The sequence below is a fragment of the Thalassoglobus sp. genome (assembly GCF_048270125.1).
In the GTDB taxonomy this organism is placed as follows: domain Bacteria; phylum Planctomycetota; class Planctomycetia; order Planctomycetales; family Planctomycetaceae; genus Thalassoglobus.
In genome coordinates, this window is record NZ_JBLWTN010000007.1 from 1 (window position 1) to 115,343 (window position 115,343).

Here is a 115,343-nt window from a genome sequence, read left to right on the forward strand (position 1 = left end):
GTTCAGTCCCCAAGAATGTTTGAATTACATTCACTCCTGCGGCTACACTGCAAACCAAACCTGAAGATGCTCTAGAGAGCAAAACCAACGCCAGGCTGAATGTACTGTTTCGTAGCGAGCAGCCTACGATGCCGTGAAAGTGATCTTCACTGGCACCAAAAGCAATGGAGGAGATGCTTAAACGAGTTCCGGCATCGGTGTTGTTTTCTCAAGCAGGTATTGAGGTCGTCCTGAGAGATCTTTCAGGAAAGCGGCATCAGGGTCGATGCCCAGACTACGGTACAGAGTCGCCAACACTTCGCTGAAGTGAACGGGACGATCTGCAATTTCCGCTCCCAGACGATCAGTTGCTCCAATCACCTGACCGGTACGAATTCCACCTCCAGCGAGAAGCCCACCACCGACAGCTGGCCAGTGATCGCGTCCAGCATCTTTGTTGATTCGCGGAGTCCGTCCGAACTCTCCCCAAGCGATCACAGAAACGTCGTCAGAAAGTCCACGATCGTGAAGATCTTCAATCAATGCACTCAAGCCTTGGTCGAAGTATGGCAAGTGTCCGCTTTTGAGCCCGTTGAAGTTGTTGCTGTGGAAATCCCAACGACCAAAGTTGAGCGTGACCACGCGTGCTCCCGCTTCGATCAGCCGCCGTGCCATCAGGAAATGTTCCAAGTCCATCGGTGCCCCGTCGCCGTAACGTTTGGGACTCCCTTTGCCGTAGCGATCACGAACTTCTTGTGGCTCTCTGGTGACATCAAGAGCGTCAGCCAGCTTGCTCGAAGTGAGGATGTCGAACGCCTGCGAATTCAGGCTGTCCATCCCGTCCAATGTTCCGCTCGCATCAATATCTCGACGTAACTGATCGAACCCTTGAAGCAAATTCTTTCTGCTATCCAAGCGGTCAACAGAGATGTCGCTGAGGACCATATCTTTCCGGGCTGGTCCCGATGGACGAAACGCTGCGTTCCCGACACCAAGGAACCCCGGCAATCCGGGTGATCCATATGGGGGATGGCCCGTATCTGGCGAAAGTCCCACGAAGGCTGGGACAGCTGCGTTTTTCGGTCCCAAAACTTTAGTCGCCACTGCTCCCATCGACGGCCAACCGCCAGATGGCTGATTTTGAGTGGGCCGACCGGTGTAACAAATGAAAGAATCGTGAGCCCCATTCGGTGAGCCATAAACTGACCGCAGCGGAACACACTTGTCCATGATCGATGCCATTCTTGGCATATGCTCGCAAATTTCGATCCCGGAAACATTGGTCGCAATCGGCTGAAATTCTCCACGAATTTCTGATGGGGCGTCCATTTTCAGATCGTACATGTCTTGATGCGGTGGAGCCCCGCACATGTAGATCATGATAACCGCTTTATTCGAATTTCGAATGCCCGCCTGCTGCTCCGCTCGCAGCAGATTTGGAAGCGTGAGCCCACCCAGTGAAAGCGCGCCAATCTGGAGCACTTCTCGACGGGTTAAGCCATCACACAGCGGCTTGCTTTTTCCGGTAATCGAAAGCATGGCGAATTGATCTATTTGGTGGGAGATCGGGGGTGGGATTACTACAATCGCTGACCACTGCACATCCAGCACGAGGTCAAGTCGAGGCATTCAGTCATCATAGTTCATTGATCGGACAAATGTGAACCTCAACATCAATTTTTACCGATTCAACGATCTCCGCAACCGAGATCAACGACGCTTGGTGAATTCCTCCCGTTCTGCCTCATGGGGGGGCCGATTTTCCACACAAAAGCACTCCCCCACCGGCAGAGGTAACGCGAATGCCCTCAAACGATGGGAAAGCAGGTCATTCGCTCTGATTGCTCACACATTATTCAACAGCTGATCCCGTGTCAGAACGGAAATGGTGAGCCTACGACGCCACCAATGAGGCCAAAACTTTGCGTGTTCCCGTAAAATTCCGACGACCGTGCATGGCGACAAAATTATCCACCAACGCCACATCGCCGCTTTGCCAGGGGACATCAAATGTGACTTGATCAGCAAGTTCAGCACATTTCAAGACAGCCGCTTGATCCAAGATTGAACCATCGCCGTGGCGGATTGATTTTGAAGGGTCGTTGCGCTCATCTTTCCAACCTTTATACGCAGCGATCAATTGATTGAAGAAGGTCTTCCGCCCATCACCGAGGTCTCGGACCGCAGGCAAAACGGGGGTGACTGCTTTCAAGCTTCCATCGTCCAGCCATTCCCAGGTATAGCCAAGTTCCAGCATTCGGCTTTCGGCTTCCTCTTTTGCCTGCGAACGAAACGTACTTTGCCAGCTGCGTCCCATCCCGGAGTTCGGGTCATCGAAGTTGGGCATCACGTTCGTGTATTGCAGCCCTTTCTCTTCGCAATCCTTAGCGAACTGCGGAATCTCTTTGAGCATCAGCTCAAACAACGCATCCGAACGGCACAAAGGCGTCGCTCCACCGGTCTCCGCTGCATGCTCACAAAAGAAGAAGAGCTTACTTGGATAAATCGGCGTCTGTGCCATTTCGTGGTGCAGGAAGATCGTCACATTCGAAGGAGCTTCATTCGCGGTGAACACTCGATCTGTTTTCACAACACGCACAGCATTTGAAAGTGACTCCTCATACTTGAAATTCGGATAACCGCAGGCACGCACAAAGGCATCGAAACCATTCGCATCCTTGAGCGGAAATCCACGAAACAGAATCGCTCCGTGCTCGAACGCTTGCTGATTGAAATTTTGTGCATTGGCTGCCACCCACTCCTGCGTCTGTTCCAGGCTGACGTCTGCATCCTGGCATTCCAGAATGAGCGGAAAAATCTTTCCGTTTGATTCAAACTGTCCGTCGATTGAAAGTTCTTGAACGTTCATAGCAACTCTTCTAATATCATTTTCGGATGGGTGTTTCGGACACTGCCTCAAGGTCAACAGTAACTTCACTGGTGGAGTGCGTTCGACACAGGCAGACTTGAGCGCAAACTACTCTAGAACTGATCCTGAAACTTGAAATTGCTCTCTCAAACGTTGAGAAAAGCGGCTGTTCCAGAGGTTTTCGGACTGGTACTAATCATAAATCGGACAAAAAGTATCAAACGCTGCCGGTCCAAATTCTCCTGGATCGTTAAATCGTCGATTCTGATTCAATGCGGAAATCGCCTGCATCTCTTTTTCGGTCAGTTCGAAATCAAAGATGTTCAAGTTTTCCTTGAGGCGTTTTTTGCTGCTGGTTTTAGAAACAATGGAAGTCCCCCGCTGGACTCCCCAACGCAAGACCACTTGAGCTGGCGTTTTCTCAAGTCGCTCAGCGATCTTGATGACGACACCCTCTTCAAGGACCGATTCTTTCTTTTCTGCCATTCCGATTGGAACATATGAAAGAGCCCCCAACGGAGAGAATCCCGTAACTGCGATCTCCTCTTGCTGACAATATCTCAGCAACTTTTCCTGAGTCAAATATGGATGCAGTTCAACCTGTAAAACACTCGGACGAATCCGGGCAGAACTAAGTAAGTCACGAATGAGTCCGGTCGAGAAGTTGCAGATTCCAATATTCTTGACCAGACCTTCGGTCACAAGTTCCTCCATGGCCTGCCAGGTTTCATGAATCGGAACCGGTGCGAACTCCATCTGGGTCTGCTCCGCGTCCGGATCGAAAATCCAGCCGGGGGGATAACGAGACTCAATCGGCACGTACATCAGCGAAATGGGAAAGTGAATCAAGTACAGATCAAGATAGTCCAGCCCTAAATCGTCGAGCGATTTTTGAAAAGCGGGACGTACGTGTTCAGGAGCGTGGTAGGTGTTCCACAGTTTTGACGTGACCCAAAGATCTTCTCGCGAGCAAACTCCTGATTCGATTGCGTCTCGTATCCCATCCCCAACACCTTCTTCATTCCCATAATCGCAGGCACAGTCGAGATGCCGGTAGCCGAGTTCGATCGCCGTACTAACGACTGCACCGACTTCAGAAGGATCAATCTTCCAAACACCAAGACCAGCCGAAGGAAGCTGGTCTCCAGAAGGGAGGGGTATCATTTCAGACATGTCTCAGAACTTATTTCCAAACTTATAACGTCTTCTCGAATTCACAGACGAAATCGCAAATCCCATTCGCGGTGTAGTATAGACTCTCACACCATTTGATGAACATAACTCTACTCAAAAAAAAATTGCAACCATCTCGTTTGAGGCTTCAACTGTATGGAAGCTCACACATTGCAGTTCCAAATATCAAGTTCATTGCGAAGAATCATGATCTCGCTGAGATACAGTCTGGTCTTGAGGCAGACGCTCACTATGATTTGAATGGATTCCGTCAACTTGTTGTTTCCCTCGAGAAATCAGAGTTTCATGACAATTGATTTGAATAACCTGGAGGGGCTTGCCAAACCTGCAATGACGGCGGTGTGCCTGGGGCTCTTTTGGACTTGGGAGACACTCTTTCCATTCTTTGAGTTTCAGGCAAATCGCTGGAGGCACGCCGGTCGGAACGTTGCAATTGCATTGATGAACACCATGATCATGGCGACTCTCTTCGGAATCGCTACGGTTTCTGTTGCCAATTGGGCGCAGGTCAATCAATGGGGCCTCTTAAACTGGAGTCAGATTCCAACTCCTTGGAGAATCCTGGCTGCAATTCTGCTGCTCGATAGTTGGTTGTACATTTGGCATCGTCTCAATCACCGCATTCCTTTGCTGTGGAGATTCCACCGCATGCACCATTCTGATCCTGCGATGGATGTCACAACAGCAACGCGTTTCCATCTTGGCGAGTTGATCGCTTCAGCGGGAATCCGTCTTGGCCTCATTCCTGTTTTGGGTGTCACAGCGTTTGAAGTTCTCGTTTCAGAAACGATTGTGGTCATCGCCACAATGTTCCATCACGCCAACATCTCAATCGGTAAGTTCGAGCCCATCATGCGCTGGTTCATCGTCACACCAGGAATGCATAAGGTCCATCACTCGCGATACCGACCAGAGACCGACTCGAACTATTCCGTTTTCTTATCCCTCTGGGATCGCCTCGGGCTCACATACCGCCAGCGTCAGGATGGCAACGAGGGGCTTGAGTTGGGCCTTGATGAAATGACCGAAGAGAACTGGCAAACAATTCCTGGCATGCTGAAGACGCCGTTTGTCACTCCCAAACAGCCCACAAATCCGAAGTCATAATCAGGCTCGGCTTTCTGGATTCGCCTTCGGACGAAGTTCTGCTTCAATGGATAGGCGACCAAAGAATTCTGGTCCATTCGCGTTCATTTTTCTGAACATGAACCAGCGCAAGTTGCTAACCGAACTGGATGGGCGGGTTATACTGGCTGGGGCGTTTGGATCTTTTTTCCTGAATGGAAACAAAACTCAACATCGCTGCAAAACGTTATTTCTAAACGTGTTATGCCTTGTTGACTATTTGAAACATCGCCTCATTTGTGCGGGATCTCTCATAAGCGGCACAACGACTGCATTCCTGATGCAATGACAGGAGGAAACAACTCGTTTCACTCTTGCACTTCAAGCAAAGCACGTCGTCCCGTGCTTTGTTGTGCCAACTGCCTGGACGAAGGCAACTGTCACATCCCTGTGGTCGATCGGATCAGCTTCGATCACAGCCGAACAACTCGGCACTATCGTCGAGTCATTACAAAAAAAACAAAACAAAAAATGGGAACTTAAATATGTTGCGTACACTGCTCAATGATGAAGCTGGCTTCATCGTCTCTGCCGAACTTGTCCTCGTCGCCACCATCCTCGTGATTGGAATGATTGTTGGCCTTAGCGAAGTCCAACATGCAGTCGTCGCTGAACTCAACGACGTTGCCGATGCCATCGGAAATCTGAACCAAAGCTATTGCTTCTCTGGATTCTCAAAAGCAAAACAACACGGTGGCGTTGCTGCTTACACCCGCGGATCAATTTTCCATGACACTCAGGATGAATGCGATAACAACCAATGTGATATCGATTGCGACGTGCCTGTGAACGAAGGTCCGAAACGAAACTAAAATTGTAACGGACTGCTTTTAAGACTGAATAAGCGGCTGTTTCGGCTCTCTGTCCGAAGCAGCCGCCTTTTCTATTGTCCTGAGGTGGTCATCGAAAACCGATAAAACGCTCATCTCTTCAACAGGCTTGTCAGGGCTTCTTACTTCCTGCTTTGGGTTTCTTCGACTTCTTCGGTTTCGTTTTCTCTTTGTCGAATTCAGCGTCGGGAACGTTCTCTTTCGGAAGCCATTTCTGAAGCTCAGTGATTGTGGACTTCATGGATGGTTCACGAGCAAGGTTATTGAATTCACCCGGATCGGCATTGTGGTCGTACAATTCTTCATCACCGTTCGCATACTGAATATACCGATAACGGTCGGTGCGGATTGCATGGTTTTTTCTTCCATGCGTTGTGATGGCAGGCTGTGACCAGTCCGCATTAGGATCTTTCAGCAGTGAGACAATACTTTTTCCATCAAGCTTTTCAGGTTGGGGGACATCGCAGAGTTCACACAAAGTGGGATAAACACTCATCAAATCGACTGTTGCATCACAACGAGATCCCGGTTTTGTCATGCCCGGAACCGAGATGAAAAATGGGACTCGAGTCGCCTCTTCCCAAAGTGCAAATTTTCGCCAGTGTTCTTTCTCACCAAGATGCCATCCGTGGTCGCCCCACAGAACGACCACAGTGTTGTCATTAAATTCGCTCGCTTCCAGCGCATCAAGGACGCGTCCGACTTGTGCATCGGCAAAAGTGATACTGGCAAGGTATCCCTGCACAGCGTAATCCCAGTTATTGGTTTCCAGAATCTTCGCATGATCTCCTTGAGGTTTTGCCATCTTGAGACCAGCACCTGGAACGTCGTTAAGATCTCCGTCGGGGAGATAAGGGGTTTTAATTTCATCGATTGGGTACATGTCGTAATATTTTTGTGGAACCTGCCACGGCATGTGTGGGCGATAGATTCCGCAGGCGAGGAAGAAGGGCTTCTCGTGCGTTGCTTCTAGATAGTCGATGGCGTAGCTGGCCGTTTTGTAATCAAACATTTGATCGTCTTCGACATCGAGCGCCCCCCAGATGATCCCCCCTGCTCTACTGTGTGGATCGTTCAGAACTTTTTCACTGGGTTTTGGGTCTCCACCTTTCTTCAGGTAATCATCCCATGATTCGGGCTCGTCGTAGCTTCCATGCATGATCTTCCCTGCCCCGACAGAGTGATAACCATGTTGTGAAAGATGCTTTGGCAGCAAGACTGCATCGGGCATCGCTGGTCGCCACGGTTGTGGGTTGAGATATACCCCACTGTTCCAGGGACGAATGCCTGTCATCAAAGCGGCTCGCGAAGGGTTACATGCCGGAGCAGCACAATAGGCTTTCGTAAACGTCATCCCACGTTCCGCGAGACGCTCCAGATTCGGTGTCTTGATGCCATTGTATCCACCAAGCGGGCTGATCCAGTCATTAAGATCATCAATGGCTATGAACAGAACGTTCATCTTTTCAGCTGCGTGCGAACTGTTCGCGACCAAAATGCCAATTGAAACAAAACAGAATACGCGGAGAAATTTCATGGCTGCCCCTCAAAAATACACATGGACTATAAAAACAGAGCCGCACACTCAGGAGTGTGCGGCTGAAAATTCAGTGTAAATCACATGCAGACGAATCACACGTTGCTCGTTATGGGAGTTCAACAGTTTTCAGATCGATTTGATCTGCGTCAGCAATCAAAACGACAGCGTGTGTGTCGTTCAACTTATCGAGTTGAACAACATTCGTCAGGCTTTTGACGGTTTCAAAAGGCTGACCGGCAACACCACCATTCCGGACTGGCGAGGTGATCGGTTTCTGATTTTCGATGTCTTCCGTGCTGATCTTCATGACGCCGCGATTGTTGTTTGAGAGCAGCAGGAAGCTTTTGCCATCCTTCTCGTAGACAATCATATCGAGTGGTTGATTACGATTTCCGAGCTCAGCGACGGTTGTCGCGGTGATTTTGTCGGATGACTCGACTGCTGAAACGGGGAACTTCACCAATGGTGTGCAAACGAAACCGGCCAGAAGATTCGCTTCTCCGTTGATGATGAACGGAACGAATGTGCGAATTGCTGAGTAGTCTTCGCTTTTCCCATGAGCACCATGATAGATTTCAAGCCCTGCCCCTTTGTCTGCTTTGTTGAACGGGAAGACCACGGAGGTCACTCCTGATGGAGAGTCACCCTTTCGGTATCCCGAGACAATGACTTCGCCATCGACGAAGGCCAGATCCGTGATTGATTCGCCCCGCAAATTCTTCTCGCGACGTCCCACTTTGACGACGGCATCCTCCGCGGCATTGCTGAGTTCTTTTTTCGCAAAAGGAATGTTTTTCAATGAGACTTCTTTCACTTCGCTCCCATTGATTTTGACCAGTGCCGGGCCTTTCCCTTTTGCAGTGACCAGAATGTAAACTGTTCCAGATTCCGGATTCACTGCCAGGTCGTTGATTTTGACATCCGCTTTAAGGACTTCTTTGATCGCTTCAGTGACCCCTTCAAGTTCGTGCATGGCTTTGGCAGGAGAGCTTTTCTTTTCGCCCGTCTGAATAGCAAAGACAGACGCTCCCATCGGGTCTCCAATGAAGAGAATTCCACTCGGGCCGAAGGCCATTGGGCCAGCTGATTTGATGTCAGGATTGCCGGGGGTGAGGCCGTAAATATCGGCAGCGTAGGTGGGAGGGCAAGCGAGTAGCAGCCCAAGGGTGAGAGCAAGTAAAGACCGTCGCATCTGTTGATCCTCTTGTTAAAGAAGTTAGCTCCGCGCGGTCGGTATCATACCGTCCGCGGGAACAAATTCTCAACGATGCAGCAGTCTTGAGGCATTCATCCTCAAGGTCTCTTCGAACTGAAAAGCTGAGCCGGGCGAGAAACGATTCAAGGTGTTACACCCTGTGGGGGCAGAGAGGACAAGTCTTCTCCTTGCCCCTCTGTTTTAACTTGCCACTGAATCATCACTTTCGCTGCGACTCTGAACGATGCGCCCCTGACAGGTTTCGTTACGCGTCGAGCGCGTTTTTCATGTCGGCGACGAGGTCTTCTGGCGACTCGATTCCAATGGAGACTCGGATCGTTTTTTCGCTGATGCCCGCCTCTTTTCTGGCCTCAGCAGTCATAGAGGCATGGCTCATGGTTTCAGGATATTCGATGAGTGATTCGACACCGCCGAGAGATTCAGCCAGTTGAAAGAGCTTGAGATTTTTGAAGAGTTTCTCTGCAAACGCACGATCTTCCGTGACATCGAAACTCAACATGGCTCCGAAGCCTTCCTGTTGCGATTTTGCAAGTTCGTGCTGCGGGTGCGATTCCAGTCCGGGGTAGTAAACACGTTCAACTTTTGGGTGTTCATCGAGCATCCTGGCGACAGCAATGGCACCTCGCTGATGAGCCTCCATGCGCGGTCCCAGTGTCTTCACGCCACGTAGTACCAGCCAGGCATCAAACGGTGAACAGGCCAGCCCCATCGCATTGACGATGTATGAGATACGTTCCTGGTGCTCGCTTTTTTTCGTGATGACAGCACCACCAACAACATCAGAGTGTCCGTTGAGATACTTCGTCGTTGAGTGAATGACAACATCAACCCCCATGTCGAGAGGGCGTTGCAGGTAAGGTGACAGAAATGTGTTATCGGAGATCGAAATGAGATTGTTCTCGCGAGCAATTTCGACCATGTCTGCAATATTGACGATGTTCAGAAGTGGATTGCTCGGCGTTTCAATCCACAACCCTTTGGTCTCAGGTGTGATGGCTGATTTAACTGCTTCGACATCGCGCATATTCACGAACGAAAATTTGTATCCCTGCGATGTGAAGACATCGTAGAACAGACGGAATGTTCCACCGTAAATGTCGTTTCCGGTGATGATGTGGTCACCCGGTTTGAAGAGGTACATCGCTGCGGTGATGGCCGACATACCGGTGCTGACGGCGCGGCAGTCGATTCCCCCTTCGAGAGAAGCGAGGTTTTCCTCCAACGCTCGCCGCGTTGGATTTCCACTACGGGTGTAGTCGTAACCGCTATTGGTTTCGAGGTCGTTCCAATAGAACGTTGAACTCGGATAAATGGGCGTTGTACAACTGTTGTATGCAGAGTCTTTGTTGACTCCGGTGTGAACGCAGCGTGTTTGAAAGTCCATGTCGTCATCCTGCAAAGAGTGTCTGGTCAGGTAGTCTATCGGGTCAGAAACGCTTGTCGAGAGTGAATCGATTCTGAGAAACGGCCACATCGAAAAAGAGAGTGCAACAGGAAATCTCGACAAGTCCGTTATCGAAGAGGTTCGCCGCTTTGCGGCAGTTTAGAGACTGAGTCGAAAATCGAACTTTGGCCTCCCAGGCACTGAAGAGACCCTTCATGACAGGAATTTCCAGATAAAGGCTTTGAACGCTCTCCCCTTTTGCCCCTCTCAGTCGTGGCGAAACAGGCGATTTCCCATTATTCAACGGTTCCGCCAACTCAGTTCACAATCCAGGAGATGGCAACGGTGACGAAGGGCAACAAGCTGAGAAAGGCTGCTGCGGTTGTTGCCGAGGACTGTTTGATTCCAGAATACCAGAGCCAAGTTCCCAGAGTGATTCCGCCAGCTCCCCACCAGATGCCAGCCAGCCAGGCTTTTGTCGACAGCGAGTTCCACGAGATCGGAGTTCCATCGGCAAACGCAAACGGGAGGATGATTAAGACTGAAACCAATGTCGAAAGTGCCGCCAGCGTCATCGGAGAAACCGTTCTGGTCGCAACCTTGGCAAATAAAATTCCGGCAGCTTCACAAAAGACGGCAGCGATGCTCAATACGACTCCAAGTGCCAACCAGAAGAATTCCTGATTTGTCGCGTCTGCCCGAGTACATGCAGCTCGAAGAACCAACGCACTACAGCCTGCAACGACGATCCAGCCAAGCTGCTTTCGCTTGGGGCGATCTCGAAAGAAGATGATCGCACCGAGTGCCGTCACAATTGGAGTGAAACTGGTGACAGTGCAAATCACAGTGCAAGGAGCCAGCTTCGTACTGCAAAGCATCAATCCAGAAACAGCAACGAGTGACGCTGCAATGAGGAACACAAGGAGTGCATCGTTTGTTCCGATCCTGCGGATCTCATCGCGGCGTTTCCAGATCATGGGGAGAAATAAAATCGCTGCAACCGTCAGACGAATCGCTGTCCCGTCGAAAACATGCACTTCGCTCGTAAGGATCTGACTTACAGGCAGCGCAGTTCCGAATAAGAGAATAGCAAGCCCCATTTGAATGTGGGCAATCGATTGCTGCGACGAACGGAACATGAATTTCAACAGATTGAAGACAACGTATTCGTAGAAAAGATTTCACTGAAAAGGTGAGAACTGATTCTGAAACTTGAAATTGCTCTCTCAAACGTCGAGGAAAGCAGCGGTTCCAGAGGTTCTCGGATTGGTTCTAAAACATTTTTCGAATTGTGTGCGCGATCCACCTCGAGGAGTTCGGCGTTTTTCTTGGGAGAACCGTTTCTCATGGGCATTGAAAGTACGAAAGTGCTCTGGTGAGCCCCCCGCTCGTCGGTGAATCACCAGGTTAAGGGCAACAATGGATCAAAAAAATTAGTGCAATCGAAAAACGGCTGCGATAAAATGGGCTCCTGTAAAACGTTGTCCGATCACGAGTGATCGAAATTTGCCTTCAGCGCTTCGCTGAATTCGAACCCGATCATTGCAGTTTAAAATCCTGCAAGTTCATCTCAATGTGAAAAACTTGAACTCAATCTACGAAGATGAACTCATTTGAAACTACCCGCGTACCAGTGGCATCACAATTGAAATAAGCCGCTGGTAACTCGCAATTCCGATATTCCTGATTCACTGACTGAATCAATTCGCGAACCCAAATAGGCTGCTCAATTTACCTCAGCAGCCTTTGTTGACTCGTTGTCCCATGGTTGTAGTGAATTAATACAGCACTCTTGCTTTGCATACCCATGAACGCTTCTCTAAATACCCGGATGCCCCTGTTTCTGCGGAATGCGTTTCGTGATGTACTGACGGTGTTGATTTTTCTGACCGCCCCCTTTGCTACGAATGCAGCGGAAAAAAAGATTGATTTCAATCGGGACGTTCGTCCGATTCTGGCGGACGCCTGTTTACATTGTCACGGTGGCGATGTCGAAACACGCGAAGCTGGATTACAACTCGATTCCGCTGAAAACGTTCTCGAAGCACGCGATGGATATTCCATAATTGTGCCCGGTCAACCTGAACGGTCTGTCCTTATACTGCGAATCCTCTCTGAGGATGCTTCAGAAAAAATGCCTCCTTCGGACGCGAAGCGGCAACTGACGGTTCAAGAAATCGAGATTCTGAAAACGTGGATCGCCCAAGGAGCTCCGTACGCCAAACATTGGGCGTTTGTCACACCTCAAAAGCCATCCGTACCATCTGTGAGCACAGACTCTGCTCGCGCGCCTCGCAACGAAATTGACAACTTTATTTTGAAACGGCTCGAAGATTCACCTCTGAGCCCAAAAGCGACAACTGACAAGCGAACTCTCATTCGGAGAGTGACCCTCGATCTGACCGGGCTCCCTCCAACTCCAGATGAGGTTCAAAATTTTCTGGCAGATGAATCATCAGCTGCTTACGAGAAGCTTGTGGGTCGGTTGCTCGCCTCTCCGCGATACGGCGAGCACATGGCTGTCACCTGGATGGACCTGGCCCGCTACGCTGACTCGGGGGGCTATCAGGGAGATATTCCAAGAACCATGTGGCCGTGGCGCGACTGGGTTATCAAAGCGTACAACTCAAATATGCCGTTTGACCAGTTTACGATTGAGCAACTTGCGGGCGATCTTCTTCCAGATGCGACAGATGAACAGATCATCGCGACAGGGTTCAATCGCAATCATCGGGTGAACGATGAAGATGGAATTATTCCCGAAGAGTTCCGCATGGAATATGTCGTCGATCGTGTCGAGACAACCTCAGCGACATGGATGGGACTCACACTCGGCTGTGCACGGTGTCACGACCACAAGTTTGACCCATTGAGTCAGCGGGAGTTTTACTCTTTCCTCGCCTACTTCAATAGCGTTGATGAATTCGGACGCGGATACGGCAACACGCAGCCTCTTTATTATTACGACAAGGAAACTCAGGCAGTCATCGAGAAAATCGACCAAGACATCATCGAACTCGGTGATGCTGCTCAGGGTGAGTATTCCAAGCTGATGGAGTTGAAAAAGCGACGCGATGAGGTCCTTTCAAAATCGTTGACGACGATGGTGATGAAGGACCTTCCGACGCCGCGAAAAAGCTACATTTTGAAACGAGGTCAATACGATCAACCGTTAGCAGAAGTGAGCCACGGCGTTCCCGCTGAGATACTGCCACTCCCTGAAGATGCACCGGCAAACCGGATGGGGTTGGCACAGTGGCTGCTTGACCCGAAACATCCCTTGACCGCTCGCGTCGCAGTCAATCGCTATTGGCAAATGCACTTCGGTCGCGGACTGGTCTCAACACCTGAAGATTTTGGAACGCGTGGCGAAGCGCCTTCTCATCCAGAGTTACTCGACTGGCTGGCGATTCGGTTTATTGAAAGTGGTTGGGACGTCAAAGCGATGCACCGTCTCATTGTCACCAGTGCAACTTATATGCAGGACTCGTCAGCGACCGAGGAAGAGTACCGGATCGATTCGCGGAACCAGCTTTTAGCACGCGGTCCTCGCGTCCGGATTAGTACTGAAATGATTCGAGATCAAGCGCTTGCAGTCGCAGGCCTGTTAGATGATCGCATTGGTGGTCCATCGGTGAAACCGTATCAGCCTGACGGTGTCTGGAGCGAAATGGTCTCCTTCGCCCGAGATTACGAGCAATCGACTGGGGCTGACCTTTATCGCCGAAGCTTGTACACCTTCATCCGCCGCACAGTTCAACCCCCGGCAATGAATGCTTTCGACTTTCAAAGCCGTGAGATGTGTCAGGTCAAGCGTCCAACGACCAATACACCGCTGCAAGCGTTGGTCCTAATGAACGATCCCACATACGTCGAAGCCGCACGAATCCTTGCCAGTCGAACAATCATCGATGCGAAAGAAGAGACTTCCGACGAAGACTGGATTGCTAAAGTTTTCAGTCAGGTGCTCATTCGGGAACCATCCGAGAAGGAACTTGGAATCTTGCTTGCTCAACTCGATTTCCATCGGACTCAGTATTCCTGGCAGCCAAAATTGGCAGAGGGGCTTGCCAAGATCGGGGAGAAAAAAATCGTGCAGGCGATCGATGTTTCTGAACTCGCTGCACGAACGGCCATCGTCAGCCTTATTCTGAATCTTGATGAAACTCTCAACCGGGAATAATGCGATGAACCAGATTTCTGAGCATGCAAATCGTCTTTCTCGTCGCTACTTCTTTGGACGTAGTGCGAGCGGATTGGGTGTGGCTGCGCTCGGTTCATTACTGGGAAATCTGTCTGCAGAAGCTGGCACCAATCCAGGCATCCCGCAGACAACGGCTAAAGCGAAGCGGGTGATTTACCTGTTTCAGTCAGGCGCTCCTTCTCAGATGGATTTGTTCGATCACAAGCCCGCAATCGCAGAGCGATACGGCGAAGAGCTCCCGGCTTCAGTCCGAATGGGTCAGCGTTTAACCGGAATGACCGCGAAGCAGGACCGGCTTTGCATTGCCCCAACAATTTACGACTTCAAGCAGCACGGCAAGAGCGGAGCCTGGGTGAGTGACTTGATGCCACACACCGCGAAGATCTCTGATGATTTGTGCTTCATCAAGTCGATGCACACCGATGCCATCAATCACGATCCGGCGATCACATTTTTGATGACTGGAAGTCAACTTCCCGGTCGGCCGAGCATGGGCTCGTGGGTATCCTATGGACTCGGAAACGAAAACCAGAATTTACCCGCCTTTGTGGTGATGTCATCAAAAGGAACCGGACGACCAAACGGGCAACCACTCTATCAACGCTTGTGGGGGAGCGGGTTCATTCCGTCACAACATCAGGGAGTTCGATTCGGGAACGGCTCTGATCCGGTTCATTACCTGTCGAATCCAACCGGCCTCAACCGAGCTGATCGTCGCAAATGGCTCGACTCGCTGGCTGCAATGAATGAACTCAAACAGCAGGAAACTTTTGACCCGGAGATCGAAACGCGAATTTCACAATATGAAATGGCCTTTCGAATGCAGGCTTCAGTTCCAGAACTGACCGATGTCTCGGACGAACCTCAATCGACTTTTGATTTGTACGGTGAAGATGCAAAACAGCCCGGAACGTTCGCTGCGAACTGTTTGCAGGCTCGCCGGATGGCAGAGCGCGGAGTCCGATACATCCAACTGTTTCATCGTGGATGGGATCAGCATGTGAATCTCCCGAAGCAACTTCCGGGACAATGCAAAGACACGGACCGGGCTTCTGCGGCACTTGTGACTGATCTCAAACAACGAGGCTTACTCGATGAGACACTCGTCATCTGGGGCGGAGAATTTGGACGGACGATTTACTGCCAGGAAGCGCTGAGCGCCGACAACTACGGGCGCGACCATCACCCAAGATGCTTTACAATGTGGGTTGCAGGAGGAGGATTTCAACCGGGCCTCAGTTACGGAGAGACCGACGACTTCTGCTACAACGTTGTTGACAAGCCAGTCTCAGTCCACGATCTCCACGCGACCCTGCTCCACTGTCTTGGCTTCGACCATGAGAGAATGACCTATCGTCACCAGGGACGCGATTATCGACTGACTGATGTTCACGGAAGCGTTGTTCAGGACTTGCTGGCGTAGTCAACTTTGATCACAAGGTTAAAGCGCGTAGCAAAGATGGAGTTTGACTCATCGTCGTCCAAGGCAATGGTCCCGGTCGACAGCTCGTTAATTTTTAGCGCTGACCACACCAACTGTTATGGAATGTTTAGAACCAGTCCGAAAACCTCTGAAATAGGTGGTTTCCTCAACGTTTGAGAGAGCAACTTCACGTTTCAGGACCAGTTCTAATCCTGTTGAGCTTCCTCAGCCCAACTCTGCATTTCGACAAACAGAAACGATGCTGTCCAGGCGATGAGTACAAGACCGGTCAAGGTCTCCAAAGCTGTCATGAATCGAAGTGCACCAACGGGAGTCAGATCGCCAAACCCAAGAGATGTATAAACGACAAACGAGAAGTACCAGTAATCGTTTGAAGTGTTCCCACTTGAGTCGATGATCGCTCCATAGCGGTCCCAGGAAACGAGCAGTGAATAACAGAGTGAAAAGAGCATCATTTCAACGACATGCGTCAGCAATGCTCCCAAAATCACAAGGTTAATCCACCACTTTCTTTTCTCTCCAAACCGACTACGAAGGCTCGAAAGTGAAATTAGAGAGTTGTAATGAATCCCCACGCAGGCGATGACCAATAATGACGAAATTAAAATTACGGTGATCATCTATCGCATTTTTCGAATTGGCGTTCGAGTTCTGCCTCGTGGCGAGCATCAATTGACCAGTGAAACGCATTCTACACGGGCACACATTAGAGCAAAAGGCTCTCTCGGACCGTTATCGGAGTTGTCACAGAGCAAAAATCTGTCTCGCATCAATCAAAACATTGATGCAGATCATGTAGAAGCTGCCTCTTTCTCAGGAGGATTCGCTACGACTTCTTTCTTGCTGGAAAATAGAACAAAGAACACCGGGACGAACAGCAAAGAGAAGACGGTCGCCGCCATCATTCCGCCGACAACTGCGTTTCCGACCGCTTGACGACTCGCTGCTCCGGCGCCAGCTGCGACAAGCAGCGGCAGAAATCCAAGGATTGAAGAGAATGCAGTCATTAAAATAGCACGAAATCGCAGGCGTGCTGCATTGACTGCTGCTTCACGAAGAGGAAGGCCGTCACGACGTTGTTCGGCAGCAAATTCAACAATCAGAATCGCATTCTTACTTGCCAGTGCAACCAGCAAAACGATCCCGATTTGCGTGTAAGTATTGTTGTCAGCTCCACGAGAAATCAGTGCAATCACAACCCCCAAAACCGCTAAGGGAACGACTGCAATGACCGCAGCCGGACTCCTCCAGCTTTCGTACTGAGCAGCAAGAACAAGAAAGACAAAAACGACAGCGAGCGTAAAGATCAACGCTTGCCCCCCGGCTGCAATTTTTTCCTGATAGGACATTCCGGTCCACTCAAAACCGAATGCATCAGGAAGTTCCGCATGAGCGAGTTCCTCCATCAGCTCTAAGCCTTGTCCAGAACTATAGCCTGCCGCAGCAGAGCCATTCACCGAAGCACTTGGGTATAAGTTGTATCGTCGAACCGCAGAGGGGCCAAATTTGTCTTGCACATCAACCAAAGAGCCAAGGGGAACCATTTTTCCAGTAGAATCGCGAACATCAAGACTTTCAATGTCCGAGGGCTTTGCTCGAAACACAGATTCGGCTTGAACGCGAACCTGATACGAACGATTGAGATAGGTGAAATCATTGACGTACGCAGAGCCGAGGTAAGCCTGCATTGTTCCGAAGACTGAACTCAACGGGACATCCATCGTTTTTGCTTTTGTGCGATCGACGTCGACAAAAATTTGTGGAACATTCGCACGGAAGGTTGAATTCAATGCTTGCAAACCAGATTGCGAGTTCCCGACTGTCGAAATTTGATCGGCCGCCGCCTGGAGTTCTCCGAGACCGGCGTTCCCTTTATCCTGGATTTCCATCTGGAAACCGCCAGCGTTTCCTAGCCCATCAATCGGAGGGGGAACAAAGCCAAAAACAATCGCTTCCTGAAGTCGACTGACTTTTCTTTGCAGTGCACCAACAATGGCATCTTGCTGTAAATGAGGTTCTTTCCGATCATCCCAAGGATCGAAAATGATTACAGAAAGGCCCTGGTTTGAACCAGCTGTCCCACTCAATAGAGAATACCCTGAGATACTCACCCACTCCTTGATACCGGGAATCTCTTTGTAGATCCCATCCAGTTTTGACATCACTTCCCGCGAACGCTGGCTGGATGCTCCGTCAGGCAACTGAATGTTGACAAACATATATCCCTGATCTTCGGTTGGAACGAATCCCGTAGGCAAACTGGTATAGGTCCAGCCGGTCAGCGTGACCAAGCCAACGTAAACCAGCATCACAACTGCAATCACTCGCACAAGGCGCTTCACAATCGCGGTGTAGCCGTTCGTAACAAAATCAAAACCTTTATTGAACCAGCGGAAGAGGACAAACTGTTGCTCTTTTGGTGCCCGAAGAATCAACCCGCACAACGCAGGGCTTAATGTCAGTGCATTGAGGGTACTAATGAGAACGGCTGCAGAAATCGTCAGAGCAAACTGACGATTTAGCTCCCCGGTAATCCCTCCCATGAATGCTGTGGGGACGAAGACCGCTAAAAGCACGAGCGTCGTCGCAATCACCGGACCTGTAATTTCTTCCATCGCCTTCACAGCGGCATCTTTCGGAGAGAGTCCTTTCTCCAGATGCCGGGTTGCATTTTCGACGACCACAATGGCATCGTCGACCACGATTCCGATTGCGAGTACGACTCCAAACAGTGAGAGCATATTAATGGAAAATCCCAGTCCGCTCATGATGGCGAATGTTCCAATCAATGAGACCGGGATAGCGATCACCGGGACAATGGTGGATCGCCAATCCTGGAGGAAGATGAAGATCACAATCACGACAAGTGCGGCAGCTACGAAAAGCGTGCTGTAAACTTCTTGAATGGAGGCTTCCACAAAACGAGTCGTATCGAACGGGACAGCATATTCCAGTCCTTGCGGCCAGCTATTCGCTTTCGCCAATTCATCAAGTTTCAATTTGATTGCCGCTGCGGTTTCCAAGGCATTCGCCCCGGGCAATTGATAAATCGCGATCGAAGTGGACGGTGTTCCGTTATAGGTCGAATCGAACGTGTAGGTTTTCGCCCCCAGCTCGACCCGAGCAACATCCTTCACGCGCAGGATTCGCCCATTCTCTCCAGTCCGGATGATGATGTTCCCAAACTCTTCAACATCTGCGAGACGTCCTTGCGTGCTCACAGTCAGTTCGAATTGTGTCCCCGGAGGTGCAGGTGCTGCTCCAATCTGACCGGCAGCGACCTGAACGTTTTGCTCCTGAATCGCACTCGTCACATCTTCAGTGGTCAATCCACGTTGTTTCAGCAAACGCGGGTCGAGCCAAACACGCATGCTGTAATCCCCTGCCCCGAAGACAGTCACTTCTCCGACTCCGGCGACACGGCTGAGTTCATCTTTTAGTGCGAGTGCATAGTTACTGAGATAGAGTGCGTCGTATTCCCCGTCAGGAGAAGAGAGCGCAATGAACTGCAAAATTTGAGTGGACTGTTTTTTGGTCGTGATCCCTTGCCGGCGAACCTCGTCAGGAAGTCGAGACTGTGCAATAGCAACACGGTTCTGTACGAGAACCGTTGCCATGTCCATATCTGTCCCGACATTGAACGTCACCGTAAGCGTATAAGAGCCATCGCTGGCACTGGTGGAGGACATGTAAATCATGCCTTCGACACCGTTGACTTCTTGCTCGATAGGGGTGGCGACTGTTTCCGCAACGGTCTCTGCATCCGCACCAGGGTAAACAGCACTCACCTGAACCGTCGGAGGAGCAACTTCCGGAAACTTTGAGACGGGCAAGGTGCCGAATGAGACGAGTCCTGCAATGACGACGACAATTGAAATGACGGTCGCAAAAATTGGTCGGTAAATAAAAAAGCGTGACATCAGTAAGTCAATCCGGTCAGAGAGTTATTGAGAATCCGCTGGTGATGACGATTCCACAATCCCACTCCAGGGAGAGAATGTCTGGGACAGCCTCGCGGGAGTATCCGGTCAGGGATCACACAAACTGACCCGCGGGCACGATCAATCATTTTTCGTATCAGCTTCTTGAGGAGAGTCTTGCTCTGCACTGATATTATTACTCACCATTTTGACTGGAGCTAACTTGGTCTCTTTGAGAGTCACAATCGTTCCGGGACGAGCTCGCTGACTCCCCTCAAGGACAACTTGATCGTCTGCGGAAATGCCCTCTTCGATGAGAGTCATGCCACCGAAGGATTGGCCAGTGACAACCGGTTTTCGTTCGACTTTCTTTTCGGCATTCACGACGAGTGAGTAAGTTCCTCGTTGATCACGGAAGACAGCACTCTCCGGGATAAGAATTGAATTCGTCAACTGACCGACCGGGACACGAACATTGACGAACAACCCCGGGAGTATCCGGTCGTCAGCATTGTCAAAGATGCCCCGGATTGCCAGTGTTCCAGTGGAGCGGTCGACTCCTTCTTGATCCACATAATCCAAGTGCCCTTCAAAAATGTACTCGGTATCGATCTCACGTTTGAGGTAGACTGGAACACTCCGATATTTCACCTCTCCCGGTTTCGACTCTTCTCCGTTGTCACGTCGAGCTTGTTGTAAACGAAGGGCCTCACGATCGCTGATATTGAAATTGGCATAAATCCGCGATTTATCAACGATGGTTGCCAGTTCGGAACCGTTTTGGACGAGGTTTCCTTTTTTAATCGCCGTCTTGGTTGTCACTCCAGAGATCGGAGCAACAACTTTGGTAAACTCCAGGTTGAGGTCAGCCTGAGCCAGATTGGCCTCAGCTTTGGCAAGGTCTGCTTTAGCTGAATCGACAGCTGCGTCAGCGGCCTCCTTGGTTGCAATCGCTGCGTCGTGAGCAGCTTTGGATTCGTCAAGCTCTTGCTGGGTCGACGCTCCTTTATCGAAAAGTTCTTTGTACCGCTTGAAGTCTAAGCTAGCACGGGTGACCTCAACTTCAGAAACTCCAACTTGAGAATTTGCAACATCAACGAGTGCTGCTGATGATGTGACAGAGGCTTTTGCTGAGTTTCGGGCAGCCACGTACTCTCGCTGATCGATGACATAGAGAAGCTCATCTTTTTTGACCAAATCTCCTGGTTGAAAATTGATCTCTTCCAGGAATCCTTCCACACGAGCGCGAACATCAGCACGCTCAACCGCTTCGGTCACTCCCGTTTCTTCGATATACAGGGTTACCGTTTGCACGACAGGATTCGCAACTGTCACTTCAGGCGGAGGAGGAGCTTTGAAGGAGTTGTCCGGAGGACCTCCACCACACCCTGACAAGAGGAAGCAAAGGCAGCAAGTGGTCAACACGGTGGACAGTCGAAAACGATGTCTCTGAGGTGCCACCCTCAGACTGAGAGCCAGACAGAGGGTGTTGCTAATCTGTGTACAGTGCATCTATCTGAGTCCCACATCGGGTGATGAGATTATCGTTGAGTCGCCGGAATAGAAGAGGTTACGTTACCTCTTCTGAATTCACAATATATGGAACGACTTCGCTAAGACTTTCTTTAGATTCATGGCTTCCCGAGTAATTGAATGAAGTCTCAGAGAAAATTAGTATCGAGTCTTACGTCCTGCTTCGTGCTGACCTGCCTATGGAGCATCTTTGGAGTTGGCGTACAGGTTCTACCCCGTGGCGAACAGCATTTCTGCTAGAACTGGTCTCAAAACTTTCTGTTCACTTATCTGGTACAGAGAAAGGTCGCGATTCCGGAAGTTCTGAGACTGCTTCCAGAGAAATGCGTTCTTCACGAGGCAGATCCTGCAAACCAATTCGAAAGATGCTCTAGAAAAATCACTACAAGGAAAGGGCGTTGATGCTGTTGATCAAGCGGGTTTACAAAACGCCGTTTTGCTTGCAGGAATTTTTTGCCAGCTTTTCCTTTGAACTTTACAATTAGAAACGTGAGTAATTCTGGCCAAAGCATTGCGGAAAAGAACCGCACTGTTGATGGGAAAGATCTGATACCAAAAGAAATTGGCTGACGCACAGCCAAGCGTTTCACTGAAGCATGAGAGATGCTTTTAGAGCAGTTTGCTCTACCGTGTGTCCGCGAAGAACGCATTTCTCTAATAAAAATGCTGTTCGCCACGAGGCAGAACGCAAAAAATAAGATTGGATTTGCGCTCGCCTCTTGACCACTCGGTCAGCAATCCAGTTGGAGGACTCCACTGGGGCCAGCCCTTTATTAGAGCAGTTTGCTCTACCGTGTGCCCGTGAAGAACGCATTTCTCTAGTAAAAATACTGTTCGCCACGAGGCAGAACCTGCAAACCAATTCGAAAGATGTTCTAGCTGCGTCAGCTATTCTGCATTCGCTTTAATTGTAGGTTGTGCGGAGGAGCAGAAGGAGGCTTTGATGTATTCGCGGTTCAGTCTGGCGATGTGTTCCACTGTGACACCGGCGGGACAGGCAGCTTCACATTCGTAGGTATTGCTGCAACCTCCAAAGCCTTCTGCATCCATCTGCGCGACCATATTCAGCACACGTTGAGGTCGCTCTGGATCACCTTGAGGGAGTTGAGCAAGGTGAGAAACTTTCGCTGAGGTGAAGAGCATTGCCGAAGCGTTTTTACACGAGGCGACACAAGCTCCGCATCCGATGCAAACTGCGGCATCGAGAGCACTCTCTTGATCCTGCTTAGAAATCGGGAGGCAATTCCCGTCTTGTGCTTGTCCAGTGTTGACCGAAACATAACCGCCTGCTTCCATAATGCGATCAAATGCGGTGCGGTCGACAACCAGATCTTTAATCACTGGGAAGGCATTGGCACGCCAAGGTTCCACGACGACTTTCTGTCCGTCCTGAAATCGCCGCATATGCAGCTGGCAAGTCGTCGTTTCATTATCAGGGCCGTGTGCCTGTCCGTTGATCATGACTCCGCATGAACCACAAATTCCTTCGCGACAGTCGTGGTCAAACGCGACCGGTTCCTCACCTTGAGCGATGAGCTGCTCATTGAGGACATCGAGCATTTCGAGAAACGACATGTGAGGAGAAATGCGATTGACCTTATAGTCAACAAACTTCCCGCGCGCTTCAGAGTTATCTTGTCGCCAGACACGCAAAGTGAGGGTCATGTTGTAATCGGAATCGCTCATAATCTTCGTCAATCCAGAATGAAAAAATGATCGGATCGAATGTGCTTACAAATGTGAATTACTTGTAACTACGTGTGGACGGGGTGACGACTTCGAACTTCAGCTCTTCTTTGTGTCGAACAGCCTCGCCACCTTCCTGGTGTTCCCAGGCTGCCACGTGAGCAAAGTTTTCATCATCACGTTTGGCTTCGCCCTCTTCGGTTTGATGCTCTTCGCGGAAGTGTCCACCAGCGGACTCTTCACGCGCTAAAGCATCTTTCGCAAAGAGTTCTCCAAACTCCATGAAGTCGGCAACTCGCCCAGCGAGTTCAAGTTGCTGGTTGAAGTCTGCTCCACTTCCGGGAACGAAGACCTGTTTCCAGTATTGTTCTTTCAGTGAGACAATTTTCTCGGCCGCCATTTTCAGGCCATCGGCATTGCGAGCCATTCCGCAATAATCCCACATGATTTGTCCGAGTTCGCGGTGGAAACTTTGAACAGACCGTTTTCCGTTCACACCGAGAAGTTTTTCGACGCGGCCTTTGGCCTCCTGCTTCGTTTTCTCGAAGTTTGGATGAGCCGTTGTAACAGGCTTAAGATTCCTGCTGGCCAGGTGATGACCAACGGTATAAGGAGCAACAAAATAGCCGTCCGCTAAACCCTGCATCAAGGCACTTGCTCCGAGACGGTTGGCTCCGTGATCAGAGAAGTTCGCTTCACCGAGAACAAACAAACCGGGGACCGAGCTCTCGAGGTTGTAGTCGACCCACAGACCACCCATTGTGTAATGGACGGCTGGATAAATCCGCATCGGTGATTGATAGGGATTTTCGTCTGTAATCTTCTGATACATGTGGAACAAGTTGCCATACTTTGCCCGAATGGCATCTTCGCCTTGTTCCGAGATGGCACGTTTGAAATCAAGGTAAACCGCCATTCCGGTTTCTCCGATTCCATAACCTGCATCGCAGCGTTCCTTGGCTGCTCGACTGGCGACATCTCGCGGAACCATGTTTCCGAATGACGGATAACGTCGTTCGAGGTAGTAGTCTCGGTCCTCGTCGGGAATTTGCCCCGGAGCGCGATGATCATCTGGCTTTTTAGGGACCCAAACGCGGCCATCGTTTCGCAAACTTTCACTCATCAAAGTGAGTTTCGACTGGTAATCCCCTTTGACCGGGATACAGGTCGGATGAATTTGCGTATAACAAGGATTGGCGAAAAATGCTCCCCGTTTGTGGCAACGCCACGCTGCAGTAACATTACAGCCTTTGGCATTTGTCGACAGATAGAAGACGTTTCCATAGCCACCGGTGCAAAGCAGGACTGCGTGTGCTGAATGTGTTTCGAATTCGCCGGTTTGCAGATTTCGGCAAACGATCCCTCGGGCGACACCATCCACATTGACCAGGTCGAGCATCTCTCGACGTGGGAACATCGTCACTTTTCCGGCAGCGACCTGTCGCATCAGTCCGCTGTATGCTCCAAGAAGGAGTTGCTGACCGGTTTGACCACGGCAATAAAACGTTCGAGAGACTTGAGCTCCGCCGAATGTTCGGTTCGCAAGGAGCCCACCGTATTCACGAGCAAATGGGACACCTTGTGCGACACACTGGTCGATGATGTTCGAGCTGACTTCTGACAAACGATGAACGTTCGCTTCCCGAGCGCGGAAATCGCCCCCTTTAATCGTGTCATAAAAGAGACGATGAACAGAATCGCCATCGTTGGGATAGTTCTTCGCAGCGTTAATTCCCCCCTGGGCAGCGATACTGTGTGCCCGGCGAGGGGAGTCCTGGTAGCAGAACGCTTTAACGTTGTATCCCAACTCCGCGAGAGAGGCAGCTGCGGATGCACCTGCCAGGCCGGTTCCGACCACGATAATGTCGTACTTGCGCTTGTTATTCGGAGCAACAAGCTTCATTTCGTTTTTATGATTTTGCCACTTTTCGGCAAGCGGTCCGTTGGGAACGTTTGAGTTCAACACGGTTTGACTCATCGTCAATGTCCTATCGGGTGAGACTCAGTGAGGCAGTTGTATGTTGTTACGAATACAGAATCGCTGAGCAGCTAAAGTGATTTACTGGCCGTCTCTGCGAAATTCAAAACATCCGGGAAAAATTGTGAGACAACAGAAAAGCTGCTGAATCCAACTGCAACGATGACTCCAAAAATCTTAGAGATCAAATGTACGGTCGGCGTATATTTCGGATGGTTAAAACCGATTGTCTGGCAGGCACTTCCAAGTCCGTGGGAAACATGGATTCCCAAAGCGACTGACCCCAAAACGTAAATAATGATTCGGGTGAAGTCAGAAACAATGATGCTCGCTTTTTGTGCTTGAGATTGACCAGCAAGAGCCTCTTCCCAACCATTTTCGAGCTTGAAGTCAGAAATGTGAACCAGCAGAAAGAAGAGCCCGATGAGACCGGTGATCATCATCGTTTGATCAGCTGCCGAAGTGAGCGGAAGTGCCCGATCGTCACGCTTTGATTCCACGACCCGGTAAGATTTTTTTCGCGCCGAGATATTTTCGATTGTCGTGGAGAACGCCATGTAAATGTGCAGAGCAAACGCACCGAAGAGCAGAACTTCGGCAATCATCAGCAACTCTTCGTTGCTGTGCAATTGATGCGCATAATGGTTATAGGCATCTGCACCAACGTACAACAATAAGTTGCCCGAGAGATGCACAACCAGAAAGAAGCAAAGGAACAATCCCGTGATGGCCATCACGAACTTGCGACCTACGGAAGACTTCAGAAAGCCTGTGAGCCAGCTCAATTTCGGCTCCTTCTTAACAATGTTGAATACGTGCGGGTTTATCTGTGCTGTTTTTTATATGCGTATCAATTGTTTTTTTGAGTGAACATGAATCGCGAACAATGACACTTGATGACACTTTCGCAGGGCAATTCTCACGACAATTGACTTTGTCTACTTCTTTGTGTTTCACTCTCTTCGAGGCCGTTTTCAATCAACGGTAACTCTCATTGCTATCGCAACTTCGGAGAATTATAGGGGAATGATCATTTATCGCAATCGACTCTTAATTTGAGAATTTTTCCGTCTCAGCTTTGAATTCGCCTGCATCATAGCGTTCCCAAAATTCAGAAGGCGACAGCGGCCGGGAGACTCCTTCAAAGGACGTATCAATCTCTTGTAACGAAGTCATATTCCTGACTGCCTCAATTCCTTTTTCGATTTTCTGAGGCGTAAAGATCAGCCGATTCAAAGATAATCCTGAAAGTGGTGAGAGATCTGTCACATCCGTTTGTGCAATATTCAGTCGTTTCAGCGAAACCATTTCCTTCAAGGCGTTCAAGTTTTTCACTGCACTTCCCTGCACATCCAAGCTTATCAGCCCGTGATTTGCAATCGGATTGAGCTCTTGGACAGCGGTGTTTCTCATCCACAGCGTCCCCAAAGTCATTGTTTTGACAGTATCTAAATTTTGCAGCGAAGTATCGCACAGGTTCAGTTCATCAAGCTTCATATTCTCCAGGGGGGACAAATCAACAATCGGGCATTCGTTCAGCCAGACAACCTTCAAGGGTGACAACCTCAATGGCGAAATATCTTTGACTTTCGCCCCTTCCAGGTAGACGTGCGTCAACTGGCTCATCCCTTCTAAAGGGGAAAGATCCTCGATCTCAGAGCGTGTTCCATCAAGATGCTTTAATGGCATCCCCTTGAGACTCGAAATGTCTTGAACCTGAGTTTCTGCCATTCCGATGTTTTCGAGAGGCATTCCCTTCAAAGGAGTCAGGTCCGTGATTCGAGTCTGAGAAATATCCAGGACTTTCAGAGGCTGACCTTTGAGTGGCTCTAACGTTTTGGCTCCACTGTTCGCCAACAGTGCCATCACAAATTTGCGACCTGCCTTGTCAAACTGAGCGTTCTCATTCGCACCGAGTGCTTCTCGCATTTCATTTGCGGTTAGCGGGGCCTCCGCTTGTTCTTCTTCGTCAACTTCATTCGGGTCAACGGTCGGCTTAACGGATTCAAACTGACTCTGATCGCTGTTCGATGTGTCAGACTTCGATGAATCACAGCCAGTCAGCATGATCAACAAAGCAGAAATCGTGACGGGCAGAAACAGGAGGGGACGAGAAGACAAAGGTGGAATCCTCAATGCGACAGGAACAGCTGGTGCGAAGTAATGAGCTTATGGGGACGACGAATCGGTTATTTCTTTTTGATCGCTCCCGACTGCAAATCCTTGACCACTTCCGCAAGGATCGCAGCGTCCCGTTTTTCGACAACATGGGCAACACGCGGTTTCGGAACTCCTAATCGCAGCATCGTTTCTTCTGCAGACTTCCAAAGCTTTTCAGTCTGTTTGGCACCGGTCGCCAGGTACAAACTAGTCACCAGTTCGCTGAGTCGCTGTTCATCGATTTGCTCCCGATTGTCATAATATCGAGAGATCACTTTCTTCTGATAATTCGAGTAGTCTTTCGCCATGGTCGCCTCACGTTTTGTTCTGGATCGAAAGATTGTAGCGGAAATCGATTTCGGAAACAGTTTAGAGCAGCTTGCTCTACCGTGTGCCCGTGAAGAACGCATTTCTCTAGGAAAAATGCTGTTTGCCACGAGGCAGAACCTGCAAACCAATTCGAAAGATGCTCTAGAATCAACCCGGTTAGAATCAGCCCGGAAACTTGCGGGATGGCCACTTTTCTCAGCGTTTGTGAAGGTAAATTCAGGCCTCGGGATCAGTTCTGAAAATACAGCACCCTCCTCAACGGCTGCATTCGCCCGATGAGAGTCATTGAAATGCCCCGCACCCCAGAATCACCAAGGAAATCAAATGGCACCCCTGAGTCACGAGTAAGAGGAGGCGATCAAAAACGACGGACCAAGACGAGCTGATCCAAAAATGATAGGATATTCTCGTGATCTCTCTTCGATAACCAAGGATTGTTTGTGAGTGACATTCAAGACAACAGCTGGCAACAAGCCGTCGAGCGCTCAGTCAATGATCACTTTGATGAAATCCGGGAAGTCCGGCGGTATTTGCATCAGCATCCCGAACCGAGCGGAGCGGAGGTTGAAACGACTCAGTACCTTGCTCGCAGGCTTCAGAAGTTCGGAGTCAAGGTGCAATTCGGCCCAGAAAACCGAGGCTTGATTGTCGATGGTCCCGCTTTCACGACACCGAAAGTCGGATTACGGGCGGACATCGATGCTCTTCGTATTCAAGATCAAAAACAGACGTCGTATTGCAGCCAGGTCGATGGGTTGATGCACGCCTGTGGGCACGACGCTCATTCAGCAACCGTCTACGGTGCCATGCTTGCGTTGATAGATGTTGAGAAGTCCGGGCTTGTTGATTCCATTCCGTGGCGAGTGTTGTTTCAACCTGCTGAAGAAACGAACGAAGGGGCTCGTCAACTCGTCGAGGCAGGAGCCGTCGACGGACTTCAAGCACTCTTCAGCTTGCACATGGACCCCTCACGCCAAGTTGGCACCATTGGGGTTCGCACGGGAGACTTCACCGCTGATTGCAACGAGCTTGAAATCGAAGTCCTCGGTCGCGGAGCACATGCCGCTCGACCTCATGAAGCATGTGATCCGATCGCAGCGGTCGCACAGCTCATCAGTTCCATCTTTCTCTTTGTTCCACGAAGCACAGACTCGCAAGAACCGGTCGTGGTCAGCTTCGGACAAATCAATGCCGGGCAAAACCCCAATGTGATCCCAGATCGCGTCCTTGTCAGAGGGACTTTGCGAACGCTTCGTGAGGAAGTGAGCAAAAATACAATCTCACACCTGGAGCGTTTGGCTCGAGGAGTCGCTGAAGCTTCTGGAACAAGTATTCATGTGCGGCATCATGGTGGTCCCCCGGCCGTCTATAACGATCCACGTTTGACTGAAATTCTGACCTCATCAGCCACTGCCATTCTGGGGCGGGAGAACGTTCAAGAAATTCCGAAACCAAGCATGGGAGGAGAGGATTTTGCGAACTACTTATGCAAGGTCAAAGGAGCGATGTTTCGGCTGGGTTGTGCCAGTGGTGACTCCCCTGCCCCGCCGCTGCATTCTCCCTTGTTTGACATTGACGAAAACGCCCTCGCCATTGGAGCAAAAATCCTTGCTCGAAGCGTCATCCAATGGTGCCATGAAAATTGATGCCACTTTTGTTCCAATCACGTCTATCACAGAGAGAGACAGCGTATGCCTAAAGCCTCCAAAAAAATCAACTTCTCTGAAAGTCCCGGCCCTTCACTGGGGGTAGAAGTCGAACTGGCACTTGTCGACAAGCAAACTGGCGCCCTCCGCTCCGCCTGTCCGGATCTCATTAACGCACTCTCGAAGAATGATCGCGAAGCTGCCAAACCAGAATTGATGGAGTGCTACGTCGAGATCAATACAGACGTCTGCCAAACTGTTGGCGAGGCACATCAACAGTTATGGTCGCAATTGAAAACAGTTCAATCCGCAGCTGACACCGTCGGCATCGACCTGTTGTGGTCCGGGACACATCCTTTTTCATCTTGGCAAAATCAACAGGTCAGCAACAAGGATCGTTACAACCGTATCGTCAGCCTGTTGCAGGATACGGCACGACAGCTGGTGACATTCGGGTTGCATGTGCATGTCGGAGTCGACTCCGGTGACAAAGCGGTCATGATCTGCGACCGTATTCTCAAGCACTTACCCGAACTTCTAGCCGCGAGCTGCAATAGCCCCTTCTGGGAAGGCCGCGACACTGGACTTTGTTCGTGGCGAACAAAGGTCATGGAGGGACTTCCGACCGCTGGACTCCCGCCATTCATGCGAAACTGGAGTGAATACGCCTGGTTGATCAACCACCTGATCGACACCGGATTCATCGAGACAATTCGTGAAATCTGGTGGGACGTTCGACCGCACCACAATTTTGGAACAGTCGAGATACGAATTTGTGACATGCCTGGTCACCTTGACGATGCAATGGGGCTCGTTGCCTACGTTCACTGCCTCGTGAAACACCTTTCGGATGCCATCGACGAAGGGCTGTATCAACACGATTGTCACCCGATGCTGGTACGGCAAAACAAATGGCGCGCCGCCCGCTACGGTCTCGACGCCGAGCTTGTCGATAGCATCACGCACGAACTTGTTCCCGCTCGAAAAATCATCAGCGATACCTGCGACAGGTTTGAAGAGATCGCGCAGGAACTCAACTGCGTCGACGAGCTTAAAGAAATGAAACGCTTCGCCACCGAAACGAATTGGTCTCAGCGCCAGCTCGATCAGCTCAACGGCAACAGCGATCCCCAGGCTCTGGTCCAATGGATGGTGAAGCAATCACGAATCGGATGAGGAACTGACTCCCACAATGATCGTGGCCATCAAATAAACGCCCTGCCCCAGCAAGCAGCGACTCAGCAAACACCGATCAGCAAGAATTGAAAACGTTCTAGAGCATCTTTCGGATTGGTTTGCAGGTTCTGCCCCGTGGCGAACAGCATTTTTGCTAGAGAAATGCGTTCTTCACGGGCAAACGGTAGAGCAAACTGCTCTATCTCGACATTTGCTGTGCTTGCTTTTCGTGAAGCTGGCTCTGTTCCGAATTGTTTTGGACAGCGTAGAGCTTTGCGAGCAGTTGATGGATTTGCGGTTGACCGGGATTCAATTCGAGCGAGCGTTTTGCAGCTGAGACCGCTTCGTCAAATCTTCTGAGTTCAGCGAGAATTTGAGCGTGGAAGCCGAAGTATTCCGCATCCCATGGGACCACATTCACGAGCCGCTGACTGTAGTCAACGCTGATTGCTGGTTGACCGGTTTCCAAGTGAATGAACATCAAACGCCTGAGAAGCAATTCATTTTCAGGTTGCACTTCGAGCGCCTTTTGCCAAGCCTGAATCGCCGGAGTATATGCCTGCTGAAGTTGCAAGGCGATTCCTAAAGTGAGCGCAGCTTCAATGTCACTGGGAACAGCTTCAACCCACTTCTCCAGAAACGAAATTGTTCTCCCAGCCAATTCGGGGGCTTTAATGCTCTCTGAAATCCGAACCTGCATAATCGCTTTTGCACGATCCAATTCATCTTTTGGAATGAGGTTCTCTTTTTCTCCTACAACCACCATGACTGCCTGCTCTTCATCCGCTTCGTGCTGATGACTTCTCTCTGGTGGATATTCACGCAACACTCGATGGTCAGACTGGGCAACATGAGAAATGTTGCTCGACGTGGCAACCGGCATGTGGCACTGGATGCACGAATCTTCAGAAGAGACCAGTAGACGCTCTGAAACGGGTTGGCTGCATTCCACATTTCCCGGGGAGTGGCACTCTAAACATTTCGATTTGTAAAAACTGACCTTCTCGTCAGCACTCGGGACAGTATGCGGATCGTGACAAGAAATACAGCCAAGTTTCCCATTGCTTTTCTGATAGCAGCGACTGACGAACATTTGTTCGGCCTGGCTGACGACTTTGGATGCATGGCGATGTCCTTTATCGCTCCTGGTCCCGTTTTCGTGGTCATTGTCTTGAATGAAAACAGTCCAAATATCAGCGAGATCATCCCCCGGGCGAAAATCAAAATCGCTTCGATCATATCGAGTGAGGCGGCTCTCACCTCCAAGGTGACACTGCATGCAAACGTGATCACGCTTTCGGGGAGGCAAGTCGATCGGGTTCACAATCGGATCTTTGGGGAGTTCAATCTTGCCGTGATGGAACTGAACATGTTGTTCACCAGGACCGTGACATCGCTCACAACCAATGGATTCTTCAATGAACGGATTGGGCTGATAAGAATCTGGCGTATCGGAAGCAGTGGCGACCCGGCCAGCATGGCAACTCAAGCAGTCATCCACGATTCGCCGACCAAACTGCATGTTCCGGATATGATATGCAGGCGAGAGGTCCCAAGTGCCAGACTGGGAATACCACGTCACAGGAGACATGAACAGGAAGCCATCATGATTGATGAGGTAGGATCGCCCACGCACTCCAGCACCAATTGCATATTGAACAGGGACATCCCGCGAGTAAATCTGTTCTCCGTTTCTTCTTTCCAGAATCTCCCGGTGGATGACCTCATCGTCAGTTTTTTCAACTTCGTAAGCGAGTCGCAAATTGGAACCAGGCGCGGAATCTGCACTGAACCGATCCTCACCCTCGTAATTCTCGATGGGAGTCGCTTCCAGCACCTTCGCCAGAGATTGGCCCATCGGGTGCTGTGAGTAGTGCTCGTGGGTTTCGGTGTGACACTCGACACACGCCTGACTGCCGAGATACCCCTGAGACGGCGCCGGCCGCGGCTTGGGAGGTGTGATCGTCAACTCAGGTTCCGTGGAACCTGGAGCCGTTGCCTGGGAAGCTTCCTTTGGTGCGGTGGGTCCACAACCGGTCAGGAGACAAAGGATCACAACAGAAGCAATTTTCATTCTGTCGAACGTACTGGCTGAGCCATCTTTTTTCATCAGGATTCCTGAATAGAATTGAGTTTACCTTCTATCCGGAAATCACTGCGATGTAAAGGATTTCCCAGTCATTGAGAGGCGAACTTTAAGTATTGGCTTAGTCTTTCAAGTTCCGATGAGCCCCCTGAGTCATGAACAAACCGAGTGAGATTGCTGCGATGCAGCGAGTCCGACAGCGTTACCTCCAGCACTTCACTCCAAGCTGCATCGTGTTACTCCGTTCACAAGAACCAATTGATTTGATCCCAGTGACGAGTATGATAACAACTGGCCCTGTTTCCCAAGTTCAGTATTGAGAAAACTTCATGTTGAGAGAATCTATCGTGCTGCACCTGAAACGGCCTTGCCTGTTCGGCATTCTTGCATCCCTGTTACTGCCGTTGTTCGTGCCAGCACATGTTTCTGCTCAGGACGCGAAGGTTCAGCTTTATAAAAGCCGTAACTTTCAGCTGATGACAGATCTCTCCAAAGACGAGGCTGATGAGCTGCTCGAAGAATTGGAGACGATGTTGAAACTTGTCGCCGACTACTGGGGACGACGGAACCGAAAGCCAATTCGAATGTTTGTCTTCGATGATTTCGCCAACTGGCCGCAAGAGCAAATCGCGAAGCTTTCACCCGATGGACTTCAATCCGTTCGAACTGGCGGAGGATTGACGATCACTCAAGTGCGAGGATTTGTTGGGGGACCGAAAATCGATTCCGATGCAATTGTCTACGCGGTCTCCCAACACAAGACTCCGCAACATGAAGCCATTCATGCCTACTGCGGGATCAACTTTGGGAGCACAGGACCAGTCTGGTATTCCGAGGGAATGGCTGAGGTCGGGAAGTATTTCCGCGCAGGCGAACGTGGAGTCAACGCGAGTGAAAATGTGATCAACTACCTGCAATCACAAGAGCCGAAAGCGTTGGGAGCGATCGTCAATAATCCCCTCGAACAGACAGGTGACTCATGGCAAAATTATGCTTGGCGCTGGGTCCTCTGTCACATGTTGGGGGCAAATAAAAATTACTCAGCCCGGTTCAAACCTTTGGGGCTTGCGCTTCTTGCAGATCGCAAGGTGAGCTTCGATTCAGTCTATGGAGCACAGGCTGAGGAAATCGAATTCGAATACAATATCTTCCTCAAAGACATGGAACCTGGATACCGCTGCGACCTGTGCAGCTGGGACTGGAAAGCGAAATTTCGCGTCCTCTCTGAACGGTCGACAGCCTTCTCAAAGATTCGGGCTGATTCCGGTTGGCAAGCGAGTAAAGCAAAAGTCTTTGCTGGCGACACGTATTCTTTAAAGACTGAAAAAGAATGGACTCTCAGTAAGGAAGGCCCCTTACTTTCCGCAGCGGGGGATGAGAACGGAAACGGGCAGTTAATTGGCATCATCTTTGATGACTACAAACTGAGCGAACCCTTTGAAATCGGTGGGAATGAAACCTTCACAGTCCCTACCAGCGGGGAATTGTTCCTGCGCTGTCATGACAAATGGGGAGAACTCGCAGACAACAAGGGTGTGATCGATGTCCGCATCGGCCTTGTTGAAAAAGGTGAGCGATCCGAGAACAGTCGCTAAGAATTGAGCGAACACGCTGAGTTTGCTGCCTCACAAAAAAAATTAGCGGACTTAACGAAGAGAGTCCTTGCTTTCACTCCTCGCAGTCCGCTCGATACCAGATTGTGCCGCTTGCTCGCCAATGAAACTAAGCCCTGTTTGGGCTCACTTATTTCTCTAAGCGGAAATCAAATGTATTCTCACCCGGGTTGACGATCGCGATCAGTTCCGAGTTTGCATTGTACTTGGCTGGAACTTTTTCGACGACACGTTGAAGTTGAGACTGATCAAGATCGTCTCCATCCAGTTCCTCAAGATCTTCGCCTTCGCCAACAGTTGTAATAACGACTTTATTCTGACCGACCTTGCAGCCTCTTGTGTCACGGATGTAGACCAATTCGTACATCCCCTGCTCATCTGTCTTCCCAGTCGCTGGGCGACCTTCCTCGGGGATGAAAGAGATTGACGCACCGGGCAGCACCTCTCCCTCGAAAAAGACTGTCCCGCTCACCCGGCCCAGGTCCGGCTGATCATCTGCACCACCCTGACCACAGCCTGTTAAAGTTAACGCTGATAATACCATTACCAGATTGCCAATTCGTCTCGGATTCTTCATTACTATAATCACTCGAAAAAATTCAATGTTGTCTAAGTTGGTGAAATATCACTTCAAAGCTGATTGACGTTCCGTAGAAAAAGTCGGTGAAGAGTGCTCTTCATGTGATGAAGCAATCTTCTCCACGAGACTGAACTCGTGGCGTCTTTTCAAGAATGATTTAGAACTCACCCGGGAGTTCACCGTTGGCTCGAGTGCTAATGGATCGGTATGTCGTCATGTCGAGATTTTCGGACAGGAATCGGACACTGCCGTCACCAAGCAAAAACTGGGCTCCACCAACATGGAAGCTGCCAGCTGCCTCTTCTCCGTAGGAGTTGATCGGATCATTGCTTTCAGCAGCGATGAGGTACTCCGTCATCTCTGTAGGAGGATTCGAGTCAGCCCCGCCAGAAAAACAATGTTTGCGATCGCTTCCCGCGCCACCCAGCAGATTTGCATCTCCACCTGAATCGATGACTTCGCTGACGAAGATGGTATTGGAGAGTCCGTCAATCACATCACGAAAGCGAACGCTGCTGCTGATGAAGAATACGCCGTCGGCATTCATGCAGCCCCCGCGAGCAGCCATTCCAGCAGCTGTGGTCACCGAACCGCTGTAGCAATTATCGCCAGAGTTTCCGATCAGAGTTCCCATATTCCCGTTGTAATTCGATGGAGCATAGCCACCCTTTTGTGGTCCAGTTGTCACATCTGGCTGTGAGGGGCACCAGAACATAGAAAGCACGGTCTGGCCTGCCAGTTGTTGCTTAGGGCTGGTCGTTGATCCTGACTCAGCTCCCATGCCGCTATCATTCGGCCCCTGGATCTGCTGGTAGAGTGGACCCTGATCGAGGAACGGGAGAATACTGGCATGCCATGTCCATCCATGACCATAGTATGTTGTCCCGGAGGCGTTGAGCAGCACAATGCTGCCTGCTGGCAGACTGTTGTGTGTATCGTGATAGTTGTGCAACGCCAACCCGATCTGCTTTAGATTATTCTTACACCTCGTACGCCGGGCAGCCTCTCGAGCCTGCTGAACTGCCGGTAGAAGCAAAGCCACCAAGATGGCGATAATTGCTATCACGACTAACAACTCAATAAGCGTAAAACCTCGACGAACTTTCATAACAATACCTTCCTGAATTGGGTTCTCATATCAACGTAGAATCAGTCCGAAAACCTCTGGCATTGTCGCTTTACTCAATGTTTAAGCGATCAAAATCAGGTTTCAGGATCAGTTCTCAATAATTTTGGAGAGGTCAGATAGCAATAAACAAATTGACCTTGCGAGCCCCCAAAATAGCTCACCATTGTTCAGGGAACGTGAGGCGAATATGAAGATTCAATGAATACGTGAATAAAGAACAATTCAAGTTGCGAGCAGCAAGCAAGCCCTCACAAAGAGACCGAAATCACATCACCAACAATGAATGATTCCAGCATTGAGCAAGCCGAATTCCCACCGAATCCACGCATCGCAGAACACCAATTCTTAGAGCAGTTTGCTCTACCGTTTGCCCGTGAAGAACGCATTTCTCTAGTAAAAATGCTGTTCGCCACGAGGCAGAGCCTGCAAACCACTTCGAAAGATGCTGTAGAACCGAATTTGACAGAGAGTTCAGCTTGCATCCATCGAAATGCGAATCAAGTTCGTCGCCCCCCCCCGAGGCGGCACTTCGTTGTTTGCAGGCAGATCAACCATGCAGATACTCTAATGTCGATTGGCTCAAGATGGACGCGACCTGTCTCGTGGAGATGAGTGATTCATCTCACCTCTGTTTACGAACAGCGGCAACATTGAAGTTGCCGCGTCCGTCCTAATCGTTCGCTCCAGTCTGAAGCGTGTCGCTGATGAGGTGATTATTTCGACTTGCCGTTGAGCCTGGCTTTTTCTTCAGCGGCTCGCTTTTCGGCATCTTTGGGGTGTTTGGAGAATGATTCGAAAACGTCCCCGACGACCTGGTCCGCCAGCATACTGAGTTCGGTCAGAATCATGATTTCGGCTTCGGGGAGTAGCTTCGATGTGTTCGGTTCATAACCACCGACATCATAAGATTTTTCAGTAGCGATATAACCGACGTGTCCGTTCGCGTAGCCGATGATGATCGGGATCGCACGATCAGCAATCGAGTCTTCCAACTTGAAACCGTACTCAACCATCGGTTCTCCAGGCATGGTGAGCAACAGGTAAGGACCGATTTTCATCGCTTGCAATTCAGCATCGATGCGTCCTTCTTTCCCAGGAAGAGAGACTGTCGTATTCGCGACTCGAATGGGGTAAAACTCTTCACGCTTCTTGAGGTTTTCTCTCGTAACATTCTTTGCCAAGGTCCGCACAACGGCACTTCCGAGGTCTCGGCCAGCCCACTGAATATCGGCTTCATCAGCACAGCGGTATGGATACCCTGGGAGATTCGGACGAATGTCCCCAGCACAGCCCTGGAGAAACAGGGAGTCTGTTTCTCCAGCATAACTCATCTCGACAAAAGACTGCGCGACGCCTGGAAAGTCGGCACTCATTTTAGGATACCCATTTGGGTAAGGGTTGCTCCCTTTGTCTCCCCATGTGAAGAAACAGGGATGACACACTGCATGCATCAACACTGCCATCGGCGTGAGCGATTCCCCATCATCAAATCGCAACACTTTCACGCGTGGATCATTCGGGCCATCGGGGTTCAAGCGGACGACAGCCCGACCATCGATCGTTTTACGCCGGTTGATCCCAAAGGAGATTTGATCTTCTCCGTAACCAACGCTGACCGGTCGCATGTTGGAGCTCGCAGATTTCGCAGCAGCGACGAGTTTCTGAACCAACTCACGTCCCCACTCGGAATCTGCTTCAAACCCAGGTCCCGAATGATTGTGAGACGCTGACACCATGATGTTTGCTGCAGGTACTCCAGTCGCTTTCTCGATTTGCGGGCGGACAATTTGCACGAGTTCAGTCCATGCAAAAATGGTATCGAGAGTCACAATGGCCGCTTTAGTTTCTCCATCAGAGAGGACCAGCACGCCAGCACGCAGAGGATCACGAATTCCGGTCACTTTGCGGCGATGCCCGACGACTTCAAAGTCTTTCACTTCGCTGGGAGTAATGTCGACTTTGGCCACCCCTGCCTGTAAGTTCGATTGTATTTCAAACTTGCCATCCTCGGCATGAACACCAGCACCACTGCTCAACGCTCCAGCGGATATTACCAACATGCACTGTAGGAATTTCTTCATCGATGATCGCTCCGGTCAATTCATGTAAGTATGTAGGAGCAGGTCCCCCAACCAATCGATATTGGTCAGCCTTCCTGCCTCTATAAAAAACGCTTGAAATTATTGAGAATCAGCTTCACCCCCACTGGCCTGCTTACGCGCGAGACAGCAAGCTTTGGATTCCGCCCGAGAGCATTTGATCCATTTCGGGAGCACACCAGGCCACGCTGACAGCGTAGCCACCTTGAGGATAGGCGTCGGCGGTCGGGATGTACCAGGGGCCGCCGTCTCCATACGCGGCACACGCAACAAAACGATTCGGCGCACTCGCCTGTGCTCGCAACTGGTACTCGATGAAACTCTCTGATGGCAGGTGCAACAGCGAGACATTATTGACATGCAGTGAACTCAGAGTGATCGGTTTCTGAGCGTGAATCCGCCGAATGAATGCGACCGTGTAGGAAGGACGATTTCGACTGACGACTCGCTGTTTCTTGTCGGAGATTTGCTTCATCAACGCTTCTTCGTCGAACAGAGGATTGAGCGGCGGCAGGATGTCTTCGGTCTCCCATTTCACGCTTTCGATTGGCTGCAACTGAAGTTCTTGCTCCGCTCCGACAATCCCGTCCAACATGCGTTTTGTCAGAACCGGCCGCATTTCGTGCGAACCGTTGTTGTATTTCCCGGCTCCAATGTTTCCTCCACAGCCGTTGAAGTAAAGGTGAGTACAATCCGGTTCTTGCTTCTGTTTCTCTTTTCGAGCCAGACCACAGAAGTCCGAACTGACGCGACCATCTCCGTAGTAACTCATGGGATGGCAGGCGTAGTAATGGCTGGCGACAATTTTTTTGTCTCCATTATAGAAGGCGACCGTTTTCAGCATCGGGTCGATGAGACCTTCAGGGAACTGTTGATGAGCGGGACTCTTCGAGCTACTTCCACGTTGTGTTAAGACTTTTCCATTAAGCCCGATGAGCCGACGATTCCCGGCAACCTTTTGAACTGCAGCTTGTCCACTGGCAACATGGGTGACAGGTGTTGTTTGAGTGAGAGCTTTCTTGACTGCCTGTCGCCCCGCGTCGAGACACTTGCGGTAGAAGTCAAGCTCGACGATATGCGGAAGGTCCCCCTGTTCGAGAATGATCTCTTCTGAATCCAAACAGGCGAAGGGGGCATTGTGTTGATGCACGCAGTGAACGGTCACTCGATCGATCGTTGTCCCGGCAGCATCAGCGAGTGCTTGACGCCATTGGATGTGAGCTGAATTCAACAGGCCAGTCCAATCGACAACGCAAACAACAATCGGCTTGCCTGCACCAAGCAGGACGTACCCGATTGCTTCCAGCGAATCGTCCACAGCGAGAACAGGTTTGATCCATCCGCCACACAGCGAGTGTCCCATCGGTGGGGTGACGTCAAAGCGAAATGTTCCGACATGCAGATTTCCCGAACCTTCAACAGCTTGGGCAAACTTGGGAGCGAGTGAAGTCGCCAGCGCGGCACTGGTAGAGGTCGCAAGAAACTGGCGGCGAGAAACTTCAGGAGACGAGTTCATGGACTTGCCCTTATTTTTACGGTGTGAGGGTCATACAAGATGAGGTCGGTTTTCGATGGAAATTGTAGCAACTCAATGTAATGCGTTGCGACACACATCGAAATCGTAATTCCTGCAAGTGGTGCATACTTGCCGCATATTGCCTCCTGACACCCGCGAACACTGTGCAGGTTTATCGAAGGCGAAATGAACCGGAAGTGAAGCACGCAACGTGAAACACCCCTACATTCTGCCCTCTTGATTGACACCCTCTTTTGAAATCGTAACTTGATGGTCTTGTCTTGTTTGAATCACTCATTTACGAAAGTCCGCAAAGATGAAACTTTTCCTTTCACTCGCAGGCGTGGTACTCCTCTTTCTCCCGGTGGGCTTATTCGCTGCCGATGTACATGGAGACGTGATTCTGGAAGATCATTTCGAACGGACCGAAACCGATGATCAACTCGAGCAGGTCGGGAATGGTTGGGGGACGAACAGCAAGAGTCGAGCGAAGGGTGTCAAGCAAGTTGATCTCGTCGAGGGAGCGATGCACATCACTCGAGCCGAGGTCGCAGACCACGGTGTCTCCGTGACTCATGAAGTCGCCTTCAAAGATGCCACAATTGAACTACGGTTCAAGCTGGGAGAAAACGACGACCTCGGGATCAACATTGCCGACATGAAAGAGAAGTCCGTTCATGCCGGACACATTTGCATGACACGCATTCGACCCAATCGAGTCGAAATTGTTGACTTGAAGACTGGTCGAATGGATTTGAAAAATCGAGAGCGCCGCCTGGCCAATCAACTTTCTGAAGATGAAAAGAAAGCCATCAACAAGAAGTCGAAGTATTTCAAAGTTGACTTGAAAGCGAATCAGTGGCACCAGTTGAAAGTCAGCATTCAAGGCGATGTGATGTCGGTGGCTATCGATGACGAATTTGTTGGCAAATTTCAATCCGAAGGAATCGGTCACCTGACGAAAAGTCGGTTGCGATTAGCAGTCGAAAAATCTGCCTGGGTTGACGATGTCAAAGTTACACGGCTGAATTAAAGCGAGAGAGAGTTCTACCCCCCAACGGGACGATTACACGCCGAGACACATCGCCACTTGTGATCGACCCCGGCGACGATTCAGCCGGGGGCTTCACCTGCACCCGAAATGAAAAAACGGCTGTGAACTCGAAGTTCACAGCCGTCAGTGAGAGCGATGATTCGCTACGCTAAGACCAACATTGAATTTGCTCGAAGTTACTCTTTCTTCTCAAATTCTGCATCGATCACATCGTCATCTGCAGCAGCCGTTTCAGCTGTTCCTTCTGCGGCAGCTCCGTCAGCCTCAGCTCCGCCTCCGGCGGCGTTTGCAGCTTCGTAGATATGCTTGGTCAAGGCTTGAGACGCCTGTTCGAGGTTTTCAATTGCAGACTTGATCGCTGCAGCATCTTCCCCTTTCTCGGCTTCTTTCACCTTTTCGATTGCTGCATTCACAGCAGTCTTGGAACCCTCGTCCAGTTTGTCTTCGTGTTCTTTGAGAGTCTTCTCTGTCTGGTACACAAAGTTGGACGCCTGGTTGCGGACTTCGGCAAGTTCCTTACGCTTCTTGTCTTCGTCAGCATGCGATTCCGCATCCTTCCGCATTTTTTCGATCTCGTCCTCCGAGAGTCCACTCGATTGCTGGATGGTAACCTTGTGCTCTTTCCCGGTCCCCTTGTCTTTCGCAAAGACGTTGAGGATTCCGTTCACGTCGATGTCGAACGTCACTTCAATTTGTGGAGTTCCACGGGGAGCTGCCGGGATTCCTTCGAGGTTGAACTGATCCAGCAGACGGTTGTCGCGTGCCATTGGGCGTTCACCCTGAAACACGCTGACTGTTACTGCCGATTGATTGTCCGCCGCAGTCGAAAAGACTTCCGACTTAGTCACGGGAATCGTAGTGTTCCGCTCGACGAGAGCAGTCATGACGCCCCCTTCGGTTTCAATTCCAAGTGACAATGGTGTCACATCAAGGAGCACAACATCTTTCACGTCTCCGGCGATGATTCCGCCTTGGATCGCTGCTCCGATTGAAACAACTTCATCAGGATTCACACCCTTGTGAGGTTCTTTCCCGCCGAAGACTTTCTTGACAAGCTCGACAACGAGCGGAACGCGTGTTGATCCACCAACGAGGACAATTTCATCAATGTCGCTCGGAGAGAGCTTCGCATCCTTGAGTGCTTGCTCGACCGGCTTACGGCATCGTTCGACAAGAGGATCGATGAGGCGTTCGAATTGCGAACGACTGATTGTCATTTGCAAGTGGTTCGCTTCAAAGATAAACGGAAGGTTGATCTCGGTGCTTTGCAGAGTCGAAAGTTCTTTCTTCGCTTTTTCGCATGCTTCGCGTAATCGCTGAAGCGACATTGGATGCTCACGAAGATCGAGCCCACCCTCTTTTTTGAATTCGTCCGCGACAAAATTAATCAGCTCTTCGTCGAAATCGTCTCCCCCCAGGTGGGTATCCCCATTTGTGGCGAGTACTTCGACAGAACCTTCTTCAACTTCCAGGATCGAAACGTCGAACGTTCCTCCACCCAGATCGAAGACTGCAATCTTTTCGTCCTGCTTCTTTTCAAGCCCATACGCCAACGCGGCCGCTGTCGGCTCGTTAATAATACGAGCGACTTCCAAGCCAGCAATTTGTCCGGCATCTTTGGTAGCCTGTCGTTGAGCATCGTTAAAGTACGCCGGGACAGTAATGACAGCCTTGTTCACCCGGTGACCGAGATAACTCTCAGCTGCGTCCTTGAGCTTCATCAACACCTTCGCTGAAATCTCAGGAGGAGTTTGCTCTTTTCCGTTGACTTCAATTTTGACGTAGTCGCTGGCACCGCCAACAATTTTATAAGGGACGATTTTCTCTTCGGACTGCACTTCGCTGTGCCTTCGCCCCATGAATCGTTTCGCGGAGTAAATTGTGTTTTCTGGATTGGTCACTGCCTGACGCTTGGCCGGGTCACCAACGAGAACTTCTCCCTTATTGTTGAAGGCGACAACACTGGGAGTTGTTCGAGCCCCTTCCTGGTTGGCGATGACTTTCGCTTCGCCTCCATCCATAACGGAGACAACCGAATTCGTTGTCCCCAAATCGATTCCAATGACTTTTTCTGACACGGCCATGTGATTCTCTCCAAAACTGTGATTTCGTTGACTTGTGTGATGTTTTACTGAGTGTGTGACTGGAGGCTTATGGTCTTGATGGGCCCGCCTTGATGTCTCTCATGTGGCGAGCAGATTTGATTCCAGCAATCTTTTTGGATCACCCAATTTGCGGTTTACCGAAAAGTGTATTCACACTGTACTCAGAGAGCTTGAAACAAACGTCTAATTGACGACTGATATTAGGAGTAGGCAAACAGCGCGCCAAGAATTTGAAGTCCCGTATTTTTGATGTAACTCTCATCCAGTCAGACACTTAGAGAGCATGTGTCGCAAAACGTCTCTGCCAGTTTGGCACAGGGGTGTCACCGCCAGTTTGACAAAATGGCTGTCAGAATTGCAGTTCAAGTACACCGCTGTGCTTCAAAACAGCTCATTATTGCAGGTCGGCTGAAATATGTTGCAGATTGCAGCGGTCATTTTTTGAACAATAATCGACCAGCCTGAGGGCTCAATAACCAAATCGATTCAATCGACGACACACATCGAAATCTCCTGAAATGCAAAAAAATATATCATTCATGGTAAAACGGCATGAAACTCCATCTCATACCGAGATTTGGGTGGACTTCGGGTGTTTGTATTCTTTATAAAAATTTGCCTTCGGCCCACTTATTGCTAAAGTTTCTATAGATTGCGAGAACAACTCGTTGAGCATGAATCTGTCGGCGGAGTCGGCACTCAAGAGTTAATAACCAAAAGGTGAAAGACCTTTGGAGCCTGTTCGGAATCAAACTGCCAGGAAGAATTTACTCAGAACTCGAGAAGTCATCCTCAAGTATTCAGATCAGCTCCAACCTATTCTAAGGAGAGAAGAAGTGTTAGTTCTAACTAGAAAACCTGGAGAAGCAATCCACATCGGAGACGACATCTACATTAAAGTCTCTGAGATTTCTGGAAACCGCGTCAAGCTTTGCATAGACGCCCCTAAAATCATGCGAATTCTGCGAGCTGAGGTCGCTGAACAAATTGAACAGCAGCAGACCAACGGTGCTCCAGTTCGGGATGAAAAATTTCGACGTCGTTCGCAAACCGATTCACATTCCAACATGAGTGCACTTGCGTAACATTCTCGTTTCTCAAAGTGGGATTCGCGTTCCGCGCGGGACCACCGTAGAAGAAACTGCTTTTAGAGCATCTTTAGGATTGGTGTTCAGGATCTGCCTTGTGGCGAACAGCAATTTTATTGATGGAACGCGTTCTTCACGGGTACACAGTAGAGCAAACTGCTCTAAGGTCTGCAAAAATTCGGGAACAACGTTGCGCTTGAACAATGTTGCCCCCGAAAGTACTCATGCTTCGAGAATGACCGGAGCGATCACTTTCGTTTCGGACGGTAAACATGTGTTGCTTGAGCAAAGCTGGCCTCAGCCGATTCCATAATGGTTTCGGAGAGAGTCGGGTGAGCATGGATACTCTCTGCGAGATCCCTGGCGACAGCTGCCGTTTCGACTGCAAGAACTCCCTCAGCGATAAGTTCCCCTGCCCCGGGGCCGACAATACCAACGCCTAAGATGCGTTCGGTTTCCGGATCGACAAGCATTTTCGTCAATCCTTCAGTTCGACCAATGGTTTGAGCCCGTCCAGAGGCTGCCCATGGAAAGCGAACCACATTCACTTTTTGCCCACGTTCTTTCGCCTCCGTTTCAGTCAGGCCACACCAGGCAACTTCCGGATCTGTGAAGACAACAGCCGGGATGGCGATATTATCAAACATCGCCGGTTCACCTCGTAGCGTTTCGACAGCGACCTTGGCTTCCCGAGTCGCTTTGTGTGCAAGCATCGGTTCGCCAGCAACGTCACCAACTGCCAGAATCTTCGGATCGGCGGTCCGCATGTTTCGGTCGACCTCGATAAAGCCTCGTTCTGTCACTTTGGCTTTTGTGTTTTCGATGCCGACTCCATGACCATTCGGCAAGCGACCTACGGAAACCAGCACGCGATCAAACGTCTGCGGAGACTCAACACCCTCCCCTTCCAGTTCAGCTACAATCCCGTCACTCGTAGCTTTAATAGAATTCAGCTTTGTATTCGTGTAAATCGCTTCGAACTGACTGTCGAGTCGTTTTCGCAATGGTCGAACAAGATCACGATCAGCCCCCATGAGAATGTCGGGCATCATCTCGACGACTGAGACTTTCGACCCTAAAGCCGAGTAAACAGACCCCATCTCCAATCCGATGTACCCCCCACCGATCACCAGGAGTCGCTCTGGAATATCCGGGAGGTTCAGTGCTTCCGTCGATGTCATCACCCGCTCATCGCCGATGTCCAAAAATTTTGGGAATGTCGGGCGCGATCCAACCGCAACGATACAGTGATCGAACGTCATTGTGCTGCTCGAGCCATCTTCCTTCGTCAGTTTCACAGTTGAGGAGTCCACGAGTTCGCCGCGGGCCTGAATCAATGTCACTCCACGAGCATCGCAGAGTTGTTTGATTCCGCCTGTCAATTTTCCCACAACGGAATCTTTGAATTCTCTGACCTTATCCAGATCGATGACCGGTTCGCTGAATGTGATGCCCCAATCCTTCGACTCTTCTGCCTCATGGATCAGTTTGGCGAGATGCAACAATGCCTTTGATGGAATACACCCACGATTCAAGCAGACTCCACCCAGACGTGGGTCTTGGTCAATGAGTACAACTTTCATTCCCTGATCGGCGGCCTCAAAAGCTGCCGGATATCCTCCGGGACCACCACCGATGACGACCAGTTCCGCGTGAGTCGGTTCGTTTGCCATTTTTCGTTCCTGCAACACTTTCTTTTGAAGACGATTATTTCGATGACCGCTCGAGACGCCTTCTTTGGTTTATTGCGTACAAGCCGAACGTAGACGATTCTGCGTGTGGCTCAGTTTTCAATTTCGGGTTTGTCTCCTCACGATAAAGAATTGTTCCTGTTCGGGGAAGGACTCCAAGAGTGTCGATCGGCCCTGCTTTGGAATTCAGTAGGAATATTGATCAGTGCTGTTTGATATCAACCACTGATTCACCTCTTTGTTACGCCTCATACTCATCAGATCAACATCCAGTGTTGCATCTTCACCCCTTTCCTCAACCGAATCTCTGTCCTGCCGAAACTCTTTTTCTTTACATAGCCCACATCATCAACGATTAAAAAGTGGCCGGTGTCTACCCCAGTCGTCCACCTCGCTGTTTTCAGAACAAAAATGGAGCAGGTCACTGCCATTCACGTTTGCCTCGTGGACAGAGCAGTTTGCTCTACCGTGTGCCCGTGAAGAACGCATTCTCTAGAACTGATCCTAAAACTTGAAATTGCTTTCTCAAACGTTGAGGAAAGCGACTGTTCCAGAGGTTTTCGGACTGGTTCTAGTAAAAATGCTGTCCTCCACGAGGCAGAATCTGCAAACCAATTCGAAAGATGCTCTATTGAAGAAACCAGTTGCCCCAGGAACAGCTGTCCAGGGAACATGAAAGAGCAATTTTCCCTCAAGAGCATCAAGCTCTGACATTCGAATCCTCAAATCTTTCCGAGCCGAAAACATTCCATCGACCAACTCAGAACCACCCCAGCAGCGATCCCGCGAATAATTGCCTCACCATCAACTCCCCCATCAGATCAGACCTCGAAAACCATTGGATTAACAGGCAATAACGGTGCTTCCGGGACCCTTTGTTACTCTCCAGACCAACTCCGCAAATGCTGACATTTGACGCTACCCCTCAAACTCTCTATTTTGCGTCGCACGGAGAGGTGACAGAGTGGCCGATTGTGCTGGTTTCGAAAACCAGTGTGGGGAAACTCACCGGGGGTTCGAATCCCCCCCTCTCCGCTTTGTTTTTTAGAGTATTTGTAAGTTGTTTCTAAGTAACAGTTTGCGAACGAGAATCTGATAGGCACAGTCTGGGCACAGTTGAACTGTGCCCAGACTGTGTCAATTAGAGATCACGATGAGAGACGGAGTAGGTTGGGTTGCTCTGAAATGTTTGGGGTGATGTCTCCATTTCTAATAGAACCAGTCCGAAAACTCTGGAATCACCGTTTTTCTCAATGCTTGAGAGAGAACTTTCAGGTTTCAGGATCAGTTCTAAAACTTCCAACTCACCGTGAGTCGGATTGGGAACTGCTTCCAAATTGGCTGATACGGGCCATGTGCTTTTGCGATTCGTCATCGTGCATATGCAGTAATGCTGAATCATCTTGCAGTGACGATGTCCAAGCCAGGTCATCGGGATTCGTTCCGGCACTGCTGCATTCGCGCATGCAGAGCAAAAGAAATGTCGAAACGAATGGAGCCTGCCATCGATAAAACCTGGCTCTTCTGAATCTTTGGGAAATTGCTCAGCAAGTGGTGTCAGAACATCACGAATCAGAATTCGACGTTAGATGTCGGTCCCATGAGGTTTCTTCATGGGTAAGCTTTCACAGTCGGTTCAGAGACGAGTGCCAGTCCTGTGAAGAGGTCACGTCAAACCCAGAAGGAACGTTTGCGACTCAGACTGGCGGATGCAATACAACCAACGACGTCCACACTGTCCGTTGGGCGGCCTCGCGTCCAGTTAATATTCTATGCAGTGTGCTGCCGATTGGTTTGTCTGCGCGGACTCTCATGACTCCGGATCAAACTTTGGGGAGCAGATCAACGTTGGTTGCCATTTTCGAGAGTGCTGACGACCGGATTGGAGTTGCTGTCCGAGAATCCTCCGTGTGAGTTTCGACTTGAGTTTCTTCGGTTCAAGTGAGTTCCAAGGATTTGTATCTCTTGAGGTCAAACTTGGAACACGTACAAATCATTGTACTCGAGTATCCTTACCTCCTCGGTCTAAAACAGGGGCTTCGGAATCGACTGGGATAAGGTTGTATTCAAATCCCAAAGAGGAGACAAATTCTCGAAAAACATGAAACGAGTCGAAAGAGTCAGGTCGAACGACGATAGCCAAGTGATTATCGCTGGGATGAAACGGGCTCAACAGATCTCTTATCTGTGAGGTGGATTGAGGAGTTCCATCTAACCGAATGCCTGTGATTGGGTTTGGTGTTGTCTGCAGAAAACCGGTTTTAATACCGAGGGCAAGAAAATCTTTCGTATTCAAACCTCGACGAATTCCGAATCGATCATATTCGTGCCAGAGATAAACTCGATCATACTGAACTACGATGGCAACTTCTGACTTTCCTCTCCCGGGACGAAGGACCGGGGTTTTTATTTCCGTCACTCGTTTCTTCTCTTCAGCCATGCGATCTCTGCGTAGTGATTCAAGATTGAGTTCAGCCTCAGCGATGTCTCGGCTGGTAGACTCATGCTCGGATTTTAACTGTGTATGCCGAGCTTGCTTTGACTGAAGCTCGCCTTCTAGTTGCTGTCGCAGTCGTTCCTTTTTTTGTAGTTCAGATTTAAGATTCTGCCATTCGTGAATAAGTCTCTCTGTGTCTGTCGGAGCAATCAACTTCAAAGTCTGTTTCTGGCCATTTTGTAAATCAATCAGTTCGGTCAATTCCTGTTTAGCCGAAATGAGGCGAGCTTCCAGTTTCCGGTTACTCAATTCCTCGGTCTTGGTAGTCTGGTCATCTGAACTACTCAATTGGAGCATAATAACTACGAGCAGAGCTATGAAAAGAATTCCACCGAATGTGTTACAGATGGTGTCCAGAAGCAGTTCTAAACTATCGGCATGGTGTACCTTTCCTCTTATCAAAGTTCACCACCTTTTCCAGCAACGAAAAAACGTTGATGTTGTCCGATGACATCGAATCCATAACGAATATTTCGTGAATCAAAAGACTTAGAGATCCTCTCAAACGATTCGGTGCCGTCAGGGCGAATTACAAGAAAGTAATAATTTGAAGAATCGTTCTCTGTAGTGACCCAACTCAAAAATTTCTCGCAAGCCAAATTTCTGATGAACGACTGATTCTTCGATTCAAAAATATTTTGATGAGGTGCTTTTCCAATCGGTGAAACTTCAATTTTCCTATCCGAGATGACAACAACAAACCCAGTTTTTAGCTCACCGCTCGCAAATTTATAAACTGGCAGATCGTTTTTGACCAGTTCGTCAATTTCATTTTTGAGGCGAGATTGCTGCATCCTTAATTTCTCTAGCTCAGCGAGTTTTGCATCAAGCTCGGTTTGCATCATTTCATCTTCTTCAGCTTGGTTTAGACTTTCCGCAACTTTCTGCTTCTGGTCCGCGATGATCTCGTTCAGCTGATGAAGCTCAGATTCAAAATTCTCAATGTCTTCACTGAGTTGAGCAAGAGGGATTGCTGAAGCAGATCGAAGTAGTTGATTAGATGAAATTAGATTTTCGCGTGCCTCGCTGATTCGAGCTTGCACTTCTTCGAGCTCTGAAGTCATCTGATCCACGCCTTGCGAATTCTCCGGAGACGTTTCATTCTGCTGAACTGTTTTTTGTGCGACGAGTTCAAGGCATAACAAGAGAACAATCATGATCACGACCCCAATCGTAGACATGATAATATCCTGGAATGCAAAAAGCGTCGGGACTGGCCCAGTTCGTTTTCTACGATGCATCATGAAGCGGAGTCCATCTCAAACGGAGTCAGACGAAGCCTTCCTATAATGTTTCTCACACAGTACTCGCTACAGTCATCTAGAAACTCTTCTTCTTTGCTCTTCACAAATGAAAGCACTAGCTGCACAACGAGGGCTGCAATGAGCCCTTGAAGTGTTGTTTCAAATGCAACGGATAGTCCACCAGTGACATTTTGCAGTGAAGATTTAATCTCACTCAATTCTTGAGTCTTGGCAAGAACAGCACCAAAGCCTCCAATCGACAATGACAGTCCCTGAACCGTCCCGATGAATCCAAGAACTGGAATGGCCCAGACAAAAGCGTTTATCAAAGAGTAACTGCTTTCAACAATTGATTCATCTTGAACACCTTGGGATCTCAAGATTTCATCTAGATCTGAAACTCTCCCCAGGTTCCTCAGGTTTGAGAGTGCAATATCGATTCGGTTGAAAAGCAGAAATTGGCGAGGCTCGTCGACGAATTCGTACATCCGCTTTGTGACTTCTCCAACCGTTGACGGCGAAAGCACAAATTCAGGATTTGGCGGAATGAGCGGGAATTTTAGAGCCGCTCGCTGAAGACGGAGTTTAGACGCTTTTAGCGTAAGGATTGAGATTGACCAGTTGAAAAAAAGGACGATCACATAAGGCACTACCCCGCGTTGAGTAAACATCGCTGCAAAGTAGGTACTGTGTAAAGGGATCAAGATCAGAAAAAAAAGGACGGTTCCGATCACTGCCAACAGCAATGAACAAAACTTATTCACTCTTGTGAAACGCCCTCCCCGAAACATTAACTTTTGTTCTGGGTCAGACCGAAACCACACAAGCTTCACGTCTTCGGTCTTTGATGAAAGCGACATTAATAATTATCACCTTAATTAAATGAATAGGCTTTGGAATCTCACCTGTTTCACACAAATGGTCCCTCGGAGAAGACTCAGGATTCACTATTGCGTGAAAGCAAAAGAATTGCCTGGGCTGTACCTAGGAGTATCGACCCGAGTACAAAACATAAATACCCGGTGAGTGGTGCAATGCTCGCAGCGGATAATTGAGTCACCCCAACCGATGAAAGAGCTATCGCTGTGAGAAGCCATTCACCTCCAATGATGAAACAAATATTGCTGGTAATTAAGACGACAGCTCCTATCCATGCACTGACACAAAAAACGACTGTCAGCAACCTCATGAAAAGTTTAAGAATCATCGAGCAAACAGCGATTCCTTCCAGTGCAGCGTTGGCTCCACTTTCAATTTTTATGTTCAGCCAATCTGGACGAAGCGTCGCATACGCAGATCCAATAAACACAACGAGTGACTCACCTGCTACTAAGAGCAGTAGTATTTTTATAACCAGATCATTGCTCTCCAGTGCACGATAAACCGAAATTCCTGCTATCCCAACTCCTGTCGACAACAGGAGCACTGAAATCGCATTGGGGAATGCCGGAGTCGCCAAAGTGTTCGGAGTGTTACGCACCAGTTCTTCAGAAGCAAAGCTAAGGTGCACTGCAACATATTTCAAAGCGGAAAGTACTAGGACCGAGCACATGCCCCAGAGTATGACCTGAATGCTATCCGACTTGACGCCCTGCGTGACAACTACCCCAAACCATGAAATTATCGCGATTGTCATGGCAAGGCTTCCACGTTTAATCATTCCATGAAAGGTGGCTTCAAGCCCTTCTGCCGTAATGGTGCTTCGAACGCCATCAAGGAGTGCATCCCAGAAGATTGTTTGTCCGTGTGAGTCACTTCGAAAAGTTGGGGATTTCCCCTTGCCCTGCTTTTTAACCTTGGCATTTGCTGAAGTCTCAAGTCCATCAACTTCTGAAACCGCAATCCACTCATCCAGATTTTCGTTCCAAACGAGATCGTCATCGCTAATTCTTCCGTTGCGGCAAAGCTTCTCAAGCTTGGCAAAAGAAACCGGCCCTTTCTGGACATCATCGATGGTGTAGTACCAAGAAGTTGAACCTTCGGAAGCGGTGCTTTCTTCTTTGACCTCCCGATGATTCGTAGCGACTGCTTCAGCAGCTTTCCGTTCAAACAGTCCTTCTATTCGATTGGCTGGGACCCAGGTGCTACGGTCGGTTGAAACTTCATGTTCATCGTGGAGCCGCCCTCGGTTTTTCAAAGAGGTAAGTTGATCGAGGGTGAATGGCCCCATTATTTTCCCACGGATTCGAACAAAATACTTCTGATTATCCACAGTCGTCATAACAAACCTTTAACTTGTTCAAGAGCGCTAGAATCTCTGTCAGTAACTCTCGCTTCAGGGAGTCTCAGAGAGGATCAGGGAGATGCCACTTCACGAGGCATCGCGAAAACTGGACGCCCGGGAATCACAAAAGATTTCGCAGAGGGTTTGAGCTCAATTTTCCCAGTTCGCACTTCCCCGATATTTCGCCATTGAGATGATGTTTTTTCAGCATCGGTGAAAGCAACGTACAAATTCCAGGCCCCTTTTGACTGCCATTGAGTCTCTATTGAAACTTGTGGGACACTTGCACGAATCCACCCAATCATGATGGTTTCGGAATCCAGTTGACGGTTCATCGCTGCCTGAGAATTGGCAGCGTCTTTCCACACTTCGTTAAAGTTCTTCAAGCGACCCATTTTCTCCAGGACTTGTGATGCTTCACTTGTCGCGGCTTTTCCTTCCAGGTCATCTGGGTTCATCCATCGGGCGACGGGACTGACTTGGGCTCCTTGAAGAATATCAATGTGCGACTTCAGGGCCTCACTTAAAAAGACATCACCTTCTCCCGCCATTTCTAAAACTCGACGCAGCAGGTCGAGCTTGAGGAATGCATTCATTTGCTCGTTGTTGTTAATCGAATCAGCGAGTTTTTTACAGAACTCATTCCAATTTGCAGCGTCAACCTCATTCAATTCTCGCTGCGCCCAATCTGCGACTTCGCTACAAGGTGATCGGACAGCCGAGAAGTTTTTCAGGTCACTGAACTTAACATCACCACATTCCCGCAATTCATCGGCGCCATATCCGACGAAATGGCTAAACCGGAACAGACCACTGTTAATTTTCTTCTCTTCTGGCAGATAATATCTCTTCCCCTGTTTGGTTTGCAGAATCCACGAATCAGCAATCAGTGGTGTCGCCAGAATCTTTGTGAGTTTATCTTTTAACTTTGGTGATGTATCGCCAGTGATCGGAACTCGACGCTCTATCGACTTCAGCTGAGTGATGTACTTGTTCAGCAATTCCAGATCGGGAGCAGTCGGGTAATCGTTGAGAAATGTCTCACAAGATTGAATGCGGCTTGCCACCTCATTTGGAGAGGTCGGCCACTGTTTGCTCCAACTCTGCGTGAGTTTTGACCATTCCAACCCCGCAGTCCAAAGTTGGGCTTCAGATGCCGCGGAAGTGAGCAATTTAGATGAATTCTCGTCTTCGATCACATTTGCATATTGTTCAAGTGCCTGCCTGTAAACTTCAATGTCGGACTTCACATCAAGTGGGCTTTTTGTGATGAGAGCTGCAGTCGTCACATCGGATTGCTTCATGAAGAGTTCTACAATTTTTTTGCGTTCATTGATCAAATGTTTGTGACGTGACGAGAGACTATTGATCTGCCCGTTGATGGAAGAGTCAAGCCCCTTCGACTTCGCCAGGATTGAAGGGAAAGCCGCTCCAATCTCCGTAAGCTTCTTCTGTAGAGACTCGCTTCGCGGGTCCGCACTCAATTCAGCCTCAGCAGCGACGAGTTGTGAAGTGACCTGAGAAATAGCGTCTTGCACTTCTCTTTGTTTTGCCAGCATTTCCTGACGATTTCGATTGTCCCATTCGCTGCTGATTCGTTGCATCTCCAACTCGTCATCAGTTGTCTTGACAAGTGGAGTTGCCTGTTCAATGAGTTGCATTGCCGCTTCGTATGAATCGGCCTCTTCAATAAGCTGAGAGAGTCGTTCAAGCTGTTTCACACGATTTGACTCTGACTCAACTTCTTGATCCAGCCGTGTTTGAAGGTTCAGTAATTTTGGCCACTGCAGGACGTCCGAACGACTGTTCAGAGCAGCTTCGGCCTTCTCGTATTGCTCCTCATTCAGCAGGTGCTCGACATGATTTGCCAATGTTGTGACTGCGTTTGAGCGGACTTGGCGGTATCCCAGAATCGAAACAACAGTTGTCAGCAGAACCAGGACTGCGACCACTCCGCCAAGCTTAAGTCGGTGCGAGCGGACTTCCCCTAGTCTGAGCGTTTCAAGACGATTCTCAAGCCGATTGGCGAGTAAATCAGGAACCGCTTTTTCGAAGCTCAGTATTTCGTGTTCGAGGCTTTCGAGTTCTTCGATCGACCCACCATCGTTCAAAAGAATCTCCAGGCGAGAGACCGCCAGTTCGTAGGCTTTCTCGTTTGCCTCTCTCTCTTCCTCATCAGAGATCCACCCCAAGACAGGCGCCACGCTGACAAACGTTGGGGCATCGTGGGGAAGTGCTGCTTCTTTTGATACCTGTAGCCAGCGGTTGCGCAGTGATTTTGCTTGTTCGATGTCGAGTTCAGAGAATGCTTGTTCGAGTTGCTCAGCCAACTCCTCAACCTCTTGTCTGGCAGCTTTTTTACTGTGGCTTGCCAGGCTTTTTCGCAAAGAGGCGATCAATTTTTTTGGCGCGGGCTCCAGCCATTTTCCAGAATTGAGTTCATCAAAAATCTGCTTGAGTTGCTCTTTATCACCGACTTGATGTGCCTCTTTCGCAACAGTCGCCATCTCCTTAAATCGAGCCTGCTCAAAAGTCCGAACATCCTCATCCCAGGTATACGTATCCGGGTCTTCCTGCCTCAGTTGTCTAAGGACATCAAGCCGCATCTGGAGCGGTGCGCGAGCAAGGGACAAACGCCGATGTTTCGCCAGTAAATTCTGGAGAGGCTCCTCGATCAATTGAGCTTCGCTGAGTTGCTCGACAATGTTTACCTTAATTTTTTCTGCCACGGGAAGATCGTAGAGAAGGACGACCCCCGACCACTCTTCTGCCTCTGGAAATGACAATGTCGAAACGACTTCGATGACATTCGGCGGACCTTCTCCGAATTGAATTGCCTCTGAGCGAAGCCCCGCGTTCAGCAACTCTTCGACCCGACGCAACCGCTTGTTGATCTCACGACACGCCTCGACATATTGCTCATTCGCAGACCGAAGGTCAGCTGTTAATTCACAATCCTCTGATTGAATCGCATAACGAATTTCATCTACCACTGACTGGTAATCAATCATTTGGTGCCTCCCGTTCATCATTATTGTTCATTGGAGCCCCAAACTCGACGAATGGGAAATATCCCGGTTCCACACCATTTGTTCCGTGTTGTTTAATCGAAACATATGTCAACTTGGCTTCATCGATTTCTTTGACGAGATCGTCCCGTTTCTGAATGTACTTCTTGATGTTTTGATAGTCCATTTCTATGCCACGCAGTTGTTGAACACGGCCTGCCGATTCTTTCTCGTCCTCCAACCTAGAATATGTTCTCTTTAAAGCATCAATATTCTCTTCGATGATCGAAATTGCACTCGAACCTGAAAGAATGAACTTTCTTAAATGAGGGTTCTTTTGGCTAGGGTCCCCAGCTCGACCGGCTATCCTACTCATCAATAGTGAAGCTGATGAATCTAACGAATCAACTAATTTTGAAGTGCTAAAACTGAGCTGAATTTTGGACCGATCACTGATTTTATATGCAGGGATGAATCGAATAATCGCATCTAAATTTAGATTGACAAAATTGGTTGTATCTATGCCGTCAACAGATTGTAAATCCTTGAAGAAATCGCCAACAAAATTGTCTTTAAATGTGTCTTTATTTATTTGAACTTTTTGGTCTTTTTTTAACTCTAGTATTTTCTCGTCACCCGCAATCAAGTCAACAACTTCACCTGATACAGATACCTCACAACTTTCGATATCTAGTTTTGCCAAATAACCCTTCTGTGGAAATACAGCGTCCAATGTCAATGTTGGGCCATGCTGAACAGCATCACCTAGGGTGGGTTTCACCATGACTATGAACCATCTATCCTTGGAATCAGTATTTTCAACCTCAATCACAAATCGTTTAATAATTTCAATATTATTAAACTTCTTCTCCATCGAAACGAATACTTCCTTGTGCTGTCCACTGTTGTCAGCGCCTTTTAAACCACACTCAAAATACTTTTGTTCGGTTTTCGAATGGTCTATAAAATTCACGATGGTTGAGTTCTGTGATTTCATAGATGGTAAATCATGAACGTAATCCTGGGAGAAGTCATCTGGGATCCACACCGAGAGAGATAAAGGTGCATCAGGCGGGAGCCGAAGTTTATCGTAGACGAGTTTGCCATCATTTTTCGCGAGATCGTCTATCGACCAATTAAAAATCCCGGGTTTTGTATAAGTCGGCTCTTTTTCTTCGGCTTCTGGCTTGTCGGGCTGTGGTCTTGGAATATCTGGTTGACCTCCCTTTGGTGATTCTGTGGCATGCGCACTTTTGGCATTTTGGACCATCTCCTCTTCAGTGTTGTCAGCTCCAGCCTCTGCGCCTTCTCCAGCGGTGTCTGTCTCCCCATCTGCCTCTTTATTTGTTGCCGTATTTTTTGAATCATCTTCCCCAGTTTTTTCCGCGTGACCTTCTCCCTCTTCGACGGGATCTAATTTTTCCTGACTTTCGTTCTTTGCAACCGTCTCTTTCTGCGGCACGTTTTCAGGGGGATTCAACAACATGATGGCAATCACGGCGACCAGCAGAGTTAAAACTGCAAAGAACGCACCCCATAGACCGACGTTTGATTTCTGAGCCTTCCGTTTACGGTTCTGCCGACGACGTGATGGAGGGATCGGTTTTGGTGGGGTGGACTTATCTTGAGCGATCTTTATAGATGGCGGGTCAACTTCGGAGTTGTTCCCATCGGAAACTTTGCCCTCAGCGAGTGGGGCGACCGGTTCTGAGTCCAGAGGGAGTTCCCCTGTCCGAGCTGCCGTGACGTAAACGCCACCCGTTGCGACCCCAGGTTCTTGACTTAAATCAATTCGCAATGCATTGACATGCCGTCGAGATTCATTGGCCTCCGGCGACCCTGCCAACACACAACGACACTGGCAAACTGCTCCTTTAGGCAGCTTGGTAAAGTAAGTGCTGAAGGTCACATCCCAGCGCTTCTCGGTCGGGAGGAGTGCAATCGATTCTTCGATTAATGGCAACAGCTCCATGCCTGGTTCGAAAATGATGTAAACGAGTCTGCTGGGATCAGCAAGAAATGCTTCGGCTAGAACGCCTCCCCAGCCTGCATCGCCCGTCGCATTTTTCCATTCCTGACAGACTTTCGGTTGAATCTCTTCAGAATGGATGACTCTCTCATTTTGAACGACTCGCGGTACTCCGTCCCAGTCTGAACGCATGAAACCGGAACTTCCTAGAAACCACCCGGGACCAGCAGCAGGTCGGTCTTCCCGTTCGAGCACAACATGGTGGGCCAGTTTGTTTGTTCGCTGAGAATAGTCCAGTCCATGATCGGCAATACGAGAGAGCACATGCCGACGTTGCCCCACGAGTGACAGAAGTATGTGTGAAGAGACGACAGGGTTTAACTTCGCTTGTGGATCCCCTGGCGGAAACACTGGTCGATAAGCACTGAGACCTTCCAAAGCCGTCGCGACCGGAGCTGGCATCCCTGAGGAGCTGAGTACCGTGCAGAACCCACGGCTTCCAGGCTTCAAACCTTTGGGGGCAGATGTGTAGAGCAATTCTTGCACTAGTTTGCTCCTTCTTTAGCTTTGATTCCCGGAATCAATCCGGGGATACATCGATGAAGCGAATATAAGTACGGGACAGTCACCCAGAATGGATTGGCTTCGGAAGGGCGCATCGCAAGCATCCCGTTTTTCTGATCTTTCCTGGCACACCAACCGACCGCACTCACGGGCATGTAAATGACCTCATCGGAAAAGTTCTCAGCTGCAGCGACAATGTCCGGACAGCTGTTCATCAAGATTTTTCGAGTGAACTTTGAATACCGCTGGATTCGAGGAGTATCCAATGCATGAACTTTATTTCCGGACTTGTCTTGAACAACTTTAAAAGGCTCTGAGTTGTCATCTTCGCCAACAAGTGGGGTTAGCAGGTGCGACCAGGCATCATATTTCGTCAGCACGACAATCAAAGGTCGACGATGCTTTTCAGTTTGCCTGAGTTTGGCATACCGACGGATTCGCGAAGCAGCCTCCTGAAGAATTGGCTCTTGACGACTCAATTTCTCTGAATAGGCGATCTCGCCTTCATCATTAGAAAGACTGTCCATGGACTTTCGAAACCGGCCATCCTGAGTCGGGTCGAAGACGTACATCAATGTTCTCGAGTGAGCCATATGCCGTGTGAGTGGACTTCCGACTTTATCCTTTCCCGGCTGAAAGGATTCTCCTGCATTGTCATACAGGCAAACGACTCTCCCGATTTTGTCCACTTGTGCCTCATGGAGGTGCCCTTTTTCTGGCTGCATTGCAAACAGGAAGGGTCTGGGGTAACTCACAACCTGGTTTCCATAAGAGACAGAGTCGTACAGATCCCCTTGCTCTTCGGTTTTTCGAATCAAGCTTGCAAGTGGAAGAATTTCATTTGCCTTGGGGTTGAGAAACAACGACTCTTCGTACTCGTTTAAGAGTTGATTCATTCCTGGATCAGCATCGTTAAACGAACAGCTGAACTTTGAAGAAAGCGTTTGTCTCAATTGCCAGGTCATTGCTGCCAGGAAATAAGATTTCCCACTAGCGGGCGCTCCAAAAATTGACATAAAGAACGGTTCAAGCTCAATCATTGGGCGTGGTACCGTCAGGTGACAATGAGGGCAGGCAAGCACGTGGCATGGAAAACCACGTGCATCAATGGCATCACCGCCAACTGTGAACCTCGTTGGCAAAAAGCGTTGCATTTCCTCATCGCCAAGCATTGGGTCTCCGAGCAGGTCCGCGTGTTCTGCCACCCAAAGTATTTTCTCTGGTGGAAAGGCTTCCCAGCAGTGTGGACACGTAATGCGACTCAGCGAACGATTCACTTTAGGAACCGCAGCAGAACTCACAGTCATAAATATTCCTTTTGTCAGAGACGAAAATTTGTCAGATTCATTTCAGCAACAGTGGGCGATTTTGATCTGACGAAATCCCCTCGTTGTTTACCTTGAGTTTTGAAACAACAGCCTCTAAGTGCCTAAAGACTTCTCCCTTGAGGTTTTCTGCCTCTGGATCATCAAGATCTTTGATCAGGCTCCAGGATCTTCTCGCATCTTTAAACGCGTCGACTGCTTTGCCTGCTGCAAATTTGGATTGCGATGCTTTAAAGAGTCGTCGCGAGTTTTCGATTGCAGAAAGATCATTTTGACGGTTGTCGTCCAGGTCTTTTTGTGAGGAAGTTTGGGGTGGGCCCGGAGGAGTGAGGTTTTCTTTGGTTGGATTTGGAGGCTTCGCGTCGTTTGTAGAGGAAGGGGATGGAGGGGGCTCCTCCACCTGGGATGATGTTTCTTCAGCCTCAGGTTGTTGCAAGGAGGATGGAGGCGTCTGAGGACAGCCCGATGTCAGAATCGCCAGAAAGATTACCTGGCGCATGCCCTTCCTGCAGCCTAATTGTTTCATGGCCCGTGACCTTATTAGAATGAGATATACGAATGATCATAATGTCAGATTAAACCGTTGGCAAGATGTAGCAAATGAATGGTCGATCTGATTCTCGTCTATTCCTCGGGGCGCATTTATCACTTAGATATGAGGGTGACCACGCAATTTGATTCTCAATTTTGGATGTCTGCATATACGTGGCATTAAACTTGGAAATTAGATCGCTTCGTGAAAGAACTTTCTCGTAAAGAATGCAGGCACCAGTCGGAAAAAGTAGAGTTTGGCAAACGAATTTTTTACTTGATGAAATTGCATCGTCCAAGCGATCACTTGCGGTCAGATCACCAGAGTCGAGAGTTCACCGACCGCTTAGAGCAGTTTGCTCTACCGTGTGCCCGTGAAGAACGCATTTCTCCAGTAAAAATGCTGTTCGCCACGGGGCAGAATCTGCAAACCAATTCGAAAGATGCTCTAGTTATCAGTTGGGTCAGCCTCGGGCATCGAAGGTTGATCTTTTCTTGCCGATCATCAAAGAAGTCTTGGATTCAGACAAGTATATTCATCGAAATCAACGGCATACGGATGAGAGGATCTCTGAACGATTGAAGATGAACATGGCTGGAACGGAGTCCTGACAGTTGTTGCTGACCTTGTGCAGCGACTTCGACAGCAGAACCAAGAACACTTCTTCCCGCAGGCCCATCCCGCAGATGGTCACCTGTACTGGCTGAGTTTCATCAACACCCCTGCTCTTCATCACCCGGTCCCTGCAGGGAGTTTGGAAATGGAAAAGTGCCTGATTCGACGACCTTCGCAGGTTGCAGCAGTCGCTTTTCCAGCTGGGGCTCGAACTGTAGCTGTTATAACTTCGCATGCTTTCACGCAACTCGTCCCGAGTGTTGACCGATCGGTCCAAACGTCGTAGGCTTAACTGAGGCAGCCACAACCTTTGCGAGATTATTCATGCCGTGGGAAAAATCATTTGAAGAGTCGGATGTGATCGAACAGGCGATGAACGTCTTCTGGGAGAAGGGCTACGCTGCGACCTCGATCTCTGATATCACGGACGCGACAGGAATCAAACGGGGCAGCCTCTACAATGCATTTGATGGAAAGCATGACCTATTCGTGCGTGCGCTCCTGAAGTACGGCGGAGATCGAAGGACGAGTAAATTACGAATGCTGGAAACGGTTGATGATCCGCGTGAAGCGATCACGATGTTTTTCGACTTGCTCGTAAAGGCCACGCTGGACGATCCCGACAAGAAGGGGTGCTTGCTGTTCAACACCGCACTCGAATATTCGTCACACGATGATGACGTCAAAAAACTTGTCTCGGAGGGGATCAAAGAGGTCGTCACGTTTTTTGAAGGACGAATTGATCGCGGGAAGGAGATTGGCAGCATTCCCAACTCAGTTGACACTCGCCCCACCGCAAAGGCTCTTGTTGCGCTGGTGGCTGGAATTCGCGTGCTGGGTCGTGGGGCATTTGGAAAAACGGCTTTGAAGCAAGTCGCTCAGCAGGCCATTGACATGGTTTCATAAGCAGAAGAGAAAAGCAGAAAATTATCTGGAATTCCTGGTAAGGAATTCTGTCAAGAAAGCGTCAAAGAGTTGAGAGGAGCGCGGCTCCTCATTTCCCACACTCTTTTAGACCGATTGGTCAAAACGAACAAAGGAAGCATGATGGCCAACTTTAGCGTTCACACGATCGAGACTGCCAATGTCGACAGCAAGCCCCTGCTGGAGGATAGCAAGAAGGCGTATGGCTTTATTCCCAACCTTCATGCCGTGATGGCGGAGTCCCCTGCCTTGCTGGAGGCGTACAAGACGCTCGCCGATATTTTCGACAACAAAACCAACCTCTCAACCACTGAGCAGCAGATCATTGCGATGACCAACAACCGGCTGAACGGTTGCACGTACTGCATGGCGGCTCATACATCGATCATGCAGGCTGGAAAGGTTCCGGAAGACGTCATTAAGTCGCTGCGAGACGGAACAGCGATCGCCGACCCAAAACTGGAAGCACTCCGCCTGTTCGCCGAGAAGGTGAACCTGCAGCGAGGCGTCCTGAGTGACGGGGATATTGAAGAGTTGCTGGCTGCCGGCTATACGAAGCAAACAGTCTTCGATGTGATCGTTGGAACCGCCTTTAAGGTTCTATCGAACTACACGAATCACAGCGCCGATACGCCACTCGATCGCAACTTTTCGAGGAACGAATGGAGTCCGGAAACTAAATCCGTGAGCTAATGCGGAGCCGAATTCGCAACACTTTGGAAAATCACAAAAGCAAATCGGCTGAAGCCAAAAAGCCATCTTGATGACTTTGAATGTCAACTCATTCCAGAGTTAACACCTGTTAAAACGAATTCCATTATGAAACCGCTCTTGATCGCACTGAATTCGATTTCAGGTCTCATCCTCATCCGGTTTACCATTTCAAAGTTTGCAGCATGGCCGGTCTCCGTGGCCGGATTTGTTGATATGGCGAAACCACTTGGAATTGATCCAACCCTGTTCAGAATTGGAACGGGCTTTGTGATCGGTTACGCCGCCATTTCGTTGTTTGCGAATTCGCTGATTCTGCTCCTGGAGAAAGAGGGAAATGAGAAATTCAGATCCCTCTTCACTTTCAACAGCCTCTACACAACTGGTGCAATGATTGGTGCTCTTTTTTCGGAGTTTTTCCTACGGTCAACCCCTAAGTGGCCTCTCGTTTACATTGCGACTGCAATCGTTGTCATCGCTGCCCTGAACCTTCTGTCCCGCTACAGTAAGATTTTACAAGTTCTATTACGCAGCGGCAGTAATGCGGCCTTGAAGTCTCAACAGTCTGCTTAACGCTACGGCCTCACCGAATGGAGGTCATAGAAGCGTCGTCGCTGAATACCGCAACATTTCGAATCCTAATTCGAACTCTACGCCTTAACACGAAAAAGAGATATGAACACCAAAACAACTCCTCTCGCTATCACTGTCATTGCCTTCGCCTTGAGCGTAACCAGTGGGTGCACAGGGAGTGCGAATACTCAAGACGAGAGTCCCGAAGTCACCCAATCAGGAGATCTCCCCATGCTTTCCGAACTCCTTGAAGATAAAGCTGCGGCAAGCGTAACACGAATTCCGGAAGACGTTCGTCAGGCGTACGCTCAGGGTATTGAGGCAGTCCGCGCGACCGGCATCGAGAAATCTGCCAAGCAGGTTGGTGATGCGGCAATCGACGCTCAACTGACTGGGTGGGACGGCAAGACTGTCAAACTCAGTGAGCTTTGGGAAGAAGGACCGATCGTTCTGATGTGGTATCGAGGAGGCTGGTGTCCGTATTGCAACATTCAACTTCGAGCCATGCAGCAGAGCATGGACAAAATCGAAAATTCTGGAGCAAAGCTGGTTGTGCTAACACCAGAACTACCCGAGAAAGCCAAAGAGACTGCCGAGGCAAATGATCTGGATCTCGTGGCATTGCACGATCAAGGAAATGCTCTGGCGAGAAAGTATGGGCTCGTATTTCAGCTACCTGAAGCGATCATTCCGTCATATCGAGACAAACTCAAACTGCCTGAATACAACGGCAACGACGCAATGGAGTTACCACTTTCGGCAACTTACGTCATAGATCAGTCCGGCAAGATCACCTACGCGTTTCTCGATGCGGACTACAAAAAGCGAGCCGAACCGGCCGACGTCATTAAAGCAGTCGAGGCGGCTGTGCAAAAGTAGTCACGCGGTATAAAGCCACGCGGTATGGTGTCCTAATAGTGCACTTTGATGTAGTCGCTGGCGTTGAGTGGTAGCGAGAATTTGACAGTTCCGTCTTCGACGATTTCGAAGGGAATAGACGCGTGATGGATCGACTCAACCCGAGTGACTGGTCGTGGACTGCGCAGGCGGAATTCAACGTTCTTGATTGGTGTTAGCGTGTAATTTGCGATCGGTATGACGGCTCCGTTTTCAGCCTGTAGCAAAACCGCATCAACAAGCGGGACGTTACACGTGAGTGGAGGATCGACACCTGCAGCCCGCACTGGCTGCAGAATCAATTCGCGGACTTTGGCGGGGAATTCCCAGGGATTGTACGATCGGTCCAGACGCTCATCTGCCGAAGAAGTGGTTGCCGTCGTTTTTTCGGGAACGTCAAGTGTTGGCGTTGGTGCTGATGTACGGTTGGCCGCCACATCTTCCTCAGGTGTCCGCGCGGCTTGCGTTTCGCGTCGAGCGACGACGGCCTGCCTGATATAGTCCAGCGCTGGCAGGAATCCCGCTGAATAGATCATTCCGTTACCGACTTTCATACGAATTATCGCAGCTGTTCCATCTTCGAACGTCGCTAAAATCTCGCTGTCCTTGCTCGGAGTTTGATGCTGGCGAACCGATAGAACGTCCAGCGTTACGCCATCAGCCTCGACTCGATCTCGCGGCTGAAGAATATGGACGTAGCTGCCGGAGTTCAAAAAAGGCTGGAGCGTCTCCAGAGAGTCGCGCTGAGAGTCCAACCGTGAATCGAAGACTTCGAGCGGACGATTGTACTCGTCGCGACTGGCAGCTCCCGCCGACAGATACAGCGTGCCGCCTGAGGCGACCCACTCACTTAACCGTTGTGCCGCTTCGAGTGTCAGGTTTGGGCCATCGACGTAACAGACTTTATAGTCTTTCAGGCCACCGCGTTCGACCTGACGCTCTCCTAAGAAGTCGACGGGAATTTGAGCATGAGCCAGTGCCATCCAGGTATGCATACGGTTGAAGCCGAACGCGTGATTGCGGTTCATAGTCCAGGCATCGGAGGAGGAAGAATAGAGTATGGCGACTTCAGCAGGTGCGGCAGTTGCCGAGAGTAGCAGATCTTCTGCGCCACCAATTTCCCGGACAACTTCAGCGTTGGCACGCCACGTCTCAGGTTTTGAATACCAGGTATGGCTTTTCCATGCGGGTCCGCCTTCGTGACTTCCCCAACTTACGCCGTACGAAAAATTCTTCCAGATCCGAACACCTCTGGCTGTTTCACTCGCAGCCTTGAGTTTGATGTCCCAGGATTTACGACCGGCATGGGTCACCAGGTAGTGTCCGATCAATTGCCCCCGCTCACGCGAGGCGGCACGCATGAGATCGACGTTGTAGGCTCCGCACTGATAGCTGGACGCCCCGTTAGCCCAGTCTTCACTCCAAATCGCATTCTGGTCATCAGCATCCAGTAGTTCGAAATAGTCGACCCCTTGTCCGTACATGTTGGCGTGATACGTCGCACCATCACTGAAGTTGACCAGTGTTGGCAAAGATCGGTCATAGGCTTGTTCTAAGATCCCCCGTTGAATCGCCATGAAGTCACCCAGTGCGCGGGTACGAAACCGTTGTGTGAAGTAATGCAACGCTGGAAACTCGTCGCGCTGGTTGTCCGGCACAGGCTTGACCTCATCCCAGTTCGATACCAGTAAGTCGGCTGGTGACTTGCCCAGTTTCTTCAGCCAAACCTGAAACGCGGTCGCGTAGGCTTCGTCCTGAGCCATAAACGCCGCCGGTTGCCCCGTCGGTTCGTCGGTAAGCATGCAGAACACGATGTCGTTGATTGACTTGCCACTGTCCAGAAATTCTGAGGCCTTCGCGGCGGCATGCTCTTTCATCCGTTCAATATCGGGACTGCAATACGAGCCATTCTGCATATGCCAAACGCCCCCAATATACGACCGGGTGCGATTGCTGAAGCCGAAGTAATCCAGTGTTTTCCATTCGCGTTCGCTGACCGACTTGTCGACTTGTGTGCCATATCCTCCGACGGTGGCACTGACGAAGAAGGGAAACTTTTGTGGCTTCCTTCCGATCTCGGGCCAATCGAATGCATCTGCGATTCGACCGGTCGCTTCTGCGAAGTCTGAGTCTCGCTTTAATCGGCTAAGATTTTCGGCGGTTGTCAGATCAGGCGGAACGACAACGACCAAACCGTTCGGATCACTCTTCACGTCCATCGTTCGTACGATCGACTGCTCGTCTGCTGCCGTGGCGAATTCCAACCGGGCCTGCAATTTTTCTGCGTGTTGATGATATGTGTGCCGCACGCTGATGTTCAGGATTGCCCCGCTGTCCTGGTAGAGCATCGGTGTGATGTTACACCACGGAGTCTGCTCGCCCCCCAGCATCCGCTCGCTATCCTTGGGTCGCAATCCCGGATGTGCGCCTGCCTTGGAGAGACTGAAGTGTTGATACCATGGAGAACGATAGTGATCCGCAAAGATGTGAACATAGACAGGCTCGTCATAGATCTCCCCCAGAGTCACTCGCAGAAATGTTTGTTCGCCATACGGCAGATGGCTGGGAACCATCGATTTGTCGGTAGTCAGCAGGACGCAGTCGAGATGTCGCACATAACCTGAACAGTTCTTCTGTTCGAACTTCGTAAACTCCAAATCGACGGTGCCGGCAGGCAACTCCGCTTCGACGTAGTCCCACACATATGCCCAGCTCTTCGCATCCGGTCTTGCTTGAAGGTCAAAGTCCTTCGCGATCGACGTGTCACCATGCAGGACGGCGAATCGAAACGGCCCGCGAAAACGGTCATGGTGCAGATAACGAACCCAGATTCGATAGTTGCCGGGCTCTTTGATTTCGATTGCCCGGCGGGCGTTTCCGCGAGGATCTCCTGAGGCACCGTGCAAAGTGTGCAACCGTGACGCCGACCGAGTCTGTTGATTTTTCGACACCTTCCAGGCGTCGGTCGTCGACGTGAAGCTCTCTGCCTCGACGAAGATCGGTTCTGCCCGAGCAGTTGAGCCAAGCAGGAAGAGCAGCATCGCGGAGAGAATGTATTTCATCGTCGGCACTCGCGGTTTAATGTTCGAATCTATTGTTCTGCTTCGAATATCGTACTGGCATGGAAACCACTTTGGAGCGAATTCAATCACATCCTGACAGTGAGGGACGACAGAGAATTCATCCATAGAAGCCAGCACCATTCCAGCAGGTGCTGTCGTTGAGCGAACTCATCTCAATTACGGCAGAACAGTTTGCTCTGCCGTAATTTGAGTTGCGTTAAAAAATTCAAATCAGATTCAGTTTGCAGAGTTTTGCTGGCGTACATGCTCCTGGATCGCGTCAAAGAAAGCCTTATGGATGTGTGCCGGTGCGGCATGTCCCATCAAAGGCTCGTTAATGACTTGTTTGTCCCCTTGCAGTTGATTGTAGGCTGCGAAGCAACTTGACGGCGGACAGACAGTATCGATGAAGCCGACGCTCATGATCGCGTCAGCCTTGCACCGACTGGCGAAATTGACGGCATCGACATACCGGGATGCTTCGAGAATCTTTGAGTCGGGTTCGCCATTCTCTGACTGCGGAACAAGTTTCGGCCACCCGTTGATACGATCGGCCGCTCGGCCGGAGTGATCGCAAATGGCTGGGACTCCGGTCGCAATAAACGTGACACGCTCATCGAGACCACCAGCGACAAGTGCCTGACCACCACCCTGGCTATGTCCAACAACGATCACTGTCTTGCCGTCCCATTCTGGTTGGTCAGCGAGAAAATCGATGGCGCGTACTAACCTGAGGAACATCCCCCGAAAATAGGATGTTTCCCGATCTTCGCGACCGGTGTGACGATAGTTATTCAATCGGCCTGCATTCTGCTCTTGATAGAATTCTCCCGGCTTTCCGTTGGGAAGTCCATGTGCGTTGATGTCCATGGAGAGCATATTTGCTTTCGCCCCTTTGATTGCATTCGACAGGCTTGAACTGCGAACTCCCGCGCCATGGACCCATAAAATAGCTGGCAAACTCTTCTCTGCCGCATTACGTGGCTTGGCGAGGTAACCAGAAACCGGCGCTCCACCAAGGCAATCAACCTGCACATCGAAACACTGAACCGATTGATCTTTGTGATCCACGTGCGTCAATTTGGCGTCTGCAGGAATTTGGGCCAGTTGCTTCTTCTGGTCAGCCCAAAACTGATCGAAATCTTCCGGGACCGGAAGGCTTAATGGAATCTTGGTTGGAGAAAATCCGAGCCCTGCTGTAGCGGATAGTTTTTGGTTTTCAGATGTCTGGAAGTTGACTCGGCACTTGAGGAATCCGGGAGAAGTCATCTTGACTGAAATTGTATTCCCATCCGCCAGGTCCAGTGTCCCGCGTGGGAATTGATCAGTATGCTCCGACATGAAGTCGTCAACGATGTAGATCACCTTTCCGGTGGCAGGTTTCTCTCCCTTGGTGAGTGTGACGACGAATTTGGCTTCCTCGCCGATCTCGTAAACGGCGTTTTCTCTCTCTGCGACCACTTTGAGCGAATAGTTTTCTTCAGCTGCGAGAAGAGATCCCGACAGTATTAAGATCGCAAAGGTCAGAGGTCTCAGGGAAGATGGGGTGCGCATGAATTTCTCCGGGGACAGTATCAAATGTTTTCGATGAGAGTACATCTGAGATCAAGCTGAGACAACTCCTGAGCAAAATTGAGTGAGGCTTCAGTCGTGGAACGATTCACCACATGAAATGCGCGGTCCTCCCAGCCAAGGCTATCGAAGAGCGTAGACTCCAGCCGCTTCAATCCAGAATCGGGAATTCGCCAGCAATTTTTATAGAGTGTCGCTGATGATATAATGTGTCGCTGGGACCAATGGACCGAAACGGCACGCGTAAGCAAGTTGTAGTCGATTTTGAAACTGCTTTAGCCGAACAACGCAGCGATCGGTTTGCCCCCGTCGGTAATCGGAACGGGGCGGGCGTTGTCAAAGAGTTCGAGTGCTGGGTTGATGCCGAGGGCGGCGTGGATCGTCGCGTGGAAGTCCGGGACCGAAACTGGGTTTTCGACGACGTTCTTACTCAATTCATCGGTCACGCCGTAAGCGCCCTGATGATTTAAACCACCTCCTGCGAGAAGCAGGCTGAAGCAACTTCCCTGATGTCCGCGTCCACCGCGAGCATCGTAGGCGGCTGGACGACCGAACTCTGTGCCGATTGCAATGAGGGTTTTATCGAGCATCTTTTTTTGTTCGAGATCAGTGATGAGAGCTGACAAAGCGATGTCGAGTTCCTCGATGAGCAAGTGCTGATTCTGCTGGCCTTCATTATGTGTGTCCCATCCGGTGCCGTTGATGAAGTTCAGGTTATGTGAGACTTCGATGAACCGCACTCCTGCTTGCACCAGACGTCGAGCAAGCAGACAACGTTGACCGAACTCGCCGCCATAGGCCTCACGCAGTTCGTCGGACTCATCCTTCAGTCGGAAGTGTCTCATGAAGTCGGGGCCTGCTAGACGGAGAGCTTCAGACTGAGCATCCCGATACTGCGCAACCACGGAGTCGTTCGGGACGCGGGCGGTTAACGGTTCGAGCAGCTGCCGACGTCGCTCAACGCGAAGTGACGTCACTCCTTCTGGTCGCGTGAAGCCAGCTGGTCCGCTTTCGGTATCAACGAGGTAGACATAGCCTGCTTTAGCACCAAGAAAACCGGGGCCACGGCTGACGTTGGGATAACCGATCAGCATATAGGCGGGGACATCCGGGTTGACTGCTCCTCGCACATGGCTGACGATCGAACCGATTGAGGGATAAGTCGTACTCCCAGTGATGAGCCGGCCGGTATGAACGAAGTTGGTCCCGAAAGCGTGTTCGTCGACCAGGTGATGATTGACGGTTCGCACGGCAGTGAGTCGGTCAGCGAGCTTCGCTGTGCGGTGCAGATGCTCGCAGAACTTTACACCAGGGACGATGGTGTCGATCGTGTCGTACTCAGAGCCGGCGAGCTTTGGTGTCGCTTTGGAGTTCCCGCGATTCTTGGGATCGAACGTATCGACCTGGGCCATTCCCCCACCCAACCAGATGAACACCACATGCTCAGCTTTCCCTTTCGGGATGTTGATCGCGGTTGGAGATGCGAATGCTGAGCGACTTGTCAGAGCAGCTCCTGCTAACACACCAGCCTGTTTTATGAAATGTCGTCGTTGCATCAAATTGTTCCAATTGTCGAGTAATCTGCGACCGCCGGTTCGAGAACTTCGGCGATGTCTTACGAACTTCTCAAGGCGTGTAAACCCATTCGGGAGCATTGAGAATAGCCCAGAGCACGTCCTCCATACGAAGACGCCAATCGTTGTCCAAGGCATTGGTAGGCGGATCACCACGACGTGCATCTGCTTCTTTCTGAACAGCCAGCTCATTGGCTGGGCCATCAACGTGGTTCGACCAAGTCACATAGCGAACGGGTTCACGTTTGACTGGTGTCGGTTTGATTCGTTTCGATTCGGGGATTACACGAGTGTCGTATCCTTCGGACAATAAGTTTACGTAAAGCTCTTTCTCTTCAGCCGACGGTTTGCGTGTCAGCAATTTAAGAAAAAGTCGGTCAACCAGTTGTTCGACTGACTGTTCTTCCATGACAAGCTGCGTGATTCCGTGGCGATCGCTCAACCGCGTCAGCCAGATGCTCATGACGCCGTTGGCATAGATCGCTGGCTGAAGAATGTTGGAATCTGTGTCACGAAGACTTTGCGGATCCTGTCGGGCTCCGCGCCAACCGAAGGTCTTCAACACACTCGTCACAGCTGTAATACGTGGCAGTGACAAACTGGGGCGATCTCGCTCGTTAGATGTTGAAGCCAGCATCCAGGATCGCCGCGCATGACCGAGCGTAATGGTGGACCTCATGACGCGAACGCCGTCGATGTCCAGGCTGACTTCTTCTAGGTCGAATGGGGTCCCGGTCGCGTGGAAAACGGAGTCAACGATCTGCTCGGCTGTTAATCGTCGAGGCGCCGGCGAGATGTAAAGCGGGCTGGTTTCAGTCAGCGTCGGATCGGTCGCACGTTGATACGCGTGCGAATTCAGAATCAATCTGCTGATGGTTTTCATATCATAACCTGAGGCAACAAATTGATGTCCAAGCCACCGCAGCAGATCGGGATGCGAGGGGCTGTTCTTTTCCCAATCGGAGAGACTGGGGACCAGGCCACGGCCCATCAGCCGCTGCCAGATGCGGTTCACCATTACCTGAGCAAAACGTTCGTTTTGCGGAGCAGTGATGAGTGCCGCGAGGCGGTCTCGCGAGTCTTGTGGGTGTTCAGCCAGTGAGTCCGCCACCGATTCATCGCAGTAACGAGCGAACGGCCAGGCTGGCTCGACTTGGGTTCCCGGCTCGAGAGTCACTTCAATCAATGGCTTACGACCGGTCTGCTCGAGTCGTCCGAGTGGGACGCTGCTCGATTCGGGCAGCGTGATCGGCTTCTTTTTCAAAAGCGCCGCGAGTTGCAGCAAGTCCTCTTGCATTGAAACATGCGTTGGCGAGTCGTGACATCGGGCACATTTCATTTCGACTCCTAAAAACGCGGAGCTGACGATAATCCCCTTGGCGGCCATCGGTATGTCGTTCTGCGAAGCGGTGCCGAAGCCTGCCGGTCCGCCAAAACGTTCACTTCCTTCCATCCGAATCAATTCGGTCACGAAAAGGTCTGCGGGCTTGTTATCAAGTAGTGACTCATACAACCACCAGCGAAACGGGCCGGTGTTGTTCAGTGTCGGGTTGATCATGTTCGGGTTCTCAGCGAGAACGTCGAGCCAGTAGCCCATCCAATGGTCTGCCCAGCGAGGATCGTTCAACAAGCGATCAATGACGTTGGCGCGGCGTGTCTCCGGGCTGTCGTTCATGAATGCAGCGATCTCGGCCTCAGTCGGTGTGACACCAACTGTGTCGAGAGTCACGCGCCGGAGGAAGCTGAGGTTGTCAGCGAGCGGAGTTGGCTCGAAACTCTCGATATCGAACTGCGGCCATGCGGCACCGTTCTTGATCCAGCGCTTGAGTAAAGTGACTTCGTCGTCCGTGAGGGGATTCCCCTTCGGCGGCATGACAACGTACTCATCCTGCGAAGTAATTCTCGCAATGAGTTCGCTCTCGTCGATGTTCCCAGGAACGATGGCGGGCGTTTCGGAATCTCCCCCCTTCAGAATCGATGCGTGATCATCGATGCGGAGATTGCCCTGTGCCTTACCACCTTGATGGCATTCATAACAGCGCGACTCCAGTAATGGTCGAATCTCCTTGAAATAGTCCACACTACCCTGGTCGGCTTTTGTTGAGTCTTTTTTACTCTCAGCAATCCGAGCAGCGATGAAATGATCGATTGCGTTGTGTGCGGGGGCATCATCCGGAAGCTCAGGAACGTTGACTTTGTCGGTATCCGCCAGCCACGCGGCGGCCGCAGTCCGTCTTCCATCCCAATAAACCTGATGAGCAGCTCGACGTTCGGCACGGGCAGCTGCGTTCACTCGGTCGAGCACTTCTCTACGTTCTGCTTCATACTCCTGCCAGCCTTCGTCCGTGTAACTGACTTCACGATCTCCTGCTGAAAGAAGCGACCAGGATTCGTTCCCTTCCAGTGAGACAGCGACGACAGTTTCCCCGACCTCGGGCCGAAATCGCCCGCCGCCTGTGACGCCACCGACAAGTGTTTCCAGAATGACGAAATGCTCTCCGCCCGAAGTTTCGAATTCACACCAGGCGTCACGATTGCCCGGCGGTGCGAAGCGGAAGTCTGGACCGAGATCGAGGTAATTGTCCTGAACAGAGAGTTTCTCGTACCCACCCGGATCGTTTGGTCGGGCTGACGTTTCGAGTAATTTCTTCCCATCAATGGAGAGCCGACAAACACCACGGCCTCGTAACAATAGCCGGTGTTTCCCAGCTGGGAGTTTTACGACCGCTGAGGCTCGCAAATGAGACGGATTCGCCCGATCACCCCGGACTCCAGTCGCAACATACTTTTGCGGAAGCTCAAACAGTCCGAAGACATCTTCGTGATAAGTCTCGGTGACCAATGGTTCCTCTGGCCAGCTATTCGAGGCCGGAACGCCCTCTTCACTGATCTGAATCAGCACCTTGCCGGGAGGAATCATCTCGCGAGTCACTGGCGGTGGGGGTGGATCATAGGAGTAACGTCGAGCGACGACCTCTGGCGAGAGCGCCTTGCGATAGATTGCGATGTTGTCCATCCAGCCCTGAAATGACTCTCCGGAACTGCGTCCATATCCAGTGCCGATCACCAGATCATCGGTATCCTGCACCGGAGGATGGCTCGTTGGGCCGCTGAGATCCCAGACACCATCAACAGGTTTGCCGTCGATGTACGCATGCAGGCTGTCAGCCTTTCCAAAAGTGAAATCAAACGCCAAATGGTGCCAGCCGTTGAGCGGCATTGCGGCATTGCTCCACCAGCGATGCCAGTCGGGTTCCTTCGTTTCCGGGTGCTCGCTCGTGAAGAGAAAACCGAGCTTTGCACCGTCGCCGGTTCCCTGAAGTCGGAAGGCGTAGTTCTGGTTATTCTCGTTGAGATTCTCGCCAAACTTTCTATGGCGACCTTTGCCGATGAGATAAACCATCCGCCCTTTGCCAATCGATTTGATTTTCACCCAGGCTTCGAACGCAAATGTCTCTCCCGCCCCAAATCGAACATTCGTAAATCCGCCCCGTTCGTGATCTTTGACAAGAATCCAGCCTTCATGACCAACAAAGGTCGCACTGTTGTTGGTAGCAGAAAATCCCGGATAACGCGGTGGACGCGGTCCACTGGCAGTTGCTCCGAATTTGCCCTGCCATGAACCGGGTTGCGATTCCCCATCAAATCGCCATTCCAGTATCGGTTCATTCTCACCCTCAGCGACGACGCCAGACGCAGGCAACATCAGCACCGCGAAAGTAGTAACTACAATCAGACTGACTCGAAATGTTCTGGAACTCCTTAAGCCGCAGGCATGAACGGCTTTCCGAAAGAGACTCATTTTCACATATCCTTGGAACTCATCTGAAGACCAGTCTTTTACCTCTTAAACAGTGATGAAGCACTGAAAGAATCCTTCATCGCATAAGGTTGCCAAACAGGTTCTCAACTTCAGCTGAGGAAAGTCGGGTAATAATATCGGGAGTAACGAGATAATTGTTCTCGAGTACGTCCCTAATGAAGTGATCGCCAAAGGCGGTCAGTTTCTACAATGATTCATTCACAATACCGAATTTTCAATGTTAGGGCACTATAGCAATAAATTATTGCAGGTCTGGCGACAATTTGAGAGAGGTAAGGTGGGACCTCTCTTTGAAATCTGCAGCATCTCAGAAATCGGCTGAATTCCGATGGCTGCTATATTGCACTTCATTTTTCTACTGCTCTTACTTGGCATGACGAGTACCTCTTGCTCAACTACTCTTTGGCCAAGGAATGAAATTCAAGCTTTTTCAGACCGGTTGCGAAGACAAATTTCCATCCCACAAAGGAACCAGTTTCTGTGATCAATTTTCCTGTTGTCTCAACGAAGCCCTCTCCGAGTCTGATTTCCCGTTTCATCGTTGTCCTCGCTTGCTTCTGCTCCGTCAGCGAAGGGGCAGAAAATCTCACTCAGAAAGCCCCTGCTTTCCTGGCGGGTGTCGCTGCGGTGGACATTACTCCGACGCAGTTTCCGGTCATTGTGAATGGACAGTTTCTCGAAGGGAAGGCAGACCGTGCTCATGACCGATTGATGTCACGTGCGATGGTCTTGGACGACGGCGAGACGCGGTTAGCAATTGTCGTCGTTGACAGTCTGATGATTCAGCGTCATCTCCTGGACGACGCTAAGGAGATGGCCCACGAGTCGACAGGGATTCCTACCGATCGGATGCTGATCTCTGCAACGCACACGCATTCCGCTCCGTCAGCGATGGGATGTCTTGGAAGTCGACCAGACGTTGAGTACCAACAATTTTTGGTCGGTCAGATTGCAAAGAGTATTCATCAGGCAGATGAGAAGATGCAACCGGCCAAAGTCGGTTGGACAGTCGTGAAAGATTACGAACACAACCATTGTCGTCGCTGGATCTATCGCCCCGATCGCATGGCATCTGACCCATTCGGTGTTCGCAACGTCCGAGCACACATGCATCCGGGGCATCAAAGTCAGAATCATATCGCTCCCTCAGGACCAGCAGATACCGACTTGTCGCTGATTTCAGTGCAGACAAAAGAAGGTCAACCATTAGGCGTCTTGGCAAATTACGCCCTTCACTATTACGGAGCACCACTTATCTCTGGCGATTTTTGCGGTCGTTTCGGGAACAAGTTCGCAGAGCTGATCGGCGTCAAAGAAAATGCGGATTCGTTCGTCGGAATCATGTCGCAAGGAACAAGCGGCGACAGCATGTGGATGGATTACGGATCACCCGCACAGAAGCGGGATCTCGATCAATACACGCTGGAAGTCGCTCAAGTAGTTCACGAAGCGTACAAAAGGATTCAGTATCAAGATCATGTTTCACTTGGAATGGCTGAAGCGAAGCTAAAACTTCAACGACGCACTCCAGACGAAGAACGACTGAAGTGGTCTCAGTCGATACTCAAGGAACTGGGTGAGCAATTACCAAAGTCCAGAGCAGAAATTTATGCACGCGAGCAAATCTATCTGCATGAAGAACCGGAAGTTGAAATCAAACTGCAAGCGGTCCGAATCGGAGAGATCGGAATCACAGCGATTCCGAATGAAGTCTATGGTCTCACCGGGTTGAAGATCAAAGCTCAAAGTCCGCTGCAGCCGACTTTTAACATCGAGCTGGCGAACGGAGCGCAAGGCTATATCCCTCCTCCAGAACAACATGCGTTAGGGGGCTACACAACCTGGCCAGCACGGACAGCAGGACTGGAAGTTCAGGCAGAACCCCAAATTGTCGAGACGCTATTGGGACTTCTCGAAAAGGTTGCGGGGAAACCTCGTCGTGCAATCGACGCACATACCAACGCCTACTCAACAAGCATATTTGCCTCGAAGCCGACTGCGTACTGGCGATTCAACGAAATGTCAGGGAGCCGCGCAGTCGATGCGGTTGGACAGAATCACGGAACGTACGAAAACGGTGTGGCGTATTTCTTGCCGGGATTCGCTGAGACTCCAGAGCAGCAAAAGAAAACAGCCAATCGAGCCGCTCACTTTGCTGGTGGGCGAATGCAATCAGAACTGAAAGGTTTGGGCGACACCTGGGCTGCCGAATTGTGGTTCTGGAACGGTTTGCCGAATGATGCTCGTGCGGTCACCGGCTACATTCTCTCACGTGGGACACCGGGACAAAAAGATGCTGCTGGCGATCACCTGGGAATTGGTGGCACATATCAGAATGCAGAAAATGCCGGCAAGCTGATCTTCTTCAATGGAAATGAGAAGGATGAACTGCTCGTCGGTAAAACTGTGTTGCCCACGAAAACCTGGAATCATGTCGCCATGGTTCGAGACGGACAACAGGTCAAAGTCTATCTGAATGGAAACACCACTCCAGAAATAAGCGGGGAGATTTCCGTCTCACACCCGAAGGATGTCGACGACATTTTCGTTGGTGGTCGAAATGATGGACTCGCACCATTCGAAGGAAAGTTGTCGGAAGTTGCGATTTACAAACGAGTCCTCAGCCCGAAAGAGATTGCATCGCATTTCAAAGCAGCAGGATTTGAGTCAGCAGAACAACAAGCTGAGTCTTCTCCCACAACTGGTTCGATTACACCCGAGGATCCTCCGCTTTCCCCAGAAGAAACATTGGCTGCAACTCACATTCGTGACGGGTATCAAATTGAACTTGTTGCAGCGGAGCCATTGGTAAAAGACCCGGTCGCGATTGCATGGGGGACTGATGGTCGACTGTGGGTCGCAGAGATGGCGGACTATCCTCTCGGCATGGATGGCAAAGGAAAGCCAGGTGGACGTGTTCGGTATCTGGAGGACACGAACAATGATGGACAATACGATCGTTCGACTCTGTTCCTCGATGGAATTCGATTCCCAACCGGACTGATGCCCTGGCGAAATGGTGTCCTCATCACTGCCGCTCCAGAGATTCTCTTCGCAGAAGACACAACCGGCGACGGCAAAGCGGATAAGCAGGAAGTGTTGTACTCCGGCTTTCAGGAAGGCAATCAACAGTTACGAGTGAATGGCCTGCGCTGGGGACTGGACAACTGGATCTACTGCGCGAGCGGAGCACATCACGGCGGTTATGGGGCCGACCGAAAACTTCACTCAACAAAGTCAGGCGCGACAGTTGAACTCGGAAGCCGGGACTTTCGTTTCCGCCCCGATACCGGAGACATTGATCCTCAAAGTGGACCATCACAATTCGGTCGAAATCGGGATGATTGGGGAAACTGGTTTGGTCAGCAGAACAGTTTTCCGCTCTGGCATTTTGTTTTGCAGGATCATTACCTGCGACGAAACCCCCACTTCGCGCCCCCTGATCCGCGCAAGATTCTTGTCGGAGAACGAAACCCCAAAGTTTATCCTGCGAAGAGCCCGCAGAAACGCTTCCATGGCTTCGAACAGTCAGGGCGATTTACTTCCGCCTGCTCCGCCATCGTATATCGCGATGAATTACTTTTCCCACAAGAGTTTAGTTCAGAGCACGCTTTCACGTGCGAACCGTTTCATAATCTTGTTCAGCATAATGTCATCGAAACCGAAGGGCCGAGCTTTATGTCGCACCGAGATTCAGCTGAGAAGGAGACTGACTTCTTTGCTTCGAAGGATCGCTGGTGTCGGCCGGTGATGGTCAGAACTGGACCAGACGGGGCGTTGTGGGTTGTGGACATGTATCGTTACATGATCGAACATCCGCACTGGCTCCCGCCAGAAGGTCAGAAAGAACTGGAACCGTTCTACCGTTCAGGAGAAAACCTGGGCCGCATCTATCGGATCGTTCCGAAAGATCAGAAACCGCGTCCGATTCAGAACCTGGAAACACTTGCACCGGTTGAACTTGTTGATTTGTTAAACAGCCCCAGCGGAGAACAGCGAGATTTGGCGAGTCAGCTGATTCAATGGAAAAACGATCCTGCGACAGTTGCCCCGCTCGAAGAGATCGCTCGAAAGAGTGAAAATCCGCTTGGTCGTCTGCATGCCCTCTGTACTCTTGATGGGCTCGGAAAATTGACACCCTCGATTGTTCAACAGGCCCTTCAAGATGCACACCCCGGAGTTCGACGCCATGCAATTCGACTGGCCGAACCGATGGGCGAACAACATCCAGAACTGATAACCAAAGCAATTGAACTTGCGGATGATGCCGATGCCCGTGTTCGCCTTCAGCTCTCTTGCACGTTGGGCGAATGGTCCGGCAAAGCAAGCGCAGATGCTCTCGTCGACCTCACCATTTCCGATGCGAACGATCCGTATCTCGTTTCAGCTCGAATGAGTTCAATCAATCAATCCAACCTCAGTGATGTCTTAGCAGCCGCTTTGCTGAAAATTGAAAACCCTGCCGCAGGTCACCTCGTTGGGCAACTGCTCGCGTTCTCAGTGGCGTTTGAAAATCAAGCTGCGACGCTGGACGGATTAGAAGCAGTCCTGAAAATCCAAGATCCAGAGTTGAAAATATGGCAATTAAAAACCATGGCTGAGTTGTTTGATGCTCTACAACGTCGCGAGCTTACTCTGAAGAAGCTGGTCAGCAAAAGTGGTCAACGAGGAGAGGCATTACGGCTGCAAATGAACGGTCTTGTCGAGCAAGCACTTTTCACCGCTGTTGACCCGAATGCAAAAGAATCGCTTCGCATGGCAGCGATTCCTTTGCTCGCACGAGATCCCGATACACGCTCTGCTGAACTCAGCAAGCTCGCCTCCTTACTGACACCGCAAACCCCGCCATCCGTTCAGGTTGCAGTTGTCCGTCATCTGGGGGCATCCTCTGACAAGACTGTCAGCAATCAATTGCTGGAAGGTTGGAGCAGTCACGGACCAGCCCTAAGAAATGAAATTTTAGCTGTCCTGTCGACTCGCCGTGAATGGTTAACCGATTTACTGGACGCCATCGAATCCGGGAGTGTCGCCCGTACCGACATTGGAGCCTCTGCACGCCAGGTCCTTTCAGCATATCGCGATAAAGCCATTCGAGAACGCGTCACGAAGTTGCTCGCCGAGTCAGGAAGCGAGGACCGACGCCAGGTTGTCCAAGATCACCAAAACGTACTCAGTCTCAAAGGATCAGCGAGTCGTGGTAAAGAAATTTTCAAAAAGCAGTGCTCAACTTGCCACAAGCTCGACAACGTTGGCTTTGACATTGGCCCGAACTTGCGATCTCTCACTGACATGAAACCGAGTAGCCTGCTCACCTCGATCCTCGATCCGAGTGCCGCAGTCGATGGAAAGTTTGTGACATACGTTGCAGCGACCGACGATGGTCGAGTCTATACCGGAATCATGGCAGCAGAGACCGCCAACAGCATCACCCTTGTTGAACAGGAAAAGAAGCAGCGAGTCATTCTCCGAAACCAACTCGAAGAAATCCGCAGCACTGGAAAATCCCTGATGCCAGAAGGATTGGAGAAAACCATGAAGCCGCAAGACTTCGCTGACGTAATTGAATACGTTCGGCAGAAGGATTCGAAATAACTTAACTGCTCTCGCTACTTGCGGAGTTCACGAGCCAGTTTTTTCGCGGCGGGTTGCCATTTCCCCGAATCTTCGTGTCCGAAAGCGGTCACCATTTTCCAGGTCCCAGTGAAATCTTTCGGGACTGTCTGGTTCTGGAATGCTTTCAAGTAATACTTGCGGTACGTCTTCGGGACGTTCCAGACCATCGAGATACTTTCTGTTTCTTTGGGAGCAGAAAGTATCCGGGATACCGCAAACTGGTGACTGTTGGGTTCATAGATCGAAAGCCAGTCAACGGGGCGATTGATATAGAAAAGTCGAGCGACTTTTTCGTCGTTCAGAAGTGGTTGATGAAGATCTTCTTCTGGAGAGGCATCATTGCCTGCGATCAGTTCTGAAGCCGTTGGAGTCCACGCGTGCATGAACTGATAAACGAGGTCGAGATGCGTCTCAACTTTCGCTTTGACAGTCGTCGTTTCATACAAGCGGTTCTCTTTGATCTCAAAAATGTTGGTCAGTATGAAGCCACGAATCTTCGATTTTCGCACGAAGCGAAATGATTTCCCCTGAAGAGTCGGTTGTAGAGAGGTGAGTTCTTTGCCATCTAAAAAGAAGGAGAGAGACTGCAAGTCTTCGGGTTCGTTTTCAAGATGTGCAGTTCCAATGAAACCAATTTCGGGATAACGGAAAACGGTCCCGTAAGCACTTCGTTCTGTTGTCATTGGTGTTCCGCGAAAATCAATTCGCCCCGGAGTCCATTGCGTCGATTGCCGCAAGAGGATTGTCACCTCTCCGCACGTCACAGTAATCAATGGCAAGTCCGGACCGATATTGGGTCGAAAGTCCTTAGCCGAAGCACTCGAAGCAAGTAAGAACAGCAAGCACGTGAAAATTGTTTTCATGATTCAATAATGTTTTTTGGAGAGGGATTGAGAACAGTTTTGAAACGGTGACTGCTCGCAGCGTTACTTCACAGGCTTCAACAGGCCCTCTCGGTTTGTGCCCAGAAACGGAGGAATTCCTTGAAGCTCGATGAAGTAGTCTTCCATTGCTCCGGTGGCGGGCCGCGAAAGTCGCAGTGTCCAAATTTCTCCCTGGTCGGATTCAGGAACACCGACGAATTGCTCTGGCATGGCAATGGTTGCCTTCTCCCAAACAGATTTGCCTTGAGGATTCAGTATCGCTGCCCCAATCCCTTCCATCCCTTCGCCGAAAATTTTCACACCGAAGTCTTTCGTGTTGGCAGGGACATAGAAGTACAAATCGCCGACCGAAGAGATCAACCAGACTCGCGCCTTTTCACCTGACATGACTGTCGGGCAATTCGTGGAGGACAATTGAAATTTATTCGGGCCGCTTTGGATCGGGATTCGGTAGAGACCTGTTTCAGGTGCGACAAAGCTCAGCGAAGTGGTCGACAGAAACGGAACTTCCCCAACCTTCAAGACTTTCTCGCTGGGGGTGACCACGTTGACCTGAATTGGCTGCCCGGAATAGTTCCCAACTTTCAAGTGTTTCAAAGTGATTTTTATTTCTTTGTCTCGTTCGGCAAAAATTAGATACGTCCCCCACTTACGCTGAGTGAATGAAGTCTGTGTGAAGGCCTGATCGATCTTGCCTGGACTGACTGGAACGAAATCAAGTTTCTCGGTGTCGTATCTCGGGAACCGTTTGAAAGTGTTTCCATGGTGCAACTTCGCGAGTAATTCCGGAGTAATCTTTAATTGTGTCTCTTTATCACCTGTCCGAAGTGTCACAGCCCCGGTGATGTCCGCCAGTCTTAGCCCGCCAGCTCCATCGTGAAAGCTCATCACAGGTCGACCAATTGGATCTTCAATCACGCAGTTCTCAAAGTGAATCCCCCCGACGTCTCGCTGATCCCCGACTCTCGTCATGAACTGAATCACGGGAGTTTTTGCGTCTCCTGCTCCGGGCTTCAAGTTACAGTTCACGAAACGTATTTTTGCCCCTTCAAGCGGTTTACTTCTGAGAGTGGCAACCGCTCCATTTCCGCCTGAGAAGTCACAGTCGATAAAGTCAACCGTGCCGGTCATTGGACCCTGGTCGCCACCTTCACCGTTCGTGAAGGAAATCGGAGCACGATTCGAACCACGGGCGATGCAGTTCTCAAGCCGGATCGAGATCGGTTTCGATTTGGAAGTCATATTGGGCAGGTAGAAAGCGTAGCCAACCCCCGTGTTGTCTTCCGCAACACAGTTCCGCATGACACAATTCACGAGTGATTCATTGGCATGATTCGGTTCAAAATCGATGCCAGCCATCGGATTCGTCCCGGCAGTGTTCTTCATGATCGTATTTTCGATCAGAAGATTTTCCGCGGTGATGACGCTGATTCCCTGGCGATAATGTTTGTCGAGAACGACATCGAGAATGTGAATATCTTTGTTTGTTTTCCCGCCACTTCCGACTCCGAGGTAAATTCCGTCTCCCCCACTTTCGATCATTGTAAGCCCAGAAATTTTAATATTCGAACTTCCTCGGATCAGTAACGTGTTTCTCCACTCAGCCTTTCGATAAGGAGCCTTCGCGTAATCATCCCGGTGCATTTTAAAGGTCGCCCCATACCCGGTGACCGTCACGTTTTTCTTGTTAACGATATTCAGTAGCGAATCGGTCCCTCCTTTGAATTCTCCCCTCTTCGCTTGAAGAACTGCACCTTTTTCGAAAACCAGTTCCTGATCGCTGGCTGCTCTGAGAGGGGTGACGATCCATGGCTGCCCCATGTCTTCGACGATGACACGCTTTGCCCCCGAGTCGATTGCACTTTGAAGGCTTTTCGTGGAGTCCACCGGATCAAACCCCCACCACGATGCACGAGCCTCAGTGATCTTCCCCGACTTGACGTCATCAATTTTTGATTGGTCGACATCGCTGACAGCGACAACAGCCAATGCGAAGAGTCCGAGAACGATATTCATTGCTTGAGTCCTGAAGTTCGAGCATTTTCAATACTTGTTGTATCCGTGAAGCACACTTTCATGGCTTCGCAGACTGCTCGCCACGAGGCAAAACTTAATGATCAATAATTGAATTTGCTCCAGATTCATGGGAACATAGTTGATACTCAGTCTGCGAGTAAACCTTCGCTTCGGCAGTTGCTACGTCACCATTGACGAGATAGTATGACAAACTGAAAGCCCGGTACTCTTCCCGATGCGGGAACGTAGCGACGCTTCCAGTATTGCCTCCCACTTTTGTCCTCGCGCTTTGAATTTTCACAACACGAATTTTCATACCCCGTGGCCATCAGCCCTCCCCTTCACCCCTTTTTTTGCCCAACTGAATTTCCAAATCCTGCTTTGCTCCTTATCGTTTGCGAACGAGGCTGGCTTTGGTTTTTTGAACAATTGCAGAAATACTCACCCTGCAGAAACTATCACCCCCGCGGAGAACAAAGATGTTACGAACTCGTCGTCGCGCATCAGCGATGCTGATCGCCCTACTAACGCTTGTAGGGCTCAATCAACTTTCGACAACGCTTCAGGCGGCCCCTCCCAAAGGGTTCACGCCGATTTTCAACGGCAAAGATTTGACCGGTTGGAAAGGACTCGTCGGAAACCCAAAGACTCGCGCAGCCATGTCCGCAGAAGAGCTTGCAACTGCACAGAAGCAAGCGGATGAAGTCATGCGGGCACACTGGAAAGTTGAAGATGGTGTACTCGTCTTTGACGGAAAAGGGAAAAGCCTTTGCACCGACAAAGATTATGGAGATTTTGAACTCTACGTTGACTGGAAAATCCTCGAAGGAGGTGACAGCGGAATTTATCTACGAGGCAGCCCTCAGGTTCAAATCTGGGATACCGAACACGAACCTTATTTCCGTCATGGAGCTGAGAACGGTTCAGGATCGCTTTGGAACAATAAAGTCCATCAGCGATTTCCGCTTGTGAAAGCAGATAAGCCGGTTGGCGAATGGAACACCATGTACATTCGCATGGTTGGCGAGCAAGTGACGATCAAGCTGAACGATCAACTCGTCGCTGACAATGTTGTCATGGAAAACCTTTGGGAACGCAACTTGCCAATTTACCGCAATGGGCAGATCGAATTGCAAAACCATGGTAACACTCTCTATTTCCGTGAACTTTACGTGCGTGAAATCCCGGGAAGTGAAGCCAATGAAATTCTTCAAGCTCAAGAGAAGAACAAAGGCTTTGAGAAAATTTTCAACGGAAAAGATCTCGCCGGTTGGACAGGAGCAGTCGACAGCTATGAAGTTGTCGATGGCAATCTCGTCTGTAAAGAGGGAGCAATCGGATCGCTCTACACAGAGAAAGAATACTCAGACTTCGTCGCAACTTCGGAATTCAAACTTCCGCCAGCAGGCAATAATGGGTTCATTCTTCGCTACGCTGGTGAAGGGCAACCACATATTGCAGGACTGGAACTGCAAATTCTCGATTCGGAAGATCCCAAATATGCCAAGCTGGATCCCCGACAGTACCACGGATCTGTCTATGGTTTAGTTCCAGCTCATCGTGGCTATTTACGCCCAACAGGAGAATGGAACTTCCAGAAAGTCACGATGCGTGGCTCAAATATCATTGTCGAATTGAACGGAACTACGATTCTGAATGCTGACTTGTCGCAAGTCAAAGAATCGAAAGACGGAGAAGTTCCTGCTGGAGCAAAACGAAAGAGTGGTCACTTCGGACTGGCCGCACATCGTGACCAGGTTGAGTTCCGTAATCTTGCGATTCGCGAATTACCGGGCGAGCCAGCAGTTCCTCCATCACGTGACATCGCAATCAGCCCGACCGATGGCCCAATCAAAATCTTCAACGGTCGCAATCTGGAAGGGATGTACACTTGGATTCGCGGTTCAGATTACTCTGACCCCAAGAAAATCTTTACAGTCAAAGATGGCATGATTCATATTTCCGGCGACGGTTACGGCGGATTGATCACCAATGAATCTTACCGTGACTACCACCTCATTCTGGAATTCAAATGGGGCAAGAAAACCTGGGGAAATCGAGTCGATCGAACACGTGACTCTGGACTATTGGTCCATTGCTGGGGACCGGACGGTGGCCTTTCGAAAACATGGATGGCATCCATTGAAGCCCAAATCATTGAAGGTGGAGTTGGCGACATTCTCGTGCTGTCCGGCTCTGATCCCGTTACAGGCCAGGCTTATCCGGTTTCTTTGACGGCAGAAATCACGAAAGACCGAGATGGCGAAAAAGTCTGGAAGAAAGGTGGCGAACGAACCACACTCTCCAGCGGACGTATCAACTGGTACGGACGAGATGTGGACTGGGTCGACAAGATCGACTTCCGAGGAAAAGATGACGTCGAAAGCCCATTCGGTGAGTGGACACGAATGGAAGTCATTGCAGATGGCGGACACTTGCTTTACAAAGTCAATGGCGTTGTCGTCAACGAAGGTTTCGAAGCGAAGCCCGATTTTGGAAAGCTGCTTCTGCAAACCGAACAGGCTGAAATGTTCGTTAGACGATACGAATTGTGGCCCATCGGGAAAGCTCCGAAAGACGAGCTGAAGCAGTAATTCAGGCTTGCAATTTCTCGATCATTTCAGACAGCACGTCATTCATGGCGTGCTGTCTGTTTAATGACGTAACGCTCATTTCACTTTGAACCGTCCGGAAACATGTGAAGTTGTCACTTTCGTCAGTGTTGAGATCATCTTTCGAATTGTTGTTTAGATTCTGCCTCGTGGAGAACAGTAATTTATTGATGAAGCGTGTTCTTCACGGGCACACGGTAGAGCAATTTCAGATTTCAGGATCAGTCCTACAAAAACAGACAGCGACCATGACTCAACGTGCCATTGAACATACAGTAACATTTCGCTTGCAACATGCCCCGAAATCCCCGAAGGAAACAGACTTCCTGAACGCAGCGGCAAAACTCGCTGAGATTCCAGGTGTGCAAGATTATCAAATTCGTCGTCAAACAAGTCCGAAGAATTCTCACACGTTCGGAATCTCGATGTGGTTCTCAACTGCTCAGGAATTTGTTGACTACAGTGAACATCCCGCTCATGTTGAGTTCGTTCAAAATCGCTGGCTGAAAGAAGTTGCCGACTTTCAGGAAGCTGACTTCGAGTCACTGAGTTAAGTATAAATTGCACTTCGTGCAACCTTTCCAATCCGACAGTTGAACTCAAGGGTATAGGCATTCAGCATGCGACGTCATTTTCGAGATATCTTTTCTGTCACTGCGATCACACTCGCTTTCGTAACTGCAACAACCGCCGCAGACCGTTCTCCTCAAGGCGTGGCACCGGGAGTCGAAAAGCCGCTGCGATTGTCTCCGGGACCGGAGAATGGCAGGAACAGCGAAGGAGACTTCATTCAACTAAAAGATGGTCGTCTACTACTGATCTACACAAAGTTTATCGGAACAGGCGATCATGCCCCGGCTGAACTTGTAGGACGATACTCCTCTGACGGTGGAAAAACCTGGAGTCAAGATGACGTTAAAGTCATTTCGCGAAAAGCAGGTGAAGCGAACCTGATGTCTGTTTCGCTGTTGCGTTTACAGAATGGCAAGATCGCACTCTTCTATGTCCAAAAGTACGACAGTCCACAAGGAGAAAACTATTCTCATCTGGACTACATTCTGATGCGAACCAGTTCCGACGAAGGAGAAACGTGGTCAGAGCCAACTTACGTGGTTCCTAAAGATCACCAGGGCTATCGCGTATTAAACAATGATCGTGTGGTTCAATTAAAGTCTGGCCGGTTGGTTGTTCCGTTGGCGGTTCATTATCTTCCGGGCTGGCCGAAGTGGAGGAATTCCGCACAGATCCTCTGCTACCTTTCCGACGACAATGGCAAGACCTGGCGAGCCAGTCAAAGCACATTAGAAACGGAATTACTGGCTCAGGAACCGGGAGTTGTGGAACTGAAAGATGGCAAACTCATGATGTTTTGCCGAAGTCGTGATTGTCAACTTGTCACACAATCTACAGATCAAGGCGACACATGGTCCGAATTGAAGCGATCAAACATTCCGCAGCCAACTCCTTCTCCGGCCTCAATTGAACGTATCCCTTCAACGGGGGATTTACTACTGGTCTGGAATAATGGTGATGATCCGCTCGCCTCAGCAAAACCAGTTGGGCGTCGACCTTTCACCGCTGCAATCTCCAAAGATGAAGGAGCGACTTGGCAGCACGTCCAGAATATCGGTGCAGATCCAGAAGGATGGTATTGCTACACAGCCATCGACTTCGTTGGCGATCACGTGGTGCTGGGACACTGCGAATACCCAAGGCTGAATTCGCTCCAGATTACTCGTCTGCCAGTTGAATGGTTGTACAAGGCTGAGAAAAGCTCCGCTAAAGAGTGAATCATTGATTGACATCATGATGCAGAAGTGTGGTATTGGGCATACCATTTCTTCTGCTTTTTCATTTACGCACTTGAAGGTTTGATCACCATTCGGCGAATCGCAAGTTCGTCCAGCATTGTGTCGTCGACTTCGACTCCAATTCCCGGTCCAGTCGGGATGCGGGCGAAGGCATCTGAGAGTTCAAACTGGTCAATGTGGACGAAGTGGTCCATCGTTTCCTGAATCAACTCGATGCCGTGGTCCGTCGGAAATTTAAAGCCCGGAAGCGTGGCGAGTGCCAGTTCGCTTGCCATTGAAATGCCCGAACCGGTTCGGCGTCCGCACCAAAGCGGAATTTGCCTCGCGTGGCACCAGTCGTGAATCAACTTAGCTTCTGAGAGTCCGCCGACACGTCCAACTTTAATGTTCACGATCTGGCAGGCATCAAAGGTGACTGCGTTCTCCACCATCGGCAAGTCATGTGCCCCTTCATCGAGGCACAATGGAGTTTTGATTCGGCTTGCTAATTCTTTGTGGTAGACAAGGTCGAATGGCGGTAAAGGCTGTTCGAGCATCAGCATGTCGAATTGATCTAAACTCGCTAAGTGATCGACATGTTCTGGCAAGTACGCAGCATTTGCGTCAGCCATTAATGTAATGTCACCAAAGTGTTCACGAATCAGCTTGAGCGGTTGATCATCCCAACCTGGCTGTACTTTGATTTTGATTCTGCGAATCCCCTCTTCCAGTGCGGATTCAATATCAGCAATGAATTCTTGCGGATTTGAACCAATCGAATGGCTGGTCCCGACTTCGACCGTTTCGCCCTGCCCTCCGAGAAGTTGCTGGATTGGCTCCCCGCGTTCCTTTCCGAGAAGATCCCAATACAAGTGCTCCACCGCAGCTTTGGCGTACTCATGCCCACGAATTGAATGCCATGTCCGACAAACATCTTCAATCGAGTCGAAGGACTTCCCCAAGACCATCGGGAGGAGAACTTCAGAGATCATTTCCCAGACAGTGCCAACAGTCTCGGAAGCATAGAATGGACGTGCATCAATGTTGGCTTCGCCATAAACAGTCAAACCATCCGCTTGACCACGCAGCACAACGAACTCACGCGCAGCGATCGCGCCCAGACTAATTCGAAACGGATGTGCCAATCGACGACGAACGTGTAATAACTCAACTTGTTCCAGCTTCATGAATCATCTTGCAGTAGTAGGTCGTTTAATTTTGTAGAATGTCTTGCCACTGATGAAAGAAAAAATCAGGACACAAATTCTTAAAAGAACTGTGCCCTGACTTCCCATTCTCAGCTCGCATCGTAGCGATTGCCGTGACTTCCTGTTCGAGAAATATTCCGAAGTCTCTCAAATGGAAGTTTTGACCATTACTTCTTATCCCACAGTTCGTTCAAAGCTTTAAGCGTTTTCTCGACGAGAACTTGTCCCCCTTCAGCTCCGACTAAGTTACTTTCGACGATGGCACTGTAGCCGCCACCTTTTGCGGCCCGTTCAGTTGGAACATAAGTCCCGGGACCAGCGAGTTGGATGATGAAGGTCTGTAAGGCTGGGCTGCGGCCTTTCATTTGAATACCGAAGTCAGTGAACAACTCAAAGTCGTTCGTGGCGATCGCAATGTCGCCCAATCGAATGGCGTGCAGTTCCATCTCATACGGGTTTAATTCTCCAGCTTGCTGTCTGTGAAAGCGATCAACGGCATTCTGATGCCAGCGTGTCCGTGTTTTATTATTGGGATCTTTTGACAGTTCAGCAACTTTCTTACTAATGTCGGTTGCTTCGGTTTCAGTCACCATTCGTTCTGGGAGTTCGATCATTTCGACCTTGTGAATCAATGGGACGTCGCTGTGTCGCTCTTTGCTTGCACCTTCGTAGGCTTCTTCCCAGGCAACGACGATGCGTCGTGACAGTTCCTGAAGTCGTGTCAGACCTCGCAATTTCCGCATTCGCTCTTCTGCTGGCTTGCTGTACATCAGATGCGGTGATTGATCTCCAGCGGCTCCAGTCCAGCCGAGAACGAGTAAGTCTTCGCCGTGCTTGGCGCGGAGAGTTTCACGAACTTCATGCCAGAAATCGGCGTTGACAGCTGAACCGCTTTCGACTTCCTGTGCAGGGCAGGCGACGTTGATTGCTGTGGCAATGAGCTTTTCGTTCTTGTCCCAGAAGTAAAGGACATTGATTTCGTGATCTTCGTAGCCTTCGATGGCACGGAAATTTTGACTGTTTGTCTTTCCGTACATCGCAGCTGTACCGTTGGAAAATTGAACTCGACGATTCTGTGCGACAACCGCATGCCCAAGTCCCCAGGCGACGCTGCCGGTATCTCGTGAATTCCACGCATTGGCTACAATTTCGGCAATTCGGTCGGCTAGAAAATCAACGTATTCATTTGGCTGCATCACCCCTTCAGATGGAAGCTGGTAAATGCCTTCACGCATCACTGGACCAGTATGCGTGTGAGTGGCATTCAAGACCAATTTTTTGATGTCAAATCCCGGGAGTTGGTCTTGAACTCGTTCGCGAACCACATCAATGATCCCGTCACGAATCGCCACCAAATCGCAGGACACCAGAATCGCTTGATCGATGACTTTGTCCCCCTCGCGCGACTCAATCGCCAAAGCGGTCGCGGTGCACTCATTAGCAGGCTTTTGTGAGATCCGCGTACGCATCTGACCGGAAAGGGCGACCGGTTGGTCCGGGGTGATACTGGTGGTGGCACCTCCAATGTACAGTTCGGCGGCGGCTAGTGGGGTTGTGAATGAAATCGCCAAGGCAGCAACACACATGGTCGCGAAGGAACGATGAAAGCATTGCAAAGATTGCAGCATTGAGTTTTCTCCGATTCAGGTAGGAAGTGTGTCAGAACAGTCAGCACACTTGCGAGAGGAAGGAAATTACTTTGCGGATGTTATGGGAATCACTGGCAGAATGATTCGGCTTGGGTGCGAGGCATCATGGAAAATTGTTTGAGTTGCCACTTCTGTTCGTCGATGTCGATTCAACGGTTCGCCCGTGTTTGGATTCACATCGAAGCGAGGAAAGTTGGAACTCGAAATATCGACCCGAATTCGATGGCCTTTCTTGAAGACATTCGAAGTCGGATAAAGCTTGATTGTAAATTCGTAAGTCTCGCCCGGATTCATCAAAACTTCTTTTTTGAGCGATTCCCGAAATCGTCCGCGCACAATTCCGTCACCAATATTTAAGTCAAAACCGGCTGGCCAGTCTTTCGATGGTGGATAGACATCGATCAACTTCGCAGTGAAGTCGGTATCAACTGCAGAACTGGAGGCGTAGAGTTTCACTTCGATTTCACCGGTCACTTCAAGGTCTTGTTCGAGTGGTTCCGATTGAAAAACGAGGACATCATTGCGAGCGGAGATTGGAATTGGCGATTTGAAATTCCAGACTTGTGGGCCACCCTTCTGATTACGTGCACCTTGCAACAGAATATCGTTGCCTGACGAAATATTTCCTCCGATGGTCGGGACTGGATTTTTCGGATCGAACTGGAATTGAGTGACTGCTTTTTCTTCTTCTGGTTTGGCAGTCGACAAGTTGCCGTCAGGTTGCAGATAGAAATCTGTGTACTCTGTTCGAGCTAATGGCCAGTCGTTTTCGCTTCGCCAATATCCGCCATGCTTCAACCGGCCTTTTTCATCTTTCGTGCCGTCTCCGGTTCCCATGACGAAAATTCGCACTGGCGTCTTGAATAGACCCGATTTGCCGACAGAGTTGTCGATCCCTTTCAACCAGCGGTCGTACCATTCCTTGCGCCAGGCCCATTGATCTGCAATGGCAGCATCTTTGCCGAATGTGACATCCCCATGAGCGTAAGCAGCCTGTTGACCATGAATCCACGGTCCCATGATCATGAAAACGGGCCCTTTGATGGTCTTGCTGAGTGCCATGAAGTTGGCAGTGTTATTTCCACCCCAAGAGTCGTACCAGCCTGAGACCAGATAAACAGGAATGTCTTTGTACTTCTCAGGATTTTCCACAATGTTCACCGCCGACCAGAACTCATCATCTGGACCGCTTTCCATTGCAGTCAGCAACCAGTCTTCATACTCGGGAGCGAGTCGCAATGGAGTTTGTCCGCGTCGTGTCGGAAAATTCTCAAGGTAGGCAAATCGTTGATCCGCCATCTCTTTCAGAACTTCAACAGTTCCCGGATCATGTGAGGCACGACTGCCGCGACCTGCATTCAGAAAGATCCAATTCCAAAATCGCAATTCGAAAGCTCCGGCATTGCGAAGACTTTGCCGCCCCATGTTTGACATGGCATCGACGGGGATGACTGTCGTCAATTCAGGAGCACCAGCGAGGGCCATCGAATGTTGCGTTCCCCCATAATAAGAAGTCCCAATCATCCCGATCTTGCCATTCGACCACGACTGCTTCCCGATCCAGGCTGCACAGTCGACACCGTCGGGACCGTCGTCGCTGAGCATGTGCCAGACTCCTTCAGACTTGTAACGACCGCGAGTGTCTTGCGCAACGAACACGTATCCATTCGTGGCAAAGTACTTGGCAGCTGTGACTTGTCCATTTTTATTGTAAGGAAGTCGACTCAAGATCACTGGGAGTGCTTCATCGACCGGTTTCCCGTCTTTCGCTGGCCGATAGACATCCGTCGCCAGCCGTATTCCATCCCGCATCGGGACCATGATATCTTTTTCAACAACGTAGTCGTCCGCATGCGAGTACGCCCCGCTCGTAAGACAAAGTGTGATCAGCAACACCCAGTGGTGCATCGTACGCATTCAAACTTCCTTCAATATTTTATTGTTCAACAATAGTGTGAACGATGGTAATAGAGTGCGAATGGCATGATTGCCACCGCATCGTCGTGGTGATCGAAACGTTCGACGAACAGTGTCAAAGCACTTTCACTGTTCAGCTTTGTCGCCCATGAATCAGAAAACAAGTCTTAAAGAAATTTTCATTACAATGAGAGATCGTCAATTGATTCACTGGCTAATCGGGATGACGGGAAGCGTGAGATGTGATGGCCGTTTTGCATCATGAAAAATTGTTTGCTTTGCTGATTGAAAAGTGGTGACCTTTCCGATGTTGTCCATTTTTGAATTTGGATTTCTTAAATAGTACGGATAGTAGCTACTGGAAATTTCAACTCGAATGCGATTCCCACGAGCGAACACGTTTCCGGTTGGACGCCAGAATTCAAGCTGATATTCATACGCTTCGTTGGGATTGATTTCACTCAGCTTGTAAGGATTAAAGGCTCCCTGATTTTCAGGATCTCGATGCCGAGCTCGCATGACTCCCTCAGCCAGAAACATCGCGCTGCCATCTGGTTTGACATCGGAAAGGCGAATCATCCAATCGGTATCGTGAGCACTTGTGGCGGCAAAAATTGTGGCAGAGATCGGTCCGATGAGTTCGACATCTTCCGTGAGAACTGGAGTGTCGTACACCAACACATCCTGTCGCGTTGCGGACTGACTGATGTCACGAGGGCCATCAATGTGACCGTTGGTGAAGCCCGCTGAGGGTGTTGGATCGCGAGGATCGTAGACGTAAAGGTCCGGCGATTCGTCACCTGGCGGCAGCGTCGTGAGACTGCCGTCTCCGTCTGAAGAATTCGCCATTCCGGAACTGTGCAAGTAATATTTCGTAAATTGCGTCTCCGGTAACGGCCAGTCCTGTGCCGTTCGCCACTGGTTTCTTCCCATCACAAAGATATGCACAGGAGGGTCTTTCAACACTCCATTATCAACGCCTTTGAGATGATGGTCGAACCATCGCAGGATGTAACCATCCCAGTCAATGATTGCCTGCTCGCCAAAATCGACACCCGCCGCGACCTGCCTACGATTGATAATATGTTCCCAGGGACCGATGACCATTCGGGGTTGGCGTGCTGCTTCAGTCCCCCCATGTTTTTTCATTGCCAGATAGTTCATAGGTGTGCCGGGAAAGTTCGCGTCAAACCATCCGGAAATCGCCAATGACGGAACCTTCACCTTCGCGTAACTTTCAGGTGTCTGATATGAAATCGCCTTCCAGTATTCACCACTCGCAGTGTTTTGCTGAATCCACTTCCGCCACCATGTATTCGGTTTGTAATTTCGAGTTTTGTCGAAGTCGATATAAGGAAGTTGGTCATAGGTTTTTTCGCGATCAACGGCGAATCCACCGTAAGCACCTGGACCAGCACTATGTGGATTTCGGTCAGATGTGGAGCCTGCCCAATCCATCATCCAGCAGACGAAGATTCCGTTTTGATACGGGCAGTTATAAAACTGATCCGGTGGAGCGACTTCGGGGACGATGGCTTTTAATGCAGGGGGCGATTGAGACGCCGTCCACCATTGGGTCCAACCCATATATGACAAACCATAGGTGCCAACGTTCCCGTTACACCAACTTTGCTCCGCGATCCATTGGACTAAATCGTAGCCATCGGTCTTGTGCTTCGCCGAAAATGGATCCCACTCCCCGCCCGACTCGAACCGTCCGCGAGAATCGACATTGATAACCACATAGCCACGCGAGGCAAAATTCCTTGCGCGAGCCGCTTGTCCATTTTTGTTGTACGGTGTCTGTTGAAGAATCGCTGGAAAGCGTCCTTCTGCTTTGGGGCGAAAGATATCAATCTTCAGTTTGACACCATCACGCATCGGCGCTTCGCTGTTCAGTTCCTCAAGGACCTGATGCTTCACTTTAGAATAGTCACCAGCTTGTGGTGCCTGAGCCTCAGCGACAACGGAAAACTCCGCCACGAAAGCAGTCGCAATACAACAGGCCAAGGCAAAGCGAAGGAGAGTCAAATTCATTTGAAGGTCTCAAGGCTGTTGGATGTTAGTGTCACGTGAGCAGTGAAGAGTGAAAAAAATCTTCACCTGGTATTCAGTAAGTCCTGTGAACTCTTTGCAGGTTATCTATCCCTATCCGAGATCGCTAGAGTTCAAGATCAGCCTCGATAAAAATCGAAAGAAGAAAAACTTCTTCACTGGTCTTTGGATACGGATTATTTCCAAAGAGATTTTCTCGGAGGGAACGCCTTTTCAATTTCATCACGACTTGAGAATCCTTGCTGACTTGCTTGTCACCTGGACTATGGCAAGAATAATTGAGGCCTCTAATGCATGATGAGAACTTCCTCTGAATCGCAATGATGAGGCTGCCTCACCGCACATTCCCACAGACTTGTCCGCACACCTGAAATGGACGACATCACATCTCGTGATGACGCCCTGCCCTCCAGCCTTTCATGAGCAGAGAGTTGCTGCTCCCCGATTCGGTTCATCAAAACCCCAGTGAGAAAGTCAGATATGCCCAAGCTCATTTACTTCGCTCTCGCAGTCTTCTGGTTATCAAACTTTTCATTATTCGGAGCAGAGAAGAAAGAGCCCGCCCCTTCTGAAACTCCGTTGCGAGCTGGAGCAGCAGCTGTCGACATCACACCAACAGAGTTCCCTCTGAACATGCCTGGTGGATTCAATGCAAACATGGCCACAAGTGCGCATGACCCTCTCTTCGCCCGGGCAATGGTTCTCGACAATGGTGTCACCATGCTGGCAATGGTCGTTGTCGACAGCCTGGGAGTCTCTCCGGAAATTTTGGAAGAAGCCAAAGCCATCGCGTCGAAGAAAACAGGCATTGAAATTGATCACATGCTGATCAGTTCAACGCATACACATAGCGGCCCCCCTTACAGTACGAGAAGTGAAGACGGCCCGGCTGTTGCGTATCGAAAGGTTCTGACTGAGGGAATGGCGGAATCGATTATTCAAGCTCACGCGTCTCTGCAACCAGCATCTGTAGGTGCTGCCTCTCATCCTTTGCCTGATGAAGTCTTCAATCGTCGCTGGTTTCTGAAAGCGGGCAAGATGCCTCTAAATCCGTTTGGCAAGATGGACATCGTCAAAATGAACCCGTCTCGCAGCCCTGATGTCCTGGATCGTCCCGCCGGACCAACTGATCCCGACATTACGATCATCTCTGTGCAGGACGCGCGGCGCAGACAACTCACACTCTTTGCAAATTATTCTTTGCATTATGTGGGAGCGACTCCCAGAGGTCAGCTCTCGGCAGATTATTTTGGAGAATTTGCCCGCCTGATGCCCTCTCGATTGCGTGGAACTAATGAGTTCGTGGCGATGATGTCGAACGGAACATCCGGCGACATCAATAACATTCCGTTTAATGTCACACGTCCTCCTCGCGAGCCTTTCGAGCAAATTCGTATCGTGGCTTCTAAAGCTGCGGACACTGCCTGGTTTGCCTATCGGAAAATCGATGAACACAAAAACAATATCCCTTTACAGATGCTTGAAAGAAAAGTGGAACTGAAATATCGGCGTCCCTCTGCTGAAGAAGTCGATGCAGCCCGTAAAGTTCTGGCTGTCAAAGACAAAGCTGAGATCGACAGTCTGCCGCGACTCGCCCAAAACTACGCCCGCCGGGTCGTTCAATTTGCAGAACGAGAAGAGGAGACCCTTACTGTAAAAATTCAGGCGATCCGCATCGGCGATCTTGTCGTCTGTGGGATTCCGTTTGAAACATTCGTCGAAACGGGACTTGAACTCAAGGACAGAAGCCCGTTTCCTCAAACGATGGTCATCGGTCTTGCCAATGGGCGACACGGATATCTCCCCACTCCTGAACAGCACCGACTCGGTGGCTACGAAACATGGCTGGGAACAAATCAAGTACAGAAGGACGCTTCAGTGATTCTCGTCAACAATCTTCTCGAAATGATGAATGAGCTGAAAGGCGAATCAGCTGTGAAGTGATTCTAGAGCAAACTGCACTAGAGCATCTTTCGAATTGGTTTGCAGGATCTGCCTCGTGGCGAACAGCATTTTTACTAGAAGCGGTCCGGAAACAGCTGGAATAGCCGCTTTCCTCAACGTTTGAGAGAGCAATTTCTCGTTTCAGGACCAGTTCTAGAGAAATGCGTCCTTCACAGGCAAACGGTAGAGCAAACTGCTCTAGTCTTTGATCAGTCTTACAAGAATAGGGACCTCAATGTCGCTTCCTTCTGGTTTGAAGGTCCCTTGCCACAGCTTTGAGGGTGCTTTAACAATCAGCACAAACTCATACTTACCATTGAACTGAATTGTTTTTGGACTCTTAAGACCATCGACCACCATTTTTGTGTTCTCTTCGTCTCCGCTCCAGGTCCCTACGACCTTTGGCAAGCCACTACGAGGAGTGTTCCAAACTTTTTTGTCAGGAGTTGCACGAAATGTTGGCCCCGGTTTAACTTTTCCACTCTTTTCTTTGATCCCCAATTGCCAGATGACACCGACAATATCATCATCGGCCTGCACGAGTTGTGGCGAAGAGCAACAACACATGATGATGATGCCAAGGTGAAATAATCTATTAAAAACCAGCATGCAGTTGCCCTTGTTTAATGGTTTGCCCACGCGACGAAGTTCGAATCAACACCGGTTGATGCCTGTGCGAAGAATCTATAATCGATGATCATTATATGCAACTGAATTTCCGGATAAATCGCCGGCGCAGCAGTGCACACCTACTCCTATAATCCGCGACATGCTGCAAGCAAAAGATGCTTCACTATTAGAGTATCTTTCGAATTGGTATGCAGGCTCTGACTCATGGCGAGCAGCATTTTTACTGTCGAAACACTTTCTTCGCGGGCACACGGTAAAGCAAACTGCTCTACCGTGGAGCAACTTTAGGCAGCAAGGTCAGTTCCCAGTCTAACAGTTGGTCACGGGCTTAAAGATTGAGTTCTGATTGAATTCATGGTCGTACGTTGACGATTTTGAATTTGAACGACACGCCATTCAATGAACGAAGCGAGAACGTCCCTCCTGCCTTGTGCAACAGGCGACATAAAGGCCAAAGGCGAACGAAAAGCTCGTTCTCTCAGCTGAAAAGAGCCTCGTCAACCTGGCAAACATGGGGCACGTACGATGAGGCAAAACGTCAGCTTCTATCGGTGAGGCAAAACGTCAGCTTCTATTACTTCTTCGGAGGAGTTCGGCTGGTCACGGGGACGAACTTCTGGGCACGCTCGCTGTAGATTTCACCAACGAATAAATTGCCTTTCGAGTCGGCAGCGATGCAGTGAACGCCGACGGCCTCACCCGGTTTGAGTCGAGAAGTGTCCGGATTGTTTTTGTCGTCTCCAATGTCCCCAAGGGGAATTTGCCAAACCTGCAGGACTCGCCCATCAGTCGAAAACTTCATGAAGACCTGATCCTTGAACTCCGGGTACTTGCCATCGCGAAGCCACCAGTGTGGTGAAGAACCGCACACCCAAAGCTCATCATTCTTCGTGATTGAAAGCCCCCACGGCATAATGACGTTGCCCCATGAGTCAAGATATTTTCCCGACTGATCAAAGACCTGAATTCGCCCACTGTTCCGGTCCGCGACATAGAGCTTCCCTTTGGAATCGACAACGATGGAATGAGGCAAGATAAATTTACCCGGTGCAGAGCCATACTCTCCCCAGGTTTTGACGAATTTCCCATCGCTATCAAAGTGCATGATTCGCCGATTGTTTCCGTAACCATCGGTAACAAAGACATCTCCTGCAGGCGTGATCGCCATGTCGGTCGGCCGGTCGAAATGATCGTTGTCATCACCACGCTCATCGAGAACACCTAATGTCTGAAGCGGCTTCCCCTCAACAGTAAACTTCTGCACCACATGACGCCCGAAATCTGCAAGCCAGATACTTCCATCCGGCCCGATACGAAGATGATGAGGATTGACGAAGTTATGTTCATTCCCCCAGCTGCGGACAAATTTTCCGTCGCTGGTATAAACCTGTACCGGGTCCGGCCCTTTGCGAAAGAACCAGACCTGATCCTTGTCGTCAATCGAAAGTCCGGAGACCCACCCAGCAGCAGCAATTTCGTCTGGTCGCACAGGCCAGTTCGGATCGACGTCGTACTCAGTAATCACCGGTTCCTTCGCGAATCCGGGGTTCTGCGCATGGAGCGGACTTGTCGATGAAAGAGAAATTCCAAAAGCAATTGCGATCAGCAACGACCAGAAAATACGAGCTTGTGAAATCATAAGAATAATTCTCCCGGCTATCTATTGGCTGTCTATCTATTAGTCGTTGAACTGTGAGCAGCTCAGCATTTCATCAGTATCAATTTCGCTGATCGTCTATTGCAGGCAGCTGACTCACCGACGAGCTTCTGCAACTTCACTCGATCTGTTCCGAACTGAAAGATGTTATTGGCTATCGCGCACCCGCCGTTTGAGATCGCCCGTCATAAAAGTGAGCCATTCACCATCTTCATTTTTCATCTCAGATGTTGCGATAATGTGATCTTTCGATTTGAACTCGTAGCTGTCACGGTAGGTTGCCGTTGTCCCCGGCTTGAGCATGTTTGGCCCTTCGGCAAGCAGCGAAAGTTTCTTACCTGAATCGTCAAGAGTTCCCTCATATTTCCACATATGATTCATCATCGAATCAATCCAGGTTCCAACGTATTTCTTCTTTTCCTCATCATAGCCAATCGTCTGAATCCCTATGAACTGGACGTCGCCGGTGTCGGCAGTCATTTCATTGAGGACCCAAAAGCCACCTACCATTCGAGATTCGAACTTTCCTGAAAACTGCATCGCTGGATGATCTGCAGTCGCGACACTCTTCGACGTCGAGTCCCACTCCCCAGCAAATTGCTGGAGCCACACATGCTCTTTCTTTGGCATAGGAAATTGCGTCTCTTGCGCAGCGAGGTCTATCGCTGACACAGACACAATCAACGCAAAATGAATGGCTAATCTCTTCAAAATCATTGCTCGAAACTCCATCATTGTGAAAATTTCGTGTCCCGGTGATCGCGTGAGAATCGACGAAGTGCCAGCGGGAGACATCGACGTTCTCTTATCTTACTGGTCTTCTTCCCCATTGTGCGAGTCAGTTTCTCCGTTTCGCCGGTGTCGCCAGATAACAGGCGAGAATGCAACGCAAATGGCCCTCGATCTGCGCTGTTTCGATCTGCGCTGTTTCGATCTGCGCTGTTTCGGTCACTCTCCCCTGCTCTGGTTTACTTGGACAGACTGTGGCACCTCACTTTGTCGCCCTGAAATCAATTCATCGCCAGCACCTCTATAACGTGCCGTCGAGACCTCTCTGGTAGTATTTGTGAGTGATCTCGTCCTGGTGTTCCAAAAGCCAATCGATTGTCGGCTCGTTGTTCATCGCTTTATGGATCGCCTGAGCAGTCGCTTTGCGGTGAATATCAAACAGTGCCTTGTGATCCAGATCAGGATCGGTGGCGGCGCCGGGGTTGAGCCAGACGGAGCAGACGATCCCGAGATCATTCGCTTTTTCTTTCGGAATATCTCCAGCTCGAACGGCATCGAGAACACCATTCGCAATTGCAGCCTGGACGGTTCCCATCAGAATGTTGGTGTAAGAACTACTTTTGACAGTCACCTTGCTGACCATCAGTGTGACCGGTCGCACTTGAATGTCGGTGTCAAGAATCGCAAAAACCTTAGAGTGCCCTGCCGACTGACTACCCGTTAACGTGGCGATGGCTGTCCCGACAGGTCCGTCCAGTTCACCAATCACAACTTCTGGCTCAGCTGCGGTAAAAGGAGGTCCGCCAGCGATAAGGCATTCCCCTGTTCGCATGACAATTCGTTCACTCATAATCGATTCCTTTTGATATCGTTAATGTTCAGTTGATGTTTAATTGCATTTTCGAATTGGTGTTCGCGTTCCGCCTCGTGGCGAGCAATTTATGCAGTCATGAAAGTCACCTTCACGGAGACACACGGCCACGACAAGCATGAGAACTGTTCCAGAGAAACTGAGCTCCAGAACGCTGAACACAAATCTCACCTTACAATGCCTGACATCTGAAGCAAGTGACTCGTTGATCAGCCGGGTTTTCCTTGAGAATACGCTCTTGAACAGGATTCGTGTCGGAGAAATTTCGATCTGAATGAAAAACAGACGCTGGGATTTTGCGATTCCGGACGAATCGAGTAGACTCCTCTCCGAGCAGAGCCCAATCAGAGGATTTTCTTCCACCAAAATCCACCCAGCCCTCGTAGCTCAGCAGGATAGAGCGTTGGTTTCCTAAACCAAAGGTCGTGGGTTCGAATCCCGCCGGGGGTATTTATCATTCCGCACCAAGTCGTGCGGAATCGTGGAGGAGACTGGGAGTTTCTCGCGGTCGGATTGCAGGTGATCGACGGCTGAGCGTGTGTGAACCTCTCGGTTCTCAAGTTCTGCAATGTGAAGTGACCGATTGAGCTGAATGAATAGTTGAGACGATGCCTGACCAAAGTCGAAATGTTGCACCGGGGCCACAAGAGTGGACTGTGAGGACTCAGGATGGGCTGGTGTTGACGGTTCCCGATGATTGGGATTTGTTGCCACCGGGAGATGCGGGATTAACGCGGCGAGTGAAAGCTTTTGGACCGACTTGGACGGTCAAGGAGAAAAAAGGCCGACGGACTTTTTCACTTGGTGTGTGGGCTGACGCAAAGAGTATCGAGGCCATCAAACACGATCTTGAAGCAGAACGCTCAACCGACGCCTATGCGAAGCGGCAGCAAGCGAGTGCGAAGCGACGAGAAAAGAATCAGGCGAAGTACGTCGAAGACTTTGCCGGGGCGGTCTCAAGTTTTTTGAACTTCAACGCCCGTTACGAAAAAATTGCATCTCAACTTGCTGAAGCAGTCACGCTCCACGCGACGCCCGTCGGTTCAGGAACTGTTGCACGAACTCAGCGAATCCCGATCGAGAAGAGAGCGGAGTCGGCCGTGATTGCCTGGCTGCGACATCAAACGACTGCCTATGACGAGATGAAGATTGCCCGCATCAAAGGGAAAAGGCGCGAGACTCGACGCATGCTCGCTGAACAGTCGCGAACCCTGCTTCAAAAATACCGCCGGGGCGAAGATGTCGACACTCAAACCTGCCCACTGATCCAGGCACTGAAACGACTGGAAAACGAATCGTAACCCGTGAAACCCCCCGCCTTTTTCTATCTCGAACAACGGTGGCTGAGGACAGATTGCTAGAGCAGTTTGCTCTACCGTGTGCCGGTGAAGAACGCATTTCGCTAGTAAAATACTGTTCGCCACGAGACAGAATCTGCAAACCAATTCGATGGATGCTTTAGAAGTTGTCGATGACTGTGCAATCAATTGAACACAGTGCCATTAACTGAACGTTGACAGGGAATGGTAGAACATCTTGTGCTTCCAGCACCCAACCGATCCGGTCAGGCCACCCCGCCGTGCTCGCCACGCCCATCCTTTCGCTTCGCTACAGTCTGGGCGTGCCACACAATCCAACCGAACAAATCGATTGGCCACTCAGCCGATCACAATTCGTTTGGCTTGATCGTGTTGCAAGTGCTGCCGTCGTTTGTCACGCTAAAAAGCGACAAAGTGGATAAATTTTTTGTTATCGTAAACTCTTCGCTTGACCATTTCAGCGAGCCTTCGTTTTGATTGAATTCCGACTTCAAAGGAAAGCTCATGATGACTTCACCTTGTCGCTAAAGCGACCCAACCGAACAAGTCGGTCGGGCCACCCCGCGGAGTGTTGCAATTACGGAAATCACTGGTCATCACAAGTCCCAGATGCTAGGACGATTCTGAGAATCAAATTCTGTGGCATGTTCTAGTGCAAGAAATGCTTCACTAAGTGTCAGGTCAGCGGCAGATCGCTTTTTATACTTATCACCGTAGATTGCTTGAAATATCAAATCCAATGCTGCAATTAGGTTTTCGGTGCGAGTTGGTGGCGTCGGTTGTGACTCCAAGACTTGCAATACACGCAACATAGTTTCCAGTTGCTCCTCAGAATTCATCTTGGAGTACTCAGATTCCGAGATACCACACGACGCCATCAGTTGGTCAGGCGCTTTTGGCTTTCCGTGAATGTCCCCTAGTACGGTGACAACCATTGACTCAATTTTATTGAGAAGTTGAAGGTCTGGTGGAATTCTCACTGTAGGTCTCCGAAAGTTGGCACAACAAATTGAACGCATCCACTCTAATAATGGTTGCACGTCTAACATTGTACGTGTTCGTTTGTTCAGTTCAATGGTGTGTGCAAATTTACTTCCGTCACCCTATGACATCTCCGACACAACGTCTTCAGATTGGCCAATTGGAGAGCCAAATGAGTGAAGTAAGTCAGGCTCTTTTCGCCTGGCGAACGTAAAGGTTGGTGAGAACCACTGTGATTGTCGTTCAGAGTGGAGAGAGACGTTGATGATTGGTTTGACGCGAGGACTGTCGTGCTTTGTTGTCGTTCGATGTGGTCGGATCTACGGTTACTCTAATGCCATGAAGGGGGGCGAATATTCAATTCGTCCTTCGATGCCATTTAACGATTCTTCTGACAAGTCCATCGCCATCCACGCTTCACCGCTGCCGAATGGTGATTCGAGTTTTTGTGCCAGTGCTGCTGAAAATCCAAATCTTGGATAGAACTCTGGATGGCCCAGCACCACGACGATTCTCTGGCCCTGTTCCCGGCACGCTGCCAATCCTGACTCCACAAGCATCGTTCCGAGACCTTGCCGCTGGTGACTTGGCATCACAGCCATCGGTGCCAGTGACAGCGCATCGATTGTCTCACTCTTTGTCTCGATTGTTATTCGACTGAAGAGAATGTGCCCAACGACCTTGCCACCAACCTCCGCAACAATTGAAACATCAACGAAGCCACCATCTCGCAGGGCATTCACGAGGTTTGCCTCCGCATCGCCTTCGAATGCCGCTTGATTCACGCGCCAAATCGACTGCCAGTCTTTGATGCTTTCAGGACGAATTGTGACGTTCATCTTCGTGATTCGTACAGGTCTTGTCAGAGCCAGTTAATGTCTCAGCCTCAACTTCTCTGATTTCTTACGCTTGCCACATGAGCATTTCGAAGTCTTCACTTGGGATCGTCAGGTCGATGGTCCCTTCGCTGGGGGAGCGTTCGACGGCTTCTCCGTCGCGAATGAGTTCTACTGCCAAGTGCAGTCGTTGATTCTCTTCAGCACCGAGTTCTTCGTAAGGAATTGCCACTTCCAACAATTGATCGATGGCAGCGACCGACTTGGTGTCAGGGCGTTCTTCCCCGTTGATGACGAGTTTGGGGGTCTGCGGATTTTTGCAATCGATACGGAGTTCGGCACCGAAGGGTTCCACGAAGCGAATGCGGATTTCGTCGAAGTCTCCTAGTTCTGTTTTTGCGGAAGTCTGTGTATCGCAGCGGAGGAGTAGTCGCTCTTCGTCAAAACCGAAGTACATGTTCGTGATCACACTTTCGGTCACCATTGTCATCGTGCCACGTTCGCTGCCGCTTTCGTAATGTCCGGCGTGTCGCCATTCGAAGAACGAGACCCGACCGTTCACTTTGACATTCAAAAGAGATTGCGGTTGTGTGTGGAGATGTCGACGTTCGAAGTGTGCGACCGGCTCAAAGAGAACTGAAGGAGGGAGTTCTCCCAAGAGGGTGTAAACGTTTCGCAAGTGCCGACGGAACAGGTCGTCGAACAGATCGTCCTGACCGGAGTTGTGGTCGTCACCGTACCACCAGTACCAGTCACTTCCTTCAGCGATGAACAATTCTTTCCAGGCTTGCTCCAACGTTTCGGCGGAAGCGGTTCCGGACTCTTCTGCCTTGGTCAGAAATTCTCGGGTAATGTGAACCAGGTCCCAGGCATCCCGATCTTCCTGATGTCCGATCCAGATGTAGAAATCGTGATTGATCCAACTCCCTGCAAAGAGCTTTGGGATTTTGCTTGTCGGTGGATGCTTGGCAAGATGTTCGCTGACGGTGAGCGTCGAAATTCCGGGATCTTTGACAGCTTGCTGATACAGATTTCGCAAGAATCCGATGCCTCCATCGGCATAGTATTCCCAGCAGTTTTCGCCATCGAGAATAATCGGTACAAACGGAGTTTGTGTGGCATCGTGCTCTGCGACTGCCCTGCCGATTCCTTTGACTTTCGCCAACAGATCCTCAGCTGCCCAACGAGGTTCGTTGCGTTGATAATGGAAGCCGATCAAGTCGCTGAGACCGTGGTCTCGGAAAATGATGTCTAACGGCTTTTGATCTGTTCCGGTGCGCCAGGGGCGATAAAGCATTTCTGGTCGGTTGAGGTTTCCATGGTCGTCACGTGAGACGATTTGATCCATGGAATGCCCCAGAATCTCTTCATCCGTGGCAAGCCATTTGAAGCCGTTATCGGCGACTGTTTCCAAGATTGCATTCGAGACTGAACCTTCAGAAGGCCAGAGTCCACGAGGTGCTTCACCGAAGAGCTTCGTGTGATATTCCACAGCCATTGCGAGATGCTTTTGCGCGTCTTCGCTGTAGCTTTCAACGTACTTTGGCATGGGGCAGCCGGGCATCGCTTCCCAAGCTGACTTTTTATCCCAGAGGAGTGGCAAAATTGGATGGTAGAATGGCGTTGTCGTCAGCTCGACTTGACCACCTTCCATGAGTTTCCGATGTAGCGGAATGACTCGCCCAACAATTTCACGTTGTTTGTCGAGTAACCAGGTCTTTTCTGCTTCTGTCCAGCCGGCTCCTTTCTTTCGGAATTCACGGAGTTCGGCATCTTTTTCGAAGAGAAGTTCATGGAACCAGGCCAGGTTGTGCCAGACCTGCAAGTCCCTCAGTTCCTGATTGGTGAAGCGGGAGTGTGCGTCTTGTACGGAATCTCTCCCGATCCCTCTTTTCTGATGCAGTTCGCTGTACCGTTTGTGAGGGCGAATCATACTCTGCTCGTTCGCCATGAAAAAATTATCGAACAGATAGTATGTATCTTCGAGCGATAACGAGTCTGCCGGGATTCTTGACACATCTAGATGCCGGTCGCTTCCCCCATTCACGTAACGTTCAATTTGAACTAACAGACTCGGGACAAGATTGATCGTGCAATGAAACTCCGGAACCTCTTGAATATGCAAGGCCATGCCGATGTAATCTTTTGTGGCATGCAGTCGGACCCAGGGCATGAGTGTTTCGTTGGCAATGTCGTCCGGGTAATACGGCTGATGTTGATGCCAGAACAGTGCAAGAGAGACCGGTTTCATGAGTATTGACTCGGTGATTGTTCAATCACGTGCTGTGCTCCACAGAACGCAAAACAGAGCGCAAAGACGTGGAGCAGTGGTAATTAACGAGTTGCGTTGCCTGGGTCATCCGTTGACGTCAGGGCATGAAGTACGCATCTTTGTATAAGACAGCTTACTTCCTATGCGGAAAGCGATGCAATGATGGAATTCCTCACTACTTAAGAGACCAACATCAGGTCTACGGGGCAGAGCCGGCAGACCTAACTCAGCTTCGCAATCACACGTTCGTACACATCAGTGTACTCCTGCGCGATGCGGTCCCACGACGAATCTTTGACCATGCTGTTGAGAACAAGTTTATTCCAGTCTTCGGTGTGATGTATGAACATTCCAACTGCTCTCCAGACTGTATCAAGAAACAGGTCTGCATCGTACTCACGGAAGACAAACCCCGTCGCTGTTCCATTGTCGAGAGTGTGACGTTGAACATCGACAACAGAGTCCGTCAGTCCACCGACGGCATGCACGATTGGCGGAGTCCCATAGATCTGGCTGTATTGCTGATTCAGGCCACACGGCTCGAAGCTGCTCGGCATTAAGAAAGCGTCTGAGCCGGCCTCAATGCGGTGTGCGAGTCCTTCCTGGAAACCAATATAGACAGCAACCTTTTCCGGATAGTTTTTCTGAAGCTCTAAAAGAATTTCTTCGTAACGGGGGTCTCCCGCTCCAAGAAAGACGAATTGAACATTGGCGTTCAGAATTTGAGTTGCCTTTTTTGTGATGAGGTCGAGCCCTTTCTGGTCCGTCAATCGGGAGACAAGTCCGAGGACCATCGCTTCAGGGTTCTCTGGCAAGCCCATTTCTCGCTGTAAGGCTGCTTTGCACTCAGCCTTCCCTTCCTTGTAGTTCTGGAAGTTGTACTGCATGGCGATATGAGGATCGGACTCGGGGTTCCAGATCGACATGTCGACTCCGTTCAGAATGCCGATATAATCTTCCCCGCGATTTTCGAGAACGGGATCGAGCCCATAGCCAAATTCTGGAAGGCAGGTCTCTTTGGCGTATGTCGGGCTGACAGTCGTCACCATATCTGCCATGGAGATGCCACCTTTCAGCAAGTTCAAATTTCCGAAATATTCGAACTGCTCCCAGTTGAAGTATCTGGAGTTCAGGCCGGTATTGAGCATTTGTAAACTTGGAAACTCTCCATGAAAGGCCATGTTGTGAATGGTGTAGACCGTCCCAATGTTTCCGAGTTCGCCCTGATGTTCCCGTTCTTGCAGGATGAGCCCCGGCACGAGGCCGGTTTGCCAATCATTGGCGTGAATAATGTCAGGTCTAAAGAAATGCCTGGCAGTTTCCACGGCAGCCCGGCTGAAGAAGAGGAAACGTTCGGCGTTGTCCCCATAGTCTTGACCATTTTCGAGATAGATTCCGTCTCGATCAAAGAAATGCGGACGATCGATCAAAAAGACCCGCACATCACTGTCGGGGATTTTTGTCTCGTAAATGTCCGCCGAGAGTGTTGTGTGCAACATCTCGAACTCAACTTGACCGATGATTTCACCACGGTCTGATTCTGGGATGTGTCGGCGATAACACGGCAGAACAAGTACAACTTCATGTTCACTTGCAACGAGGGCTTTAGATAGTCCAGTCGCCACATCAGCGAGCCCTCCGGTTTTCGCAAACGGAACTGCTTCCGATGTGACCATCATAATCCGCATTCTGGACTCCAAATTTGACAAATCAAAACAACAACAGCCGGTCATCCAAGATCACACGCTTTGCAAAGTTAGCTGATGTTCTGCACAAACCAAATCGAAACCTTTGAAATTCGACAATTTGGATTTATTGAGAAGCGAGAAGCCCCATCTCGGAGCTTGTTGAATTGATATCCTGGCTTCATCAAGTTGTAATGAAACCTCACTGAGGCATCACCAAAAGAAAATCGAGGCGTTGACGATGAAAACTACAGCGAGTGTTGAGATTGACCGCCCGATTGAAGATGTTTTTGACCTCACGAATAATCATGTCGCTGAGTGGAGCGAAGTTGTTATTGAGGATCAAATCATTGAAGAAACCCCAGATGTTGTCGGTTCCACATTTCGGTCGATCACCGAAAATCAGGGGCAGCAGATGGCCTTTGAAGGGATTGTTACGCAGTATGAATATCCAAACTTAAACGCGGTTCAACTTGTCGGTCAATTTTTTGACATAGATGCCGCATATTTCTTCGAGCGGATCACCTCTCACAAAACCAAAGTGACTCAGGTCTCCGAGGTCAGACCCAAAGGAGGGTTGAAGATCATCTTTCTCCTGTTTGGGGGGTTTATGAAGGGTGCGAGTTGCAAAGCGGCTGAGAAAGAACTGAACAATCTAAAAGTCTTTTGCGAGCAACAGGGAAGCCCCACTTCGTAATGCATTTCCAGCTACGAACCGTTTCTCGTTAACCGCAGTTCAAGGAAGCACGACGTTGCGGAATTGTCTTCTTTATTCGTTCGGCTTCGCGATGAATCGATAGCCGGTCCCGCGGACCGAAAGCAAATGGTGCGGGTTGCTCTGGTCATCTTCAATGTACTTGCGAAGGCGCATCACAAAGTTGTCGATGGTGCGTGAAGTCACTTCCGCCCCCTGCTCCCAAACGTCTTTGAGAATTTTTGTTCGCGAAAGAACATCACCTTCGTTTTCGATGAAGTATCGTAGCAGCTGCATTTCCATTGTTGTCAGCTGATGTTTCTCTCCATCTTTAACGACTTCAAAGGTCTTGAAGTTGATTTGGATGTTGCCGATTTGAAACTCTTCAATTTCGGTTGCGTGTTTCGGTGGAGGCTCAATGCGTGGCCGTTTGAGGAGATTCCGGACTCGGCTGAGGAGTTCAGGCAAATTGAACGGCTTGGCGATGTACTGGTCAGTTCCGCAATCGAAGGCGTGCGATTTGTCTTCGCTGAGCGTCCGGGCACTGAGGACGATGATGGGAATGTTCTGGTCCCGTTCACGAATGGCGCGGCAGATTTCGTAGCCGCTCATTCCCGGAAGCATGAGGTCGAGAATGATGAGATCGACGTCATGAGAGTTCTCTTCGAAGTAGGAAAGCGTTGACGGACCATCACCGAGCACGACAGTTTCGTAACCTTCGGCGTCCATGTTGAAACGCAGGCCTTCGGCAATAGCCTCTTCGTCTTCAACGATCAGGATTCGTTTAGTTTTGCTTGACATCGATGAAAATCGCCCCTGAATCGAATTGTGAGTTCGATTGTCATTTTGCAGCGAATCAGACAATACAGTAAAGAATAATTTTCTTCAGCAGTTCAGTCTACATGAAATACAAGTCTAGAGCAGTTTGCTGTGCCGTTTGCCCGTGAAGAACGCATTTCTCTATTAAAAATGCTGTTCGCCTCGAGGCAGAAACTGCAAACCAATTCGAAAGATGCTCCAGCAGCACACTCGGAAGTCTGCTGCTGGAACACTTTTGCGTTTCTTGTGCCTGTGGAGAGTGCTTTTTATGTGGGAAATCGCACATGTCCACGAGGCAGACTGCGGACCTCGTCGATCGAAATGACTCTGGAAAGAGACTCTCTGACTACTTCCAGGGGGGCTGCTCTGGCAAGTATTTGTCGAACTCTGCGATCAACTTCGCCTGATAGTCACCAGCGTAAGTTCCCGAGAAGAAGCGGTCGCAGGCTTCTTCCAGAAAGCGAGTCCAACTTTCTTCCTCGTGACCGGGATTGATGGGGTAGAAGAGTGCTCCGACAGCCTGAGCGGCATTCATGTCTCCGGGAGCATCTCCGATCATGAGCATCTTTTCCGGAGCGTAGCCCATCTCTTTGCAGGTCGTCAGGGATTCTTTTTTACTCCCCGATTCTTGTCCACAAATGGACTTCACGTATTGATCGATATCATGTTCAGCCCACTCCTTCTGAAGGGCTCCGTTCGGTGTCGCTGAACAGACAATCAAGTCTGCTTTTTCGCCCATCTTCTGGAGAGCTTCGCGCACACCCGGGAATGGTGGGACGCCATGTACCATTTCGTTGACGGTGTCATCAACTGCCTTCGACCAGGCGTAGGCCTGCTTCAGATCAGGATCACCTGTTTTCTCTGCCTCTGGTCCGATCGTTTTCGTACCGAGTTTCGATTCGCGGGCGACCCAATCGCGAACACCTTGAAGTTGTGGCAATTTTGCATTGCGTCGCTGAACTTCTGGGCGTTCTGCAAGCAAATCCAGAGCCAGCAGGTACGCAGGGAACCGGTTGGCTCCGCGAGTTTTGGAGTACAAGTTGGTGAATTCTGCTGCTTCGCGAGCGTATTTCGAGATCGGCTGAAGATTGAAATGGTTGATGAAGTTTGGAATAAAACATTCCTTGTGCTTGATCTCCATTGAGTCAAACGCACAGCCATCCGAGTCGATTCCGATAAGAAAATCACGCTCTTTTTTGAAATTTGCAAGTCCCAGTTCAGACACCTTGCTCGCTCCGCTAGAAGTTTCAGATACGGTGACATCGCATTGATGCCAAATTGTTCGCAATTGGTAGGATATTGTAAGTCCGTTCGGCTTCCAAGTGAGTTGTCGCAGTTGCTACACATCAAGAATGTCCTGTCTGACGGCTGATTTCTCGTACTGGAGAGCGAATTGATGATTTGCATTGATTCAACAGTTCTCAGACAATGCGTTTTTGCCGGAAACTTAATGTGTTCGGCCAGAGCCAAGCCAATATCGGTCTCAACCTTTGGTTTCAACGTTCTGCTTTGTGGTGAGCTGTCTTTGAAGTCGTGAGTGCGATTTTCACCGACCCAACCAACATTGAAGTGCTTTAAACATTCTTGGATGGAATTTGACTGTGACCTTCGACACTGCAATCTTCGACGAACTTCTGAACAAACTTTCTGCCAATGCACTCGATGTTGATGCCCAACAATCATGGCCGAAGGAGCAATTTCAATGGCTGGCTGAAGCTGGTGTTCTGAAGTGGTTCATCCCGGAAGAGTTTGGTGGGAAAGAACTCACGCAAGTAGAACTGACTGAAGGGTACGAAAAACTCGCGGCTGCCTGTTTAAGTACCTGTTTTGCCTTCACACAGCGAAACGGAGCCTGTCAAAGAATTGCCGGGTCAAAGAACGAAGAACTCAAAGCAGATTTGCTGCCCCGTCTGGCAACCGGCGAACTTTTCGCGACTGTCGGAATTTCGCATTTGACGACTTCTCGTCAGCACATCGCAAAGCCGGCAGTTGAAGCTGAAGAGCAGAGTGATTCCTTCGTTCTCAATGGCATGATCCCCTGGGTGACAGGAGCCACTGCAGCAGACATCGTCGTGACCGGTGGAACTTGCAGCGACGGCAAACAGGTTCTACTTGCGATGCCCACTGCCTCTGCAGGAGTTTCAATCCAACCCAAAGCTGAACTCATGGCGCTCACCTCCACTGAGACAACTTCCATTCGACTGGAAAATGTTTCTGTTCCGAAGCGATCTTTGCTCGCGGGGCCGATTGAAAAAGTGATGAACAAAGGCAAAGGGGGAGGAGCCGGTTCGCTGACAACGTCGATACTCGCATTGGGGCTATCCGCTCGTTCACTGGGACTCCTCGAAGATGAAGCGAGTCGGCGAGACGATCTCATTGGAAAGGCGGACTCCTTCAAACACGAAGTCGACGTGCTGCGTTCAGAGATCCACACAGCCAGTCTCGGTAAGACATTCGGCGATGAAGGTTTGTCACCGACAGCGATTCGTCAACAGGCGAACTCTCTTGCATTGCGAATTACACAAACTGTCCTGGCTGTCACCAAAGGGGCCGGATTCATGGTGGGGCACCCAGCAGAACTGGCTGTTCGTGAAGCGATGTTTTTCCTCGTTTGGTCCTGTCCGCAACCAGTCGTTGAAGGCGTACTGAACGAACTCTCCTGCCGAGACACTTTTTAAGCATTCCCTACTGCTGCTGCTGCTGCTGCTGTGTACTCGTGAAGCTCGCTTTCACAACATTAGAAACTGCTCGCCACGAACCGGTAAGCAATGCCAATCAGTGTGGGCTGGTCGCTGGAAGATTCCGTCAAACGGTCTCTGCATTTAATTTGTGATTGCAGTCCGTTGGGGGATTTACGGTATTTCATTAGAGCTTATCCTGGAACTTGAATTCGCTCTCTCAGAACGTTGAGAAAAGCGGCTATTTCAGAGGTTTTCGGACTGGTTTTAGTGAAAATGTTTCTCGGGGAGGCAAAATTCGCCTGATTAAAAGATTTGTTGATATCGACAGAGACTTATGTTGCAAGTTGCTGATTTGTAAGCGATGATGACATTCCCGCCCGCCTACCTGCCAGTCCTGCCTCGATTGATTTCAAATGTCTCCAAGAAGCTATCACCTGTTGGCCCTGTTCCTGTTCGGAGTGCTCCCGGTTTCTGCTCGTGGAGACGATGCCAAGCTGACACCGGAACAGGTGAAATTCTTTGAAACAAAAATCCGCCCTGTCCTTGTCGAACATTGCTACGAATGCCATTCGGTGGAAAGTGATGAACCGGGAGGGAATTTACTGCTTGATACAAAAGCGGGCATGTTCAAAGGGGGCTTAACCGGTCCCGTTCACATCGCGGGTGATCCGGAAAAGAGCTTGCTGATTAAAGCTCTGAGGTACGATGAAATCGAAATGCCACCAGATCAGCCACTCTCTGAAGCGGTTGTGAATGATTTCGTCAAATGGGTCAAACAAGGGGCGTTCGATCCACGTTCCGTGAAAGCAGATTCAGCATCAGCTCCAACGAAAGAGTATGGTCGAGAGTCACTCTGGTCTTTTCTTCCACGGACAACGCCTGAACTCCCATATGTGGAAAATGAAGCATGGGGACGGGATCCGGTCGATCGGTTCGTGCTTCAGAAAATTGAGCGGAACAATCTCATCCCGACTCAAGACGCCGATCCACGCACATTGATTCGGCGGTTGTACAGCGACCTGATTGGACTTGCTCCAACCTTTGACGAGGTCGAAGAGTTCGCGGCATTGCATGCGAAAAATAAAATCGAAGCGACCGAACAACTCGTTGACCGCTTATTGGAGAGCCCGCAATTCGGGGTTCGTTGGGGACGGCATTGGCTGGACGTCGCTCGCTATGGAGAGTCCAACGGTGATGACGGACTCGGACGCAATGCAACATTTCCACACGCCTGGAGATATCGCGACTACGTCATCGATGCTTTCAATCAGGATGTCCCGTTCGATCGTTTTGTGACCGAGCAAATCGCAGGCGATCTGCTTCCCGCGCAGACCGCAGAGCAACGAAATCGGCAACTCATCGCTACCGGTTTTCTGGCGATCGGTTCCAAACCAGCAGTCGCAATGAACAAAAATTTTGCGATGGACGTCGTTGACGATCAGATCAATGTCGTCAGCACTGCGATCATGGGGCTCAGCGTTGCCTGCGCTCGTTGTCACGATCATAAACATGATCCGATCCCGACGCGCGATTACTATTCGATGGCTGGCATCTTTACGAGTTCACAAACTTTGTACGGAGCTGCCGGAAATCAGGGGCTGACGGCTCCCCCGACACCACTGCATGAACTGGTTTCAGTTTGGGATCCAAGCAGTAAGTCTGATTTTAAAACTTCGCCTCAGTTCCCCGAAACATACTCAGCGAAAATTGATGAACTCCAACCAGAGTTACATCTCTCTTTCCAGCAGAAGCCGGAAATTCTCAACATTGAGGGAAAAACAGCAGAGTTTACCGGGAAAGATTTTGCCAAACTCAAAGAGGCTGCAATTCGGGGGGAGTTGCCAGAACCAGAGACGGAAGAATCAGAAGCGGACGTCTCAAAGACGGACTACGCGGTCTCCTTTTGGTTCAAAAACAATATCAAGAATACCGAACGTCCAATCACCGCATATCTCTTTTCGCGAGGCAAATGGAAAGAGAGCAATCTCGCTGGGGACCATTTGGGGATTGGTGGAAAGCACGATTCCAAACGAACAGGAAAACTTTTCGTCTTTAATGGGAAGCAGAAGAAAGTTTCAATTGCGGGCTCTACTGTCATCTCGCCCGGAACCTGGAATCATGTGGTTCTCATTCGAAGACGGGATCAGATACAACTCTTTCTGAACGGGGCTGCGAAACCGGAAATCGACGCGAAGATCCCATCGACAATTGGAGAGTCTCGCGAGTTTGCACTGGCGACCCGTACCGACAACATGTTTCCGTTAGATGGAAATCTGGCGGAGTTCTCAATTTATTCCAGAGCACTCGATGCTTCAGAGGCCCACTCTTTGTTTGCGGCCTCCGGGCAGCCTCAACGCCCCACCACATTGGGCTTGGCGATGGGAGTTCGCGAAAAGGAAAAACCGCAAGACTGCAAAATTCATATCGGTGGAGAAACCTCCAAACTTGGTGAGGTTGTTCCACGAGGATTTTTGACGGCGTATCAACAAGATTTCGTCAACGCAAATCATGGCGACTTCTCGGCAGCAAGTGACATTCCAGCGGAGGCAAGTGGACGACTGGAATTAGCGAAGTGGCTGACAAGTCCGGACCATCCACAAACTGCCCGAGTTTTTGTGAATCGAGTTTGGAGCCACCTGTTCGGACATGGTTTGGTCGCGACAGTTGACGACTTCGGAGTTTACGGGGCACGCCCATCTCACCCGGAATTGTTGGACTACCTCGCCAATCGTTTTGTTGCAGAAGGATGGTCAGTCAAGAAATTGATCCGAGAACTCGTACTCAGTCGCACATATCAACAAGATAGCCAGTGTGTTGAATTGCTTGCGAAGATTGATCCTGGAAATACATTTTTTGCACGCTACTCGCGGCGTCGGCTTGATGCGGAGTCGATCCGTGATCGGATGCTTCAAGCCAGTGGGAAGCTCGATCTCACACCACAAGCTGGGTCTGCTATTGATCAGATCGATACACTCATCAACTGGCCTCCCGGAGCAGCGACAAACCTGCATCAAAAAACCGACCACCGCAGCATCTATTTGTGCATGCTCCGGCATTCTCCACCACCTGAACTGGCAGCCTTCGATCTGCCAGATGGAATCAAAGTGACCGGTCGTCGAGATGAAACTGTCTTGCCGACCCAAACTCTGTACTTATTGAATAATTCGTTTGTGATCGAACAATCATACGCACTTGCGGAGTATTCATTGAATGATCAAAACCTGCAAGATGCTGATCGGGTGGCGTTTCTGTTTCGCCGGATTCTTCAGCGGAATCCGACCGATTTCGAAATCGAGCAAGCATTGCGTTTGATCGGGTCGATAAAGAAAGAATCCGATCCACAGCAGAAACAACTCACCGAGGTGTGGGCGACCTTATGTCAGGGGTTATTCGCCACGAATGAATTTCGGTATGTCGACTGAAAGCGGTTTTCAACCAGGTTGCCAGCGAGAGAGGATTCTCCGGCTAGTTGTTGAAAATTTGGAATCGAGAGTTCACGAGATTGAGCAAAGCGAGATTGAAATGTTTAGATCAAGAAGAAGCATGCTGAAGTCCGCCTCGTGCGGATTTGGATACTTAGCTTTCCAATCACTGTTTCAACAGCAACTTCTGGCGGAGAGCAGTTCGCTGGTCGCCAAGGCCCCCTCACTCCCCGCACGAGCCAAGCGGGTGATCTTTCTTTGCATGAGCGGCGGCCCTGCTCAGCTGGATATGTTTGATTACAAACCGCAAGTTGGAAAGAAGAAGCATCCCGGTTCGGTCTACAAATTTCAGCAACATGGGGAGTCGGGACTCTGGGCTTCAGAGCTCGTTCCTGAGATGGCAAGACATGTGGATAAGCTCTGCATGATCAACGGAATGTACGCCGACACTGGCAATCATGCGCAGTCGTTCTTGCAACTTCACACAGGTGAAAAGTTGCGCAAGCGTCCCAGCATGGGGTCTTGGATCAACTACGGACTTGGGACGGAGAATCAGAACCTGCCCGGATTCATCAGTCTCAATGCTGCGAAACCCTCTGTCTATTCGAGCGTGTTCCTTCCGCCGATCTTTGAAGGAACTCCGATTGGCGTGAACGGTGAAGATATGTCGCAGGCGATGATCAATGATATTTCCAGCGATCACCTCTCTCCCATAAAGAAGCGAAAACAACTCGATTTTGTACAAGCGATGAATCGTCAGCATCTGGCGCAGCGGCCGGATGATACTCAGCTGGATGGTGTGATTGAGTCGATGGAGCTCGCATTTCGGATGCAAATGACCGCTCCTGAAATTCTTGATCTCAGTTCAGAAACTCAGGAAACGATTCAGCGCTATCGCGTCGGGGAAAAGCTCTCCGTTGGAACCTGCCGACCAACAGATTTTGGCCGGCAATGTCTCCTTGCCAGAAGATTCGCTGAAGCCGGAGTCCGGTTCATCGAAGTCAATCACGGAAGTTGGGATCAGCATAAAAATCACCGCCGAGATCTGGAGGCAAACTGCAAAACGACTGATGCTCCGATTGCTGCCCTGCTGGATGATTTAGAAATCCGTGGGATGCTCGACGACACGCTTGTCGTCTGGGGTGGGGAATTTGGTCGTCCTGGACTGACACCGGAAAACGGAAAAGATGAGACCGGCCACAACTACCGGGGATTCACATTCTGGATGGCTGGTGGAGGAACCAGGCAAGGATACGTCCATGGGAAGACGGACGAGACCGGAGCTCGATCCGTTGAAGGGAAAGTACATTTCCGGGATTTGCACGCCACGATTCTACATCTTCTGGGATTGCCACATGAGCATTTGGCATACTTCCACGAAGGGCGAAACCATCGCTTGACCGGACCTGAAGAAGCGAAGGTTGTAAAAGAGCTGATCGCGTAATCTGATGTCTTTCCAGTCAGCGAGCCGTGAGTCTTAAGTGATGAGTGGTTCAATGACTTCGCCCGCCACATCGGTCAAACGATAATCGCGGCCTTGGAATCGGTGAGTTAATCTCAAGTGGTCCAAGCCAAACCGGTTGAGCATTGTCGCGTGCAGGTCATTCGCATGCACCGGGTTCTCTGCGACACCCCATCCGAGTTCATCGGATTTTCCGTAAACCTGCCCTCCTCGGAATCCACCCCCTGCTAAAAACATGCTGTATGAAAACGGATGATGATCGCGTCCGCTCACGTTGTTTGTATTGCCCCCTCGGTTCTCTCCCAGTGGTGTCCGCCCGAATTCACTCCCCCAGACGACCATTGTGGAGTCGAGGAGTCCACGCTGTTTGAGGTCTTTGATCAATGCAGCGATCGGCTGATCTGCCATGGTGGCATTGAAGTCCAGTTCTGGATCAAGATTTGAGTGATGATCCCAGGAGGCATGCACAATGTTAATACAACGAACACCCCGTTCCACCATCCGGCGGGCAAGCAGGCAGTTTCGGGCGAATGTCCCAAACGTGTCACTGCCATAAGAACCTCGCCCACCCTTGCCCGGAGTTTTTCGGTTGACTCCGTATTCGTCGAGTGTTTGCTCTGTTTCGCTGGATAGATCAATCAACTCCGGAGCAGCTGTTTGCATTCGGAAGGCGAGTTCGTAACTCGAAATTCGACTGGCAATTTCTGGATCGTGAATGGTTTGATAACGTTTCTGGTTCAGGTCATTGAGCGCATCAAGTCCACGACGTTGCAGTTCCATGGAAATCCCTTTCGGGTTCTCCAGGTTGAGGACTGGTTCTCCCTGCGGACGAAACAGGACTCCTTCGTAAACACTCGGGAGGAAACCGCTTTGCCAGAGTGTTGCTCCCCCTGATGAACCTCGCCCGGCTGTCAGAACAACATAACCGGGTAAGTTTTCGGATTCACTTCCAAGTCCATAAGTCAGCCAGGACCCCATGACTGGTAAGCCAAACTCAGCCCGACCGCATTGCATTAGCAATTGCCCAGGGTGATGGTTGAACTGTTCGGAGTACATCGAACGAATCAGGCAAATGTCGTCAGCGACGCCTCCAATGTGCGGGAGCAGATCGGAGAGTTCCATCCCGCATTCACCATGCTTTTTCCAGGTTCGGTTCATCGGTCCCATCAAGCGAGCAGTATCAGGCTTGAGGAATGCGAATCGAACGCCTTCGTAGATCGATTTGGGTAACGGTTGACCGTTCTGTTTGACGAGTTCCGGCTTCCGGTCAAACAGATCGAGCTGTGAAGGACCACCTGCCATAAAAAT

General features: G+C 50.1%; 73 protein-coding genes and 2 tRNA genes (1 of these 75 running past the window's edge). 25 read left to right on the forward strand and 50 right to left on the reverse strand.

Annotation, left to right across the window (positions count from 1 at the left end; genetic code table 11):
* Positions 1–177: 177 nt before the first annotated feature.
* The 3 genes from ACN0YR_RS10370 to ACN0YR_RS10380 form a co-directional block, all read right to left on the reverse strand.
* Entirely contained in the window at positions 178–1,518 is a 1,341-nt protein-coding gene (locus ACN0YR_RS10370) for a DUF1501 domain-containing protein (protein WP_417849342.1), read from the reverse strand.
* A 355-nt stretch (positions 1,519–1,873) separates the two neighbouring features.
* Positions 1,874–2,848, reverse strand: a complete 975-nt coding sequence (locus ACN0YR_RS10375; RefSeq protein WP_417849146.1) for a TauD/TfdA family dioxygenase — start codon at positions 2,846–2,848, stop codon at positions 1,874–1,876.
* Between the two features lie 192 nt (positions 2,849–3,040).
* Positions 3,041–4,021 carry an aldo/keto reductase gene (locus tag ACN0YR_RS10380; RefSeq protein WP_417849147.1) on the reverse strand — a complete coding sequence of 327 codons (981 nt, stop codon included), beginning with the start codon at positions 4,019–4,021 and terminating at the stop codon, positions 3,041–3,043.
* A gap of 306 nt (positions 4,022–4,327) precedes the next feature.
* Here ACN0YR_RS10380 and ACN0YR_RS10385 point away from each other — a divergent pair, with 306 nt between their 5' ends.
* Both ACN0YR_RS10385 and ACN0YR_RS10390 read left to right on the forward strand, forming a co-directional pair.
* Positions 4,328–5,149, forward strand: coding sequence for a sterol desaturase family protein (locus tag ACN0YR_RS10385; RefSeq protein ID WP_417849148.1), 822 nt, complete (start codon positions 4,328–4,330; stop codon positions 5,147–5,149).
* A 503-nt stretch (positions 5,150–5,652) separates the two neighbouring features.
* Positions 5,653–5,979 (forward strand): hypothetical protein, encoded by a 327-nt coding sequence (locus ACN0YR_RS10390; RefSeq protein WP_417849149.1) that lies wholly within the window; start codon positions 5,653–5,655, stop codon positions 5,977–5,979.
* A 130-nt stretch (positions 5,980–6,109) separates the two neighbouring features.
* Here ACN0YR_RS10390 and ACN0YR_RS10395 read toward each other — a convergent pair whose 3' ends face one another.
* The 4 genes from ACN0YR_RS10395 to ACN0YR_RS10410 form a co-directional block, all read right to left on the reverse strand.
* Positions 6,110–7,534, reverse strand: coding sequence for a sulfatase (locus ACN0YR_RS10395; protein ID WP_417849150.1), 1,425 nt, complete (start codon positions 7,532–7,534; stop codon positions 6,110–6,112).
* A 109-nt stretch (positions 7,535–7,643) separates the two neighbouring features.
* Positions 7,644–8,729: a hypothetical protein gene (locus tag ACN0YR_RS10400; protein ID WP_417849151.1), complete on the reverse strand. Its 1,086-nt coding sequence runs from the start codon at positions 8,727–8,729 to the stop codon at positions 7,644–7,646.
* 268 nt (positions 8,730–8,997) lie between these two features.
* Positions 8,998–10,137: a trans-sulfuration enzyme family protein gene (locus tag ACN0YR_RS10405; RefSeq protein WP_417849152.1), complete on the reverse strand. Its 1,140-nt coding sequence runs from the start codon at positions 10,135–10,137 to the stop codon at positions 8,998–9,000.
* A 317-nt stretch (positions 10,138–10,454) separates the two neighbouring features.
* Positions 10,455–11,276, reverse strand: a complete 822-nt coding sequence (locus tag ACN0YR_RS10410) for a DMT family transporter (RefSeq protein ID WP_417849153.1) — start codon at positions 11,274–11,276, stop codon at positions 10,455–10,457.
* A 668-nt stretch (positions 11,277–11,944) separates the two neighbouring features.
* On the opposite strand from ACN0YR_RS10410, the gene ACN0YR_RS10415 reads away from it, so the two are divergent.
* Together ACN0YR_RS10415 and ACN0YR_RS10420 are read left to right on the forward strand one after the other, a co-directional pair.
* Positions 11,945–14,320 (forward strand): PSD1 and planctomycete cytochrome C domain-containing protein, encoded by a 2,376-nt coding sequence (locus ACN0YR_RS10415; RefSeq protein ID WP_417849154.1) that lies wholly within the window; start codon positions 11,945–11,947, stop codon positions 14,318–14,320.
* 4 nt (positions 14,321–14,324) lie between these two features.
* The gene (locus tag ACN0YR_RS10420) at positions 14,325–15,764 is read left to right on the forward strand and encodes a DUF1501 domain-containing protein (protein WP_417849155.1); all 1,440 of its coding nucleotides are present in this window, start codon (positions 14,325–14,327) and stop codon (positions 15,762–15,764) included.
* Between the two features lie 206 nt (positions 15,765–15,970).
* Here the strand turns inward: ACN0YR_RS10420 and ACN0YR_RS10425 are convergent, their stop codons facing one another.
* The 8 genes from ACN0YR_RS10425 to ACN0YR_RS10460 form a co-directional block, all read right to left on the reverse strand.
* The gene (locus ACN0YR_RS10425) at positions 15,971–16,405 is read right to left on the reverse strand and encodes an ion channel (RefSeq protein WP_417849156.1); all 435 of its coding nucleotides are present in this window, start codon (positions 16,403–16,405) and stop codon (positions 15,971–15,973) included.
* Between the two features lie 171 nt (positions 16,406–16,576).
* Positions 16,577–19,705, reverse strand: coding sequence for an efflux RND transporter permease subunit (locus tag ACN0YR_RS10430; RefSeq protein WP_417849157.1), 3,129 nt, complete (start codon positions 19,703–19,705; stop codon positions 16,577–16,579).
* Positions 19,706–19,846: 141 nt separating this feature from the next.
* Positions 19,847–21,130 (reverse strand): efflux RND transporter periplasmic adaptor subunit, encoded by a 1,284-nt coding sequence (locus ACN0YR_RS10435; RefSeq protein ID WP_417849158.1) that lies wholly within the window; start codon positions 21,128–21,130, stop codon positions 19,847–19,849.
* 996 nt (positions 21,131–22,126) lie between these two features.
* Complete coding sequence (locus tag ACN0YR_RS10440) at positions 22,127–22,924, reverse strand: succinate dehydrogenase/fumarate reductase iron-sulfur subunit (protein WP_417849159.1); 798 nt, start codon at positions 22,922–22,924, stop codon at positions 22,127–22,129.
* 58 nt (positions 22,925–22,982) lie between these two features.
* Positions 22,983–24,902, reverse strand: a complete 1,920-nt coding sequence (locus ACN0YR_RS10445; protein WP_417849160.1) for a fumarate reductase/succinate dehydrogenase flavoprotein subunit — start codon at positions 24,900–24,902, stop codon at positions 22,983–22,985.
* A gap of 71 nt (positions 24,903–24,973) precedes the next feature.
* Complete coding sequence (locus tag ACN0YR_RS10450) at positions 24,974–25,687, reverse strand: succinate dehydrogenase cytochrome b subunit (RefSeq protein ID WP_145197035.1); 714 nt, start codon at positions 25,685–25,687, stop codon at positions 24,974–24,976.
* A gap of 265 nt (positions 25,688–25,952) precedes the next feature.
* Positions 25,953–27,023, reverse strand: a complete 1,071-nt coding sequence (locus ACN0YR_RS10455) for a hypothetical protein (RefSeq protein WP_417849161.1) — start codon at positions 27,021–27,023, stop codon at positions 25,953–25,955.
* Positions 27,024–27,091: 68 nt separating this feature from the next.
* Positions 27,092–27,370: a hypothetical protein gene (locus ACN0YR_RS10460; protein ID WP_145197031.1), complete on the reverse strand. Its 279-nt coding sequence runs from the start codon at positions 27,368–27,370 to the stop codon at positions 27,092–27,094.
* Positions 27,371–27,832: 462 nt separating this feature from the next.
* On the opposite strand from ACN0YR_RS10460, the gene ACN0YR_RS10465 reads away from it, so the two are divergent.
* Positions 27,833–29,038: a M20 metallopeptidase family protein gene (locus ACN0YR_RS10465; RefSeq protein WP_417849162.1), complete on the forward strand. Its 1,206-nt coding sequence runs from the start codon at positions 27,833–27,835 to the stop codon at positions 29,036–29,038.
* A gap of 45 nt (positions 29,039–29,083) precedes the next feature.
* Complete coding sequence (locus tag ACN0YR_RS10470) at positions 29,084–30,214, forward strand: carboxylate-amine ligase (protein ID WP_417849163.1); 1,131 nt, start codon at positions 29,084–29,086, stop codon at positions 30,212–30,214.
* Positions 30,215–30,413: 199 nt separating this feature from the next.
* Here the strand turns inward: ACN0YR_RS10470 and ACN0YR_RS10475 are convergent, their stop codons facing one another.
* A complete protein-coding gene (locus ACN0YR_RS10475) occupies positions 30,414–32,324 on the reverse strand; it encodes a multiheme c-type cytochrome (protein ID WP_417849164.1) in 1,911 nt (636 codons plus the stop codon).
* A gap of 305 nt (positions 32,325–32,629) precedes the next feature.
* Between ACN0YR_RS10475 and ACN0YR_RS10480 the strand changes: the two genes are divergently transcribed.
* Positions 32,630–33,895, forward strand: a complete 1,266-nt coding sequence (locus ACN0YR_RS10480; RefSeq protein ID WP_417849165.1) for a hypothetical protein — start codon at positions 32,630–32,632, stop codon at positions 33,893–33,895.
* A 148-nt stretch (positions 33,896–34,043) separates the two neighbouring features.
* Here the strand turns inward: ACN0YR_RS10480 and ACN0YR_RS10485 are convergent, their stop codons facing one another.
* The 4 genes from ACN0YR_RS10485 to ACN0YR_RS10500 form a co-directional block, all read right to left on the reverse strand.
* On the reverse strand, positions 34,044–34,490 hold the full coding sequence (locus ACN0YR_RS10485; protein ID WP_417849166.1) for a carboxypeptidase regulatory-like domain-containing protein: 447 nt from the start codon (positions 34,488–34,490) through the stop codon (positions 34,044–34,046).
* Between the two features lie 160 nt (positions 34,491–34,650).
* Complete coding sequence (locus ACN0YR_RS10490; protein WP_417849167.1) at positions 34,651–35,601, reverse strand: DUF1559 domain-containing protein; 951 nt, start codon at positions 35,599–35,601, stop codon at positions 34,651–34,653.
* 734 nt (positions 35,602–36,335) lie between these two features.
* The gene (locus ACN0YR_RS10495; protein WP_417849168.1) at positions 36,336–37,703 is read right to left on the reverse strand and encodes a hypothetical protein; all 1,368 of its coding nucleotides are present in this window, start codon (positions 37,701–37,703) and stop codon (positions 36,336–36,338) included.
* Positions 37,704–37,836: 133 nt separating this feature from the next.
* Entirely contained in the window at positions 37,837–39,237 is a 1,401-nt protein-coding gene (locus tag ACN0YR_RS10500; protein WP_417849169.1) for a hypothetical protein, read from the reverse strand.
* Positions 39,238–39,553: 316 nt separating this feature from the next.
* Here ACN0YR_RS10500 and ACN0YR_RS10505 point away from each other — a divergent pair, with 316 nt between their 5' ends.
* Positions 39,554–40,270: a family 16 glycoside hydrolase gene (locus ACN0YR_RS10505; RefSeq protein ID WP_417849170.1), complete on the forward strand. Its 717-nt coding sequence runs from the start codon at positions 39,554–39,556 to the stop codon at positions 40,268–40,270.
* A 197-nt stretch (positions 40,271–40,467) separates the two neighbouring features.
* Here ACN0YR_RS10505 and dnaK read toward each other — a convergent pair whose 3' ends face one another.
* The gene (gene dnaK / locus ACN0YR_RS10510) at positions 40,468–42,375 is read right to left on the reverse strand and encodes a molecular chaperone DnaK (protein WP_417849171.1); all 1,908 of its coding nucleotides are present in this window, start codon (positions 42,373–42,375) and stop codon (positions 40,468–40,470) included.
* 857 nt (positions 42,376–43,232) lie between these two features.
* Here dnaK and csrA point away from each other — a divergent pair.
* Positions 43,233–43,481: a carbon storage regulator CsrA gene (gene csrA / locus ACN0YR_RS10515; RefSeq protein WP_417849172.1), complete on the forward strand. Its 249-nt coding sequence runs from the start codon at positions 43,233–43,235 to the stop codon at positions 43,479–43,481.
* 251 nt (positions 43,482–43,732) lie between these two features.
* On the opposite strand, the gene lpdA is transcribed toward csrA, so the two are convergent.
* Positions 43,733–45,157: a dihydrolipoyl dehydrogenase gene (lpdA, locus tag ACN0YR_RS10520; RefSeq protein WP_417849173.1), complete on the reverse strand. Its 1,425-nt coding sequence runs from the start codon at positions 45,155–45,157 to the stop codon at positions 43,733–43,735.
* Between the two features lie 968 nt (positions 45,158–46,125).
* Here lpdA and ACN0YR_RS10525 point away from each other — a divergent pair.
* A tRNA-Ser gene (locus tag ACN0YR_RS10525) sits at positions 46,126–46,210 on the forward strand.
* A gap of 958 nt (positions 46,211–47,168) precedes the next feature.
* On the opposite strand, the gene ACN0YR_RS10530 is transcribed toward ACN0YR_RS10525, so the two are convergent.
* From ACN0YR_RS10530 to ACN0YR_RS10565, 8 genes are all read right to left on the reverse strand, one after another.
* On the reverse strand, positions 47,169–47,921 hold the full coding sequence (locus ACN0YR_RS10530; RefSeq protein WP_417849174.1) for a hypothetical protein: 753 nt from the start codon (positions 47,919–47,921) through the stop codon (positions 47,169–47,171).
* Positions 47,922–48,070: 149 nt separating this feature from the next.
* Entirely contained in the window at positions 48,071–48,853 is a 783-nt protein-coding gene (locus ACN0YR_RS10535) for a coiled-coil domain-containing protein (protein WP_417849175.1), read from the reverse strand.
* A 59-nt stretch (positions 48,854–48,912) separates the two neighbouring features.
* On the reverse strand, positions 48,913–49,776 hold the full coding sequence (locus ACN0YR_RS10540; protein WP_417849176.1) for a MotA/TolQ/ExbB proton channel family protein: 864 nt from the start codon (positions 49,774–49,776) through the stop codon (positions 48,913–48,915).
* 77 nt (positions 49,777–49,853) lie between these two features.
* Entirely contained in the window at positions 49,854–51,137 is a 1,284-nt protein-coding gene (locus tag ACN0YR_RS10545; protein ID WP_417849177.1) for a DUF4339 domain-containing protein, read from the reverse strand.
* Between the two features lie 74 nt (positions 51,138–51,211).
* Entirely contained in the window at positions 51,212–54,151 is a 2,940-nt protein-coding gene (locus ACN0YR_RS10550) for a hypothetical protein (protein WP_417849178.1), read from the reverse strand.
* Positions 54,144–56,663: a hypothetical protein gene (locus ACN0YR_RS10555; protein WP_417849179.1), complete on the reverse strand. Its 2,520-nt coding sequence runs from the start codon at positions 56,661–56,663 to the stop codon at positions 54,144–54,146. The genes ACN0YR_RS10550 and ACN0YR_RS10555 overlap by 8 nt, the downstream gene beginning before the upstream one ends.
* On the reverse strand, positions 56,663–57,988 hold the full coding sequence (locus ACN0YR_RS10560; protein ID WP_417849180.1) for a hypothetical protein: 1,326 nt from the start codon (positions 57,986–57,988) through the stop codon (positions 56,663–56,665). The genes ACN0YR_RS10555 and ACN0YR_RS10560 overlap by 1 nt, the downstream gene beginning before the upstream one ends.
* Positions 57,989–58,025: 37 nt before the next feature.
* Complete coding sequence (locus ACN0YR_RS10565; protein WP_417849181.1) at positions 58,026–58,505, reverse strand: hypothetical protein; 480 nt, start codon at positions 58,503–58,505, stop codon at positions 58,026–58,028.
* A 972-nt stretch (positions 58,506–59,477) separates the two neighbouring features.
* On the opposite strand from ACN0YR_RS10565, the gene ACN0YR_RS10570 reads away from it, so the two are divergent.
* The 4 genes from ACN0YR_RS10570 to ACN0YR_RS10585 all read left to right on the forward strand — a co-directional run bounded on the left by ACN0YR_RS10570 (position 59,478) and on the right by ACN0YR_RS10585 (position 62,240).
* Positions 59,478–60,059: a TetR/AcrR family transcriptional regulator gene (locus ACN0YR_RS10570; protein ID WP_417849182.1), complete on the forward strand. Its 582-nt coding sequence runs from the start codon at positions 59,478–59,480 to the stop codon at positions 60,057–60,059.
* A 141-nt stretch (positions 60,060–60,200) separates the two neighbouring features.
* The gene (locus tag ACN0YR_RS10575; protein ID WP_417849183.1) at positions 60,201–60,770 is read left to right on the forward strand and encodes a carboxymuconolactone decarboxylase family protein; all 570 of its coding nucleotides are present in this window, start codon (positions 60,201–60,203) and stop codon (positions 60,768–60,770) included.
* A 126-nt stretch (positions 60,771–60,896) separates the two neighbouring features.
* On the forward strand, positions 60,897–61,361 hold the full coding sequence (locus ACN0YR_RS10580; RefSeq protein WP_417849184.1) for a hypothetical protein: 465 nt from the start codon (positions 60,897–60,899) through the stop codon (positions 61,359–61,361).
* Positions 61,362–61,463: 102 nt separating this feature from the next.
* Positions 61,464–62,240 carry a peroxiredoxin-like family protein gene (locus ACN0YR_RS10585; protein ID WP_417849185.1) on the forward strand — a complete coding sequence of 259 codons (777 nt, stop codon included), beginning with the start codon at positions 61,464–61,466 and terminating at the stop codon, positions 62,238–62,240.
* Positions 62,241–62,272: 32 nt separating this feature from the next.
* Here the strand turns inward: ACN0YR_RS10585 and ACN0YR_RS10590 are convergent, their stop codons facing one another.
* The 4 genes from ACN0YR_RS10590 to ACN0YR_RS10605 all read right to left on the reverse strand — a co-directional run bounded on the left by ACN0YR_RS10590 (position 62,273) and on the right by ACN0YR_RS10605 (position 72,268).
* Positions 62,273–65,320 (reverse strand): beta-galactosidase trimerization domain-containing protein, encoded by a 3,048-nt coding sequence (locus ACN0YR_RS10590; RefSeq protein ID WP_417849186.1) that lies wholly within the window; start codon positions 65,318–65,320, stop codon positions 62,273–62,275.
* A gap of 237 nt (positions 65,321–65,557) precedes the next feature.
* Positions 65,558–66,874 carry an acetylxylan esterase gene (locus ACN0YR_RS10595; protein WP_417849187.1) on the reverse strand — a complete coding sequence of 439 codons (1,317 nt, stop codon included), beginning with the start codon at positions 66,872–66,874 and terminating at the stop codon, positions 65,558–65,560.
* 293 nt (positions 66,875–67,167) lie between these two features.
* Positions 67,168–68,448, reverse strand: a complete 1,281-nt coding sequence (locus ACN0YR_RS10600; RefSeq protein WP_417849188.1) for a DUF1501 domain-containing protein — start codon at positions 68,446–68,448, stop codon at positions 67,168–67,170.
* Positions 68,449–68,518: 70 nt separating this feature from the next.
* Entirely contained in the window at positions 68,519–72,268 is a 3,750-nt protein-coding gene (locus ACN0YR_RS10605; protein WP_417849189.1) for a DUF1553 domain-containing protein, read from the reverse strand.
* 501 nt (positions 72,269–72,769) lie between these two features.
* Between ACN0YR_RS10605 and ACN0YR_RS10610 the strand changes: the two genes are divergently transcribed.
* Entirely contained in the window at positions 72,770–77,881 is a 5,112-nt protein-coding gene (locus ACN0YR_RS10610) for a neutral/alkaline non-lysosomal ceramidase N-terminal domain-containing protein (RefSeq protein ID WP_417849190.1), read from the forward strand.
* Between the two features lie 14 nt (positions 77,882–77,895).
* Here ACN0YR_RS10610 and ACN0YR_RS10615 read toward each other — a convergent pair whose 3' ends face one another.
* Together ACN0YR_RS10615 and ACN0YR_RS10620 are read right to left on the reverse strand one after the other, a co-directional pair.
* Positions 77,896–78,765, reverse strand: a complete 870-nt coding sequence (locus ACN0YR_RS10615) for a hypothetical protein (protein WP_417849191.1) — start codon at positions 78,763–78,765, stop codon at positions 77,896–77,898.
* 63 nt (positions 78,766–78,828) lie between these two features.
* Positions 78,829–80,802 (reverse strand): hypothetical protein, encoded by a 1,974-nt coding sequence (locus ACN0YR_RS10620; protein ID WP_417849192.1) that lies wholly within the window; start codon positions 80,800–80,802, stop codon positions 78,829–78,831.
* A gap of 479 nt (positions 80,803–81,281) precedes the next feature.
* On the opposite strand from ACN0YR_RS10620, the gene ACN0YR_RS10625 reads away from it, so the two are divergent.
* The 3 genes from ACN0YR_RS10625 to ACN0YR_RS10635 all read left to right on the forward strand — a co-directional run bounded on the left by ACN0YR_RS10625 (position 81,282) and on the right by ACN0YR_RS10635 (position 85,204).
* Entirely contained in the window at positions 81,282–83,396 is a 2,115-nt protein-coding gene (locus tag ACN0YR_RS10625; protein ID WP_417849193.1) for a 3-keto-disaccharide hydrolase, read from the forward strand.
* Positions 83,397–83,584: 188 nt separating this feature from the next.
* Positions 83,585–83,968 carry a Dabb family protein gene (locus tag ACN0YR_RS10630; RefSeq protein WP_417849194.1) on the forward strand — a complete coding sequence of 128 codons (384 nt, stop codon included), beginning with the start codon at positions 83,585–83,587 and terminating at the stop codon, positions 83,966–83,968.
* A gap of 66 nt (positions 83,969–84,034) precedes the next feature.
* Positions 84,035–85,204: a sialidase family protein gene (locus ACN0YR_RS10635; RefSeq protein ID WP_417849195.1), complete on the forward strand. Its 1,170-nt coding sequence runs from the start codon at positions 84,035–84,037 to the stop codon at positions 85,202–85,204.
* 65 nt (positions 85,205–85,269) lie between these two features.
* On the opposite strand, the gene menC is transcribed toward ACN0YR_RS10635, so the two are convergent.
* The 4 genes from menC to ACN0YR_RS10655 all read right to left on the reverse strand — a co-directional run bounded on the left by menC (position 85,270) and on the right by ACN0YR_RS10655 (position 92,015).
* Positions 85,270–86,391: an o-succinylbenzoate synthase gene (menC, locus tag ACN0YR_RS10640; protein ID WP_417849196.1), complete on the reverse strand. Its 1,122-nt coding sequence runs from the start codon at positions 86,389–86,391 to the stop codon at positions 85,270–85,272.
* A gap of 188 nt (positions 86,392–86,579) precedes the next feature.
* Positions 86,580–88,040, reverse strand: a complete 1,461-nt coding sequence (locus tag ACN0YR_RS10645) for a hypothetical protein (protein ID WP_417849197.1) — start codon at positions 88,038–88,040, stop codon at positions 86,580–86,582.
* Between the two features lie 66 nt (positions 88,041–88,106).
* Positions 88,107–89,978, reverse strand: a complete 1,872-nt coding sequence (locus tag ACN0YR_RS10650; RefSeq protein ID WP_417849198.1) for a CocE/NonD family hydrolase — start codon at positions 89,976–89,978, stop codon at positions 88,107–88,109.
* Between the two features lie 207 nt (positions 89,979–90,185).
* Entirely contained in the window at positions 90,186–92,015 is a 1,830-nt protein-coding gene (locus tag ACN0YR_RS10655; protein WP_417849199.1) for a CocE/NonD family hydrolase, read from the reverse strand.
* A gap of 498 nt (positions 92,016–92,513) precedes the next feature.
* Here ACN0YR_RS10655 and ACN0YR_RS10660 point away from each other — a divergent pair, with 498 nt between their 5' ends.
* The gene (locus ACN0YR_RS10660; RefSeq protein ID WP_417849200.1) at positions 92,514–93,977 is read left to right on the forward strand and encodes a neutral/alkaline non-lysosomal ceramidase N-terminal domain-containing protein; all 1,464 of its coding nucleotides are present in this window, start codon (positions 92,514–92,516) and stop codon (positions 93,975–93,977) included.
* 198 nt (positions 93,978–94,175) lie between these two features.
* Here the strand turns inward: ACN0YR_RS10660 and ACN0YR_RS10665 are convergent, their stop codons facing one another.
* The 4 genes from ACN0YR_RS10665 to fae all read right to left on the reverse strand — a co-directional run bounded on the left by ACN0YR_RS10665 (position 94,176) and on the right by fae (position 97,843).
* Positions 94,176–94,586: a hypothetical protein gene (locus ACN0YR_RS10665; RefSeq protein WP_417849201.1), complete on the reverse strand. Its 411-nt coding sequence runs from the start codon at positions 94,584–94,586 to the stop codon at positions 94,176–94,178.
* Between the two features lie 595 nt (positions 94,587–95,181).
* Positions 95,182–96,246, reverse strand: coding sequence for a peptidyl-alpha-hydroxyglycine alpha-amidating lyase family protein (locus ACN0YR_RS10670; RefSeq protein ID WP_417849202.1), 1,065 nt, complete (start codon positions 96,244–96,246; stop codon positions 95,182–95,184).
* A gap of 165 nt (positions 96,247–96,411) precedes the next feature.
* Complete coding sequence (locus tag ACN0YR_RS10675) at positions 96,412–97,059, reverse strand: DUF1579 domain-containing protein (protein ID WP_417849203.1); 648 nt, start codon at positions 97,057–97,059, stop codon at positions 96,412–96,414.
* Between the two features lie 235 nt (positions 97,060–97,294).
* Complete coding sequence (gene fae, locus ACN0YR_RS10680) at positions 97,295–97,843, reverse strand: formaldehyde-activating enzyme (protein ID WP_417849204.1); 549 nt, start codon at positions 97,841–97,843, stop codon at positions 97,295–97,297.
* 397 nt (positions 97,844–98,240) lie between these two features.
* Between fae and ACN0YR_RS10685 the strand changes: the two genes are divergently transcribed.
* Positions 98,241–98,314: transfer RNA gene (locus ACN0YR_RS10685), tRNA-Arg, on the forward strand.
* Positions 98,315–98,472: 158 nt separating this feature from the next.
* Positions 98,473–99,165, forward strand: a complete 693-nt coding sequence (locus ACN0YR_RS10690) for a DUF2293 domain-containing protein (RefSeq protein ID WP_417849205.1) — start codon at positions 98,473–98,475, stop codon at positions 99,163–99,165.
* A 1,325-nt stretch (positions 99,166–100,490) separates the two neighbouring features.
* Here ACN0YR_RS10690 and ACN0YR_RS10695 read toward each other — a convergent pair.
* The 3 genes from ACN0YR_RS10695 to glgA all read right to left on the reverse strand — a co-directional run bounded on the left by ACN0YR_RS10695 (position 100,491) and on the right by glgA (position 104,960).
* Complete coding sequence (locus ACN0YR_RS10695) at positions 100,491–101,003, reverse strand: GNAT family N-acetyltransferase (RefSeq protein ID WP_417849206.1); 513 nt, start codon at positions 101,001–101,003, stop codon at positions 100,491–100,493.
* A gap of 64 nt (positions 101,004–101,067) precedes the next feature.
* Positions 101,068–103,251, reverse strand: coding sequence for an alpha-amylase/alpha-mannosidase (locus ACN0YR_RS10700; protein ID WP_417849207.1), 2,184 nt, complete (start codon positions 103,249–103,251; stop codon positions 101,068–101,070).
* Positions 103,252–103,493: 242 nt separating this feature from the next.
* Entirely contained in the window at positions 103,494–104,960 is a 1,467-nt protein-coding gene (glgA, locus tag ACN0YR_RS10705) for a glycogen synthase GlgA (RefSeq protein ID WP_417849208.1), read from the reverse strand.
* Between the two features lie 238 nt (positions 104,961–105,198).
* Here glgA and ACN0YR_RS10710 point away from each other — a divergent pair, with 238 nt between their 5' ends.
* Positions 105,199–105,654 carry a hypothetical protein gene (locus tag ACN0YR_RS10710; protein ID WP_417849209.1) on the forward strand — a complete coding sequence of 152 codons (456 nt, stop codon included), beginning with the start codon at positions 105,199–105,201 and terminating at the stop codon, positions 105,652–105,654.
* Positions 105,655–105,726: 72 nt separating this feature from the next.
* On the opposite strand, the gene ACN0YR_RS10715 is transcribed toward ACN0YR_RS10710, so the two are convergent.
* Both ACN0YR_RS10715 and ACN0YR_RS10720 read right to left on the reverse strand, forming a co-directional pair.
* Positions 105,727–106,452, reverse strand: a complete 726-nt coding sequence (locus tag ACN0YR_RS10715; protein ID WP_417849210.1) for a response regulator transcription factor — start codon at positions 106,450–106,452, stop codon at positions 105,727–105,729.
* Positions 106,453–106,816: 364 nt separating this feature from the next.
* A complete protein-coding gene (locus ACN0YR_RS10720; RefSeq protein WP_417849211.1) occupies positions 106,817–107,695 on the reverse strand; it encodes an HAD family hydrolase in 879 nt (292 codons plus the stop codon).
* Between the two features lie 376 nt (positions 107,696–108,071).
* On the opposite strand from ACN0YR_RS10720, the gene ACN0YR_RS10725 reads away from it, so the two are divergent.
* The 3 genes from ACN0YR_RS10725 to ACN0YR_RS10735 all read left to right on the forward strand — a co-directional run bounded on the left by ACN0YR_RS10725 (position 108,072) and on the right by ACN0YR_RS10735 (position 114,017).
* Positions 108,072–109,148: an acyl-CoA dehydrogenase family protein gene (locus ACN0YR_RS10725; protein ID WP_417849212.1), complete on the forward strand. Its 1,077-nt coding sequence runs from the start codon at positions 108,072–108,074 to the stop codon at positions 109,146–109,148.
* 416 nt (positions 109,149–109,564) lie between these two features.
* Positions 109,565–112,573, forward strand: coding sequence for a DUF1553 domain-containing protein (locus ACN0YR_RS10730; protein WP_417849213.1), 3,009 nt, complete (start codon positions 109,565–109,567; stop codon positions 112,571–112,573).
* Between the two features lie 121 nt (positions 112,574–112,694).
* Positions 112,695–114,017, forward strand: coding sequence for a DUF1501 domain-containing protein (locus ACN0YR_RS10735; RefSeq protein WP_417849214.1), 1,323 nt, complete (start codon positions 112,695–112,697; stop codon positions 114,015–114,017).
* Positions 114,018–114,050: 33 nt separating this feature from the next.
* Here the strand turns inward: ACN0YR_RS10735 and ACN0YR_RS10740 are convergent, their stop codons facing one another.
* Positions 114,051–115,343: the 3' portion of a DUF1501 domain-containing protein gene (locus ACN0YR_RS10740; RefSeq protein ID WP_417849215.1), read on the reverse strand. Its footprint extends 228 nt past the window's final position; only the last 1,293 of its 1,521 coding nucleotides appear in the window; the start codon falls outside the window, past its right edge; it ends in the stop codon at positions 114,051–114,053.

What these genes read in the sequence shown, in the direction of transcription:
- ACN0YR_RS10370 (WP_417849342.1), bottom strand. Translation starts at nt 1,518, where the DNA reads ATGCTTTCGATTACCGGAAAAAGCAAGCCGCTGTGTGATGGCTTAACC.
- ACN0YR_RS10375 (WP_417849146.1), bottom strand. Translation starts at nt 2,848, where the DNA reads ATGAACGTTCAAGAACTTTCAATCGACGGACAGTTTGAATCAAACGGA.
- ACN0YR_RS10380 (WP_417849147.1), bottom strand. Translation starts at nt 4,021, where the DNA reads ATGTCTGAAATGATACCCCTCCCTTCTGGAGACCAGCTTCCTTCGGCT.
- ACN0YR_RS10385 (WP_417849148.1), top strand. Translation starts at nt 4,328, where the DNA reads ATGACAATTGATTTGAATAACCTGGAGGGGCTTGCCAAACCTGCAATG.
- ACN0YR_RS10390 (WP_417849149.1), top strand. Translation starts at nt 5,653, where the DNA reads ATGTTGCGTACACTGCTCAATGATGAAGCTGGCTTCATCGTCTCTGCC.
- ACN0YR_RS10395 (WP_417849150.1), bottom strand. Translation starts at nt 7,534, where the DNA reads ATGAAATTTCTCCGCGTATTCTGTTTTGTTTCAATTGGCATTTTGGTC.
- ACN0YR_RS10400 (WP_417849151.1), bottom strand. Translation starts at nt 8,729, where the DNA reads ATGCGACGGTCTTTACTTGCTCTCACCCTTGGGCTGCTACTCGCTTGC.
- ACN0YR_RS10405 (WP_417849152.1), bottom strand. Translation starts at nt 10,137, where the DNA reads ATGGACTTTCAAACACGCTGCGTTCACACCGGAGTCAACAAAGACTCT.
- ACN0YR_RS10410 (WP_417849153.1), bottom strand. Translation starts at nt 11,276, where the DNA reads ATGTTCCGTTCGTCGCAGCAATCGATTGCCCACATTCAAATGGGGCTT.
- ACN0YR_RS10415 (WP_417849154.1), top strand. Translation starts at nt 11,945, where the DNA reads ATGAACGCTTCTCTAAATACCCGGATGCCCCTGTTTCTGCGGAATGCG.
- ACN0YR_RS10420 (WP_417849155.1), top strand. Translation starts at nt 14,325, where the DNA reads ATGAACCAGATTTCTGAGCATGCAAATCGTCTTTCTCGTCGCTACTTC.
- ACN0YR_RS10425 (WP_417849156.1), bottom strand. Translation starts at nt 16,405, where the DNA reads ATGATCACCGTAATTTTAATTTCGTCATTATTGGTCATCGCCTGCGTG.
- ACN0YR_RS10430 (WP_417849157.1), bottom strand. Translation starts at nt 19,705, where the DNA reads ATGTCACGCTTTTTTATTTACCGACCAATTTTTGCGACCGTCATTTCA.
- ACN0YR_RS10440 (WP_417849159.1), bottom strand. Translation starts at nt 22,924, where the DNA reads ATGAGCGATTCCGATTACAACATGACCCTCACTTTGCGTGTCTGGCGA.
- ACN0YR_RS10445 (WP_417849160.1), bottom strand. Translation starts at nt 24,902, where the DNA reads ATGAGTCAAACCGTGTTGAACTCAAACGTTCCCAACGGACCGCTTGCC.
- ACN0YR_RS10460 (WP_145197031.1), bottom strand. Translation starts at nt 27,370, where the DNA reads ATGGCGAAAGACTACTCGAATTATCAGAAGAAAGTGATCTCTCGATAT.
- ACN0YR_RS10470 (WP_417849163.1), top strand. Translation starts at nt 29,084, where the DNA reads ATGCCTAAAGCCTCCAAAAAAATCAACTTCTCTGAAAGTCCCGGCCCT.
- ACN0YR_RS10475 (WP_417849164.1), bottom strand. Translation starts at nt 32,324, where the DNA reads ATGAAAAAAGATGGCTCAGCCAGTACGTTCGACAGAATGAAAATTGCT.
- ACN0YR_RS10480 (WP_417849165.1), top strand. Translation starts at nt 32,630, where the DNA reads ATGTTGAGAGAATCTATCGTGCTGCACCTGAAACGGCCTTGCCTGTTC.
- ACN0YR_RS10485 (WP_417849166.1), bottom strand. Translation starts at nt 34,490, where the DNA reads ATGAAGAATCCGAGACGAATTGGCAATCTGGTAATGGTATTATCAGCG.
- ACN0YR_RS10490 (WP_417849167.1), bottom strand. Translation starts at nt 35,601, where the DNA reads ATGAAAGTTCGTCGAGGTTTTACGCTTATTGAGTTGTTAGTCGTGATA.
- ACN0YR_RS10495 (WP_417849168.1), bottom strand. Translation starts at nt 37,703, where the DNA reads ATGAAGAAATTCCTACAGTGCATGTTGGTAATATCCGCTGGAGCGTTG.
- ACN0YR_RS10500 (WP_417849169.1), bottom strand. Translation starts at nt 39,237, where the DNA reads ATGAACTCGTCTCCTGAAGTTTCTCGCCGCCAGTTTCTTGCGACCTCT.
- ACN0YR_RS10505 (WP_417849170.1), top strand. Translation starts at nt 39,554, where the DNA reads ATGAAACTTTTCCTTTCACTCGCAGGCGTGGTACTCCTCTTTCTCCCG.
- dnaK (WP_417849171.1), bottom strand. Translation starts at nt 42,375, where the DNA reads ATGGCCGTGTCAGAAAAAGTCATTGGAATCGATTTGGGGACAACGAAT.
- lpdA (WP_417849173.1), bottom strand. Translation starts at nt 45,157, where the DNA reads ATGGCAAACGAACCGACTCACGCGGAACTGGTCGTCATCGGTGGTGGT.
- ACN0YR_RS10535 (WP_417849175.1), bottom strand. Translation starts at nt 48,853, where the DNA reads ATGTCTACGATTGGGGTCGTGATCATGATTGTTCTCTTGTTATGCCTT.
- ACN0YR_RS10540 (WP_417849176.1), bottom strand. Translation starts at nt 49,776, where the DNA reads ATGTCGCTTTCATCAAAGACCGAAGACGTGAAGCTTGTGTGGTTTCGG.
- ACN0YR_RS10545 (WP_417849177.1), bottom strand. Translation starts at nt 51,137, where the DNA reads ATGACGACTGTGGATAATCAGAAGTATTTTGTTCGAATCCGTGGGAAA.
- ACN0YR_RS10550 (WP_417849178.1), bottom strand. Translation starts at nt 54,151, where the DNA reads ATGATTGATTACCAGTCAGTGGTAGATGAAATTCGTTATGCGATTCAA.
- ACN0YR_RS10560 (WP_417849180.1), bottom strand. Translation starts at nt 57,988, where the DNA reads ATGACTGTGAGTTCTGCTGCGGTTCCTAAAGTGAATCGTTCGCTGAGT.
- ACN0YR_RS10565 (WP_417849181.1), bottom strand. Translation starts at nt 58,505, where the DNA reads ATGCGCCAGGTAATCTTTCTGGCGATTCTGACATCGGGCTGTCCTCAG.
- ACN0YR_RS10570 (WP_417849182.1), top strand. Translation starts at nt 59,478, where the DNA reads ATGCCGTGGGAAAAATCATTTGAAGAGTCGGATGTGATCGAACAGGCG.
- ACN0YR_RS10575 (WP_417849183.1), top strand. Translation starts at nt 60,201, where the DNA reads ATGGCCAACTTTAGCGTTCACACGATCGAGACTGCCAATGTCGACAGC.
- ACN0YR_RS10580 (WP_417849184.1), top strand. Translation starts at nt 60,897, where the DNA reads ATGAAACCGCTCTTGATCGCACTGAATTCGATTTCAGGTCTCATCCTC.
- ACN0YR_RS10585 (WP_417849185.1), top strand. Translation starts at nt 61,464, where the DNA reads ATGAACACCAAAACAACTCCTCTCGCTATCACTGTCATTGCCTTCGCC.
- ACN0YR_RS10590 (WP_417849186.1), bottom strand. Translation starts at nt 65,320, where the DNA reads ATGAAATACATTCTCTCCGCGATGCTGCTCTTCCTGCTTGGCTCAACT.
- ACN0YR_RS10595 (WP_417849187.1), bottom strand. Translation starts at nt 66,874, where the DNA reads ATGCGCACCCCATCTTCCCTGAGACCTCTGACCTTTGCGATCTTAATA.
- ACN0YR_RS10600 (WP_417849188.1), bottom strand. Translation starts at nt 68,448, where the DNA reads ATGCAACGACGACATTTCATAAAACAGGCTGGTGTGTTAGCAGGAGCT.
- ACN0YR_RS10605 (WP_417849189.1), bottom strand. Translation starts at nt 72,268, where the DNA reads ATGAGTCTCTTTCGGAAAGCCGTTCATGCCTGCGGCTTAAGGAGTTCC.
- ACN0YR_RS10615 (WP_417849191.1), bottom strand. Translation starts at nt 78,765, where the DNA reads ATGAAAACAATTTTCACGTGCTTGCTGTTCTTACTTGCTTCGAGTGCT.
- ACN0YR_RS10620 (WP_417849192.1), bottom strand. Translation starts at nt 80,802, where the DNA reads ATGAATATCGTTCTCGGACTCTTCGCATTGGCTGTTGTCGCTGTCAGC.
- ACN0YR_RS10625 (WP_417849193.1), top strand. Translation starts at nt 81,282, where the DNA reads ATGTTACGAACTCGTCGTCGCGCATCAGCGATGCTGATCGCCCTACTA.
- ACN0YR_RS10630 (WP_417849194.1), top strand. Translation starts at nt 83,585, where the DNA reads ATGAAGCGTGTTCTTCACGGGCACACGGTAGAGCAATTTCAGATTTCA.
- ACN0YR_RS10635 (WP_417849195.1), top strand. Translation starts at nt 84,035, where the DNA reads ATGCGACGTCATTTTCGAGATATCTTTTCTGTCACTGCGATCACACTC.
- menC (WP_417849196.1), bottom strand. Translation starts at nt 86,391, where the DNA reads ATGAAGCTGGAACAAGTTGAGTTATTACACGTTCGTCGTCGATTGGCA.
- ACN0YR_RS10645 (WP_417849197.1), bottom strand. Translation starts at nt 88,040, where the DNA reads ATGCTGCAATCTTTGCAATGCTTTCATCGTTCCTTCGCGACCATGTGT.
- ACN0YR_RS10650 (WP_417849198.1), bottom strand. Translation starts at nt 89,978, where the DNA reads ATGCGTACGATGCACCACTGGGTGTTGCTGATCACACTTTGTCTTACG.
- ACN0YR_RS10655 (WP_417849199.1), bottom strand. Translation starts at nt 92,015, where the DNA reads ATGAATTTGACTCTCCTTCGCTTTGCCTTGGCCTGTTGTATTGCGACT.
- ACN0YR_RS10660 (WP_417849200.1), top strand. Translation starts at nt 92,514, where the DNA reads ATGCCCAAGCTCATTTACTTCGCTCTCGCAGTCTTCTGGTTATCAAAC.
- ACN0YR_RS10665 (WP_417849201.1), bottom strand. Translation starts at nt 94,586, where the DNA reads ATGCTGGTTTTTAATAGATTATTTCACCTTGGCATCATCATCATGTGT.
- ACN0YR_RS10670 (WP_417849202.1), bottom strand. Translation starts at nt 96,246, where the DNA reads ATGATTTCACAAGCTCGTATTTTCTGGTCGTTGCTGATCGCAATTGCT.
- ACN0YR_RS10675 (WP_417849203.1), bottom strand. Translation starts at nt 97,059, where the DNA reads ATGTCTCCCGCTGGCACTTCGTCGATTCTCACGCGATCACCGGGACAC.
- fae (WP_417849204.1), bottom strand. Translation starts at nt 97,843, where the DNA reads ATGAGTGAACGAATTGTCATGCGAACAGGGGAATGCCTTATCGCTGGC.
- ACN0YR_RS10690 (WP_417849205.1), top strand. Translation starts at nt 98,473, where the DNA reads ATGCCTGACCAAAGTCGAAATGTTGCACCGGGGCCACAAGAGTGGACT.
- ACN0YR_RS10695 (WP_417849206.1), bottom strand. Translation starts at nt 101,003, where the DNA reads ATGAACGTCACAATTCGTCCTGAAAGCATCAAAGACTGGCAGTCGATT.
- ACN0YR_RS10700 (WP_417849207.1), bottom strand. Translation starts at nt 103,251, where the DNA reads ATGAAACCGGTCTCTCTTGCACTGTTCTGGCATCAACATCAGCCGTAT.
- glgA (WP_417849208.1), bottom strand. Translation starts at nt 104,960, where the DNA reads ATGCGGATTATGATGGTCACATCGGAAGCAGTTCCGTTTGCGAAAACC.
- ACN0YR_RS10710 (WP_417849209.1), top strand. Translation starts at nt 105,199, where the DNA reads ATGAAAACTACAGCGAGTGTTGAGATTGACCGCCCGATTGAAGATGTT.
- ACN0YR_RS10715 (WP_417849210.1), bottom strand. Translation starts at nt 106,452, where the DNA reads ATGTCAAGCAAAACTAAACGAATCCTGATCGTTGAAGACGAAGAGGCT.
- ACN0YR_RS10730 (WP_417849213.1), top strand. Translation starts at nt 109,565, where the DNA reads ATGTCTCCAAGAAGCTATCACCTGTTGGCCCTGTTCCTGTTCGGAGTG.
- ACN0YR_RS10735 (WP_417849214.1), top strand. Translation starts at nt 112,695, where the DNA reads ATGCTGAAGTCCGCCTCGTGCGGATTTGGATACTTAGCTTTCCAATCA.